The following is a 111565-nucleotide window of genomic DNA, read 5'->3' on the forward strand; positions in this document are numbered from 1 at the left end:
GCGCTTCGTTCATCCAACTCGCTGGTGTCTTCTGCGGCTTGACGCCCCGTCCGACGTTTCAAACTCTAGCCGATCCCCACTCCGAAAAGCGAATCGGCCGCAATCCAATAAAACGAACACGCCGAATAAGAACCAAGCCGCGACAAGACGCGACCCGGCCCGAACCGGGAAGTGGTGTTTCGAAAGGATTGGCTACCGCGGGACCGTCCGCGCAAACGCGTGTCCGGTGCTCCCTGCCAGGCAGCTCGAAGAACACTAGACCTCGGGGAAGGCCGAGTCAAGCGCCGGTTCCGCCTCGGTGGCGCTCTCTTCCACCGCTTCTTCCGCCACCTCTCCCTCCGCCTTCTCCTCCGTCTCTTCGTCCGCCTCCTCAGCCGGCAGGTGGAAGGCCAGGACGGCGACGTCGTCGTCGTGCTCGGAGGTCACGCCCATCGCTCGCAGGAGGCGGGCGCAGATCACCTCGGGAGCCCCGACCGCGCCGGTGAGGGTGCGGGCGAGGAGGTCGAGGCCCTGGTCGATGTCCTCGTCGCGGCGTTCGACCAGGCCGTCCGTATAGAGGACGCCGGTGGTCCCGGGCAGCAGGCGCAGGGTGTGCGAGACGTGGAGGCCGTCGCCGGTGCCGAGCGGCGGGCCGTTCTGCTCCTCGCTGCGCAGGACCGTCCCGTCGGGGCAGCGCAGCAGCATGGGGAGGTGTCCGGCGGAGGCGTAGGAGAGGGTGCGGCGCAGCGGGTCCCAGACGGCGTACGTGCAGGTGGCGATCTGGTTGGCGTCGATCTCCATGGCGAGGCCGTCAAGCAGGCGCATCACCTCGTGCGGGGGCAGGTCGAGCCGGGCGTAGGCGCGGACGGCGGTGCGCAGCTGGCCCATGACGGCGGCGGCGCGCAGACCGCGCCCCATCACGTCGCCGATGACCAGGGCGGTCCGGCCGCCGTCGATGGCGATGACGTCGTACCAGTCGCCGCCGACGGCGGCCTCGGCGCCGCCGGGCTGGTAGGTGGCGGCGACCCTCAGGTCGGCGGGCTGGTCGAGCTTCTGCGGGAGGAGGCTGCGCTGGAGGGTGACGGCGGCCTCGCGCTGGCGGCGTTCGGCTTCGCGGAGCCGGGCGGCGGCGAGGACCTGGTCGGTGACCTCGGCGGCGAAGATCAGGACGCCGGCGGGCGGCCCCTCGGTGGGGGTGTCCCCGGTGTCGCCGGGGCCGAGCGGGACGCAGGAGACGTTGTAGTAGCGGTTGCCGGTGAGGCCGAGGATGCAGCGGGCCTTGACGCTGCGCGGGCGGCCGCCACGGATGACCTGGTCCATCAGGGCCAGGACGCCCATGGTGCCGAGTTCGGGGAGGGCTTCTCCGGCGGGCAGGCCGGTGGTGCGGTCGCCGAAGAGTTCGCGGTAGGCGCGGTTCGCGTAGCCGAGCTGGTGGAGCGGGCCGTAGGTGACGGCCACCGGGGCGGGGATCCGGTTGAGGACCTCGCGCAGGTTCTGGGGTTTGTGCAGGTCGAGGAGTTCGGCGGCGGTGGCCAGGTTGGTGGGGTCGCGGGGGCCGGGGACGACGACGCCGTCGGCGGAGGGCGCGCCCTCGTCGGTGCCGGCCCCGGTTGGCGGGGCGGCACGCCAAGGGACTCCGGTGAGCCGGGCGCTCCAGCGCATGAGGTTCAAACGACGGCCGCTTCCTCGATTTCCAGGCATATCATCACTTTTTGTGTGCGCATCAGCACACGGGGTAATGACTAGGTTGGGCTGATCCTGTCAGGCAAGGGCCCGATTCCGGAAGTCGCCCGCCCGGCGTGGCCGCCCGTTCCGCCCCGGCACGGGGCACCTGGGCGCTCACCGCGGGGCGTCCGGACCGCCGTCGGGCCGCGGCCCGGCCCCGGCCTCGAACTCCGGACGCGGATGCTCCGCCGCCCCCAGCGAGACCACCTCGCGGGAGAACAGCCCGCCCAGCACCCAGTCCATCAGCACCCGCACCCGGCGCTCCGCGCTCGGCAGGCGCCGCAGATGCCGGGCCCGGTGCAGCCACCAGGCCCGCCGCCCGGTGATCCGGCGGCCGCTCCGGGTGTGGGCGACGGCCCGGCGCAGGCCCAGCGAGGTCGAGCAGGCGGCGTGGCCCGGCTGGTACTCGGCGAGGCCCGGGGCGTGCGGTCCGGCCTCCAGGGCGACCGCGATGTTCCGGGCGAGCAGCTCGGCCTGGGCGAAGGCGTGCTGGGCGTTGGGCGCGCAGGGCGCCCCGTCCGCGTCGGGGTCCGGTACGGCGGCGCAGTCCCCGGCCGCCCAGACGCCGGGCAGCGCGCGCCCGTCCGGGCCGACGGCTTGCAGGGTGGCGAGGCAGCGGACCCGGCCGAGGGTGTCCAGCGGCAGGTCGGTGTCGCGCAGCAGCGGGGCCGGCCGCACCCCGGCCGTCCAGACCAGGGTGCGGGCACCGAAGCGGCTTCCGTCGGACAGGGCCACGACCCGGCCCGCGGCGGACGCCAGGGTGGTGCGCAACCGGATGTCGACGCCGCGTTCGCGGAGCTGGCCGAGGGTGTGCTCGGCCAGCTCCGGCGACTCCTCGGCCAGGATCCGGTCGGTGGCCTCGACCAGGACCCAGCGCAGGTCCTCGGGGCGGACGTTGTGGTAGCCGCGTACCGCGGTCCGGGCCATGTCCTCCAGTTCGGCGAGCGCGCCGACACCCGCGTACCCGGCGCCGACGAAGACGAAGGTGAGCGCGGCCTGGCGCAGGGCCGGGTCACGGGTGGCGGAGGCGAGGTCGAGCTGTTCCAGGACGTGGTTGCGCAGGCCCACGGCCTCGCCGACGGTGGAGAAGCCGCGGCCGTGTTCGGCCAGACCGGGCACCGGCGCCGTCCGTGAGACCGAGCCTGGCGCCACCACCAGGACGTCATAGGGGAGTTCGATCGGCGCGGCGGCCTCTCCGGGACCCGCGGCGTCGGCGAAGGCGCGGCGGGCGGCGTGTTCGATCCGGGTGATCCTGGCGGTCAGCACCCGGCAGTCCGGCAGCGCCCGGCGGAGCGGGACGACCACGTGCCGGGGGTCGATCGAGCCAGCCGCGACCTCGGCCAGCAGCGGGTGGTAGGTGAAGTAGGCCTGGGGCTCGACGACGGTGATCTCGACCTCGCCGCGTCGCAGCCGTTCCCGCAGGCCGCGCTGGAGGTGCAGCGCGGTGGCCATCCCGGCACAGCCTCCGCCGGCGATCAGGATTCTGATGGTGCACCTCCTGCCGATTGGCGCTTCCTCCCGGCCCCGCGGCCGGGGGTGTCCCCCCTCGCGCCCCCCTATGAAGGACCGGCAGGGGCGGTCTTGTCCACAGTCCGTACCGCGCCGGATGCGACGGAAGTCGACGGGTGGGGCCAGTTGTGCTGCCCGGGCGACTTTCTGACGGACTTTCGGCCGCGAACGGGCGTGAACTATGGTCGGATTGTGTGCCGGAGCGGTTACCGCCATGACAATCGGCGGCGACGCACCGTGGAGCGGCCACTACGGCCAGTTCCAGCGTTGGCTCGAGAACCCGACTGCGGGACAGTCATCCGGGGAAGGGTAGTTCCCGGACAAGGCCCCGGACGGAGCCGACGCGCCGAGCCGGACGCGAGCCGGCCCGGAGGCACGAACCGTGGTCACGAAACGGGACGGGCGGCAACGAGCGATGGGTCATCAGGTCATTTCTGACGGGCTGAGCTGCACCGGGGGGTGCAGGGGCGGGCGACGACAGGGTCCGGGTTCGGGCGCCTGCGGGGGAGAGTTGGGATGATGGAGCAGGAGCAGGTGTTGGGGCGAACGGGAGCACCGCACGCCGGCCAGGGCATGGTGCCGGAACAGCGCGGCCCGGTGGACCTGCCGCCGGAGGTCGGGGCCGCCTATCCGGGCGTCCCCTACCGGGTGGAGCCACCACCGGCCACCGTGCACGTCCCCGGATCCCGACTACGGGTGGACGCCCGGCGGAATCTGGAGAGCGTGCTGCGGGCCGCCCGTGAGGTGTTCGGCGAGTTCGGCTACGGCGCTCCGATGGAGGAGGTCGCGCGCCGGGCCGGGGTCGGCGTCGGGACGGTCTACCGGCGCTTCCCGAGCAAGGAGGTGCTGGTCCAGCGGATCGCCGCCGAGGAGGTGGCCTGGCTGACCGCGCAGGCGCGGGAGTCGCTGTACGGCGGCGGCGGAGCCTGGGAGTCGCTGGCCGGTTACCTGGCCCGGGCGGTCAGCACCGGCGCCGGGCGGCTGCTGCCGCCGGAGGCGTTCCGGTACGCGGAGGAGCTGGGCCGGGTGCCCGAGCAGCGGGTGCCCGAGCCGGCCGCCGTCCGGTTCGACCTGCGCGGCGAGGACGCGCAGAACGGTGCGGCCGTCGAGCCGTCGGCGGCCGACGCCGATCCCCGGCTGCTGCTGCAACTGCTGGCCGCCCTGGTCGCCCGGGCCGGCGCGGCCGGCGAACTGCGGCCGGGCGTCACGGTGTCGGACGTCGTGCTGGTGCTGACCGCCTCGGTACCGGTGCACGCGGCCCGCACCGCGCCGACCACGGCCGGTTTCTCGGCCGGGGTCCAGCAGGCGGAGGGGCAGCCGAGCTCCGGCCCCTCGGACCGGCTGCTGGAGATCCTGCTGGACGGCCTGCGGGCACGCTGACGCGCCACCACGAGCGCGGCCGCCACGGTTGGCGGGGACGGGAGTTGGACGGGAGACCGGCGCGCGGACCAGTCACGCGCGCCGGGTGCGGGCGGTGCGCAACCACCCGCCCTGCGCTGGCCGAACACATCCGCGACGGCTCCTCGGAAGAGTGGGTCCCGGCCGGTCCGGCTACCGCCCCTCTCTGCGCTATGCCATCCTTTGCCCGTGGTTGGAGCCAATGTCCCGATGCGCGCCCTTCGCGCGCCCTCGGCGCTGCGCAGCGCGGAACCGTGCGCCCACGCACTCCCGCGCGCCCTGCCACACTGCGGGGGCTGTCGTGGAATCTGGGGTCCGTTGTGAGCGCCGAGGAACAGAACGACTACGGGTACGGCCTCGACTTCGGCCCGTCCGGAGGCTTGACCGGGGGACTGGCCGACGGCTCGTCCGGCAGTACGTCCAGCACGTCCGAAGGCCCCGCCACGGCCTCCGGCGACCCGGCCCAAGTACCCGGCGCCGCAGCGGGTCCAGCCGCCGGCCCGACCGCCGGACACGTGCCCGACCAGGCGGGCATGCCCAGCCGCGAGTCCCTCTCCGCCTCCGCCGCCGCACTGCCCCCCGGGCGGGTGCCCGGCCAGGCCCCGGCCGGCCGCGGCGGCGTCGCCCCCGAGGCGTTCGTCGGCGCCGGCCGCCCCGCCCGCCCCACCGTGCCCGCCCCCGCCGACCCGGTCGACGGCGAGCGCCCGGCCTCCGACGCCGAGTTGACCGCCCGGGTCCGGGCCGGCGACGACACCGCGTACGAGGAGATCTACCGCCGGCACGCCGACTCGGTGCGCCGCTACGCCCGCACCTGCTGCCGGGACAGCTTCACCGCGGAAGACCTCGCCGGCGAGGTCTTCGCCCGCACCCTGCAAGCCCTGAGGGCGGGCAAGGGGCCGGAGTTCGCCGTCCGCGCCTACCTGCTGACCGCCGTCCGCAACGTCGCCGCCGCCTGGACCCGCAGCGAGCGGCGCGAGCAACTCGTCGACGACTTCAGCGTGTTCGCCCAGACCTCGGCCGCCGTCGTCGACCTCGACCTGGCCGACCCCGGCGCCGACGCCTGGGCGATGGCCATGGCCGACCAGCGCATGGTCATGCAGGCCTACGCCGAACTGCCCGAGGACGACCGGATGGTGCTCTGGCACACCGAGGTCGAACGGGAGTCACCGAAGACCGTCGCCGTGATGCTCGGCAAGACCGCCAACGCCACCGCCGTCCAGGCCCACCGGGCCCGCGACCGGCTCGCCGCCGCCTACCTCCAGGCGCACCTCTCCGGCAGCCAGGACCGCACCTGCGAGGCGTACGCCAACCGGCTCGGCGCGTACGCGCGCGGATCGCTGCGCAAGCGGGCCTCGGCGGAGGTCGGACGGCACCTCCAGGAGTGCGACCGCTGCACGGCCGCCTGCCTCGAACTCACCGAGATCAACACCGGCCTGCGCGCGCTGCTGCCCGGCGGCGTGCTCGTCTGGATCGGGGTCGGCGGGTTCAGCGCCGCCGCGGCGGCCGTCGGCGGGGTCGCTGCGGTCGGCGGTGCGGCCGCGGGCACCGCGGCGGCCACCTCCGGAACCGCGGGAGCGGGTGCGGGTGCAGCGGGTGCAGCGGGTGCAGGCGCCGGTGCGGCCTCCGGCGGGGCCGGGGCCGGGGCCGGTGCGGCCTCCGGCGGAGGCGGGGCCGGGGCCGGCGCCGCGGCCGGCGAGGGCCTGGGCACCGCCGCGAAGGCCGGGATCGCCGCCGCCGTCGCGGTGGCCGCAGCCGCCGTCGCCGCGTACGCGCTCACCGGCTCGCCCGAACCCAAGCCCCCCACGGCCGCGCCCCCCGCCGCCGGCGCCCCCGCCACCCCCCGGCCGCAGGCCCCCGCACCCGCGCCGCCCGCGCCCGCCGACCCGGCGCCCAGCAGCGCCGCGGCCGCCCCGGCACCGTCCGAGCCCAGCCCGAGCCCGAGCGCGACGCCGGTCACCCGGTCGACGCCCGCCCCGACAGCGGCCCCGGCAGCCGCCCAGACCACGACGAAGGCCGCGTCGCCGGTCACGCCGAGCTCGACGACGCCCAAGCGGACCCCCACGCCGCCGCCGGCCCCGGTCGTCCCCGTCGTGCCGACGCCCAGTGTGCCGCCGCTGCCCACGCCCGAGCCGCCGGTCGTCCCCGTCGTCCCCACGCCCACCGTGCCGCCGCTGCCCACGCCGACGGTCACCCCGCCCTCGCCGCCCGCGCCCACCGACTTCTGGGCCGACTCACTGCCCGTGGTCAAGCCCGGCAACAACCGGGTGCCGCCGCCCGGCCCCAGCATCCGGCAGAAGGGCAGCGACTCGTTCTGGCAGCGCGACGGCGCCTGGATCGGCGGCGAACGCCACGGGCACGCCATCACCGTGCACGCCCCGGCGACCACCCTGATCGACCTCAACCGCAGCTGCACGTCCTTCGACGCGGTCGCCGGAGTCGACGACGCCACGCTCTCGCCGGGCGGCGTGGTCTTCTCCGTCCAGGGCGGCGACGGCGGCACCCTGTGGCGCTCCTCCCCGCTCGCCGCGGGGGACGACGCGGTACCGGTGCACGTGCCGCTGGCCGGGCAGAAGTCGATCCGGCTGGTGGTCACCCCGGTGCACGGGATCTGGTCGGCGCTCAACGTGGCGGACTGGGCCGAGGCCCGCTTCAGGTGTTCCTGAAGCGGGCCTCGGCGGGGGCTGCGCGGGGTGGGGCTTGTGCGGGGTAGGGCTGTGCGGGGTCAGATCGCGCAGGAGCCGTCCGCGCAGGCCTCCCCCGCCGGGGCGACCTGCACCGGCGCCGGGCGGGTCTCGCCGATCTCGGCGGCGACCTGCTCCAGCACCTTGCGGAAGGTCTCGGCGTCCTGGCCGCCCTGCACCGCCCACTTGCCCTCGAACACGAAGGTCGGCACGGCGGTGATGCCCAGCTCCCGGGCCTCGGCCAGCTGCGCGCTCACCTCGGTGGCGCCCTCGTCGCCCGCCAGGTAGGCGGTCACCCGCGCCCGGTCCAGGCCTGCCGCCACGGCGACGTCGATCAGCGCGGCGCGGTCGCCGACGTCGACACCGTCGGTGAAGTGCGCCTTCAGCAGCTCCTCCTTCAGCCGCCCCTGGACGGCCGCGCCGTACTCGGTCTCGGCGAGGTGCAGCAGGCGGTGGCCCAGGAAGGTGTTGGCGTGCAGCGCGGCGTCGAAGTCGTACGTGATGCCCTCGGCGCGGCCCAGCTCGGCCACCCGCGCGTCCATCGCCACCGACTGCGGGCCGTAGCGCTCGGCGAGCCACGCGCGGTGCGGGCTCGCCGTCGCCGGCGCGTCCGGGACCAGCTGGTACGGCCGGTAGACCACCTCGACGCCCTCCTTGCCGGCGAAGCCCTCCAGGGCCTGCTCGAAGCGGCGCTTACCGATGTAGCACCACGGGCAGGCGATGTCGGACCAGATCTCGACCTTCATGAGGGGACTCCAGGGGTGGGGCGGGGACGGGTGTCGGGATAGGTGAACGATGAACCATCTCGGTACATTCCCGGCACCCCGGGCAGCCTCGCTGGTCAGCGCCGCCCCGACCCGGGCCGGTCAGCGCCCCGACCCCGCCCCGGATCAGCCCTCCGCGGGCGCCGGAACCACCAGCACCGGGCACGCCGCGTGGTGCACCGCCGCCGAACTCACCGAACCCAGCAGCAACCGCGCGAACCCCCCGTTCCCCCGCGTGCCGAGCACCAGCGTGTGCTGCCGGGTCGAGGCCTCCAGCAGCACCTCGATCACGTTCCCCAGCACCACGTGCAGCGACATCTCGCCCGTGTACGGCCGGGACCGCTGCCCCTGCACGACCGCCACCGCCCGGCGCAGCCCGTCCGCCATGCTCTCCACCAGCGTCTCGACGCTCTCCCGCACCAGCTCCGCCATCCCCGGCGGGTAGCCGGCCGGCGCCGGGTTCACCACGGCCAGCACGTACAGCGGCAGCCCGAACAGCTCCGCCTCGGTCATCGCCCGGTCCAGCGCCCACAGCGACCCGTCCGACCCGTCGCACGCCGCCAGCACCCCCGGCGGGCGCCCGGTCGGCGGCCGCCCCGACACCGACAGCACGACGGGAACGGACTGCTCCGGGCTCACGCTGGCCACCACGGCTCTCCTCACCGACGGACTCGTTGCCCGCCATCATCACCTGCCCCGGCTCCCGGACCCCGCCGCCCGGCCGGGCGCGGCGCCCGGCGAGGGGTCAGGAGGGACGGACGGGGCTGAGGGCCGGGGGTTGGGCCAGCGGAAGGCCGGTCCAGCAGGCTCCGTGGCGGCGGGCGCGGATGCGGCGGAGCCAGAGTTCGGTGGAGACCAGGTCGGCGAGGCCCGCCAGGGCGGCCGGGGAGAGGGGGGTGGCGGGGTCGGCGAGGCCGGCGCGGACGGCGGGGAGGTCGATGAGGCCGGCTTCGGCGAGGAGGGGGGCGTCGAACAGTTCGGCGAGGCCGTCGGCGGCGAGGCGCAGGCCGGCCCGGGCGGGGGCGGTGCGGTCGGGGCGGGGGCCGCGGCCCCAGTCGGGGGGCAGGTCGGTGCGGCCGGCGCCGGTGAGGACGGCGTGCAGGAGGGCGTGCCGGGCTCCGGGTTGGAGGCGGACGTCGTCGGGGAGCAGGCGGGCGGCGCGGACCACCTGGTTGTCGAGGAACGGCGCGTGCAGCCGCTGGCCGGGCTGTTCGGCGGCGTGGACGAGGGTGCGGTAGGAGCGCGCGTGCCGGTAGAGGGCGTGCCGGGCACGGTGTGCGCCCGGGCGTTCGTCGGGCGCCGGTCTGCGCGCCGCCAGCCGCAGCCGGAGGGCGACGGAGGAGAGCGCCTCGTCGGAGAGCCAGCGGGCGGCCGGGCCGGGGACGCACCAGGCGAGGTCGCCGGCCGAACGGTCGCCCGCCGTGCGGCCGCCGCCCGGGAGGTGGCGGGCCGTCAGCTTGGCGGCGGCGTCGTCCAGCGCGTCGGCGTAGCGGACCCGGGAGAGCCGGTGGGCGGCCCGGACCACGGTGAGCGGGGTGCGCAGCGCGCCGGCCAGGACGCCGACGACGGCCCGGTCGGCACCGGCCAGCGCGGCGACCGGGGGCAGCAGTTCGCGCGGGCGGCCGGCCCGGATGAGGTCGGCGAGCCGGGCCGGGTGGCCGTCGAGGACCTGTCGGGCGCCGTAGCCGGTGAGGTGGTCGGTACCGCCGGCGTCGAAGCGGGCCTCGGCCCGGGCGGCGGCGACGAGTTCGGGCCCGGGCTCGTCGGTGAGCCGGCCGGGCGGTGCGTCGGCGTGAAGTCCGGCGTACGGGAGCGTGTCGGGGCCGGGGTGGAGCACGGTGTGCCGCAGCCGGGGGGTGTCGGGGGCGAGCGCGAGGGTGGTCGGGGGTTCGGTCTCGCCGAGCGTGACGGCGGCCAACTGTTCCGGGGCGGAGGGTTCCTGGGCGGCGACGCGGGCCCAGGAGCCCTTGACCGCACCGTTCCTGGCCCCGGCGCGGACGGCCGGCAGGCGCTCCGGGCCCGTGCTCGCGGGCACCGGCGGCTGCGGTACGGCGGCGGCGAGCAGGGCGACGGTGGCGGAGGCGGTGCCGTAGGAGAGGTCGACGCCGAGCCGGGCGCGGCCGGCCGGGCCCGGTGCGGTGGCGGGCGCGGTGGTGCGGACCCGGGAGCGGACGGACTCCAGCAGCGCGCGGGTGAGTTCGCGGACGGCGGGCGCCTCGTCGCGCGGCTGCTCCCGCACGGCGGGGTCGTCGTAGGCGGAGAGGTAGGGGTGGCCGCCGCGGATGGCGAGCACGTGGCCGGGCGGCACCCGCTGGACGCCCAGGTACGGGGTGCCGGCGCCGAGGGCCTCGGGCGATTCGGGGCAGGCGAGCCGGGCGGCGAGGTGGCCGGTGTCCAGCGGGGCGCCGACCAGGTCGGCGAGCGGGAGGGCGGCGGTGGCGTACGCGGTGCCGCCGGCCCAGGGGGTGTGGAAGACCGGCTGGGCGCCGGCCAGGTCGGTGAGCAGCAGGGTGGAGCGGGTGCCGGTGCGCAGGACGGCGGTGTAGCTGCCGGGCCAGGCGGTGAGGTGGCGGACGGCGCCGCCGCGGGCGGCGGCGAGGCCGGCGGCGAGTTCCGCGTCGGTGGCGCCGCAGTGGCCGAGGACGGCGAGGCGCAGGGTGGCGGGGGTGTCCTCGACGGGGTCGGGGGCGGTGGGGCCGGTGGTGACCATGGCGGGGGCGCCGGGGCGAAGGGTGGCGAGGCGGATCTCCTCAGGGCGCCAGTCCCCGACGGCCCAGAGCGGGTTGGGTCCGCTCCACAGGGGGCGCGCGGCGATCGGCGCGACCGTACCGAGTGCCTCGTGCGCCGGTGCGCCCGCCCGGGGCGTGCCCGTGCTCCAGCCCGTCAGCCACCGCATCGCGCCTCCACCGGACGAGGACCCGCACCCGTACGGCGCGTCCGCCGCCGGGCGGCTCCTCGCCGGTCCGCGGCGTGCCGTGGCGGCCGCCCCGGGTACCGGCGCGCCGTCAGGAGACATCGTGCCACCGGTTGGCTCTCCCGTGGCCCGTGTTGCCGGTTCCGGTTCCGCCGGTGGCCCCGGCGCGGGGCGGTTCCGGCCCCGGCGGCGATCCCGTTGCGGGCAAAGGGTGTTGACGTGTGCGCGTGGTCCGCGGGGCGGGCCGGGCCTTCCCCTCCCCGGCCCGGACCGCCCCCCGCGCCGCCTTTGACATGGGCATCGCGAGATGGCCGAAAGGCGTCGCCCAGCCCGGGAGGGCATCCGCATGCCCTCCCGGACTCAACCGCCGCCCGCGGGGATTGAGGCGGCGGCATCCCCCGGCCCGCCGGGTCCTCGACGGCGGGCCGACCCACGACCACCAGCGAATCGCCGACCAGCCGGTCGAGCCAGGGGGCACGGCCGGGCGCACGTGAACACAGGACCGGAGCACGGCGCTCCGGCGCGCGGCACCCCCGGCCCGATCCGAGTGGTCCGGACCAACCCCGGCGAGGAGCCGCCGCCGCACCGCCGGGTGCACGATCCCGCCATCCGGAATGCGGCCTCTTAACCGTCGGAACGCGTCCGACTACTCTAGGTACAGCAGCTACGGCCCGGTGCCGCCCGGGCCCCGAGCACAAGGCCGCAGGAGGTGCCCCCGCCACCATGACCGTCAGCCCACGAGGACCGAACGAACGGCTCGGCACGCTCCTGACCCTCGCCCAGATCAGCAACGCCGGACTGGCCCGCCGGGTCAACGACCTGGGCGCCCAGCGCGGGCTGACCCTGCGGTACGACAAGACCTCGGTGGCCCGCTGGGTCAGCAAGGGCATGGTCCCGCAGGGGCCCGTCCCGCACCTGATCGCCACCGCGATCGGCGGCAAGCTCGGCCGCCCGGTGCCGCTGGAGGAGATCGGCCTCGGCGACACCGACCCGGCCCCCGAACTCGGCCTGGCCTTCCCGCGCGACGTCGCCGAGGCGGTCCGCTCCGCCACCGACCTGTGGCGGGTCGACCTCGACCTGCGCCGCGGCCCCGGCGGCGGCCGCTGGAGCGACAGCCTGGCCGGCACCTTCTCCGTCGCCGCCTACGCGACGCCGGTGTCCCGCTGGCTGATCACCCCGGCGGACGGTTCGGTCGCCCGGGAGGCGCCGCGCGCGCCCAGCGAGGCGTCCTCCTACCGGGTCGGCCACTCGGACGCCGCCAAGCTCCGCGAGGCCGCCCAGGAGGCCCGCCGCTGGGACTCCAAGTACGGCGGCGGGGACTGGCGTTCGTCGATGGTGCCGGAGTGCCTCCGGGTGGAGGCGGCCCCGCTGCTGCTGGCCTCGTACAGCGACACCGTCGGCCGGGCGCTGTTCGGCGCGACCGCCGAACTGACCAGGCTGGCCGGCTGGATGGCCTTCGACACCGGGCAGCACGAGGCCGCCCAGCGCTACTACATCCAGGCCCTGCGGCTCGCCCGGGCCGCCGCCGACGTGCCGCTCGGCGGCTACGTGCTCGCCTCCATGAGCCTCCAGGCCGGCTACCGGGGCTTCGCCGAGGAGGCGGTGGACCTCGCCCAGGCCGCCCTGGAGCGCAACCGGGGCCTGGCCACCGCCCGGACGATGAGCTTCTTCCACCTGGTGGAGGCCCGGGCCCAGGCCAAGGCCCGCAACGCGGCGGCGTGCGCGACGGCGCTCGGCGCGGCGGAGAGCGCACTCGAACGGGCCCGCGCCGGGGATCCCGATCCGGCGTGGATCGACTTCTACGCCTACGACCGGCTCGCCGCCGACGCCGCCGAGTGCTTCCGCGACCTCGGGGTGCCCTCCAAGGTCCGCCAGTTCACCCGCGAGGCACTGGCCAAGCCCACCGAGGGCTTCGTCCGCTCGCACGGCCTGCGACTGGTGGTCTCGGCGATGGCCGAGGCCGAGGCCGGCAACCTGGACGCCGCGGTCGCCGCCGGCGAGCGCGCCGTCGAGGTGGCCGGCCGGATCTCCTCCCAGCGCAGCCGCGAGTACGTGGTGGAGATGCTGCGCCGCCTGGAGCCCTTCCAGGGCGAGCGCCGCGTCCGGGAGCTGACCGAACGGGCCCGCGCGGTCCTGGTCGCCCCGGCGTGACCGGCGTGACCGGGGGCATGCCCGGCGGCCGTTGAGGTGCCCCGGCGAGAGCGGCCCGGGCACCCCGGCACGACACCGCCGCCCGGCCCCGGGCGCCCTCGACCGGTCCCGCCCGGCGTGGCAGCATCGGCGGCGGGGGAGCCGGGCGGACTGCGAGGAGCGGGCGGTGGCGTACGACTTCGACGTGCTGGTGGTGGGCGGCGGGATCGTCGGCCTCGCCACCGCATACGCGCTGACCCGGGCCCGGCCGGGGCTGCGGCTCGCGGTGCTGGAGAAGGAGCCCGGCTTCGCCGCCCACCAGACCGGGCGCAACAGCGGGGTGATCCACAGCGGCGTCTACTACCGACCGGGCTCGTACAAGGCCCGGTACGCGGTGTCGGGCGCCGCCGAGCTGGTGGCGTTCTGCCGCGAGCAGGGCCTCCCGTACGAGGTCACCGGCAAGCTGATCGTGGCCACCGGCGCGGAGGAGCTGCCCCGGCTGGCGACGCTGGCCGAGCGCGGGCGGGCGAACGGCATCCCCGTCACCGAGGTGGACCAGGCCGGGATCGCCCGGTACGAGCCGCAGGTCACCGGGGTGGCGGGGCTGCACGTCGGCACGACCGGCGTCTGCGACTTCCCGGCCGTCGCCACCGCCTACGCCCGGCTGGCCCGGGAGGCGGGTGCGGAACTCCGGCTCGGCTGCGAGCTGCGGGCGGTGGCCCGGCGGGCGGACGGCGTGACGGTGCAGACCTCCACCGGGGAGCTGTGCTGCCGGGTGCTGGTGAACTGCGCCGGGCTGCACAGCGACCGGATCGCCCGGCTGGCCGGGGACGAGCCCGGGGTGCGGATCGTGCCGTTCCGCGGCGAGTACTACGAACTGGCCCGGGGACGAAGGGACTTGGTGCGCGGCCTGGTCTACCCGGTGCCCGACCCGGCCTTCCCGTTCCTCGGCGTGCACCTCACCCGGGGCGTCCACGGGGACGTGCACGTCGGCCCGAACGCGGTGCCCGCGCTGGCCCGCGAGGGCTACGACTGGCGCACCGTGCGCCCGCGCGACCTGGCCGGGATGCTGGCCTTCCCCGGCGCCTGGCGGATCGCCCGGCGGCACTGGCGGTACGAGGTCGGCGAGTTGCACCGCTCGCTGTCCAAGCGCGCGTTCACCGCCGCCGTGCGGCGGCTGCTGCCCGCCGTCGCCCCCGAGGACCTGGTGCCGGCCGGCGCCGGGGTCCGGGCCCAGGCCGTGGCCCGGGACGGCTCGCTGCTGGACGACTTCGCCTTCGCCGGTTTCGACCCGGCCGACCCGCGCTCCCCGCGCCGCGCGGTGCACGTGCTGAACGCCCCCTCCCCCGCCGCCACGGCCTCGCTGCCGATCGGCCGCGAGGTGGCCCGCCGGGCGCTGGCGGCACTGGAGGCCGGCGGATGAGCCCCGTCACAGCGCCTTCGGGAGGGGCCCGCAGGCCCCGTAGACTCGGGGAACTGTGACTGCCACCGCCCCGATCCCCCAGCCCTCGCCGTCCGCCCGGTTGTCCGCCGCACCGGCCGGCTACCCCGCGCCGATGTACCCGCACAAGGCCACCGACGCCCAGCACCGCGAGCGGCGCATCCGCAGCTTCCAGCCGCGCCGGGGCCGGATGACCAACGCCCAGGCGGGCGCCCTGGACCGGGGCTGGGAGGCCTACGGCATACCGATCGACGGCAGCCCGCTCGACCTGCGGGAGCTGTTCGGCGAGCTGCCGGTCACCCTGGAGATCGGCTTCGGCATGGGCGAGACCACGGCCGCCATGGCCGCCGCCGACCCGACCGTGGGCATCCTCGCCGCCGACGTCCACACCCCCGGCCACGGCAACCTGCTCGGCCTGCTGGAGCGCGACGGCTCGCGGAACGTGCGGCCGGCCGCCGGCGACGCCGTGATCCTGCTGCGCGACATGCTGCCGGACGCCTCGCTGGCCGGCCTGCGGGTCTACTTCGCCGACCCGTGGCCCAAGCCCAAGCACCACAAGCGCCGACTGGTCCAGCCGTCCTTCCTGGAGCTCGTGCTGCCCCGGCTCGCCCCCGGCGCCCTGGTGCACTGCGCGACCGACTGGGAGCCGTACGCGGAGCAGATGCTGGCCGTGCTGTCCGCCTCGCCGGAGCTGGAGAACCTGCACCCCGAGGGTGACGGCAGCGGCTGGCTGGAGCCCGCGGACCACCCGGACGGCAGCATCCCCGGCTACGCGCCGAGGCCGGACTGGCGCCCGGTCACCAAGTTCGAACGGGCCGGGCTGGCCAAGGGGCACGTCGTCCACGACCTGCTGTTCCGCCGCCGCTGAGCCTCCGTCGGCCGTTCGAACAGGCCACCGCGCGATGACCGGGGGGCCGTCGCCCGGACGGACGGTTCGTCCCGAGTCCTCCCGACGGGCGGGTGCGGTGGCCTACCCTGTGCCGCATGGGCAGCCCGGCCGGCGGCGGGTCCCGGGCCACCGTCCAGGCCGCCGCTGACGCACCGGAGACGGTCCCGCGCACCGGCGGCACCCGGACCATCCCGGGGCCCCGGAGGCGCCGGGCCCACCGCCTCGTGCCCTGGGCCGGCGCCGCGTCACCGCCACCACCTCCACCGGCCGGAGCCGCCGCGCCGCCCCGGCGCGGCCGCTCGGTGGCGGTCTCCTCCGTCACCGCCACCGCCGTACTGACCCTGGCCGGCTGCGGGGTGCTGATCCTGCACCTGGTCCAGCGGCAGACCGGCACCGTCGGGCTGCTGGTCGGCGTCGGCCTGGCGATGGTGCCGCTGCCGTTCGTGCTCGGCGCCCTGGCCTGGCTCAACCTGACCGCCCGGGTGCCGCTGCGGCACACCGTGTTCTGCCTCGCCTGGGGCGCCTGTGCGGCCACCACCGTCGCCATCGTGGCCAACAACTGGACCGCCAGCTACCTGACCTCGCACCAGGGCCCGCTCGGCGAACTGCTGGGCGCCGGCATCGCCACCCCCCTGATCGAGGAGACCGCCAAGGCCACCGCCCTGCTGGTGCTGCTGCTGCCGCTCGGCCAGCGGCTGCGCTGCCACGGCCGCCGCACCGGCCGCCCCTGCGCGCCGCTGCTGCACCGGCTGCCGACCCCCCGGCTCCCCCGGACGTACGCCCGCCGCCCGGCCGGTCCGCACGCCCGGGGCCGGCTGCGGCTGCGCCCGTACCTGCGCCCGCTGCCGTACCTGCGCCCGGCCCCGCCCTCCGGCGGCGGCCCGCACCGCCGCTCCCGGCCCCGCACCCTGGCGGCCGGGGTGGTGCTCGGCGGGATGACCGCCTGCGGCTTCGCCTTCACCGAGAACGCCCTCTACCTGGGCCGGGCGTTCACCAGCGACCAGCGGCAGCGTCTGGACAGCATCGGCCTCGGCGATCCGCCCAGCCTGCGCGACTTCGACGGCACCGTGCAGACCTTCGTGCTGCGCGCCCTGCTCTCCCCCTTCGCGCACCCGCTGTTCACCGCGCTCACCGGGATCGGCCTGGCCGTCGCGCTGACCACCGGGCGGCGCTGGCTGGCCCGGCTGGCCGCGCCGACCGGGCTGCTGCTGGCGATGGCGCTGCACGGCACCTGGAACGCCGCCGCCGACCTCGGCACGGACGGCTTCCTGGTGGTGTACGGGGCGCTGATGGTGCCCTGCTTCGCCGCGCTGGTCTGCTTCGCGGCCTGGGCCAGGTCCCGCGCCGCCCGGCACGCGGCCCGGCGCGACAGGCGCTCCGCCGGGGTGGCCTGAAGAACCGATTTCCCATCTCGGCGACTTCCCCGTATTGTTGTGTTCACCGACGCGGGGTGGAGCAGCTCGGTAGCTCGCTGGGCTCATAACCCAGAGGTCGCAGGTTCAAATCCTGTCCCCGCTACTCAGTAGCAACGAAAGGCCCGGAGGATTCGTCCTCCGGGCCTTTCGCGTTCCCCGGCACGGGCGGGCCACCCGCCCGGCCGCCGATAAATCCGTTGCCCTCCGGCCGGTGGGCTGCCTATCGTGGCGGCACACTGAAGGGAGGTGATCCTGAATTGAGTTCCATCAGGATGCGTGAGGTGGCTGCTCGCTAGAGCCGCCCCTGCCTGCGCAGGGTGAGGCCCGAGGCCTCCGGCAGGCGAAATCCATAGCAGTCACCCGGCCCGCAGGCCCACCGGTACATCCCCGGTGCCTCGGCGCCAGGCCAGTGCACGGGCCGGCGCGCGAGGAGCAGCCTGCGGGCTGTCTGCGTTCCCCGCTGCCCTCCGTCGCCACCCGGTTCCCGTCCGGGAGGCCCCGCGTCCTGTCCGGGGCGCCCCCGGATCGTTCGCGTGGTGGGGCCGCGACGCTAGAGTCGGCGCGGGTTCCGGAGCGGAGCGGCGCAGGCACAGGGGGTAGGCGATGGCGAAGGCCCGGCGGCGGAGCGGCACGACGGCCCTGCGGACGGCCCGGTGGGCCGCGCCCGGGGCACTGGCCGGGACGGGCCTGATCGGACTGCTGCTCTTCTCGCTCGGCCAGGCGCAGGCCTGGCAGGCGTTCGGCGGCGGCCTGGTGGCGGCCGGGGCCTCGACGGTGCTCGGCGGCGCGCTCGGCTTCCTGTTCGGAGTGCCCCGGGTGCGCAGCGGCAGCGGCGAGCCGCAGGGCTCGTACGCCCCGAACACCAACCTGGAGCAGGTGTCCGACTGGCTGACCAAGGTACTGCTGGGCGTCGGGCTGACCCAGCTCGGCTCGCTCGGCGAGCGGCTGCACCAGCTCGGCACCGCACTGGCCCCCGCGCTGGGCGGGGAGGACGCCGCGGTGCCGTTCGCGGCGGCACTGGTGCTGTACTTCGTGGTCTTCGGCTTCCTGGCCGGCTGGCTGGTGACCAGGCTCGCGCTGCCGCAGGTGCTGACCGACGCGGACCAGGCCCTGGACCTCTTCCTCGCCGGGCAGGACCGCGACCGGCGGGGCGACAAGGTGGGCGCCGACGACCTGCGGGTCCGGGCGATGCAGCAGCTCGGACTGCTGGGGGGCAGCGCGGAGCAGTCGGCCGCGCTGGCCGCGCAGTTGCCGCCCGCCTCCTCGCCCTCGTCCGGGCCGGCGGGCGTGGTGGCCGAGGTCCGCTCGACCGCGCGGCGCTCGGCACTGACCGCGGACCAGGTGCGGGCGCTGTACGCGGACGGCTCCGAGGGCCGCCGGATCCAGGCGCTCGCACTGATGCAGGGCGACCCTTCGCTGGCCGACCTGCCGAGCCTGCTGGACGCGATCGAGCGCCCGCGCTCCGGCTTCGAGCAGTACCACGCGCTGCTGGCCGCCCGGGGCCTGCTCTCCCGGCTGCCCGGCGCCGAGGCGCAGCGGCTGCGGGACGCGGTGGCCGGGCAGTTGGTGCTGCCGGAGGGGATCCCGTACGGGTCGGACCGCAGCTGGCTGGCGGAGAAGATCCTGTCCCGGCTGGAGGCGACGGCCTTCGTCCCGACGCAGCCGGCCCCACCCGCTCAGCCCACTCAGCCCACTCGGCCCGCTCAGCCAGTTCAACCAGTCCAGCCGGTCCAGTCGGCTCCGTCGGCGGGCGACCTCAGCTAGCTGCTGAACTCCTTGACGGTGAAGCGCAGTTCGGGCTGCTCCCAGGGCGTCTTGACCTGCGGCGGGCGGGTGCCCGTGCGCTCGGCGCCCACCTGGAGGTAGAAGCCCTCGGCGGGCGGGTGGGACACCACCTTGATCGAGGCGATCCCGGCGGCCCGGGCGCGCTCCAGCATGTCCGCGATCAGCTTCCGCCCGATGCCGAGCCCCTGGGCCTCGTCGGCGACGAACATGAGGTCCAGTTCGGCCGGTTCGCGGATCATGCCGTAGAAGCCGAGCAGCAGGTCGGTGGTCGGGTCCGAGGCCAGGAACACCTCGTGCCGGGCGACGTACTCGGGGGTGACCCGGTAGCCGTCGATCATCGCCGCGTAGTCGCCGCGGTAGGCGGTGGAGGCCTGGATCAGTTCGGTGAGCCGGTCGGCGTCGGCCGCCCCGGCTCGCCTGATGGTCGTCTCGCTCATGCGGGCGAGTATAGGGGTGCTGACCAGGAGAGCCCATTACTTTTCGGCGGCGGACCGGCGGCGGTGGTCGGCGGCCCGCAGGACCAGGACGCGACGGGTGCGGCCGTCCGCGGCGCGGGGGAAGCGGCGGATCTCGCTGGCGACGCGGCGCTCACCGAGCGCGTACCGCAGCGGGTCGAGGTGGCCGCAGCGGAGGCCGTGGCCGTCGTGCAGCGGCTGGACGCGGACCTCGCCGTCCGGGGAGGTCACCCGGACCAGTTCCACCAGGGCGGCCAACTGCCGCTCGGGGCCGAACAGTTCGGGGTAGGCGAAGAGCAGGTAGCCGCTCAGGGTGAGCGCGAAGGCGCCGTCCGCGAACGGCAGTCGCGGCAGCGCGGCGGCCACGTACTGCTGCGGGTGCGCGGCCGAGTCGGCGGCGAACAGCCGGCGGGCCCGGTCCCAGCTGCGCAGGTAGCGGTCCGGCCGGCAGGAGCGCGGTGACGGGTACAGGTGCGGGCGAGCGGCCATCGCGGTGGCCATCGACGCCCGGGCCGCCAGCGCGTGGGCCGCGACCTCGGGAGCGGGGAGCGCGTACGCCGGGTCGGCGGCGATCACCCGGCAGCCGAGCCGGCGCGCCTCGGCGGCCAGGCCGGCCGCACCCCCCGGGCAGTCCAGCACCGGGCCCGGCAGCGCGGCGAGCTGGGCCCGGGTGAGGTCGAACAGGTCGCAGTACTCGTCCAGCGGGCGGGAGGTGACCAGGATGTCCCGGCCCAGGGCGCGCGGGTCGGCGGGGGTGTGTGCGGCGGCCACCCGGCCATCCGAACACGGGCCGGCCCCGCCCGCATCCGGAGCACATCCGGGTGCGGGCGGGGCCAGGGAGGCGGGCGGGGCCAGGGAGGCGGGCGGGGCCAGGGAGGCGGGCGGGGCCAGGGAGGCGGGCGGGGCCAGGGAGGCGGGCGGGGCCGGGGAGACGGGCGGGGCCGGGGAGACGGGCGGGGCCGGGGAGGCCCGCGGGGTTCAGCGGCCGAGCAGGCCCTGGGCGGCGGCCCGGTTCACGTTGGTCAGGCCGCGGACCAGCTGCGCGGTGAGGATGATGAGCAGCACCCCGACCAGCGAGAAGCCCGCGATCTGCCAGGCCCCCTCGACGTAGTAGACGTGCTGGACGTTGTCGCTGTCGTAGAAGTCGAAGATCCGGTACCCGCGCCAGGAGGTGAAGGCCGGGAAGACCCACTGGTAGAGCGGGTACAGCGCCATCGCCCAGCCGAGCAGCAGGAACACCAGCGACAGGGCGAAGCTGAGGACCGCCCACGGGAACATCACCACCTGGTAGAACGCGGCCTTCCACCCGGCCGGGTCCGCCAGCCGCGCGGTGATCGCCCCCCAGGTGCCCGGTCGGGTCTGGCGCACCGGCGCCGGGGCGGGCACGTCCAGGGCCAGCATGCCGCGCACCCGGGCCCGCTCCATCCGGCCCATGCCGCGGGCGACGGTGGTCAGGAGGGCGAGGATGGGCAGGCCGAGGACGGTGATCAAGGTGCCGATCCCCATGCAGAACAGCACGATCGAGACGGAGAAGCCGATGACCGACAGCGGCAGGCCGGTGAGCGTGTAGCCGATCTCGCGGTAGTAGTGCTTGGAGAACGGCGCCCGCCAGACGGCCGGCGGCTCCTCGGTCCGGTGGGCCCGAGCGGGACGCGGGTCGTCGCCGTAACCACCGAGGACGTCCCACTCGCGGTCCTGCGTGCTTCGGCTGATGCTCATGTCCCGGCCCCGGTCCCTCGTTCTCGACTGCTGATGACATTCAGTCTGGTCGAACGGCGGACCGGAGAGGATCCGGAGGCCTGGCGGATCGGGGGTGGGGTTAACCCCCCGGGCCTGACCCGGCAGGCCCGCCCCCCGGTCCGCGCCGAAAGGTCAGCCGGTCGCGCCGGTCCACTCGTCGGCGAGCAGCGAGTACAGGTACGAGTCGGACCAGGCGCCGCCCTTGTACAGGTCGTGTCGGACCCGCCCCTCCAGCTGGAACCCGAGCCGGAGCAGCACCTTGACGGAGGCCGCGTTGTCCACGTCGACCCGGGCCGCCAGCCGGTGCACGCCGAGGGCCTCGAAGGAGAGCTCGCAGAGCAGGCCGGCGATCTCGCCCGCGTAGCCGCGGCCCCGGACGTCGCGGCCCAGCACGTAGCCGAGGTGGGCGGAGCGGTGCCTGCCGAGGGTGAGGGAGGCGTGGGCGATCGGCGTGGCGTCCGCCGGGTCCTCGGCGTCGTCGCGCCGGGTGACGGCCAGCCGGTAGGTGTCCCGCTCCGGCGCCATCGCCTCCTCCAGGTAGAGCTCGATCTGGTCAGCGCAGGTCTCGCGGTCGCGCGGCTCGAAGGGGAGGTAGCGGGTGACCTCCGGGTCGCCGAACAGCTCGTACAGCGCGTCCACGTCGCCGGCGGTGTGGTGATACTCGCGGATGGCCAGCCGGGGGCCGGTGAGTCGTACGGGGACCATGGCAGCCGACCCTACTCCCGGCCAGCGGTTACCGTTCGAGCTATGAACGACGAAGACCTGCGGCTCGCCCCGCGCACCAGGGCCTCCGACCTGCTCGCCTGGGCGGCGGACGAGGACCGCACGCCGGTGGCCGAAGCGCCGCTGCGCGCGGTGCTGGCCCTGCTGGAGCTGGGCGAGGGCAGGATGCACGACGGCTGGCCCGAACTGACCTCGAACGCGGTGGAGCACCTGCTGTACGAGCGGCTCTACCTGTACGTCCAACCCGAACCGGAGGCGGACCCGCTGGCGTACGGCGCCGCCGTCCGGCTGCTGACCGACCACCAGCGGGCCGCCAAGCGGCTCAACGCCAAGCGCCAGGAGCGGCTGCACGCCGAGGCCGAGTGGCAGGGCGAGGTCGCGGCCGGGCTGCTGCGCCGCGCCGACCTGGTGACCTGGCCCCGGCTGTACGCGCTGCTGCTGCACGCGTACGGGGCGGACGTCGCGGATCCGGAGGCGGTGCGGGAGTGGCTGACCGGCTTCCGGGAGCTGGCGCAGGAGGAGCGGCTGGCCAGGTTCGCCGCACTGGCGCAGACCGGCTGGCTGGACGAGGTGGACGAGCAGGGCTGGAGCCCGACCCGGGTGATCTCGGTCGGCATGGCCACCGACGGCGCGCGCCGGCTGCTGGAGCAGGGCCTGATGCGGCGCAGCTACCGCAACCTGGCCGAGCTGACCGCGCTGGGCCGGCCGATGCCGGACGAACTGGCCGGGGACTTCGGGGCGTTCGAGGAGGCGGCGGTGGAGGCCGCGCTCGACCTGTTCGGGGAGTGGACGGTGCCCGGGCTGCCGCGACTGCTGGTGGAGGAGTTCCCGGACCTCGCGCCGGAGCCGGGGCAGGAGGAGATCGACGCGTACCTGGCCGGGCTGGCGCAGGAGGAGTTCGACGCGCGGCTGGAGGGGCTGGCGGGGCCTGCGCAGGAGGAGTTCGACGCGCACCCGGCGGACCCAGCGGACCCGGCCGACCCGGCGGAGCCTGCGCAGCAGTGACGCGGCGAAGCCCCGGCCGCGATGCCTTCTGGTTCCGGCGGCCGGGGCTTCGCGGGTGCGTCAGGGGTTGAGGCCGCGCTGCTGGAACCAGGTCTCCGGGTCGACGGGGGCGCCGCCACCGGGGCGAACCTCCACGTGCAGGTGCGCGCCGGTGACGTTGCCGGTGGCGCCGACCTTGCCGATCTGCTGGCCGGAGGCGACCTTGCCGGAGCCCTTGATGATCGAGGAGAGGTGGCAGTACCAGATCTCGGTGCCGTCGGGCAGGGTCTCGACGATCCGGTAGCCGTACGAGCCGGACCAGCCGGCCGAGGTGATGGTGCCCTGGCCGACCGCGTAGACGGGGGTGCCGGTGTCCGCGGCGAAGTCCAGGCCGGTGTGCAGGTGGGCCCAGTAGCGGGCGCTCTGGCCGTAGTGGGCGGTGAGGTGGTAGTCGCGCACCGGCAGGGTGAGGGCGGCGGCCTTGGCCCGCTCGGCCTCCTCGGCGGCCCGCTTGGCCTCGGCCTCCTTGGCGGCGGCCTTGGCCTCGGCCTCCTTCGCGGCCTGGACGCGGGCGTCCTCCTCGGCGGCGGTGCGCTGGCTGTCGGCCTGCAGCTGGATGCGGGCGGCGAGCGCGAGGCCGGGGTCGGCGGAGAGGGCGACCGGGGTCTCGTCCGGGGTCTCGATGGCCGGGGCGGCGGCCGGGGTGGCGGAGGCGAAGCCGGTGGCGCCCAGGGTGGCGGCGACGGCGGTGACGCCGAGCAGCGGGGAGGTTCCGCGGACCTGACGCGGCATCCGGTGCCGGTTGGTCTCGGCCTCCGGGCCCGCGTACTCGGGGCTGTCCGGGCCGGGGTGGTCGAGGAGCCGGGTGCCTGCTGCTGCGAGGCCGGCCGGGTGTGCCGGGGTGTGCGTCGACGCCACGGAGGCGCGCTCCTTTCCTTCCTTCGCGCCTACCGGGTTAGCTGACGGGTTCGGAGCAGGAAGGTCTCCTACGGCCGGGCCGGAGCCCCGCCGATTCACCCCAAGGAACGTGGTTCCCCGGCTCCCTGACCTGCCCGGAGGCCGGTCGGCGGGATTAGGCGACGGCGCACGGTGCCGTCTGGGTACGGCGTTGAGGACCGCGCTGCGTTATCAAACGTTAATCCTAGGAGGCCCTGATTCCAAGCCGTTCGCCCGGGACGACCGGAGGCGGGCGGGGCGCTCTGAGGCGCGAAGGGCGTTTTGTCCCTCTTGGGCCCCTTGGGCACGCTTGAACACCATTGACGCCGCCTCACGTGATCGGACGTCAACGGACGACCCGCCACCCGGACGCCCCTCACCGACCTCCCGCGCCACGGGACGGCGAGGACGCAGGGACTTGACGGCTAAGGCTATTAGCCTTAGCTTTATGGCTATCGGCGGCAGCACCGAAGCCCGCTCCGAAGCCCCGCACCGGCAGCCCTCCGGAGGCCCACCATGAACGCCACCAGCACCCCCACCACCCAGTACCTCGACGTCACCGGCGGCCGCCTCGCCTACGACGACACCCGGCAGGGCGACGGCGCCCCCGTCGTGCTGCTCCCCGGAATGCTCGACACCCGCGCCGCCTACCGGCACCTCCGCCCGCTGCTGGCCGCCGCCGGCCGCCGGGTCATCACCATGGACCTGCGCGGCTTCGGCGAATCCTCGATCGTCTGGGACGACTACTCCCCCGCCGCCATCGCCACCGACGTCCTCGCCCTGCTCGACCACCTCGGCATCGACCGCGCCGTCCTGGTCGGCAACTCCTACACCGGCGCGACGGTCGTCAAGGCCGCCGGCGACGCCCCCGAGCGGGTCGCCGGCATCGCCCTGGTCGACGCCTTCGTCGAGAACCCCCCGCCCGGCGCCCTCATGCGCGGCGCCCTGCGCGTCATGGGCTTCCTGACCGTCCACTCGCCCGCCTTCTGGGGCCTCTACCACCGCAAGCTGGCCTACCCGGGCGCCAAGCCCGCCGACTTCGACGCCTACGTGGCCGGACTCGTCGCCGCCATGCGCACCCCCGGCCGCAAGACCGCCACCCGCGGATACGTCGGCGGGGACTCCGCGCCCATCGGCTGGACCGCGGCCGTCCGCTGCCCCTCGCTCGTCATCATGGGCAGCGAGGACCCCGACTTCCCGAAGCCGGAAGCCGTCGCCGACCGGCAGGCCGCCGCGCTCAACGCACGGAAGGTCATGATCGACGGATCCGGGCACTACCCGATGGCAGACAACCCGCAGGCCACCGCCGACGCCCTGCTGCCCTTCCTCGCCGAACTCGCCTGAGCCCCACCCGCCCGCCTCAGCCCCCTTCCCCCTTCCCCCTTCCACCGACGGAGAGCCCGCACCATGCCCCGAGTAGGACTCACCCCCGAGCAGGTCGTCGACCACGCGCTCGCCCTCATCGACGAGCAGGGCGCCGAGGCCCTCACCCTGGCCGCCGTCGCCGCCCGGGCCGGGGTCGCCACCCCGTCGCTGTACAAGCACGTCAGCGGCGGCCTCGCCGAACTGCGGCGGCTCATCGCCGTCCGGGTCACCGAGGAACTCGCCGACCGGCTCGCCGAGGCCGCCGTCGGCCGCAGCGGGGACGACGCCGTCGCCACCGTCCTGCGCGCCTACCACGCGTACGCCACCGAGTACCCGCACCGCTACAACGCGCTCCCCCAGGCCCCGCAGCCGGACGACGACCTCACCCGCGCGGCCGGACGGCTCGTCGGGGTGATCATCGCCGTCCTGCGGGAGTACGGCCTCGACGGCGCGGAGGCGATCCACGCCGCCCGCACCGTCCGCTCCGTCGCCCACGGCTTCGCCTCCCTCTCCATCGGCGGCGGCTTCCAGCTCGCCGAAGACCTGGCCACCACCCAGAGCCGCCTCATCACCCTCCTCACCACCGGCCTGCGCACCTGGCCCACCCCCTGAGACGCCGCCCGGCGCACCGGCCGCGGCACGACCCGCCCGGCCCCCCACGACGAACGAACGGCCGGCGCACCGGGTGAGGCGTGCGCGAGAAGTCGGACCGGCCGACTTCCCGTGCGGCGGGCAGGCAGCGGGCCTGGGGGCGGTGGGGGCGGACGGGTTAGTGTGGCCGGGCTGACTGGTGGTCATGACAGGGGACCGCCGACCCCTTGGCGGAGGTCCACGTGCCCGCACCGATAGCGAGGGCGCGGCGGTGGTACCTGCGGCTGCTGGACGGGAACGCCCGGGCCGCGCGGTACGCGCTGGGGGTGCTGCTCGGGGTGACCGCGGTGCTGAGCCTGCTGCCGATCGTGCTGCCGTACAGCTGGCCGCCGTCGGCGCTGGTGCTGCCGCTGGTGGTCGGCGGGCTGCTGTTGCGGCGCGGGCAGCTGCTGGTGCTGGTGTGCGCGGCGCTGGCCGGCGGGGTGCTGGGGGCGGTGGTGCGGGATCCGCTCGGGGTGCGGATCGGGGTGACGCTGGTACTGGCCGCGACCGCGGTGACGGTGCTGGCCGCGAACCGGTTCCGGCACCGGCTGGGTCTGCGCGGAACGCAGGGCGATTCGATGCTGCTGGAGCTGGCCGAGCACACCCGGACGCTGGCCCGGCTCCCGGAGCGGCTGCTCGACTGGCACTTCGACAGTGCGCTGGCGCCGGCCGGCGACACCTCGTTCTCGGGTGACTTCCTGCTGTGCGCGCACCGCCCCGAGGAGGATCTGCTGGAGCTGCTGCTGGTGGACGTGTCGGGCAAGGGCAGCCGGGCGGCGGCCCGCTCGACGCACCTGTCGGGCGCGTTCGCGATGCTGCTGGGGCGGGTGCCGCCGGAGGCGTTCCTGCCGGCGGCCAACGACCACCTGGTGCGGATGGGCTGGGAGGACGACTTCGCGACGGCGGTGCACCTCGCGCTGCGCCCGGCGACGGGCGACTACCTGCTGTTCAACGCCGGCCATCCGGCGCCCGCGCAGTTCCGCCGGGCGGACGGCGGCGGCTGGGCGCGGTCGGGGCACGGCGGCCCGGCGCTGGGGCTGGTGTCGGGCGCGCTGTATCCGGCGGTGTCGGGGCGGCTGCGGCGGGGCGATTCGCTGCTGCTGTTCAGTGACGGCCTGGTGGAGGTGCCGGGTCGGGATCTGGACGAGGGGGTGGGTCGGCTGCTGGCGGCGGCCGAGCCGGTGGTGCGGCCGTGGCGGACGCAGCAGCAGCTCACCCGGGGTGCGGCGGAGCGGCTGGTCCGAACGGTGGCGCGGGACGCGGCGGACGACCGGACGCTGGTCCTGGTACGCCGTCTGGGCCACCATTCACCCGCTTCAGCACCCGCTTGAGAAATAAGGTATGAAGAATTAAGTGCCCGTTCGGGCACCCAGAGGGCACCCACCCCCCGAGAGCGGAAAGGCCGGGTATCCGATGGACCTGAGCTCTCCGTGGGTTCCCCCCTCCGAGGACGAGAGCCGGACACAGCGCAGCAGTCCCACCGCCCGCAGCCCCATGCGCTGCGTGCGCTTACTGCTCGGCTGCACCAGCGCCGCCGAACTGCTCGGCACCGTCCTCGCCGAGGGGCCGGGGTGGATCACCGGCGAGGGTTCCGCGCTCTACCTGCTGGATTCCGCCGGGATGCTCCGGCTGACCGCCTCGCACGGGCTGCCGGACTGGGCCCACGAGCGCTACAGCATCGTCGATCCGGCCGGTGACCTCCCCGCCGCGATGGCCCTGCGGTTACGCCGCCCGTACCTGCTCAGCCCCGAGCACACCAGCGTGGACTACCCGAACAAGAACGCCGGCATGGGCACCGGCATGGTCGCCGTGATCGCCCTGCCGATGGTCGTCGACGAGCGGCCGGTCGGCGTCCTGGCCCTCGCGCTGGCCCACCGGGGCACCGTCCCCCGCCGCGACCTGGACGTCCTGGAGACCATCGGCGAGGCCTGCGCCCACCGGCTGTCCCACCTGCTCGACCACGCCGACGCCCGGATACCCCAGGATCCGGCCGGGGAGCCGCCGGACGGGGCCGGGAGCCTCCCCGCCGGGCTGGCCCACCCGATGCTGTCGCTCGCCGTCCGGGCGGCCGGGCACGGCGCCTTCGAGCGCGATCTGGTCACCGGCGAGAGCTACTGGGACGCCGCGGCGTTCCGGGTCACCGGGCAGCCCGCCACCGCCGACGGCTCCGCCCCGGAGCTGGACCGGATCGTCCACCCGGAGGACCTGCCGGACGTGCAGGCCGCGCTCGCCGAGTCGCTCACCACCGGCGGGTGGTACCGGATCGGGTACCGGGTGCTGCGCGGGGGCGGCAGGGTGGCGCGGATCGAGGAGACCGGCGAGGTGATGCTGGACGTCCACGGCCGGCCGGTCCGGGTCGCCGGGCTGCTCTCCGACCGGGACCAGGGCCGGCCCCAGGGCCAGGGCCAGGGCCAGGACCGGGACCGGGAACACCCCCGGGAGCAGGCCGAGGACCAGGCCACCCCGGGCGGGGCCCGGACGGCACTGCTGCTCGCGCTCACCCGGTCGCTGTCGCGGGCGGTGACCGTCCGGGACGTCACCACCGCCGTCACCGACGTCGCCCGCCCGGCGTTCGGCGCCGCCAGCATCGTCCTGGACCTGGTGGACGAGGGCCGGCTGCTGCCCGTCTCGCACACCGTGTACGGCGGGCCGAGGCGCACCGAGCTGACCCGGCTGGCGGACCTCTCCGAGAACGTGATGCAGCACGCGCTGACCCGTTCCGCCCCGCTGTTCAGCGAGCCCGACGCGGGCCGGGGCCGGCACGGCCCGCTCACCCCGGCCTCCTGGGCGGTGCTGCCGCTGGTCGCCTCCGGGCGGCAGGTGGGCTCCTGCCTGATCACCTTCTCCGCCGAGCGGGCGTTCGGCCGGGAGGACCGCACCCTGTACTCGGCCTTCGCCGGGATCCTGGCGCAGTCCCTGGAGCGGGCCCGGCTGTACGACACCCACCACCACCGCGCCACCGAGCTGCAGCGCGCGATGCTGCCGCGCACCCTGCCCCGGCTGCCCGGGATCGTCAGCGCCGCCCGCTACCTGCCGAGCACCGAGGGCATGCAGATCGGCGGCGACTGGTACGACCTGCTGAGGCTGCCGGACGGCCGGATCGGGTTGGTGATCGGCGACGTCCAGGGCCACAACGCGGAGGCGACGGCGGTGATGGGCCAGCTGCGCAGCGGCCTGCGGGCGTACGCGACGGACGGGCACGATCCGGCCGCCACGCTGGCCCGGACCAGCCGGCTGCTGACCGAGCTGGACACCGACCTCTTCGCGACCTGCCTCTTCCTGGCCCTGGACCCGGCCGACGGCGCGCTGACCGCGGCCCGGGCCGGGCATCCCGCGCCGGTGCGGATCGCGGACGGCAGGGCCGTCGAGCTCGACCTGCCGGGCGGGCCGCCGCTGGGCGTGGACCCGGGGCAGCCGTACCCGCTGACGGCCGGTCGGCTGGCGGTCGGCGAGACGCTGCTGGTGTACACCGACGGGCTGGTCGAGGACCGCGAGGAGGACTACGACGAGTCGGTGCAGCGGATGCTCGGCGGGCTGGAGCTGTGGGCCCGGCAGACCGGCCCGGCCCGGGCCGGCGCGGCGCCCGCGCTGGAGCGGCTGGCCGATCTGCTCACGCTGAACGTGACCGAGCGGCGGTCCCGGCCGGACGACGTGGCGCTGTTGCTCCTGCACCGGACGTCGCCCCTTCCGTAACACCGTGCGCACGTTCCCCACACATCCCAGGACGTGACTCGGCCATCGCCCGCCCGGCCCGGACGACGCACCGCAGGCGCCTCACCGGGGACGAACGTCCTCGGGCCGTCCGGATCGCGGTCGAACGGCGCCGGTTTGACGCCGTATTGACTGGATATTGACGAGATCCGGTCACTTGGCGAGATCCGTTCACACCTTCGTAGGATCATCACCCTAGAATTCGCGGCGTGACGATGACTCAGTGGTGCGCAACGGCAACCGGCGTACTCGCCGCCCTCGCCCTCGTGGCCACCGCCCGGTACCGCGCCGTGTCCGTCACCCAGCGCCGCCGCGCCGACCGGCTGCGGCGCGACCTCGCCCGGCTCCAGGAGCAGCTCGGCGCCGAACTCTCCCGCCGCGGCGCCGACCTGGCCGCCGTCCAGCAGGAGCAGGAACTCACCGCCTCCACCCAGCGGGCCTTCCTCAGCGTCGCCCGCCGCATCCTCGTCATGGCCCACGACCAGCAGGCCCTGCTCGACGAGATGGAACGCACCCACGACGACCCGGCGCTGCTGGAGGGCCTGCTCAAGGCCGACCACGCCGCCGCCCAACAGGCCAGGCTGGCCCAGACCCTGGCCGTGCTGTGCGGCGCGCGGGCCGGCCGCCACTGGCCCGAGCCGGTCTCGCTGGAGGACGTCGTGCGCGGCGCCCAGTCCCGCATCCTGCCGTTCCAGCGGGTGGTGGTCCGCAGCCGGATCGAGACCGCGGTGGTCGGCGCCGCCGCCGAGGCGCTGATCCACGCCGTCGCCGAGCTGCTGGACAACGCCACCCGCTACTCCCCGCCCAGCACCCAGGTGTTCGTCACCCTGATGCCGGTGCACAACGGAGCCGTCATCGAGATCGACGACGGTGGCGTCGGCATGCCGGAACAGGCCGTCGCCAAGGCCGCCGCCGCCCTCGCCGGCGGCACCAGCCTGGAGGTCTCCCGGCTCGGCGAGGTGCCGCAACTGGGCCTCGCCGCGGTCGGCCGGCTCGCCGAGCAGTACGGCTTCCGGGTCACCCTCAGCTCGGCGCCCTCGCCGTACGGCGGCGTCCGCGTCGTGGTGATGCTGCCGAACGCCCTGCTCACCGAACCGCTGCCGCCCACCGTCCCCGGCCTCGGACCGGACGACCGGGCGTTCAGCACCGACCTCCGGCCGACCGGACACCCCGCCGGACACCCCCTGGTGGAGACCCCGCCGGCCGGCCGACCCCCCGCGGCCGCCGACACCCCGCCGCCGCTGCCCCGCCGGAGCCACCGACGCGACCGCGCCGCCCGCCCCGCCCAGCACGCCTCTCCCGCGCCGCCGCCCGCCCCGCCGTACCGCTCGGCCCGGGACGCGCAGGCGTTCATGGCGATGTTCCAGGCCGGCACCGCCAGCGGCCGATCGGCCGCCCGGGCCCAGGCCCAGCACGACCCTTCCCTGCCCGCTTCCCCCCGACTTCCCCAGCGCTCCGGAGAGTTCCATGACCACCACCCCTGATCTCGGCTGGATGCTCGCCGACATCGTCAACGTCCCGCAGGTCCAGCACGCCGTCGTCGTCTCCAACGACGGCCTGGAGATCGGCCGCAGCGCGAACATCGCGCGCGAGGACGCCGAACGGCTCGCCGCCGCCTGCTCCGGACTCCAGTCGCTGGCCCGCGGCGTCGCGACCGGGTTCGGCGGGCCGGGCAGCGCCACCCGCCAGATCATCATCGAGTACGGCGGCGGCTACCTGTTCATCGTCGCCGCCGGGGCCGGCGCGCACCTGGCCGTGGTGACCAGCGACGCCGTGGACGCCGGCCTGGTCGCCTACCAGATGCAGGTCCTGGTCGAACGGATCGGCAGCCACCTCACCAGCCCGCCGCGGGTCGACCACGCGGCGGGGGGACACCGGTGAGCGGGCCGGTCCGGCCCTACGTCATCACCGGTGGCCGCAGCCGGTCCACCCGGGCCGAGCTGGCCATCGAGAGCCTGGTCAGCGCGTTACCCGAGCCGCCGGAGCTCCCCGACCACGCCCTGCTCAACCGCGAGCACCGGCGCATCCTCGCGCTCTGCCACAGCCTGCTGTCGATCGCCGAGGTGGCGGCCCACCTGGGGCTGCCGCTCGGCGTCGTCAAGGTGCTGGTCGGCGACCTCTGGGACCTCGGCGCCGTCCAGGTCCTCCCGCCCGTCCCGCAGGCCGAACGCCTGCCCGCAACCCTTCTGGAAGAGGTGCTCGTTGGCCTCCGCCAACTCCGCTGAAGCCCCCGGGGCCACCGCCGACCTGCCCGCCGAGCCGCGGTACCTGCCGTCCTCGGTCCAGGGCGCGGTGAAGATCCTGGTCACCGGCCCGTTCGGGGTCGGCAAGACCACGCTGGTCGGCTCCCTCAGCGAGATCACTCCGCTGCGCACCGAGGAGACGATGACCGCCGCCAGCAGCGGCATCGACGACCTCACCGGGCGCGGCGACAAGACCACCACCACGGTCGCGCTCGACTTCGGCCGGATCACGCTCAACCCGCGGCTCGCGCTGTACCTGTTCGGCACACCCGGGCAGCAGCGGTTCTGGCCGCTCTGGGACGACCTGTCGCGCGGCGCGCTCGGCGCCATCGCCATGGTCGACCTGCGCCGCCCGGACGAGAGCTTCGACGTGCTCGGCCGCCTGGAGGAGCAGCGCATCCCGTTCGCCGTGGCGGTCAACACCTTCTCGGACACGCCGAGTTACCCCGAGGAGGAGCTGCGCTCCGCCCTCGACCTGCTGCCGGAGGTACCGATCCTGCACTGCGACGCCCGCGACCGGCGGCAGTCCTACGACCTGCTGATCGACTTCGTCGACCACCTGCACCGCAGCTCGATCCTGGAGCTCCAGGGATGACCGCGCCCGAACCCGGCACCGCCTCCCCCGGCTGCCCGTTCCCGCACGGCGGCAGCCTGCCCACCGGCGTCCCGCTGACCCCGCTGTACGGCCCCGCCGTCGCCGAGGACCCGCACGGCCTGTACGCCCGGCTGCGCCGGCGCTACGGCCCGGTCGCACCGATCGAGCTGGAGCCCGGGGTCGAGGCCTGGCTCGTTCTCGGCTACGCCGAACTGCTCGAACTCACCCGCAACGAGGCGCTGTTCTCCAAGGACTCGCGCCGCTGGCGGGTGCCCGCCGAGGGCCGGCTGGCCCCCGACTCCCGGCTGCTGCCGATGACCTCCTGGCGGCCCACCCTGCTCAACCTGGACGGCGCCGAGCACCAGCGGCTGCGCTCCGCCGTCTCGGACACCCTCTCCCAGATCGACCACCGCCAGCTGCGCGAGACCACCGAGGCCTGCGCCAACGACCTCATCGACAGCTGGGGCCCGGACGGCACCGCCGACCTGATCGCCCAGTACGCCCGCGCGCTGCCGCTGCTGGTCTTCACCCAGCTGGTCGGCCTGCCCCGCGAGGCCGGGCCCCACCTGGTCGAGCTGATCAGCCACTTCGTGGACAGCGGCCCCAAGTCGGTGCGCGCCAACGCCGAGTTCCAGGCGATCCTGGTCGACCTGGTCCGGCGCCGCCGGACCGCCCCCAGCGCCGACCTCACCTCCTGGCTGCTCGCCCACCCGGCCGCGCTCACCGACGAGGAGGCCGTGCACCACCTGGTGGTGATGCTGGTCGCGGGCAACGAGACCAGCATCAACTGGACCGGCAACACGCTGCGGCTGCTGCTCACCGACCGCCGGTTCCGGGCCACCCTCACCGGCGGGCGGCTCACCGTCTCCGACGCGCTGGAGGAGGTGCTCTGGCGCGACCCGCCGACGCAGAACTTCCCCGGCCGCTGGGCCACCGGCGACACCGTCCTCGGCGGCCAGTACATCAGCGCCGGCGACATGCTCGTCCTCGGCCTGGCCGCGGCCAACGCCGACCCGGCCGCCCAGGGCGTCGCCTCCGCCGCCCAGGGCTCGCTCGGCGGCAACCGGGCCCACCTCGCCTGGGGCGCCGGACGGCACGTCTGCCCGGCCCAGCACCCGGCCCGGATCATCGTCGAGACCGCCGTCGAGACCCTGCTGCACCGCCTGCCCGATCTCCAGCTCGCCGTCCCCGCCGGCGACCTGGGATGGCGCCCGTCCCCGTGGTCACGGGCCCTGCTCGGCCTGCCGGTGCTGTACAGCGCCTTCACCCCGCCCCGCCCGCAAGCCCCCGAGAGGCCCGCATGGACACCGCCGTCGACACCCGACCCGAGCCCGTCAGACTCGACCCCTTCGGACGCGACCAGCACCAGGAGAACGCACGCCTCCGGGCGGCCGGCCCCGCGGTCCTGGTGGAGCTCCCTGGCGGGGTGGTGGTCTGGGCGATAACCCACCACGACACCCTCCAGGCGCTGCTCGCCGACCACCGGGTGGGCAAGAACGCCCAGCTGTGGACGACCTTCCGGGAGGGCCGGCTGCCCCAGGGCTGGCCGCTGCTCAACTTCGTCACCGTGCCCGGCATGGTCACCGCCGACGGCGACGACCACCGGCGGCTGCGCGGCCTGGTCAGCCAGGCCTTCACCCCGCGCCGAATAGCCGACCTGGCGCCCGCGATCGAGGCCCGCACCGTCTCGCTGCTCGACCGGGTCGCCGAGCTGGACGGCGCGTTCGACCTGCGCGAGCACTTCGCCTACCCGCTGCCGATGCAGGTGATCGGAGAACTGCTCGGCCTGGCGCTGGACGAGCAGGACAGGCTGCACGAGCTCTCCGACACCCTGGTCTCCAGCTCGGCCACCCCGGCGGCGGCCGCCGCCGCGCAGCAGGCCCTGTACGCGCTGCTGGGCTCCGTGGTGGCGGCCAAGCGGGCCGCGCCCGGCGACGACCTCACCACCGACCTGATCGCCGCCCGCGAGGCCGGCGACCGGCTCAGCGAGGCCGAACTGGTCGGCACCCTGCTGCTGATGCTGGTCGCCGGGCACGAGACCACGCTCAACCTGATCACCAACGCCGTCCGGGCCCTGCTCGCCCACCCCGACCAGCTGCGGCTGGTGCTCTCCGGCGAGCAGCCGTGGTCGGCGGTCGTCGAGGAGACGCTGCGCTACGACTCGCCGGTCGGCCAGTTCCCGCTGCGCTACGCGACCGAGGACATCGAGGTCGGTGACGTGGTGATCCGGCGCGGCGAGGCGCTGCTGGCCTCCTACGCGGCGGCCGGCCGCGACGCCGGGCACCATCCGGACGCCGACCGCTTCGACGTCACCCGGCGGCCCAACCGGCACCTGTCGCTCGGTCACGGCCCGCACTTCTGCCTCGGCTCCGGGCTGGCCCGGCTGGAGGCCGAGACCGCACTGCGGCACCTGTTCGAGCGGTTCCCCGGGCTGGCCCTCGCCGAGGGCGACGCGCCGGAGCCGATCGGCTCCTTCATCAGCAACAGCGTGCGAACCCTGCGAGTGACGGTCTGAGCCGTCCGGTTACCTGAAGGCGGCCCGGGTCGTTCGGCAGTGCATGAAGAAACTCGCCACCCTGGCCGCCCTCACCATGGCGGGCCTCGCGCTCGCCGCCCCGGCGGCGTCCGCCACCACCCAGACCGCGAGTTCCCCGGACGCCACCGGGGGCCTCACCGACGGTCTCAACCTCTCCCCGGCCGACCTCGCCATCCACGCCGCCGGCAAGCTGCCGGTGGTCGGCCACGCCGCCCAGGAGGTGGAGGCCGTCGGCACCAACCAGATGACCCACCCGGGGCTCAGCGGTCAGATCGGCTGACCCGGATCGGCCGACCACGCCCGCCGGGCACCGCCCCGGTTGCCGCCACCCCCCGTCGGCGGCAGCCGGGGCTTCGCCGTACCCGGGCCCGCCCGGGTACGGCGACCAGCCGCGCCGCCCGGCCCGGCGCCGTCCAGCCCGCGCCGCCGGGCCCGCTCAGCGCCGGACGGACCGCGAGGAGCCCGCTCAGAAGAGGCCGTTCAGCTCCTGGTAGGTCAGCCCGCCCTCCAGCGCGGTGTAGGTGCCGCTCGCGTACACCTCCGCGGCGGCCCGGCGCACCGCCGCGTACGCCACCTCGGCCAGCCCGGGGCCCAGGCTCACCCGGGCCACGCCCAGCTTCGCCAGCTCCGGGACGGACGGCGCGCCCGGACCCGCCAGCACGTTCAGCGGCACCGGGACGGCCGCGGCCAGCGCGGCGATCGTCTCCTCGTCCGCGACACCGGGCACGAACACGCCGTCCGCACCCGCCTCGACGTAGGCCCGCAGCCGGCGCACCGCGTCGTCCAGCCGGCCCTCCGGCGCGCCGATCCCGTGCAGGAACACGTCGGTGCGGGCGTTGACGTAGGCGGGCACGCCCGCCGCGTCCGCCGCCGCCCGCGCCGCCGCGATCCGCTCGGCGGCCTCGGCCGCCGGCCGGCCCTCGTCCTCCAGGTTGACGCCGACCGCGCCGGTGGCCAGCAGCGCGGCGACGGACTCGCCGACGCCGGCGGCGGTCCGCGCGAAGCCGCCCTCCAGGTCGGCGGTGACCGGCAGGTCCACCGCGCGGACCACCTGCGCCGTCCGGACGAGGACCTCTTCGAGGTCGGCGCCGCCGCCGTCCCGGCTGCCGAGCGACCAGGAGACGCTCGCACTGGCCGTCGCCACCGCCCGCGCTCCGGCGGCGGCGACCAGGCGGGCGCTCGCCGCGTCCCACACGTTGGCGAGCACCAGCGGCTCGCCCGGCCGGTGCAGCTCCCGGAGCAACCGGGCCTTCTCCCGCTGGACGACCTTCGTGTCCGCCATGTCCGCCATGCCTGCCATGCCCCCGGGCCTCACTTGGCGGCCGGGCTGAGCCGGGAGGCCACCCCGATCCGGTTCCAGGCGTTGATGGTGACGATCAGCGCGATCAGCTGGGCCAGCTCGGTCTCGTCGAACTGGGCGGCGGCCTCGGCGTAGACCGCGTCCGGGACGTGTCCCTGGGTCAGCAGGGTGACCGACTCGGTGAGGGCCAGCGCGGCCCGCTCCCGGGCGGTGAACCAGGGGGTCTCGCGCCAGGCCGGGAGGGAGAGCAGCCGGTGGTCCTGCTCGCCGCCCTTCAGGGCGTCGGTGCTGTGCATGTCGATGCAGAAGGCGCAGCCGTTGATCATCGAGGCGTGCACCTTGACCAGCTCGGCGAGCGTGTGGTCGATGCCCTTCCGGGAGGCGCGGTCCACCGCGATCATGGCCTGGTAGAAGTCGGGGGCCAGGGTGTGCAGCGCGAGGCGCTGGGCGGGGGCCGGGACGGGCGCTTCGGTCGGCTGGTGCTCGTTCGTCGTCATGACCGCCAGCCTAGGGACCTGGTGGACCCGTTTCCTGGTGCATTTGAACCACAGAATCCTGGGCCACTTCGCGTGCGCCCGGCCGTGCGGCGAGTGTGGCACGGCGGCGGCCGAAAAGGGAGGGCCCGGGCGGCGCCTCCGGGCGCGGACGCGCACTCCCGGCGCGCGAACGGGAGTGCGAGGATCGACCGCGGGGGCGCCACCACGACGAGTGCCCCCGCCGGGCGAGGTCAGGGGGCCGCGATCGTGTGTACGGCGTTCGTCAGCATCGAACCGGGGGCGGCCGTGCCGGTGCTGCTCCTCTCCGTCCGGGACGAGTACCTCGGGCGCGACTGGCTGCCGCCGGACCACCACTGGCCGGACCGGCCGGCCCTGGTCGGCGGACTCGACCTCGCCGCCGGCGGCACCTGGCTGGCCGTCGACCCCGGGCGGCGGACCGCCGCCTGCCTGCTGAACGGCTTCGGGCCGCTCGCCCCCGCCGACACCCGGCTCTCCCGTGGCGAACTGCCGCTCACCGCCGTCCGGGAGGGCGGGATCGGCCACCTCGACCTCACCCCGTACGACCCGTTCCACCTCGTCCTGGTCCGGCCCGACGGCGCCCGGGTCGCCAGCTGGGGCGGTGGCCGGCTGGAGGAGCGCGAACTGCCGGTCGGCCTCAGCGTGGTGCTCAACGACGGGCTGGAGGGCATGGCCGCCAACCGGACCGCCTCCGAGCGGATCCGCGCGCTGATGGCCGCCCGCGCCGACCGCTTCCGGGCCCGCCTCGCCGCCGCGCCCCGGCCGGAGCCGACCGGTGACGGTCCCGCCGAGCGGGCCTGGGGCGACTGGCTGCCGATCGTCGCGGGCGACGGCCTGCCGCTGGACGACGACGCGGCGCTGATCCAGCGGCGGGACTTCGGCGACGGGCGGATCTGGGGGTCCTCCTCGATCTCGCTGCTCGCGCTCGGGCCGGACGGGCCGCGCTACGACTTCGCCTCCGCGCCGGTGCCCGCCGGCGGCGGGGCGTGGCGGCGGGTGCCGCTCGGCGGAGGCGGGTCGGCGGCGCGGTCCGGCGGCTGATCGGCTGCCGACCGGCGGCCGACCGGCGGCCGACCGACAGCGGTGGCGCCCAGACGTCCGCTCGATGAACTTCTGGCGGCGGGGCTGCCGGGCGTCTACATGCCCGTAGTAGCTTCGCGGGGCTCCCCCGGATCCAGACCCCCGAGCGAAGGTGCGCGATGTCCACCCTGACCTACCCGGAAGCGATAGGCGTCGGCCTGCTGCAGGGTGTGACGGAACTGTTCCCGGTCTCCAGCCTGGGCCACAGCATCCTGCTCCCCGCCCTGATCGGCGGGAAGATCCAGCGGGACCTCGACATGACCGCCGAGGGCTCCTCCTACCTCGCCGTCCTGGTCGGCCTGCACCTGGCCACCGCGTTCGCGCTGGTGGTGTTCTTCCGCAAGGACTGGGTCCGGGTGATCGGCGGCTTCCTCAGCTCGATCCGCCGCCGCCGGGTCGAGAGCCGGGACGAGAAGCTCGCCTGGCTGCTGATCATCTCCACCATCCCGGTCGGGGTGGCGGGACTCGCCCTGGAGAAGGCGCTGCGCAACGCGCTCGGCAAGCCCGTCCCGGCCGCCGTCTTCCTGGCCCTCAACGGGCTGGTGCTGCTCGGCGCCGAACGGCTCAAGCGCGGCGGCACCGGCCGCCGTCGGGCCGGGCACGCCGCCCCGCCGGCCGAGGAACCGGGCCTCGACCCGGCGATCGCCTCCGACCACCGGCTGGCCCGGCTCAGCTTCGTCCAGGGCGCCTGGATCGGCGCCGCCCAGATCCTCGCGCTCTTCCCGGGCATCAGCCGCTCCGGTGTCACCATGAGCGCCGGCATCCTGCGCGGCCTGCACCACGAGGACGCCGCCCGCTTCTCCTTCCTGCTCGCGACCCCGGTCATCCTGGCCGCCTCCGTGCTGAAGGTGCCGGAGCTGTTCAAGCCGGAGAACTCCGCCGTCCTCGGCCCGGTCGTCGCCGGCAGCATCGCCGCCTTCGTCGCCGGCTACGTCTCGGTGCGCTTCCTCACCAAGTACTTCGAGACCCGCAGCCTGACGCCGTTCGCGCTCTACTGCTTCCTCGCCGGCGTCGGCAGCGCGGTCTACCTGTCGGTCTGATCCGCCCTCACCCCGGGTCGAGGGTGCCGGGCCGCGCGATAATCGGGCCCGTGAGCAGCTCCTGGACCTCCTTCGGCGGCGACCTGCACCTGGACCTCACCGAGCGGCGCGCCGCCGGGGCCGGGCTGCGAGCCGCCCTGGAGGACGCGCTGCGCGAGGCCGTCCAGGACGGGCGGCTCGGGCCCGGCACCCGGCTGCCGTCCTCGCGGGCCCTCGGCGAGGACCTCGGGGTCGCCCGGAACACCGTGGTCGAGGCGTACGGGCAGCTCACCGCGGAGGGCTGGCTCACCTCCCGGCAGGGCTCCGGCACCACCGTCGCCCGGCGGGCCGCGCCCGGCCGGAGCCGGCGGGCGGCCCGGCCGGCGTCGGGTCGGCGGGCCGTCCGGCACGACCTGATGGCCGGGCGGCCCGACCTCTCGCTCTTCCCCCGCACCGCCTGGCTCGCCGCCGCCCGCCGGGCCCTCGCCACCGCGCCGCACGAGGCCTTCGGCTACGGCGGCCCGTTCGGCCGGATCGAGCTGCGGCGGGCGCTCACCGACTACCTGGCGCGGGTCCGCGGCGTCCGCACCGACCCCGACCACCTGCTGATCTGCACCGGTGTCTCCCAGGGCCTGGGCCTGCTCTGCGCCGCCCTGCGGGAGCGCGGGGACCGCGCCCTCGCGGTCGAGGAGTACGGGCTGCCGCCGCAGCACGCCGTCGCCCGGGCGGCGGGGCTGACCACCGTCCCGGTGCCGCTGGACGGGGCGGGCGCCCGGGTCGAGCGGCTCGACGGCCGGTGCGGGGCCGTCCTGCTCACCCCCGCGCACCAGTTCCCCACCGGTGCGCCGCTGGCCGCCGACCGGCGGGCCGCCGCCGTGCGCTGGGCGCGCGAGCGGGACGGGTACGTCGTCGAGGACGACTACGACGGGGAGTTCCGCTACGACCGGCAGCCGGTCGGCGCGATGCAGGCGCTCGACCCGGAGCGGGTGGTGTACGCCGGGACGGCCGCCAAGAGCCTCGCGCCGGGCCTGCGGCTGGCCTGGCTGGCCCTGCCGGACGCGCTGGTCGAGCCGGTGGCCCGGTTGAAGACGCTGGCCGACACGATGTCCCCGGTGCTCGACCAGTTGACCCTCGCCGAGCTGATCACCTCCGGGACGTACGACCGGCACGTCCGCCGCTGCCGGCTGCACTACCGGCGCCGGCGGGACCGGCTGGTCGCCGCGCTCGCCGAGCACGCCCCGCGCGTGCGGGTCACCGGGATCGCCGCCGGGCTGCACGCCGTTCTCCAGCTGCCGCCCGGTTCGGCGTCCGAGGTGGAGCTGCTGGCCCGGGCCGAGGCCGCCGGTCTGGCCCTCGAAGGGCTGTCCTGGCACCTCGCCGACCGGTCGGCCGCCGACCCGGACGCCGCCTCCGCTCTGGTGATCGGCTACGCGTCCCCGCCCGAGCACGCCTTCCCGGCGGCGCTGGACGCCCTCTGCGAGCTGCTGCGCGAGCGGTGAGGGCCGCGACCGCCCCGGTGGACTACTTGTTGCGGTTGCCCAGTTCGAACAGCAGCATGATGAAGCCGGCGAAGGCGTGGATGCCGGCGGTGTAGATCACCAGGCGGACCGCGACCCGGCGGTTGGCCGAGATGCCGGCGTCGACGGTCACCGGGGCGGGGGTCGGAGCGGCCGGGGCGGTGGCCGCGGCGGCCTGGTCGGGGATGGTGGGATCGGCCATGAGGGATCTCCTCCAAGGGTTCTGACGTCGGGTCAGTGGGTTGCTGCGGGGCCGCCGAGACAGAGTTCGCCGCCGGGGCTCTGCAGCAGGGTGTGGACGAAGAGCAGTTCGACGCCGTCCGGTGCGTCGGCGGCGATGCAGTGCGGGGTGAGCGAGTCGAAGTGGGCGGAGTCGCCGACGTCGAGGCGGTGGACCCGGTCTCCGAGGGTCAGCTTGAGCCGGCCCTGCAGGACGTACAGCCACTCCTCGCCGGGGTGGACCCGGACCACCGTGTCCTGCACGCCCGGGGGCACGTGGACGCGCAGCGCCTGCATGGCCCGGCCGGGGGCGCCGGCCCTGCGATAGCCCCAGCCGCCGGCGCGGCCGGGTTCGATGACGCCCCCGCGCACGACCGGGTCGGGTTCGGCCATGGTCTCGCCGAGCAGGCCGGAGACGGAGGTGCCGTAGGCGCGGGCGAGGCCGAGCAGGACGGGGAGGGAGGGCTGGCGGCGGCCGGTCTCCAGCCGGGACAGATAGGCTGGGGAGAGCCCGACCCGGGCGGAGGCCACTTCGAGGGTCAGGCGGCTGCTGAGCCGGTGTTCCCGGAGGCGGGCGGCGAGGCCGGCCACTTCCTGGTCGTCGAGCCGGTCTCCCGGGGCGGCGTCCCCGGTCGGGCTGGTGGTCATGTGACCAGTGGACACCCGCCGTGCCCCTCGGGCAAGAATTTTGCCTCAGAGGCAAGAAGCCCCGGAGTCCCCCTTCTCGGCTACGGCCGCGGGATGTTGCGCAGGTTGCTGCGGGCCAGGTCGATCATGCGCCCGACCCCGCCGGAGAGCACCGTCCGCCCGGCCGCCAGCGCGAAGCCCTTCAGCTGGGCGGCCGTGATGTACGGCGGGATGGACAGCGCGTTGGGGTCGGTGACCACGTCCACCAGGGCGGGGCCGGGCCGTTCCAGCGCCTCCGCCAGCACCTCCCGCACCCTCGCCGGCTCGGTGACCCGCTTGGCCGGGATGCCCATCGCCCGCGCGATCCCCGCGTAGTCGACGTCCCCGTTGTCGATCTCGTACTCCGGGTAGCCCGAGACCAGCATCTCCAGCTTGATCATGCCGAGTGCCCCGTTGTTGAAGACGACGGTCTTCACCGGCAGCCGGTGCTTGGCCACCGTCAGCAGTTCGCCGAGCAGCATGCCGATCCCGCCGTCGCCGGCCATCGCGATCACCTGCCGCCCGGGGCAGGCCAGTTGGGCGCCGATGGCGTGCGGCAGGGCGTTGGCCATCGAGCCGTGCAGGAAGGAGCCGATCACCCGGCGGCGGCCGTTCGGCTGGAGGTAGCGGGCGGCCCAGACGTTGTTCATGCCGGTGTCCACGGTGAACACCGCGTCGTCGGCGGCCACCTCGTCGAGCACCGAGGCGACGTACTCGGGGTGGATCGGCAGGTGCTTCTCGATGTCCCGGGTGTAGGCACCGACCACGTCCTCCAGCGAGCGGCAGTGCTTGCGCAGCATCTCGTCGAGGAAGGCGCGGTCGCGCTTGGCGTCCAGCAGCGGCAGGACGGCCCGCAGGGTGGCGGCGACATCGCCGTGAACGGCCAGTTCGAGCGCGGTGCGGCGGCCCAGCCGGGTGGCGTCGTGGTCGACCTGGACGGTGCGCGCCTGCGGCAGGAAGGAGTCGTACGGGAAGTCGGTGCCGAGCAGCAGTACCAGGTCGGCGGAGTGCAGCGCCTCGTGGCAGGCGCCGTAGCCGAGCAGGCCGCTCATGCCGACGTCGTACGGGTTGTCGTACTGGATCCACTCCTTGCCGCGCAGCGAGTGCCCGACCGGCGCGTTCAGGGCCCGGGCCGCCTCCATCACCTCGCCGTGCGCCCCGCGCACCCCCGCGCCGCAGAACAGGGCGACCTTGCGGGCCCCGTTGAGCAGCCGGGCCAGCTCCTGCACCTGGGACCACGGCGGCGCGGCGACGGCCTGCTCGGTGAGGAAGTGGCTGGTCCCGGTGGGCCCGGCGGCGGGGAGCGCGGCGACGTCCCCGGGGAAGGCCAGCACCGAGACGCCGTGCGAGCCGAGCGCGTGCTGGATGGCGATCCGCATCAGCCGGGGCAGCTGGGCGGGGGTGGAGAGCATCTCGCACCAGGTGCTGCAGTCGGTGAACACCCGCTCGGGGTGGGTCTCCTGGAAGAAGCCGGTGCCGATCTGCCCGGACGGGATGTGCGAGGCGAGCGCCAGCACCGGCAGGCCGCTGCGCTGGGCGTCGTACAGGCCCTGGACGAGGTGGGTGTTGCCGGGCCCGCAGGAGCCGGCGCAGACCGCGAGCCGGCCGCTGAGCTCGGCCTCGGCGGCCGCCGCGAAGGCGCCCGCCTCCTCGTTGCGCACGTGCACCCAGCCGATGCCGTCGGTGCGCCGGATCGCGTCCACGACCGGGTTGAGGCTGTCCCCGACCACGCCGTAGACCCGCTCGACCCCGGCCTGCCGGAGCACCTCCACCATCTGTTCGGCCACGCTCGCCACGGGTGCTCTCCAATCACCGGCCGCCGGCTGCCACAGGACACCTGCACCCTCCGGCGGCCGGGCCCGCCCCGCACCCGGAGCGGGCCCGAACAGGTGAACGACGGGTCGGCGCGGCTACTCCGCCGCCAGGTGGTCCTGCTGCCCGAGCTTGCCGCTGACCAGGCCCGCCTGCGCCTGCCGCCGGGCGGGCTCGCGGCCGGGCGGCTGGCCGCACCGCTCCTGGGCCGGCGGCGCGGTGGTCGGCAGGGTGACCGGCTCCCCGGCCTTCACCTGCACCGGCTCGCCGTCGTGCCACAGGTGCAGCACCTCGCCGCGGCGCAGCGTGTACGTCGTCCCCTCGTGGGTGATCTGGACGCCCAGCAGCTGCCCGCGGACCATCAGCGAGAACCCGAGCCTCATCAGCCCGCCCGGCAGCCGGGGCCGGAAGGACAGCGAACCGCTGTGGTCGCGCAGCCCCCCGAAGCCCGCCACCAGGGCGATGCAGGCGCCCGCGAGCGAGGCCATGTGCAGGCCGTCGCGGGTGTTGCCGCCGAGGTCGTGCAGGTCCATCAGCGCCGCCTCGGCCGTGTAGTCGTACGCGAGGTCGAGCTGGCCGACCTCGGCGGCGATCACCGCCTGGGTGCACGCGGAGAGCGAGGAGTCGCGGACGGTGAGCCGCTCGTAGTAGGCGAAGTTGCGGGCCTTCTGCTCGTCGGTGAACGCGTCGCCGCGGACCTGCATGGCGAGCACCAGGTCGGCCTGCTTGACCACCTGCTTGCGGTACAGGTCGAAGTACGGGTAGTGCAGCAGCAGCGGGTACTTCTCGGGCGGGGTGTGCTCGAAGTCCCAGACCTGGTGGTGGGTGAAGCCGTCGGCCTGCGGGTGCACGCCGAGGTCCTCGTCGTACGGGATGTACATCGCGGACGCGGCGTCCCGCCAGGCGGCGGTCTCCTCGGTGTCGACGCCGAGTTCGGCGGCCTCGTGCGGGTGGCGGGCGGCGGCCTCGGCGGCGGCGCGCAGGTTCGTCTGCGCCATCAGGTTGGTGAACACGTTGTTGTCGGCGACGGCGCTGTACTCGTCCGGGCCGGTGACGCCCTCGATGCGGAACTTCCCCGAGACGTCGTGGTGGCCGAGCGAGCGCCACATCCGGGCGGTCTCCACGAGCAGTTCGAGCCCGTACGCGCGCTCGAACTCGGCGTCCCCGGTGGCCCGGACGTAGCGGGCGACGGCGGCGGCGATGTCGGCGCCGATGTGGAAGGCGGCGGTACCGGCCGGCCAGTACCCGGAGCACTCCTCACCGCGGATGGTCCGCCAGGGGAACACCGCTCCGGCCAGGCCGAGTTGGGCCGCCCGTTCGCGGGCCAGCGGCAGCGTGGTGTGCCGCCAGCGCAGAGCCTGGTTGACGGCCCCGGGCAGGCAGTAGGTGAGCACCGGCAGGACGAAGGTCTCGGTGTCCCAGAAGCTGTGCCCGTCGTAGCCGGGGCCGGTCAACCCCTTGGCGGGGATGGCCCGCTCCTCGCTGCGGGCGCCGGCCTGGAGGACGTGGAAGACGGCGAACCGGACGGCCTGCTGGAGTTCGACGTCGCCTTCGATCTCGACGTCGCTGGTCTCCCAGAACTCCTTGAGGTAGGCGGCCTGTTCGGCGACCAGACCGTCCCAGCCGGTGTACCGGGCGGCGGTCAGCGCGGCCTCCACCTGGTCCCGGACGGCGGGCAGCGAGCGCGTCCCCGACCAGCCGTAGGCCATCAACTTGACCAGCCGCAGCCGCTGTCCGGGCCGGAGCACGGTGGTGACGCTGATCCGGCAGTGGTCGGCCTCGGCCTCGGCGACGGTTTCGAGCTCCTCCGGGCCCTCGATCACGTGGTCCATCCCGGCGGCGACCCGGATCGCGCTGTAGCGGGTGCGGTGCACCAGGACGGCCTTGGTGTCGCTCGCGTGGTGCACCTCGGGCTGCAGCGGCGCCTCCAGGACGGCGGAGGCCCGCGGATCGCCCGCGGCGCCGCCGGGCAGCTGCTCGTTGGCGACCAGCTCGGACTGGAGCACGATCCGCACCGGCCCGTCCACCGCCTCGACGCTGTACTCGACCGCGGCGATCGCGCGCTGGGTGAGCGAGACCAGCCGGGAGGAGCGCACCCGGATGGTCCGGCCGGCCGGGGAGGTCCACTCGGCCTCGCGGTGCAGCATCCCCTCCCGGAAGTCCAACCAGCGCTTGTGGCGGATGAGTTCGCCGTAGCGCAGGTCGAAGGGCTCATCGTCGACCAGCAGCCGGATGATCTTGCCGTTGGTCACGTTGATGACGCTCTGGCTGGACTCCGGGTAGCCGTAGCCGCCCTCGCCGTACGGCAGCGGGCGGAGCTCGAAGACACCGTTCAGATAGGTGCCGGGGAGGCCGTGCGGCTCGCCCTCGTCCAGGTTGGCGCGCAGGCCGATGTGGCCGTTGGAGAGCGCGAACAGCGACTCGGCGCGGGCCATCGCGGTCAGGTCCAGGCCCTGCTCGGCCATCAGCCAGGGGTCGACGGAGAAGTTGTCCAGGCCACTCATGCGACTGCCTCGCTCCGCTCACTCATGCCTGCTCCTCCAGCAGTTCGGCGAGGTCGTCGACGACCACGGTCGCGCCGTCCCGGCGCAGTTCGGCGGCCTGCCCGGTGCGGTTGACCCCGACCACGGCCCCGAAGCCGCCCGCCCGGCCGGAGGCCACCCCGGCGAGCGCGTCCTCGAAGACGGCGGCGTGCGCGGGCTCGACGCCGAGCGTGCGGGCGGCGTACAGGTAGGTGTCGGGGGCGGGTTTGCCGGGCAGACCCTCGCGCTGGGCGACGACGCCGTCCACGATCACGTCGAACAGCCCCTCGATGCCCGCCGCCCGCAGCACGTCCCGGCAGTTGGCGCTGGAGGACACCACGGCGCTGGGCAGCCCGAGCGCGCGCAGCCGGTGCACGTACGCGACCGAGCCGTCGTACGGCTGGACGCCCTGCTCGCGGATCAACCGCAGGACGGTGTCGTTCTTGGCCCGGCTGATCCCGTGCACGGTAGGGGTGTTGGGCGGATCGGCGTCGGTGCCCTCGGGCAGGTCGACGCCCCGGCTGCGCAGGAACGCCCGGGTGCCGTCCAGTCTCGGGCGGCCGTCCACGTAGGTGTCGTAGTCGGTGACGGCGTCGAAGGGGACGAACTGCCCGCCGGTGCGGGCGGCTTCGGCGCGCAGGAAGGAGTCGAAGGTGTCCTTCCAGGCCGCGGCGTGCACTTTGGCGGTCTGGGTGAGGACCCCGTCGAGGTCGAAGAGGAAAGCGCGGATGTCGTCCGGTAGCCCCAGCATGGGTGCAGTCTTACCCGGGAACGCGGGGAAGCCGCCCATTTCCCGGCGGCGCGTCGCGGGAAGGGCGGCTTCCGGTTGCCCGGATGCTCGTGGGCGGCCAGGTGGGCTCGTGGGTGCCCGGCGCCGTTTCGGCGGGGGTGCCCGGCGCTGTTACGGCGAGTCGGGCATCTGCGCCTCGGCGGCCTCCGCCACCGCGAACACCGCGCCCTGCGGGTCCTGGACGACCGCCATCCGGCCGGACTGCATGTCGAACGGCGGCTGGATCACCGAGCCGCCCGCCTTGACCAGGGCGTCCACGGTGGAGTCGGTGTCGTCCACCGAGAAGTAGGCCATCCAGTGCGAGGGCGTGCCCGCCCCCAGGTACTTGGGGATCGGCTGCATGCCGCCCACCGTACGGTCGCCGGCGTTGAGCGAGAAGTACCCCTCCATGCCCTGGATGGTCGCCGGGCGCAGCCCGAGTGCCGGGAGGTAGAAGCGGCCGGCCGCGTCGGTGTCGGCGGTGTTGAGCTCGTTCCAGACCAGTGCGCCGGGCTCGTTGACCACGCCCGCGCCGATGAAGTCCATCGCCTGCCAGACGCCGAACACCGCGCCGGTCGGGTCGGCGGCGACCAGCATCCGGCCGATCACGCCGACGTCCATCGCCGGGTAGAGGATCGTGCCGCCGTGCTCGGCGATGGCGGCCCCGCTCACGTCGGCGTCGTCCGAGGCCAGGTAGGTGGTCCAGGCGACGGGCGGCAGCGGCTGGCCCTCGGGCGCGGACCGCGCCATGATCCCGGCGACCGGTCGGTCGTTGAGCATGCACACGGCGTAGCCGCCGAACTCGGCCGGGCCGACCTCGCCCTGCCAGCCGAACAGGTCGCGGTAGAAGTCGAGCGCGGCCTGCTGGTCGCTCGCCATCAGGTCGATCCAGCACGGGGTGCCGGGCTTGTACGGAGCGGTGACTACGGGCATTGCTGGGCCTCCCGAAGGCAGTGGTCGCCGGCGTGGTCGTCGGGGCGGGCGGGTCCCGGCCGCCCGGTGCCGGGCTGCCGGTGCCGGCCGTCAGCGCGGACGGCGGGTACACCGCCCACCATCGGCCCGGCGCCGCGATCCCGCCACCGGACGGCGCCCTGGCGGGCGATCGGACGGGCCCGGGCCCGTTCGGCCGCCGGCGGGCCGTTCACGCGGTGTCGTGCCGCTCACGCCGCCGTGGAGGCCGTTCACGCGGTGTCGTGCCGCTGGGCCGTGACGAAGTACGGCTGCACCTTGCCGCTCTGCGCGTAGTCCTTGAGCCGGACCAGCAGTTCGGCCCAGGTGCCGGCGACCAGCGGGACGCCGTCCTCGCTGCCCGGCTGCCAGCCGCCGTGCCGGAACAGCAACCGGGTGCGGCCGGGCTCGTCGGGCTGGTCGGCGAGGTCCCAGCTGATCCAGGTGCCGGCCCAGTGCGGCGGGAAGGCCCCGGCGTTGGCCCACACCACCCGATCCAGGTCGGCCCGCTCGCGGCGGAGCCGGAACGGCTCGGGGACGCCGGGGAAGTCGAACAGCAGGACGTCGCCCTCCCGGTCCACCCCGGTGGTCCACCAGCTGGTCAGCCCGCCGTGCGTGTTGAGCGCGGCGAGGACGACGGCCCGGGGTGCGGCGATGTCGAACTGGAGGGCGATCTCGGGCATGGGGTCCGCCTTTCGGTGCGCGCCCCCCTTGTCCAGCCTGCCGGGGTCCGGTGCGCCGGGGTCCCGTCCATCAGGTCGCCCGTCCATCAGGTCGCCCGCGGGCCGGGTGCCTCCCCGGTTTCTCCGGCCACCATGGCACGACCCCCGGGCCCGCGCGCCCTGGACGGCGCCGGCCCGGGGGTCGCCCCCTACCGCTCGGGTGCGGTCAGCCGCCGCTGCCGTAGGTGGTGTTCGCGCAGATGTCGTCGTCCGCCGAGCGGGCGTCGTTGGTGACGGTGGTGGGCAGCGGCGCCGGGGACGCCGGGGTGCCGTTCGCGGCCGCGCCGCCCGTCCCGGTGGCCTGGCCGGTGGTCCCGCCGCCGTTGGCCGCGGAGAAGTCCTTACCGACGATCAGGGTCACGCCCGCCGAGTTGCCGGCCTCGACGCTGGCGCCCGGGAACAGCGCGGCGACCTTGTCGGCGTTCGCCTTCTGCCCGGAGCCGTACTCGATCATGGTGGTCTTGTACTTGGTGCTCGCCGCCTGGCCCGCCGTGGTGGCGGCGAACTTGGCGGCCTTCAGCTGCGCGGTCGCCTTGCCGGCCAGGCCGTTCTCGGTCGTCCCGTTGTAGACCGCCACCTTGATCGACGAGTTGCCGGCGTCCGCGACCGGCGCGGCGGGCGCGCTGGTCGCGGCCGACTGCGACGCGGCCGGTGCGCTCGGGCTGGCGGCGGCGTCCGGCTGCTGGCCGGTGGCGTTCTGCCCGTCGATGGTCTGGTCGGCCTTGAGGGTCTCCCAGAGCTTGTTGGCGTCCGGCTGGACCAGGTCGAGGTCCTTGTCCTGGGTGCGGTAACGCCAGGGCGCCGTCACGAACTTGAGGTCGTGCATGTCGATGTTCTTGAGCGACAGCCCGAAGGAGAGCAGCTTGTCCGCGGAGGCCAGCCCCGGGTCGACCACCAGCGACTTGGTCGCGGCGTCGGCCAGCGGCAGCAGGTTGGTGGGGCTCAGCCCGTCCTTCTTGACCTTGCTCGCGAGCGAGCTGAGGAAGGCCTGCTGGCGCTTCATCCGGCCGATGTCGGAGCCGTCGCCGATGCCGTGCCGCAGACGCACGTAGTCCAGCGCCTGCTGGCCCTGCACGGTCTGCTTGCCCTGTGGCAGGACGAGGTCGCCCTTCTTGTGCAGGTTGGGGTTGACGTCGCCCTCGTAGATGGGCTTCGGCAGGCAGACGTCGACGCCGTTCACGGCCTTGGTCATCGCGGAGAAGCCGTTGAAGTCGACCACGATGGTGTGGTCGACCCGGATCCCGGTGAGCTTCTCGACGGTGTTCTGGGCGCAGGCCGGGTTGCCGCCGTCGCTGCCGCCGACCGAGAAGGCCGCGTTGAACAGGTCGCTGGACGACCCCTTGGTCCACTTGCCGTTGGGCAGCTTGCAGGGCGGGATCGGGACCTTCGCGTTGCGCGGGATCGAGATGCCCACGGCGTGCTTGTGGTCGGCGTAGACGTGCAGCAGGATCGTGGTGTCCGAACGGGCGCCGCCGTCCTCGCCGCCGCCGAGGTCCGAGTTGTTGCCGCCGCGGCTGTCCGAACCGATCAGCAGCACGTTGACCGGCTTGTTGCCGTCCGCGTCGGCCTGCGCCTCCGGCGGGCGGTCGGTCGCTATCGCGTCGCCGTCGAAGGACTTGATGTTGGCGTTCAGCTTGAAGTAGATCGCCCCGCCGGCGCCCGCGATCAGCACCAGCACGCCGGCCGCCGACCAGGCGACGATCTTCTTCACGTTCTTCTTGGGCTTGCGGCTGTTGCGCGCCGCCGCCCGGCCGCCCGCCGCCTCCGGCCGGCCGCCGTCCTTGCCCGCGTCCCGACCGCCGTCCTTGCCCGCGTCCTTGCCGCCGTCCTTGCCGCCGCGGCCGCCGCCCTTGCCCTGCGCGGCGCGCCGGGCCTCCGCCCGGCCCCCGGTACGCGGCGTAGGCACGGACCCATCGCTCCCCGTCGTGAGCGCGCCGGGTGCGTTCTCGCCCCGAGCCGGGCCCTCGCCCCACTGACCTGACATGCGCGTACCTTTCACCGACGGAAGCGACGCCCCGGACGATCTGGCGCACCGCACACAGGGAGACGGTCGGAGCCGTTCCCAGGTTGCACATACGAACATCGATACAAACCGATGAACGTGGCTTCCGATCATATTTAGGCCCGACGCGATCACCGACCTCCGGTCCACCACCAACCCCGGCCACCACGACGCAAGCTCGCCACAGAACGCCCGAAACCAGCCGATTACGACGTGACCTACGCCACCTCTCCCCGCCCCTGCGGCACCATCAGGCACCACGCGCCGCACGTCCGCAGCCACCCGGGACGGTCCGGGGGATACCCTCACCCCGCCCCAGGGGGATGCCCCCGTTTCTCAAGGCCCGTTCGCTAGACCAGACTCAGCACCATGACCACCGACACCGCGGGGACGCCGACCGCGAAAACCCGGCCGCAGCCGCCCGCCGGACCACCGGACACCGCCCCGCCCGGAACCGGCGGGAGCGACTTCGCCCAACTGAGCCGCCGGATCACCGCCGAGGGCCTGCTCGACCGACGCCCGGTCTACTACACCGTCCGCGCGGGCCTCGTCCTCGCCGCGTTCCTCGGCGGCTGGTGGGCCATGTTCGCCCTCGGCGACACCTGGCTCCAACTCGGACTGGCCGCCGCCATGTCCATCGTCTTCGCCCAACTGGGATTAATGGCACATGACCTGGCCCACCGTCAGGTGTTCACCGGACGCCGCGCCGGCGAGATCGGCGGCCGCATCGTCGCCAACCTCCTGATGGGCATGAGCTACGGCTGGTGGATGAACAAGCACACCCGCCACCACGCCAACCCCAACCACGAGGAACGGGACCCGGACGTCTCCCCCGACCTCGTCGTCTGGTCCCAGGACCAGGCCAGGAAGGCCAGCGGAATCGCCCGCTTCATCGGCCGCCGCCAGGCGTTCCTCTTCTTCCCGCTGCTCCTGCTCGAAGGCCTCAACCTCAGCTACAACAGCTTCCGCGCGCTGCGCAGCCCGATCATGAAGCGCCCGTACCTGGAGGGCTTCCTGCTGGTCGCCCACTTCGCCGCCTACCTCGGGCTGGTCTTCGCCGCCCTCCCGGTCGGCAAGGCCTTCGCCTTCCTCGCCGTCCACCAGGCCCTGCTCGGCGTCTACTTGGGCTGCGTCTTCGCCCCCAACCACAAGGGCATGCTGATGGTGACGCCCGGCATGCGGCTCGACTTCCTCCGCCGCCAGGTCCTCACCTCCCGCAACGTCCGCGGCGGCTACTTCATCGACGCCCTGATGGGCGGCCTCAACTACCAGGTCGAGCACCACCTCTTCCCCAGCATGCCCACCCCGGCCCTGCGCCGCGCCGCCGTCCTCACCCGCGACTTCTGCGCCGAGAAGGAGATCACCTACTACGAGACCGGCCTCTTCCGCTCGTACCGCGAGATCCTCACCCACCTCCACCAGACCGGCGCCCCGATCCGCGCCGCGGCCTGATCCGCCCCGCAACCCGCACCGCACCGCGGCACCCCGGCTACTCGACCAGCCGGGGTGCCGCAGTGCTTTCACCGCCGGCGGACATGCAAAAGGCCAGGTCAGAGGGCGTCTGACCTGGCCTCATTTCGGTGGGCCACCAGGGGCTCGAACCCTGAACCTACGGATTAAAAGTCCGCAGCTCTGCCAATTGAGCTAGTGGCCCGCGGCCCTCGTCCCGGTTGGGGAGGGCCACCGTGATCCTACCCGGTGGGGCGCAGGGCTCCGCCAGTGGATTGCGCGGGCGCGCCGGGGGCGGGGGGCGGAGCGTAGTGGGCGGCACGGACGCGGCGGAGCCAGGATTCGGCGGGGCGCGGGTCGGGGGCGGCGGGGAGGACACCGGGGCGGGCGAGGCGGTCGGCGGCGTCGGCGAGCAGGGATTCGGCGACGGCGGGGCGGTCGGCGATGCGTTCGCCGAGGTCGCGGACGTGCCCGGGGTCGGCGAGGCGGACCGGGTTGTGGCCGGTCTCGTGCAGCCGGACGGCCTGTTCGACCAGCCGGACCAGGTGCCGGGCGTGCTTGGCGGCCCGGCGGCGGGTGGCCGGGTCGGTGGTGTCGCGGGTCAGCAGTTTGCGGAACTGCTGCTCTGCGTAACCGAGATAGGCCTTCCGGACGCCCGATTCGCTGAGGAAACTCGAGCGGATCTCGACCAGTTCGGCACCGAGCGGGGTGCGGACCTCGTACAGGTCGTCCGGCAGCCAGACGAGCTCGGAGGCGGTCGGGTTGCAGGACAGCGCCAGGCGGCACCACTTGGCGGCCTCGTGCAGGGTGACGTCGGGCCCGGTGGTGACGTGCGACTCGGCCGGGCGGTGCAGGCCGTGCAGCTCCTCGGTGGGGGCCGCGTACAGGCCGAGCCGGTCGACGTCGGAGCCGGCGTGGGCGAAGCCGTACGCGGTGGAGCCGACCACTCCGGCGAGCAGGACGGTACCGGGGACGGCGGGTGCGGGTGCGGGTGCGTCGGGCATCGTCGGTCTCCTCTCTCGCCCCTCTCGACTCTCCCGCCCGGGCGGCCGGCAGGGCTGCGGGGCGGCGCCGCTACCGCATCCTCGCCGGTCCGGGCCGCGCCGGGCGAACGATTTCCGCGCCGGGGCCCGCCCCGGCCCGCCGCCGGGTACCGTACCGACCATGTCGACCACCACTCCCGACGACGGCGTCCTGATCGTCACCGGCGCCGGCCGCGGCATCGGCGCCGCCACCGCCCTGCTCGCCGCCCGGCGCGGCTACCGGGTCTGCGTCAACTACCGCACGGACGAGGCCTCGGCCACCGCCGTGGTGGACACCGTCCGGGCCGAGGGCGGCACCGCGCTCGCCGTCCGGGCCGACGTCACCCGCACCGCCGAGGTGGAGCGGCTGTTCACCACCGTGGACGCCGAACTCGGGCTGCTCACGGGCCTGGTGAACAACGCCGGCACGCTGGAGAAGCAGTGCCGGCTGGAGGACATCGACGAGGACCGGCTGAACCGGATCTGGGCCGCCAACATCACCGGCCCGTTCCTGTGCGCGGCCCAGGCCGTCCGCCGGATGTCCACCCGGCACGGCGGCCGCGGCGGTGCCATCGTCAACGTGTCCTCGGCCGCCTCGCGGCTCGGCTCGCCCAACGAGTACGTCGACTACGCGGCCGCCAAGGGCGCCGTCGACTCGATGACCCGCGGCCTCGCCCTGGAGGTCGCCGCCGAGGGGATCCGGGTCAACGCCGTCCGCCCCGGCCTGATCCACACCGGCATCCACGCCCTCGGCGGCGAGCCCGGCCGGGTCGACCGGGTCGCCCCCGGACTGCCGATGCGGCGCGGCGGACGGGCGGAGGAGGTCGCCGAGGCGATCCTCTTCCTGCTCTCCCCGGCCGCCTCGTACACCACCAACGCCTTCCTGGACGTCTCCGGCGGACGCTGAGAGGTTCCCTCCGGTTTCCTTCCGCCGACCGGCCCCCGCCCGTACCGTGGGGCCATGACCGACGCCTTCATCGACATCCCCGGTGTGCGCAACTTCCGTGACGCGGGCGGGATCGGCGCCCTGCGGCGGGGCGTGCTCTACCGCTCCGGCTCCTTCCACACCCTCACCGACGAGGGCGCCCGGCGCCTCAAGGCCCTCGGCCTGCGCACCGTCCTCGACCTGCGCAGCCCGGTCGAGCTGGAGGTCTGGCCCGACCTGCGGCACGGCCTCGACCACGAGGCCCTCAACCTGCCGACCCTGCCCGCCAACCGCGAGGACGTCGACCAGCCCTGGCCCGAGGACCAGGCGGCGCTCTACCCCTTCATGGCCCGGACCGCCGGCCCGTCCCTCGCCGCCGTCGTCCGCCGCCTCGCCGCCCCCGGCGCGCTGCCCGCCCTCGTGCACTGCGCCGTCGGCAAGGACCGCACCGGCCTGACCATCGCCGTCCTGCAGTCCCTGCTCGGCGCCTCGGAGGCCGACGTCACCGCCGACTTCCTGCTCTCCAACGTCGGCCTCGGCCTCGACCAGGGCCCCACCCCCTACGTCGACGAGACCGGCACCGAACGCGTCTCCCGCCCCGTCACCGCCGAACTCCTCGCCTCCGCCCTGGGCTGGATCCACACCCGGCACTCCTCCGTCCCCGCCTACCTCCGCGCCCACGGCGTCACCGACGAGGAACTGACCTCCCTGCGCGCCAACCTGTCGGCCTGACCGGCCCGGGGACGCACCTACTCCTGGCGTTGTCGAGGACGGCGGAGAGGACGGCGGAGAGGACGGCGGAGAGGACGACGGAGAGGACGACGGCCTGCTGGAGGCCCGGACGGGCGCGGGGCGGGCGGGCTATGGTCGGAAGCCGGAACAGGAAGTCAGGACAACCTCTACGAGTGGAGTCGACGATGGCGAAGGTCCCCAACGTGCTCTCGGCCGCCGCGCCCGCCGCGCTGACCGCGGCGAGCGGCCTGGTGGGCGGTTACGGCGTCGCCCGCTGGAGCGGCCGGCGCGAACTGGGCGGCGCCGTGCTGGCGGTGGCCGGTGCCGGGGCGGCCGCGCAGTGGCACCGCAGCTCGGGCACGGCCACCGCGGCAGCGCTGACCGGTCTGTACGTGGCGGCGTTCGGCGGCTCGCATCCGCTGGCGAAGAAGATCGGCGCCTGGCCGTCGGTCCTCGCCGTCACCGGCGTGGTCGCGGCGGCCTCGACGGCCGCGACGGCGCTGGCCGCCCGCAAGCGGTAGCAGCACCCGGCGCGAGCCGCGCACCGGCCCGCTCACCGGCCTCGGCGGCGACACCCGGCGGCGACACCCGGCGGCGGCCTCAGCGCACCGCCGCGCCGGGCTGCGCCGCCCCGCCGAACCGCGCCTCGAACGCGGCCCGGTTCGCCGAGACCGGTGAGCGGTCCCAGACCGCGAACACCACCCGTTCGAAGGCCGCCCCGTACCGGAGGAGCGCGCCCTCGAAGGCCTCGGCGACCTGGGCCGGGTCGTTGCGGAACACCCCGCAGCCCCAAGCCCCGAGCACCAGCGTGCGGACCTCGTGCCGGGCCGCCGCCGCGAGCACCCGGACGGCCCGCTCGGCGAGCACGCCCCGGACGTCCACATCGGCCGAGCGCCGTTCCAGCTGGCCCGCGTTGGGCGCGGGCGAGGTCAGGAAGGTGGCCGGGTACGGCCGTGCCAGCAGGTCGCCGCCCCGGCCGCGGATCACCGGGACGTCGGGCGAGACGATCACCCGGTGGCTGTACCGGAGGTCGGTGGAGGCGCGGTGCGCCTCGTAGTAGTCCGGCGCCTCCAGCAGGCAGGTGTAGAGCAGCGCGCTGCGGCACAGGTCCTCCTCCTGGGCGCGGGCGCCGCGCAGGTAGCCGCCGCCGGGGTTGCGCGCGGAGGCGAAGTTGAGCACCCCGACCGGGCCCGCCCCGCCCTCGACCAGGCGCCGGGCGGCCTCGATGCTGCCTTCGGCCGTCACCTCCACCGCCCCGACGGGCCCACCGGACCGACCCGGCCCGGGCCCCGGGCCCCCGCCCCGCAGCAGCGCGTCCAGCGCCGGCGGCGCGTACGACACCGTGCCGGCCCTGGCGGCCGCCAACTGCTCCCCCACCGTGACGAGTTCGCCACCGGCCGCCCGGTAGCTCCCCCGCTCGGCGATCTCCTCGTTCACCCGGGCCACGTCGTGCAGTCTGCTGCTCATGTCCGGGACGCTACGGGACTTCCACCGGGCCTCGCCACAGGTTATTCTCAGCAGCAGAACAACACCTCGGGGCGCGAGTGGGGGTGCCGGGGGAGGCACCCGGGGGCATCGGGGGAACGCGACGGGCCCGCTCCAGTGCATGGAGCGGGCCCGTCGTGTGTGTTCAGGTGTTCAGCTACCGGTGGTCAACCACCGGCCGTACGGCGTCAGTTCTTCCAGCGCGGCTTGCGGTCGTCGCGGTTGAAGCCACCGGAACGGTCGCGGTCGAAGCCGCCCGAGCGGGCGCCACCACGGTCGTCACGGTCACGGCCGAAGCCACCACCGGAGGCCTGCGGACGGCCGCCGGAGCGGTGGTCGTCACGACGCGCGAACGGACGGTTGTTGCTGCCGCCGCGCTCGTCACGGTCCCGGCCGAAGGACGGGCGGTCACCGAAGGTGCGGGCCGGACGGTCGCCGAAGGAGCGGCCACCGCGGTCGTCGCGGTCACGGTTGAAGCCACCGGAACGGTCGCGGTCGAAGCCACCACCGGTGCGGGCCGGACGGTCGCCGAAGGAGCGGCCGCCACGGTCGTCACGGTCACGGTTGAAGCCACCCGAGCGGCCGCCGCGGTCGTCACGGTCACCGAAGGAACGGCCACCACGGTCGTCACGGTCACGGTTGAAACCACCGGAACGGCCGCCACGGTCGTCGCGGTCACCGAAGGAACGGCCACCACGGTCGTCACGGTCACGGTTGAAACCACCGGAACGGCCGCCACGGTCGTCACGGTCACGGTTGAAGCCACCCGAGCGGCCGCCACGGTCGTCACGGTCGCCGAAGGAACGGCCACCACGGTCGTCACGGTCACGGTTGAAACCACCGGAACGGCCGCCACGGTCGTCACGGTCACGGCCGAAGGCCGGACGCTCGGTGCGCGCCTCGCGGTACGACGGCGTGCGCTCCTCGGCCTGCGGCGCGGCGGCCGGAGCCGGCGCCTCGGCGGCCGGGGTCTCCGCGGCGGCCTCGTCGCCCGCCTCGGCGGCCGGGGCCTCGTCCTCGATGCCCAGCTCGGCCCGCTCGCGGGCGGCCCGCGCGGCCAGGCGGTCGGCCTCCTCGCGCAGCTCGGTGGTGCGGCGCTGCGCGCGCTCCAGCTGGCGGGTCATGTCGGCGAGCTCGCGCTCGGCGGCACCGGCGATGCCGGCCGCGCTCTCGGCCTGGACCTCGATCAGCGAACGGGCGCCGGTGATCTTGGCGACCTCGGCGTCGAAGGCGTGGTCGAGGATGTGGCGCGAGGCGTCGACGCCCGCGTCCTCCATCAGGCGGAAGACGCCGCGGCGCTGGTGCGGCAGCACCAGGGTGACGACGGCGCCGGAGCGGCCGGCCCGGGCGGTGCGGCCGGAGCGGTGCAGGTAGTCCTTGTGGTCGCCGGCCGGGTCCACGTTGAGGACCAGGTCGATGCCGTCGACGTGGATGCCGCGGGCGGCGACGTCGGTGGCGACGACGACGTTGACGTAGCCGTCCTTGAAGTCGCCGAGGACGCGGGTACGGGCGCCCTGGGTCATCCCGCCGTGCAGCGCGTCGGCCTTCACGCCGGCCTCGATGAGCTGCTCGGCGACGCGGTCGGCGCCCATCTGGGTGCGGACGAAGATGATCGTGCGGCCCTTGCGGGCGGCGATCGCGTTGGTGATCGGCGCCTTGTCCTTGGGCTTCACCACGAGGATGTGGTGGGTCATGGTGGTGACCGCGCCGGCCGACGGGTCGACCTCGTGGGTGACCGGGTTCTTCAGGTAGCGCTTGACCAGGGTGTCGATCTCGTTCTCCAGGGTGGCGGAGAACAGCAGGCGCTGGCCGCCGGCCGGCACCTGGTCGAGGATCTCGGTGACCTCGGGCAGGAAGCCCATGTCGGCCATCTGGTCGGCCTCGTCGAGCACGACGGTCCGGACGTCGGCCAGCTTGGCGCTGCCGCGGTTCAGCAGGTCGCGCAGACGGCCGGGGGTGGCGACCAGGACGTCGACGCCGCGCTCCAGCGCGTAGATCTGGTTCGACATCGAGGTGCCGCCGCAGACGACCTTGAGCTTGAGGCCGAGCACCGAGCCGAACGGCTCCAGGGCGTCGGCCACCTGCATGGCCAGCTCGCGGGTCGGGACGAGGATCAGGCCGCGCGGGTGCTTGGGCTTGGTGCGCTCGCCGTCGGCGAGGCGGGTCAGCAGCGGCAGGCCGAAGCTGAGGGTCTTGCCGGAGCCGGTACGGCCACGGCCCAGCACGTCCTTGCCGGCCAGGGCGTCCGGGATGGTCGCGGCCTGGATCGGGAACGGGGTGGTGACACCGCGCTTGGCGAGGGCGCGCACGACGTCGTCGTGCAGGCCCAGGTCGCCGAAGGTGATGGTGGGCTCGGCGGCCTCGACGGCCTCCTCGGCCTCGACGGCGTCGGCGTTCAGCTCGACGTCGGCGTCGGTGGGCTCGACGGCCTCGACGGCGTCGGTGTCGGCGGTGTCGGTGACATCGGCGGCGGCCTCGCTCGCGGGCATGGCGAAGCGGGCGTCGTCAACGAGAGACATGTAAAACCTTCCGGAAGTGGCACGCGCCAAAGTCCGGGGGTTCTGTTTCACAACCGCCTCTATGCGGTCAGCCACGGATCGCCGGAACGCGCCAAGGGCGCCAGATGGGAATAGGGCGCCAGTCAAATGAATCAAACGAACGATCTACCACCATAGACGAACCTCGGGATCAGAGGCAAATGCCCTGGCCAGCCCGCTAATGCCCACCCGCATGCGGGCTCGGGGCCGAGGAACCGGAGTTGCCGGCCGAGGGCTCCGTGGTCGGTGGGACGGTCGCGGCGGGTGAGCTGTGCTCGGGCTCGGGGGACGTCGAGGGGTGGCTGGTCGGCGTGGCGGACGGCGTGCCCGCCGTGCCGCCGGAGCGGCCCTCACCGGTGCCGCCCGCCCCGCTCGTGCCCCCGGTGCCGGCCGTGCCGCCGGTACCGGCCGACGCGCCGCCGCCCGGCCTGGGCGCGGGGCTGGCGCTCACGCCGCCCGCCGAACCGTTCACGCCGGGGGCGCCCGGCGCGGCGTCCACGGCGGGCGCCCCCGGCACCGGGACCACACCGGCGGCCGCGCCGTTCGCGCCGGATGTCACCTCGCCCGCCGTCGTAGCCGTCACCCCGGCCGGCGCGTTCTCGCCCTGCAAGCCCCCCTGACGCTCCGGGCGCCCGGACGCAATCCCCGGATGCGCGCCGCTCGGCGAGGCCGACGGCCCGCTCGTCACTCCCGGCTTGCCCGCCGGACCGGCCTGCCCGACCGGCGCCACCCCGTGCTTCACCTCCGCCTCCGGACCGACCGACATGCACCCCGTCAGCCCCAGCCCGGCCACCGCCAGCACCGAAGCCGTACACACCACCGACCGAACCGCCCGCACCGAAACCACCGAGCTCCCTTCTCCACCGCCCCACCCGGGCCGCCCACTGCCCGCGCGGCCGCTTTTCGGTGCCCAACGCGCGCCCGCCCCCACGGGACACGGGCGGCGCGCCAGGAAGCGCCCGGGCCGCCTCCGCCACAGCCCGCCGAACCGGCGGACGAGCAGCCGCTCAGCCCCAGAACGCCGAGGCCAGCCCCGCCCCCGCGTACACCGCGGCCAGCCCCACCACCACGCTGCCCGCCACGTTCGCCAGCGCGTACCGCCCCGCCCCGGTCTCGACCAGCCGCAGCGTCTCGTACGAGAAGGTCGAGTACGTGGTCAGCGCCCCGCACAGCCCCGTTCCCAGCAGCACCTGGACCTGCGGGGACGCGGCCCCCGCCGCCACCGCCCCGGTCACCAGGCCGAGCACCAGGCAGCCGACCGCGTTCACCGCGAACGTCCCCCAGGGGAACACCGAGTCGTGCCGGGCCTGCACGGCCCGGTCGGTCAGGTACCGCAGCGGCGCGCCGACCACCGCGCCCGCCACCACCAGCAGCCAGTTCACCCCGAAGCCCCTTCCCGCCCCACGTACCTGACCACTTCGCAGCGGTCCAGCAGCACCAGCCCCTCCGCCACCAGCCCGTCCAACTGCGGCAGGAACGCCCGCACCCGCTCCTCCTCGTCCACGACCACCACCGCCACCGGCAGGTCCTCGCTCAGCGACAGCAGCCGCGCGGTGTGCACCAGCGACGACGCCCCGAACCCCTCGATCCCCCGGAACACGCTCGCCCCGGCCAACCCCGCCGCCCGCGCCCGGTGCACGATCTCGCTGTACAGCGGCCGGTGGTGCCAGCGGTCGTTCTCCCCCACCAGCACGGTCAGCCGCAGCGCCGGCCCGCTCAACCTGCTCACCGCACGCCCCCGCCCGCACGGGCGATCAGACGGCGCGTCAGCTTGGCCGCCACCCACACCGCGCCGAGCGCGCCCAGCAGCGTCAGCCCCAGGTACGCCAGCCCGAGTCCGAGCCGCCCCTCCTCCACCAGCCGCCGGATGTCCACCGCGTACGTCGAGAAGGTGGTGAAGCCGCCCAGCACCCCGGTGCCGAAGAACGGCCGCAGCAGCGGGTGCGCCGGACGCCCCTCGGTGATCACCACCAGGAACACCCCGATCACCGCGCACCCGACCACGTTGATCAGCAGCGTCGTCCACGGGAACGCCGCCGGCCCGGTCGCCCAGGCCAGCCCGGCGCCGTACCGGGCCACCGACCCGATCGCCCCGCCCACCGCGATCACCGCCACGGCCGGCCCCTGCCCGCGCCACACCGGCGGCCGTCTCCGGGCGGCCGTCCCTTCGTCCACCGGCCGGGTCCGCGCCGGGCCGTCCACCGTGCCGTCCGAGGTCGCCATAACCCCATCAAACACCGGCTCCCGCCGTCTGGCACAGCGTCACTCCAGACCCGACAATGAACCGGTGGAGATGACCCGGGAAGAGTTCGAGACGCTGGTCAGCGACGCCCTCGACCAGATTCCCCCGCAGCTCGCGGCCATGATGGACAACGTCGCCGTCTTCGTCGAGGACGAGCCCGACCCCGCCGACCCGGAACTCCTCGGCCTCTACGAGGGCACTCCGCTCACCGAACGCGGCGAGTGGTACGCGGGCGTCCTGCCCGACCGGATCCTCATCTACCGCGGCCCCACCCTCCGGCACTGCGAGACCCACGACCAGGTCGTCGCCGAAGTCCGCACCACGGTCATCCACGAGGTCGCCCACCACTTCGGCTTCGACGACCACGAACTCGACGAACTCGGCTGGTCCTGACCCCCCGCCCCGGGCGGCCCTCGGACGGCCCCCACCCACCCGGCCGAAACCCGTTTTGGCGATCCGCCCTGCATCCCATATGCTTCTCGACGTCCCCGAACGCTGGAAACAGCGGGACAGGCCGCAAGCCCTCATCGTCTAGTGGCCCAGGACGCCGCCCTTTCAAGGCGGTAGCACGGGTTCGAATCCCGTTGGGGGCACGCAGTACCGTAGTAAAAAGCAGTGCCGCAAGACCTCAGTGGGAAACCACTGCAAGGTCCCGTGGAGCAGTTGGTTAGCTCGCCACCCTGTCAAGGTGGAGGTCGCGGGTTCAAGTCCCGTCGGGATCGCTCGTCTCGCAAGAGACGGTGTAGTACGGCCAGGTAGCTCAGTTGGTACGAGCGTCCGCCTGAAAAGCGGAAGGTCGCCGGTTCGACCCCGGCCCTGGCCACATAGCCTGACCAGGCACGATGCCCCCGAAGCAGTCCGCTTCGGGGGCATTTTCGTGTTGCCTGATGCCAACGGCGCAGCGGACGGTCACTCCCCCCACGGGCCTCCGGCGAGTACGTGACGTACTTGACGTACTTCCGCTAGAGGGCGACCCTGGTTCTCGGACGAGGAGGCTTCCCATGACAGCAGTCCACTACGAGAGCTACACCGAAGCCCGAGCCCATTTGAAGGACCTGCTGGACGCGGCGGGGCGGGGCCGTGTCGCGACCGTTCGCCGGGACACCAGGTATGCGGCGGTAGTCGACGCGGGGCGGCTGCGCCAGGCTCTCACTCTGTTGTACCCGTCCAAGGCCGAGGTGGTCGCCGAGGGCGGTGGCTGGTCGGTGTTCCTCCCCGGCCTCCCGGTCGCCGCGGACGGCGGCACGTTCGATGAGGCCATCGACGAGATGATCGACGCGCTCCGCGAGTATGCGGAGGACTGGCAGGACCGACTCCTGAGCGCTCCGAACCACCGCGACAACTGGGGCCTGGTTCAGTTGATCGGTCTCAGCGACGATGCGCAGCTCCGTGATTGGCTGCTCGGAGTGGCGAAGTGACCTGGCCTCAGCCGACACGCGAACGACACGAGCAGTTCTGCAAGGTCGAAGGCTGGGATCCCGTACGGGACGCGCGCGGCCGCACCGGCACCCACCACATCACATATGAGTTCGGGCTCCCCGACGGGCGGATCCTGCGTACTCGCGTGTCGCATCCGGTCGACCGCACCGCGTACGGCGCGAGCATGTGGGCGCACATCCTCCGCGATCAGCTGGACGTGACAGAGGATGTCTTCTGGCCGTGTGTCCTGGACGGCACGCTTCCCGATCGAGGCGCGCCTGAGCCACCACGCGAGGCGCTTCCCGCGGATCTGGTCCACATGCTGATCAACCGCGTCGGACTCGCCGAGGACCAGGTCGCCGAGCTGAACAAGGCGCAGGCGATCGCGCGACTCCAGCAGTTCTGGACCGAGGGCCACTGACACCAACTGCTGGATCGCAGCCTCACGGGTCAGAACACCCAGGGCCCCGGTGTCTCTCGGCGAGCCCTACCCGCACGTGGGACGGACAGGCATCAGCCTCGCAGTGCCCGGTCGTCGAGTCGGCTCAGCAGGCCGGGCAGGTGCCGGTACTGCTCACGGAGCGCGGCCACTCGCTGCCGGAACTGAAGGCCGCGTCCGACGTGGTCACAGGCGTCACGGAGTTCGGCCAGGAGGGCCACGGCGATGTCGTAGCGGGCCACCTGCTTACACGCGACGTGGTCCTCGACCTCGCGCCAGATCGCTTCCTCGTCGGTAGCCAGGGCAGTCAGCTTCGTCACCCGCGCCTCGACTCGAACCCGCTCGGCGCACTGTCGGCGCACTGTCGGCGTACTGGTACTCGCTCACCGCGGCGACCCTAGCGGGAATGCCGGTCCTCGATGATGGAATCCGTCAAGCCCAGAGGAGACGCTGTCACCGCCGGCGCGAGGACATCGCGTTCGGCGAGACGCTGCGCGTTCCGGAGCCCTTCGGCTTCGAGCTGGTCACCGGCGACCTGCTGCCCCACTGATCTCGGGCGGCGCCCCCTCGGGTCGGCTCGCCCGGTGGCCGGGCGGGCCGACCCGAGGGGGCGTGGGCCGGCCGCGCGGACGGCGCCGAGGCCGGCGCAGCGCCGGGCGGGTTCAGTAGGAGCGGAACCAGCTGGCGTCGGTGCCCAGCACGGCGCCGTCCGCCGCGTAGTACGTGAACGTGCGGGCCTGGGCGCCCGGCTTCTTGGCGATCGCGTACCAGCGCGTCGGGGAGTCCCCGAGGGCGACCGGCACCGACTCGCTGACGCCGCCGGTGTCCCAGGTGACCACGACCTTCGCGACCTGGGGCCGGACCCCGGCGATCACCACCGGTGAGGCGCCCAGCTCCCCGCCCTTGAACCCGAGCATCGTCCCCCCTCCGGAGGTGGCCCGGTCGATGGCCGCCCCGTCCGGCGTCCCCGGGACGGGGGTGTCGTGCACCGCGTCGTCGACCTGGCGCTGCCCGTCCACGGTGGCGTAGAGGTTCACCAGGTCCACGTCCGGGCGCCAGCTCCGGTCGATGTCCGCCCGGGTGGTCTCCGGCAGTTGCGGGATGGCCGCGTGCCGGTCCTCCCAGATCAGCCGGGCCTGGCGGAGGGCGTCCTCCTTGGTGGCGGCCGCCGGCCAGAACGCGGCCCACGCCTGCCACTGCCTGCCGTTCGTGGTGCCCTGACCGACCACGACCCGGACCGGGGTGAACGGATCCCGCGCGGGAGCGGTCGGTGTCGCGGCGGTGCCCGCGGTGCCTGCGGTGCCCGCGGCGGCCTCGGCGGTGGTGACGGTCCGGGCGTCCGCCACCACCGCCCCCGCGTCCGCCGCGTCGCCCGGCCCCCGCCCGAGCCCGCCGAGTGCCGTCCCCCCGACGACGGCCGCCGCGACCATCACCGCCACCGCCCCGCTGGTCAGCAGCCGCCGGCGCCGCAGCCGGCGCCGCCCCCCGGCGACCAGCCGGTCGTACGGGACGGCCCCGATCTCGACGCTTCCGGCCAGCTCGCCCAGGACCCGCGCCGCCGAGGCCTCGGACCCCGCCCCGGCCCTGTCCTCGCCGTCCACGTTCCCCATGGCCCCCACGTTGCCCTCGTTGCTCATCTTCCGCCTCCGATGCTCGCCAGCCCGTTGAGTGAGGAGGCCTCCCGCAGCTTGGCCAGGCCCCTGGCCGCCTGGCTCTTCACCGTCCCGACCGAGCAGCCCATCGCCGCGGCGGTCTGGGTCTCGGTGAGGTCCTCCCAGTACCGCAGCACGACGGCCTGCCGCTGCCGGGGCGGCAGCGTGCCGAGGGCCGTGAGCAGCGCCGCCCGTTCGTCCAACCGCGCGTAGCCGTCGGGGCCCTCGGGTGCGGCCCGGTCGGGGACGGCGGTGACCAGTTCCTCGGCCGCTCGGCGGCGGAACCGCCGGGCATGCTCGTTGATCAGGATCCGGCGCACGTAGGCGTGCGGGTCGTCGGCCGCCCGGACCCGGCCCCAGGCGACGTACGCCCGCTCCAGGGCCTGCTGGACCAGGTCCTCCGCGGTGTGCCGGTCCCCCGCGAGCAGGTACGCCGTCCTGAGCAGCCGCGTCCACGCGCTGCCGGTGAACGCGCGGAACTCCTCGTCCCTCGCGGTCTTCTGGGCTCCCATGAGCACCTCCTCAACCCCCAGAGCCCGAAACCGCCGCGAACCGTTGCCTGGCCCGGCCCGGAGCCGCCCGGCCCGGCGTCACCGGCGCCCGGGCCCGCCGTTCGCGCTCGGCCGCCGGGGGCTGTGACACTGGAGAGGCTCGAAAACCGAGGTGCGCGCCGCCGTGCCTCCTTGCGAACCTAGAGGGATGCCCGCAGTGAGTTCTCCCGCAGTCCAGTCCGCCCCCGCACCCGCCGAGGGTTCCGGTATCGGTGAGCTGGCCGCCCGCCTGCCCGAGCTGACCCTGCGCGACCAGGTGCGGATCGGGCGCCGACTGGAGGGGGCCCGTCGGGTCCGCAAGCCCGAGGCCCGGCAGAAGGTCGCCGCCCAGATCGCCGCCGACATCGACCGCGCCGAGCTGCTGGTCGAGCAGCGCAGAGGTGCCGTCCCGCCGATCAGCTATCCCGCCGAGCTGCCGGTCAGCCAGAAGAAGGACGAGATCCTGGCGGCCATCCGGGACCACCAGGTGGTGATCGTCGCGGGTGAGACCGGCTCCGGCAAGACCACCCAGATCCCGAAGATCTGTCTGGAACTGGGCCGCGGCGTGCGCGGTCTGGTCGGCCACACCCAGCCGCGCCGGATCGCCGCCCGTACGGTCGCCGAGCGGGTCGCGGAGGAGCTGCGCAGCCCGCTGGGCGAGGCGGTCGGCTGGAAGGTCCGGTTCACCGACCAGGTCGGCCAGGACACCCTGGTCAAGCTGATGACGGACGGCATCCTGCTCGCGGAGATCCAGACCGACCGCGAACTGCTCCAGTACGACACCCTGATCATCGACGAGGCGCACGAACGCAGCCTCAACATCGACTTCATCCTCGGCTACGTCAAGCAACTGCTCCCGCGCCGTCCGGACCTCAAGGTCGTGATCACCTCCGCGACCATCGACCCGCAGCGCTTCGCCCGGCACTTCAACGACGCCCCGATCATCGAGGTCTCCGGCCGCACCTACCCGGTGGAGGTCCGGTACCGCCCGGTCGTCGACGACCTGGACGAGGACGACGACGCGACGGACGCCGACCGCGACCGGGACCAGATCCAGGCGATCTGCGAAGCGGCCCAGGAACTCCAGGCCGAGGGCCCGGGCGACATCCTGGTCTTCCTCTCCGGCGAGCGCGAGATCCGCGACACCGCCGACGCCCTGGACAAGCTGAAACTCAAGTCCACCGAGATCCTGCCGCTGTACGCCCGGCTGAGCTCGGCCGAGCAGCACCGGGTGTTCCAGCGCTCCGGCAGCCGCCGGATCGTCCTCGCCACCAACGTCGCCGAGACCAGCCTCACCGTCCCCGGCATCAAGTACGTGATCGACCCGGGCACCGCCCGGATCTCCCGCTACAGCCACCGCACCAAGGTGCAGCGGCTGCCGATCGAGGCGATCAGCCAGGCCAGCGCCAACCAGCGCAAGGGCCGCTGCGGCCGCACCTCCGACGGCATCTGCATCCGGCTGTACTCGGAGGAGGACTTCCTCTCCCGCCCCGAGTTCACCGACGCCGAGATCCTGCGCACCAACCTGGCCTCGGTGATCCTGCAGATGACGGCGGCGGGCCTCGGCGACATCGCCGCCTTCCCGTTCCTGGACCCGCCGGACTCCCGCAACATCAAGGACGGCGTGCACCTGCTGCACGAGCTGGGCGCGCTGGACCCGGACGAGAAGGACCCGCGCAAGCGCCTCACCGCGCTCGGCCGCCAGCTGGCCCAGCTCCCGGTGGACCCGCGGATGGCCCGGATGGTGCTGGAGGCCGACAAGAACGGCTGCGTGCGCGACGTGATGGTGATCGCCGCGGCGCTCTCCATCCAGGACCCGCGCGAGCGCCCCGCCGAGAAGCGCCAGGCCGCCGACGAGCGGCACCGCCGGTTCAACTCGGAGACCTCCGACTTCCTGTCCTACCTGGCGATGTGGCGCTACGTCCGGGAGCAGCAGCGCGAGCTGTCCTCCTCGGCCTTCCGCCGGATGTGCAAGGCGGAGTTCCTCAACTACCTGCGGATACGGGAGTGGCAGGACATCTACACCCAGCTGCGCACGGTCGCCAAGCAGTTGGGCGTCACCATCGAGGAGCCGCACGAGGACGCCGAGCCGGACGCCGACCGGATCCACCAGTCGCTGCTGGCCGGCCTGCTCTCCCACATCGGCCTGTTCGACGTGGAGAAGCGCGAGTACGGCGGCGCGCGCGGCGCCCGGTTCGCGGTGTTCCCGGGCTCGGGCCTGTTCAAGAAGCCGCCGCGCTGGGTGATGTCGGCCGAGCTGGTGGAGACGTCCCGGCTGTGGGCGCGGATCAACGCCAAGATCGAGCCGGAGTGGGTGGAGCCGCTGGCCGGCCACCTGATCAAGCGGACGTACAGCGAGCCGCACTGGGAGAAGAAGGCCGGAGCCGTCCTGGCGTACGAGCGGGTGACGCTCTACGGGATGCCGGTCGTCACCCAGCGCAAGGTCAACTACGGCCGGATCGACCCGGAGCTGTGCCGCGAGCTGTTCATCCGCAACGCGCTGGTCGAGGGCGACTGGGAGACCCACCACCGGTTCTTCGCCGAGAACCGCAAGCTGCTCGGCGAGGTCGAGGAGCTGGAGAACCGGGCCCGGCGCCGGGACATCATGGTCGACGACCAGACCCTGTTCGAGTTCTACGACGCCCGGCTGCCGGAGGACGTGGTCTCCACCCGGCACTTCGACTCCTGGTGGAAGAAGGCCCGGCACGAGCAGCCGGACCTGCTCAACTTCGAGAAGTCGATGCTGATCAACGACTCCGCGGACGGCGTCACGGAGGCCGACTACCCGGACCACTGGCAGCAGGGCAAGCTGCGCTTCCAGCTGACCTACCAGTTCGAACCGGGCAGCGACGCGGACGGCGTGACCGTCCACATCCCGCTGCCGGTGCTCAACCAGGTCACCGCGGAGGGCTTCGACTGGCAGATCCCGGGCCTGCGGACGGAGCTGGTCACCGCGTACATCAAGTCGCTGCCGAAGGCGATCCGACGCAACTTCGTGCCGGCGCCGGACTTCGCGAAGGCGGCGCTGCGCGCGGTGAAGGACCGCCAGTCCGCAGACACGTCCGGCTACGCCGAGGGGCTGCTGCCGTCCCTGGAGCACGCCCTCAAGCGCCTGACGGCCGTCACCGTGCCGCCGGAGGCCTGGGACGACGAACGGGTGCCGGACCACCTCAAGGTGACCTTCCGGGTGGTGGACGGCCGCCGCAAGCTCGCCGAGTCCAAGGACCTGGAGGAGCTGCGGCTGCGGCTCAAGCCGAAGCTCAAGGAGACGCTGTCCTCGGCGGCCTCCGGCCAGGGCATCGAGCAGGGCGGGCTGACCGCCTGGCCGGGCGGCCTGCCCGTGCTCCAGCGCACCTTCGAGCAGCGCTCGCGCGGCCACTCGCTGCGCGCCTACCCGGCCCTGGTGGACGAGGGGGCGTCGGTCGGCGTGAAGCTGTTCGACACCCCGCAGGCGCAGACGCAGTCGATGTGGGAGGGCACCCGCCGGCTGCTGATGCTGACCACCACCTCCCCGGCCAAGTCGATCCAGGGCCGGCTGGGCAACCAGGCGAAGCTGGCGCTCTCGCACAACCCGCACGGCTCGGTGAACGCCCTCTTCGAGGACGTGGTGGCCTGTGCGACGGACCGGCTGATGACCCTGGCCGGCGGACCGGCCTGGGACGAGGCGGCCTTCGGCACGCTGCACGACAAGGTGCGGGCCGACCTGTACGACCTGTCCGCGGACACCACGCTGAAGACGGCCACCGCGCTGATCGCCTTCCACAAGGCCTCGACCCGGCTGAAGTCGGTGAGCAGCCCGGTGCTGCTGAACGCGGTGAACGACGTCCGGCTGCACCTGGCCTCCCTGGTGCACCCGGGCTTCGTCACGGACACCGGCTGGCAGCGGCTGCCGGACCTCAAGCGCTACCTGCTGGCGGTGGACCGCCGGCTGGAGGCGCTGCCCAACCACCCGCAGCGGGACGCCCAGCAGTTGCTGAAGGTCCAGCAGGTGCAGCGGGAGTACGGGGAGCTGCTGGCGGCGGTGCCGGCCGGCCGGCAGCCGTCCGCGGAGGTGCTGGCGATCCGCTGGATGATCGAGGAGTTGCGGGTCAGCTTCTTCGCCCAGTCGCTGGGCACGCCGAGCCCGGTGTCGGAGAAGCGGATCACCAAGGCGATGGAGGCCGCCAGGGCCACGCTCTGAGCTGGGCGGCGGCCTCCCCGGGGGCCCTCAGGTGCCAGTTCGACCTGGGGGCCCACCATGGGCTACAGTCTGTCTTGTTCGCAGCGCGGCAAGCGAGTGAACGAGATCAGAAAACTCTGGTCCCGTGGAGCAGTTGGTTAGCTCGCCACCCTGTCAAGGTGGAGGTCGCGGGTTCAAGTCCCGTCGGGATCGCCGCAGCGCGAGAGGCCCGGAACCGTCAGGTTCCGGGCCTCTCGCTTTTGGGCGTCCGGCGTCTACCCCGGACCAGGTCCAGACCACAAGTGACAGACGGTGTGACGGTCGTCACTTATCTTTTCCCGAGAACACCCCCGCACCACCCCCACCAAGACCTCACTAATTTAATATGTAAAATTGTACAGCCATTAACTGTAAATCCCCCCCGCATCATGCGCATCAAATCGTTATCCGGAGTTCAGCATTCCGTACGTTGTGCCGAGTACCCGGGCACCGCTGGCGGGCATGGCAAAGGGGCCGCTTACCGGACCCGGCGGAGTCCGGTAAGCGGCCCCTTTTAAAGAGCCTTCGGCCTATCAGGCCTCAGTGCGCTGAGCGGGAATCCCGGCCAGCAGAGCGCGCACCTCCGCCTCGCGGTAACGGCGGTGACCGCCGAGTGTGCGAATGGACGTCAGCTTGCCCGCCTTGGCCCAACGAGTGACCGTCTTCGGGTCCACGCGGAACATGGTGGCGACCTCTGCCGGCGTCAGCAGGGGCTCAGCATCAGGGGTACGAGCGGTCATGAGCGGCCTCCTCGGGAGAACCGAACCAGGGCGGTTCTATCCTTCAAATTCTGCACCTTGGCCCGCGATGCCCGAAATGGCATAGACGGGCCGAGTCGGTTATAGGACGAACGGCTTGTCCTGGTGTCTACAACTACACCATCCGTCCAGCCCTATCGACCAAACCGCCAAAATTGACCCCTCACGGGTTCAAGAGCGACGGATGGCGATGGACCACCCCATAACGGGCAGTCACGCGGCCGTGACGCCTGGTTACGAGGGGACCAGACCCCCTGTTTCCCCGCAAAGCACGCATCGACTCCAGAACCACCCAAAAGTGGGCATGCCCGCGTGAAGTTGGGCTGGTTGTCCCATTTTTGCACATAGGGGTAAGTTCGCGTCAACGGTGAGTAGTGTCACGTTCGACAGCTATTGACCCGAACCAGGACCTTGGTCATCCAGCTCAGGCCATAGGACTCTTACAGTCATACACGGGTGGTCGGACGTCAGTTCGCGTACCGCAGCGCCAGCACCCTCCGCCAGCGCGCCGTCAGTTCCCCGTACGCGCGCAGCGCCTCCGCGGTGTCCCCCGCCCTCAGCGCGCGCAGCCCGTCCTCCAGCTCCCCCGCCGAACGGTCCGCCAACAGCCGCTCCGGCCCCAGCACATGCACCAGCCCCCCGTAGTCCAGCTCCACCAGCGAGCGTGGATGGAATTCCTCCAGCCACCGCCCGATCTGCTCCGCCCCCCGGACCAGTTCCCCGTCCGGCACCTCTTCACGCAGCGCCCGGAAGGCCCGGGCCACCCGGCGGCGCGCCTGCGCCATCGGCACCAGGTAGAACAGCGCCGCCGCCCGCCCCGGCTTACCCCGCTCCTGCGCCGGCACGAAACAGCGGTCCTCGTCCCCGAACGGCAGGAACCAGCGCACCGGCACCTCCCACCGGCTGGTCAGGATCCACGGCCGGGCGTCCGGATGGCCGGCCCGCCAGCGCTCCCGGTCCGCCTCGGCCGCCGCCCGGGCCACCGGCGGCACCGCGGTGTCCAGCAGCGCCACCGGCGCGGCCGCCCGCAGCTCCTCCAGCGCCTGCCAGCTGCGCAGCCTGGTCGCCCACGGGCAGACGTACAGCACGCCGTCCACCACCCGCAGGTAGGCCCGCCCGCTCTCCCGCTCGGGCAGCGCCCGGGGCGTCCGGGCGGCCAGCTCCGCCAGCGCCTCCCGCTGCTCCTCCAGGACGGCCGCGGCCACCGGCTGCGCCGCCTCGACGGCGTCCGGACCGCGCTCCGCCGCGTAGGCCCGCCAGCGCACCCGCTCGGACTCCGGGTAGGCGGCCAGTGGCTCGTAGACCCGCAGGTGGGCGGCGTAGGGCGGCAGTACCGAGGTGCGCACGACGGTCACGTCCTGCATGGTCGCACGCGCCGACCGGCCCCGGGAGGGCGCGCCCCCTGGCCGTTCGCGCCCGCACCGCGCACCCCCCGGCGTCTCATCCCTCGGACCGCCGGGACAAGCTCGGACAAGAGGGCGGATCGGCGGCGCCCCCGCGACTACGCTTCGCCCTAGGCGCCCGCACCACAGCAGGCGGGCCTTCGATACTGGAGTCACCACAGTGACCGACGTACAGACATCCGCCACGCACCCCGCACCCGGAGTGCTCAGCAGGATCTTCCGCACCGAGCAGGACGGCGCCCCCGGCGACGGCCACGAGCAGGTCGTCCTCTGCCACGACCGCAGCTCCGGGCTCAAGGCGATCATCGCCATCCACTCCACCGCGCTGGGCCCGGCCCTCGGCGGCACCCGCTTCTTCCCGTACGCCTCCGAGGAGGCGGCCCTGGAGGACGCGCTCAACCTGTCCCGCGGCATGTCCTACAAGAACGCGCTGGCCGGGCTCGACCTCGGCGGCGGCAAGGCCGTCATCATCGGCGACCCCAACAAGGACAAGAACGAGGCGATGCTCCGCGCCTACGGCCGCTTCGTGGAGTCCCTGCGCGGCCGCTACATCACCGCCTGCGACGTGGGCACCTACGTGCAGGACATGGACGTCATCGCGCGCGAGACGCAGTTCGTGACGGGCCGCTCGCCCGAGCACGGCGGCGCCGGCGACTCGTCCATCCTGACCGCCTTCGGCGTCTTCCAGGGCATGCGCGCCACCGCCCAGGCCCGCTGGGGCCAGCCGACCCTGCGCGGCAAGCGGGTCGGCGTCGCGGGCGTCGGCAAGGTCGGCCACTACCTGGTCGGCCACCTCGTCGCGGACGGCGCCACCGTCGTCATCACCGACGTCTCCGAGACCGCCCTGAACCGCGTCCGCGCGGCCCACCCGGAGGTGGAGGTCGTCGCCGACACCGCCGCCCTGCTGCAGGCCCGGCTGGACGTCTACGCCCCCTGCGCCCTGGGCGGCGCGCTGACCGACGACACGGTGGCCGCGCTCGGCGAGTCCGGCACCACGATCGTCTGCGGCGCGGCCAACAACCAGCTGGCCCACCCGGGCGTCGAGAAGGACCTCGCGGACCGCGGCATCCTCTACGCGCCGGACTACCTGGTGAACTCCGGCGGCGTGATCCAGGTCGCCGACGAGATCGAGGGCTTCAACTTCGACCGGGCCAAGAACAAGGCCACCAGGATCTTCGACACCACCCTGGAGATCTTCACCCGGGCCGCCTCCGACGGCGTCCCGCCGGCGGTCGCCGCCGACCGCCTGGCCGAGAAGCGGATGCGCGAGATCAGCGCGCTGCGCACGGTCCTGCTGCCGGGTGCCCGCCGGGCCTGATCCGGCGCCCCCGGAACCCCGGACGCGCGGGGGGCGGCCGCACCCCTGTGACCCGCCCCCGGGCGGGAAGGGCCCAGCCGTCCCCCGCGCATCACGATGTGGAACCGGATTCTCACTTCTGCGCCCGATCGGGTGATCCAAGGTCCCCCTTGGGGGGATAATCGGTCCTGGAACGACGGACCTGAGACACCTCCGGACAGCGCGCAAACCGCCGCAAAACCTCCCCTGACCTGGGAAGACCTGGTCTCGGGTGCGGTCGGTGCGCGCCACGTCACACCGACGACGTACCGTCCAGCGGCGGAAACAGGTACCGTTAATGCTCCAAGGGACGGTCCTCCCATTCGGGCAGGCCGGTCCTGATCATGAACACGTGTCAGACTCGGGGCCGTGAGCCCCATCGTTGAGGGGGTCGACCCATGGGGCGCGGCCGGGCCAAGGCCAAGCAGACGAAGGTCGCCCGCGAGCTGAAGTACAACAGCGGCGGGTTTGACGCTAACCGTCTGTCCAACGAGCTGGGCGCATCGCCGTCCACCGCTCCGATCGACCCGGAGCCGATCGAGGAGGAGGAGGACGACGACCCGTATGCCGAGTACGCCGCCCGCTATGCCGACCTCGACGACGAGGACGACACCGAGCCGGGCACCGGGCCGTCGCAGGCCTCTCGCCGCTCGTAGCCAGTAGTTTCGCCGACCGGCCCAGCGCCCAGCGCGCCAGGCCGGTCTTCGGCGTTCCCGCGTACCGGATGGCGTACCGGGTGGTCGCCGCCCCCGGGTGGCAGGACGCGGGAGGGCCCCTCCGGTGCGCCGGAGGGGCCCTCTCGTCGTCCCGCCGGGCTCAGCCCGCGGTGAAGCCCTCGTAGGCGTTGTAGAGCGCCGCGCCGGCCTCGTGCTCGCCGGTGCGCTCGACGATGTCGCCGAGCAGCCAGGCCTCGACGCCGCGGTCCTCCAGGATCGCCAGCACGGCGTCCACCGAGGACGGCGGGACGACCGCGACCATGCCGACACCCATGTTGAGCGTCTTCTCGATCTCCAGGGTGGCCACCTTGCCGACCCGGGCGACGGTCTGGAAGACCGGCAGCGGGGTCCAGGTGCCGCGGTCCAGGCGGGCGTGCAGGCCCTCCGGGACGACCCGGGCCAGGTTGGCCGCCAGGCCGCCGCCGGTGACGTGCGAGAAGGCGTGGATCTCGGTGGCGCGGGTGAGCGCCAGGCAGTCCAGCGAGTAGATCCGGGTCGGCTCCAGCAGCTCCTCGCCGAGCGTGCGGCCGAACTCCTCGACCTTGCGGTCCAGCTTCCAGCCGGCCTCGTTCAGCAGCACGTGGCGCACCAGCGAGTAGCCGTTGGAGTGCAGGCCCGAGGCCGCCATCGCGATCACCACGTCGCCGGCCCGCACGCGGTCGGCGCCGAGCAGCGCGTCCGCCTCGACCACGCCGGTGCCGGCGCCCGCGACGTCGTACTCGTCCGGGCCGAGCAGGCCCGGGTGCTCGGCGGTCTCGCCGCCGACCAGGGCGCAGCCGGCCAGCGCGCAGCCCTCGGCGATGCCCTTGACGATCGCGGCGACCCGCTCCGGCACGACCTTGCCGACGCAGATGTAGTCGGTCATGAACAGCGGCTCGGCGCCGCACACGACCAGGTCGTCGACGACCATGCCGACCAGGTCGTGGCCGATGGTGTCGTGCTTGTCCATGGCGGCCGCGATGGCCACCTTGGTCCCCACGCCGTCGGTGGCCGAAGCCAGCAGCGGCCGCTCGTAGCGCTTGAAGGCGGACGCGTCGAAGAGGCCGGCGAAGCCGCCGAGACCGCCGACCACCTCGGGGCGGTTCGCCTTCTTCACCCACTGCTTCATGAGCTCGACGGCGCGGTCGCCCGCCTCGATGTCGACGCCGGCTGCGGCGTAGGTGGCGCCGTTCTGGTTGCTGGTCACTACGGTGCGGCCCTCTCGGGTCTGGTGGGGGATGGAACAGCGGTGGGGCCCCGTTTCGCGGGACCCCACCGTGGATTCGTTACGGGCGGCGCAGCGCGTCGGCCGCGCCGGCCCCGCCGAGCAGCGACTGGACGCCGTCCAGGTCGCTGCCGCTGGTCGGCTTGCCGCGCACGGCCGGCGGCTGCTGGCTGCCCTTGATCTCGGCCTCCAGCAGGAGCTTGCCGAGCAGTGCCGGGTCCGGCAGCTCCATCGGGTACTCGCCGTCGAAGCAGGCCCGGCAGAGCCTGTCCTTGGGCTGCTTGGTGGCCTCGATCATGCCGTCGATCGAGATGTAGGAGAGCGAGTCCGCGCCGAGCGTGCGGCCGATCTCCTCGACGGTCATCCCGTTGGCGATCAGCTCCGCGCGGGTGGCGAAGTCGATGCCGAAGAAGCACGGCCACTTCACCGGCGGCGAGGAGATCCGGATGTGCACCTCGGCGGCGCCGGCCTCGCGCAGCATCCGCACCAGCGCGCGCTGGGTGTTGCCGCGGACGATCGAGTCGTCGACGACCACCAGGCGCTTGCCCGCGATGACCTCGCGCAGCGGGTTGAGCTTGAGCCGGATGCCGAGCTGACGGATGGTCTGGCTGGGCTGGATGAAGGTGCGGCCCACGTAGGCGTTCTTCACCAGGCCGGAGCCGTACGGGATGCCGCTGGCCTCGGCGTAGCCGATCGCGGCGGGGGTGCCCGATTCCGGCGTCGCTATCACCAGGTCGGCCTCGACGGGCGCCTCCTTCGCCAGGCGGCGGCCCATCTCCACGCGGGAGAGGTGCACGTTGCGCCCGGCGATGCTGGTGTCGGGGCGGGCCAGGTAGACGTACTCGAACACGCAGCCCTTGGGCTTCGCCTCGGCGAAGCGGGAGCTGCGCATGCCGTTCTCGTCGACGGCGATCAGCTCGCCGGGCTCGACCTCGCGGATGAAGGAGGCGCCGCAGATGTCCAGCGCCGCCGTCTCGGAGGCGACCACCCAGCCGCGCTCCAGCCGACCGAGCACCAGCGGGCGGATGCCCTGCGGGTCGCGGGCGGCGTAGAGGGTGTGCTCGTCCATGAAGACGAGCGAGAACGCGCCCTTGACCTTGGGCAGCACGACCTTGGCCGTCTCCTCGATGGAGAGGTCCGGGTGGCCGGCGAGCAGCGCGGTCACCAGGTCGGTGTCGTTGGTCGCGGCGCTCCGCCCGGAGCGGGAGACGTGCTCCTCACCGGGCAGTTCGGCGACCATCGCCGCCAGTTCGGCGGTGTTCACCAGGTTTCCGTTGTGCCCGAGGGCCAGCGAACCGTGCACGGTCGCGCGGAAGGTCGGCTGGGCGTTCTCCCAGACCGAGGACCCGGTGGTCGAGTAGCGGGCGTGTCCGACGGCGATATGCCCGTGCAACGACCCCAGGGAGGCCTCGTCGAAGACCTGGGACACGAGCCCCATGTCCTTGAAGACGAGAATCTGGGAGCCGTTGCTCACTGCGATGCCCGCGGATTCCTGACCGCGGTGCTGCAGGGCGTAAAGGCCGAAGAACGTGAGCTTGGCGACCTCCTCGCCGGGAGCCCAGACACCGAAGACGCCGCAAGCGTCCTGGGGGCCTTTCTCACCGGGAAGAAGATCGTGGTTGAGTCTTCCGTCACCACGTGGCACGTCTTCGAGTCTAGGGCAGCGGGCACGGGCTTCCGGAACCCGGGCGGCCGGGATTGTCCGGCGATCGGTCGGTAACGCGCGTAGACAAAACCCCTTACCAGGTGGGGATTTCGGGTGGGGGGAATTCCGGCCGGAGGCGGTTGGCCTTGTGGTTCACGCCTGTTGGGGCGTTCCGTGTGCGGAGGGCCGGGAGTCGGGCCGGCGGCGAAAGTGAGCCTGCTCACCCGGGGTTCACCCCGGCGTCACGCGGCGGGCAGCAACAGGCCCCAGGCGCCCGGGTGGACCGTCCAGGTGCGGGCGCGGACCGGACCGACGGGGTGGCCGTCCGCCTCGTAGCCGAAGCCGCGCCCGACCACCGAGACGCTCTCCGCCCGGGCGCGCACCAGGGCGCCGGGCGCGCGGATCACCACCTCCAGCACGCCGGCGGCGTCCGCCTCGACGCCCGGCAGGGTCAGCTGGACCAGCCGCACCGGCCGGTGCACGTCGGCGAGCAGCCGGCCGTCGGCCTCGACCCGGACCCGGGGGTTGTGCTCGGCGGAGGACCGGCCGTCCGCCGTGAGTGCGTTCGCCTGCTCGGCCGCAGCCAGTTTCGCCCATAGCGAACGCCAACCACCCGTACGGCCTGCCGGACGCCGCGTCCCGGCACCGGTGATCCGCACCCCTCCCAGGGCCACCCCGCCGCCGTCGTCCACCAGCAGGTCGAGCTTGCGCGCCGCACCCGACAGCACTGCCCGCGCGGCCCGGACCGGCTCGCCCGGCACCCCGAGCGCGCGGGCCGCGGCCAGCTCCTCCGACCGGCCGACCGGAACCATGCCCACCGGATCCGCGCCCAGCTCACGCTGGCGGTACAGGGCTTGGAGCACCCGCTGCAACGCCAGGTCGGAACCGATCACGACCGGGCGCCGCCGACCCCGGTGCGAAAGCACCCGGTCGAGTTCGGACGGGCTCTCCGGATAGACCACCTTGACGTCCGCGCCTCCGCAGAGCACGTCCTTCGCGATCCGCACCGACTCGCCGTCGGTCTGCCGGGCCGCCGGGTCGAGGAGCAGCAGGAGCGGCTCGGGGCCGCCGGTTGCGGGCGTGGACAGGGACGACACGACCGGTCCTTCCTCAGGTAATCTCTCGGTGCAAGAGCCCCTTGCGCTACTGCGCCAGGGGCTTCGTCTATCTCGGGGCAGACTGCGGCCTACGCAGGATGCCCCAACCGGAAGGGGTGTACGCCTGTGCCGGCACTCGTGCTCGTTGGCGCTCAGTGGGGGGACGAGGGCAAGGGGAAGGCCACCGACCTCCTCGGCGGCTCCGTCGACTACGTCGTCCGCTACCAGGGCGGCAACAACGCCGGTCACACGGTGGTCATCGGCGACCAGAAGTACGCCCTGCACCTGCTCCCCTCCGGCATCCTCAGCCCTAACGTGACGCCGGTCATCGGCAACGGCGTCGTCATCGACCCGGGCGTGCTGCTCTCCGAGCTGAGCGGCCTCAACGACCGTGGCATCGACACCTCCAAGCTGCTGGTCTCGGGCAACGCCCACCTGATCACGCCGTACCACCGCACCCTGGACAAGGTCACCGAGCGCTTCCTCGGCAAGCGCCGGATCGGCACCACCGGCCGCGGCATCGGCCCGACCTACGCGGACAAGATCAACCGCGTCGGCATCCGGGTCCAGGACCTGTTCGACGAGTCGATCCTGCGCCAGAAGATCGAGGCGGCGCTGCACGACAAGAACCAGATCCTGGTCAAGCTGTACAACCGCCGCGCCATCCCGGCCGAGCTGGTCGTCGAGGAGTACCTCGGCTACGCGGACAAGATCAAGCCCTTCCTCGCCGACACCACCCTCGTCCTGGACCAGGCGCTCAAGGCGAACAAGGTCGTCCTGCTGGAGGGCGGCCAGGGCACCCTGCTCGACGTCGACCACGGCACGTACCCCTTCGTGACCTCGTCGAACCCGACCTCGGGCGGCGCCTGCACCGGCGCCGGCATCGGCCCGACCAAGATCGACCGGGTCATCGGCATCCTCAAGGCCTACACCACCCGCGTCGGCTCGGGCCCGTTCCCGACCGAGCTGCTGGACGAGGACGGCGAGGCGCTGCGCCGCATCGGCGGCGAGCGCGGTGTCACCACCGGCCGTGACCGTCGCTGCGGCTGGTTCGACGCGGTCATCGCGCGTTACGCGACCCGGGTCAACGGCCTCACCGACTTCTTCCTCACCAAGCTCGACGTGCTCACCGGCTGGGAGCAGATCCCGGTCTGCGTCGCGTACGAGATCGACGGCAAGCGGGTCGAGGAACTCCCGTACAACCAGTCCGACTTCCACCACGCCAAGCCGATCTACGAGACGCTGCCGGGCTGGACCGAGGACATCAGCAAGGCCAAGACCTTCGCCGAGCTGCCGAAGAACGCGCAGGCGTACGTGAAGGCGCTGGAGGAGATGTCCGGCGCGCCGATCTCCGCCATCGGCGTCGGCCCGGGCCGCGACGAGACGATCCAGATCAACTCGTTCATCTGAGCCTGATCCGGTCGAGGGCCCTGCGGGACGTCCCGCAGGGCCCTTCGTTTCGCCCGCTCCGCCGATTTCGCACTAGTGCAGAAGTTCATTGCATCTAGTGCAGCATGGCGCTACCTTTCCGGCATGACCGCACAGCCGCCCACGCCCGTGACCCTCACCGGCCGCCACGTCCGCCTGGAGCCCCTCGGCCGCCACCACCTGCCCGACCTGTGGGCCGCCGTCGGCCCCGACCCGGAGGTCTGGCGCTGGATCCCCTCGCTCCCGCCCGCGACCGAGGAGGAACTGGGCGCGATCCTCGACGCCCGGCTCGCCGAGGTGGCGGCCGGGTCGGCGGTGAAGTTCGCCGTGATCGACCTCCCCAGCGGCCGGGCCGTCGGCGTCACCGGCTACTACGACGTCAGGCTCGCCGACGAGGTCGTCGAGATCGGCGGCACCTGGTACGCCCGCTCGGTCTGGCGCTCGCCCGTCAACACCGAGGCCAAGCTGCTGCTGCTCTCCCACGCCTTCGACGACCTGGGCATGGGCCGGGTCTACTGGAAGACGGACGCGCTCAACGAGCGCTCCCGCAACGCGATCCTGCGTCTCGGCGCCCAGTACGAGGGCGTCCACCGCCGCGAGAAGCGGCGCGCCACCGGCGTGTGGCGCGACACCGCCTACTTCTCGATGCTCGCCGACGAGTGGCCCGCCGCCCGGATCCGCCTCGTCGAGCGCCTTTCGCGCGGTGCCCAACCCTCCGTGCGCCCCCGTTCCTGAACGGCCGCCCGGGAGTTGTCCAGGGTGCCAGGCAGGAACCGCGATGGGAGTAGGAAACCGATGACCCAGCAGTGGCAGAAGTCCACCAGCAGCACCCGGGACGGCGGCGACTCCGTGGAGGTGTCCGTCAACGAGCGGGGGCTGATCGAGGTCCGCGAATCCGAGAGCCCCGACGCGATCATCGTCACCACCCCGCAGAAGTTCGCGCTCTGGATCGAGGGCGTGAAGCGCGGCGAATTCGACCACTTCGGCGACGGCTGACCGCATCCTCCGGTGGCCCCCCTCCCGACGGGGGGCCACCGCTGCCGCGCGCTATTTCTTCTCGACGGCGGCGGAGGAATGGCGGACGACGAACTCGCGTTTTACGGAACGCGGTTCGCGGGGTTGGGCGTTGACCAGCCAGACCAGCCAGCCGACGAATAGCACGGCGAGCAGCAGGGCCGACAAACCGGCGACGAGCAGGCCGTTCACCGGATAGCGGGAACGCGGTGGGCGGGGGTGAGAAGCAGCGGAAGCGGCATGACAGTCTCCGGTCGGTGATGTCGAGCGTGCCGACCATGCATCTGGTGTGTATTTACGGCTGATTGGCGGCTGTTTAGGCCACAACAAGTCAGTGACTGACGCGAGAACGACCATAGGGTCGAGGTGCAAGACTTGCTACCGAGCGGGAGAACGTTCACTCCATCGTGGGGTATCCCCCATTTCAGTAGCTAGGGCTGGGTAAGCACGGCACACTTCACCGGAAGCATCGACCCGAGCCGCGATCCGGAGAAGAGAGTCATGCCACCCCGCTTGTCGCCGACCGTGCGTCAGCAGCGCCTTGGCATCGAGCTGCGCAAGATGCGCGAACGCGTGGGCGTGACGCCCAAGAGCCTGGCCGCCACCCTGGGCACCGACCTGCCCAAGATCTCGCAGATGGAGAACGGGAAGTCCGGCATCAGCGCCGAACGGCTCCGGCTCTGGGCCCGCACCTGCCACTGCGCCGACGGCCCCTACCTCGACGCGCTGCTCGCGATGACACAGGACCGGCGCAAGTACTGGTGGGACGGCTACCGCGGCCGGCTGCCCGGCGGGCTCATCGACATCGCGGAGATGGAGCACCACGCCGAGTCGCTGGCCATCCTGCACACCACCTTCATCCCCGGACTGCTGCAGACCTCGGCGTACGCCTCCGCGGTGTTCGCCCGGGTCCGGCCACCCATGCCCCAGCCGGACGCCGACGCCCGCACGGCATTCCGGATCCAGCGCCAGCGGCTGTTCACCGAACGCCCGAAGCCGTACGCCGCGTACATCCACGAATCCGCGCTGCGCATGCAGTTCGGCGGGGCGGCGGTGCTGCGTGACCAACTGCTCGGCGTGCTGGAGGATTCCGAGCGGCCCGGGGTGGAGATCCGGACCATCCCGTTCAGCGTCGACACCTTTCCCGGGTCCGGGGAGAGCCTCTACCTCGCCCGCGGGCCCGTTCCCGAGCTCGACACCGTGCAGATCGACCTCTCGAACGGGCCGAAGTTCGTGCACCTCGACACCGAGCTGCAGACGTACCGACAGATCAAGGAGGAGACCGCCGCGGTCGCCCTCGGGCCGGCCGAGTCCCGGGACTTCATCCGGGCCTTACTGAAAGACTTCTCATGACTGAGTGGCGGAAGTCCTCGTCCAGCGGCGAGAGCAACGAGTGCGTCGAGATCAGAGCCGCCGACGGTCTGGTGGAGATCCGCGAGTCGGACCGCCCCGAGATCGTCGTCCGGACCACGCCGCGCAAGTGGGCCGCGTTCGTCCGCGGGGTGAAGGCCGGGGAGTTCGACCGGTACAGCGACTCCGTCGGGCCCTGAGCCGCACCGCCCCGAACCGCACCCACCCCCGAGCGGCAGCGCCCCTGAACCGCGCCCGCCCCCCTGAGGCCGCCCTCTGAGCCACACCTGAGCCGCACCGTCCCCCCGGCCCGGCGGCGGTAGGCTTGGCAGCCCACAGTGGACCCCTGCGCCTGGCACAGCACTCCGGGTGGGGTGCGCGTGCGGGAGAAATCGGAGCATCCGAGGATGGCTCGGCACCTGATCACCAGCGCCCTTCCGTACATCAACGGGATCAAGCACCTGGGCAACATGGTCGGGTCGATGCTCCCGGCGGACGTCTACTCCCGCTACCTGCGCCAGCGCGGCCACGAGGTGCTCTACATCTGCGCGACCGACGAGCACGGCACGCCCGCCGAACTGGCCGCGCAGGAGGCCGGACTGCCCGTCGCCGAGTTCTGCGCCCAGGCGCACGACGCGCAGAAGGCGGTGTACGACGGCTTCGGGCTGTCCTTCGACCACTTCGGCCGCAGCTCCTCCCCGCAGAACCGCGAGATCACCCAGGAGATCGCCCGCGAACTCCAGCGCAACGGCTTCATCGAGGAGCGCGCGATCCGGCAGGTGTACTCCAACGCCGACGGCCGCTTCCTGCCGGACCGCTACATCGTCGGCACCTGCCCGCACTGCGGCTACGACAAGGCGCGCGGCGACCAGTGCGAGAACTGCACCCGGGTGCTGGACCCGACCGACCTGCTGGAACCGCGTTCGGCGATCAGCGGCAGCGCCGACCTGGAGGTCCGGGAGACCAGGCACCTGTTCCTGCTCCAGTCGGAGCTGACCGACGAGGTCGAGCAGTGGATCGCCGCCCACGGCGACGACTGGCCCGTGCTGGCCTCCTCGATCGCCCGCAAGTGGCTCACCGAGGGCCTCCAGGACCGCGCGATCACCCGCGACCTGGAGTGGGGCGTTCCGGTGCCGGCCGACGTCTGGCCGGAGCTGGCGGCCGAGGGCAAGGTGTTCTACGTCTGGTTCGACGCCCCGATCGAGTACATCGGCGCCACCAAGGAGTGGGCGGACGCGGCCCCGGCCGGGCAGGCCCGGGACTGGAAGTCCTGGTGGTACGAGGCCGACCACAGCGTCCGGTACACCGAGTTCATGGCCAAGGACAACGTCCCGTTCCACACCGTGATGTTCCCGGCCACGATCCTCGGCTCGCGCCAACCGTGGAAGAAGGTCGACTACGTCAAGGCCTTCAACTGGCTGACGTACTACGGCGGGAAGTTCTCCACCAGCCAGAAGCGCGGCATCTTCACCGACGTCGCCCTGGAACTGCTGCCGGCCGACTACTGGCGCTACTTCCTGATGGCGCACGCCCCCGAGTCGGACGACTCCAGCTTCACCTGGGACCTCTTCGCCTCCGTCGTCAACAAGGACCTCGCCGACACCCTCGGCAACTTCGTCAACCGGGTGCTCACCTTCAGCCGCAAGCGCTTCGGCGACGCCGTCCCGGCCGGCCACGCGCCCGGCGAGGCCGAACAGCGCCTCGGCGAGCAGATCGCCGCCCTGCTGGCCGAGTACGAGGCCCAGCTGGACGCGCTCAACTTCCGCAAGGCCGCGCAGGGCCTGCGCGCGCTGTGGAGCGCGGGCAACGCGTACCTGGACGAGAAGGCGCCCTGGCTCCAGGTGAAGACCGACCCGGACGCGGCGGCGCTGACCCTGCGCACCGCGATGAACCTGGTCCAGCTGTACGCGGTGGTCTCCGAGCCGTTCATCCCGACCGCGGCGGCGGCGATGCGCGGCGCCTTCGCCCTGCCCGGGGACGCCCCGGCGGCCGGCCTGTCCTGGGTCGGCCCGGAGCAGGCGCGGGCACTGGACCTGGTGCCGGCCGGGACGGCGTTCACCGTGCCGCCGGTGCTGTTCGCCAAGATCACCGACGAGGACCTGGCCGCCTGGACCACCCGCTTCGGCGGCCAGGAGGGCTGAGCCGCGGCGGACGGCCCGGCGCCCGGGCCGTCCGCCACCCTCCCGACACCGCCGGGAATCTGACGCTCAGTCACCGACGGCCGCGTCCGGGCCACCGGCGCCCCACCGGCCCCGGCGCGCCGAGGCACTGCGGTACCGCGCCGGTACGCTTCCAGCCATGGATGTTGACCTGGTCACCGCCCTGCGGGCGATCGCCAACCCCACGCGCCTGCAACTGCTGGCATGGTTGCGCGAACCCGAACGCCACTTCCCCCTGGAGGAAGCGGTCGCCGACCCGCGCGAGGTCGGCGTCTGCGTCAGCCACATCCAGGCCAAGGCCGGCCTCGCCCAGTCCACCGTCTCGGCCTACCTCGCCGAACTCCAGCGCGCCGGCCTCGTCCGCGCCACCCGCATCGGCAAGTGGACCCACTACCGCCGCGACGAGGCCCGCATCGCCGCCCTCATCACCGCTCTCGGCCACACCCTGTAGGCCCCTGCCTGTAGGCCCCTGCCTGTAGGCCCCTGCCGCGGCCGGGGCGGGGACTCCCCGGCCGCGGCAGGCTCGGCCCCACGGCCGTCAGGCGGCCTTGCGGGCGGTGTGGACGGTCATGGCCGAGAGGAAGAAGGCGTCCGGGCGGTTCAGGATGCCCGTGGGGGCGTCCTCCGCGAGGAGGGCGTCGAGGGTGGCGCGGTCCTCGGGGGCGAGGTTGTCGGCGAGTTGGTCGTGCAGACGGGCGAGTTGGGCGTGGAGGTGCTCGCGGGCGGGGCGGGCGAGCGGGGCCGGGTGGTCGATCAGGAAGGTGCGGGTGCCGCTGGGGGTGAGGCCGGCGCGGATGAGCATGGCCGGCCAGTCCTCCACCTCCTCGGTGGCGCCGGGCAGTTCGGCGCGCATGGTGCTGAAGCCGTCCTCGTGCACGGCGTCGAGCCGGGCCTGGAAGCCGGGCCGGCCGAGGCCGAAGTCGCGCGGCAGGTAGCGCATCGGGAGGCCGCGTTCGGCGACGGCCAGCAGGCCGCCGGGCCGGAGCATCGCGGCGAGGGAGGTCAGGGCGGCCTGCTGGTCGCCGAGGTGGTGGATCGCGTTGCCGGACCAGATCAGGTCGGCCTCGCCGAGCTTGCCGAACTCGGTGGGCAGGTCGGCCTGCTGGGTGCTCAGACGGCCACCGGAGCGGGCCCGGGCGCGCTCCAGCAGGGCGGCCGACTGGTCGACGGCGACCGTCTCGGCCTCGGGGAAGGCCTCCGCCAGCAGTCCGGCGATCACCCCGGGTCCGCTGCCGACGTCGAGGACCCGCCGCACCCCGTCGGTCTCGCCGCGCAGGGACCGCAGCCACTGCGCGGCCCCGGTGATGGCGGGGGCGCGCAGTTCGGCCTCCCGCTCCAGGTGGGCGGCGAGGGCGTCCCAGTCGAAGTCGGCGGCGGGGACGTCGCCGTGGTGGTGCCCGTGCTGGTGGCCCTGGCCGTGCTGGTGCTGGTGTTCGGACATCGCGGGTTCTCCGATCGTGGGTGACGGAAGGGGTGCTGCGGTCGGAAGGGTGCTGAAGGCGGACAGGTGACGCCGGGCGGAGGTGCCGGGGGCTCTCTCCCCCCGCTCAGGCGGGAACGGCGGCGCCGGACGCGCGGTGTTCGGCGACCGCCCGTCCGATCTCCTCCGCGACGAGGTCGTGGTCGAGGTCGAACGCCGCCGCCGCGCCCGTCCCGGCGGCGACGACCACCTGGGCCCGCGGGTCGGCGACGTTGCCGACCGCCCAGACGCCGGGGACGCTGGTGCGCCCGGCCCGGTCGGTGGTGACCCAGCCGTTCTCGTCCCGGGCGCACTCCAGGCCGAACAGCAGCGCGTCCCGGGGCACCGGCTGCGGGAAGACGAACACGGCCTCGCGCGGCACCACCCGGCCGTCGGCGAGTTCCACACCGCGCAGCCGGTCGGCGTCCGTCACCAGCCGGGTGATCCGGCCTTCGACGACCCGGACGCCGCGGGCGGCGAGCCGCTCCCGCTCGGCCCCGGTCGGCGCGAGGGTGTGCGTGATCAGGACGACGTCCGCGGACCACTGCCGGAGCAGCAGCGCCTGGCCGACCGCGCCCGGGCCGGTGCCGAGCACGCCGAGCGGGCGGTCGCGGACCTCGTAGCCGTGGCAGTACGGGCAGTGCAGCACGTCGCGGCCCCAGCGTTCGAGCAGGCCCGGGAGCTCCGGGAGCCCGTCGCGCAGGCCGGTGGCGACGACCACCCGGCGCGCGTGCAGCACGGGGCCGCCCGCCAGGTGGACGGCGAAGCCCGCCCCCGCGCCTTCGGCGTCCGCGACGCCCTCGACGTGGTCGACCCGGGCGTCGATCAGGTCGGCCCCGTAGCCGGCGACCTCCGCCCGACCGACCTCCAGCAGCGCCGCCGGGGGCATGCCGTCCCGGCTCAGGTACCCGTGCATGTGGGCGGCGGGGGCGTTGCGCGGCTGGCCCGCGTCCACCACCGCCACCCGGCGCCGGGCCCGGCCCAGCACCAGCGCGGCGCTCAGCCCGGCCGCGCCCGCGCCGACCACCACCGCGTCGTAGTCGTCCCGGGGGGCCGCCGGCCCTGCCGTCCTCGTCGTGTCGCCCATGGCGCTCACCTCCACCGCCAGGCTGCGGCCGGACCGGCCATATCGGCAAGCTTTGTTGCCGTTTCCGCAAACACCGAACCCCGCCCGGCCACCGCCCGTCCGCTCCGCGCCACGGGCCCGGACTCCCCGAGTGGACGGGGATACGGACCGACCCTTGCCATGGAGTGCACTCCAACTCCTAGCCTCTGACGCACCACCGACCCACCACGGACCGCCCGGCCGGATAGCCGAGCCGGTCTCCCCCGCCAGTGCGACACGGTGCATTACGGCGCGATACACTTGCCACATGAAGACCATCACGCAGCGCGAACTCGCAGCGCGGTCCAAGGCCGTGCTCGACGATGTCGAAGCCGGCGAGATCTACCACATCACTCGCAACGGCACCGAGATCGCCGAAGTCCGGCCGATCAGCAGTCGCCGCCGATTCGTCCCCGTCGAGGAACTTCAGCGAAAGTGGCGGAACGCGCCGACGGTCGACGCCACGCAGATGCGCGCGGAAGCCGACGCCTTCTACGGCGACGAGGACCGGATCGGCGGCGACGACCCGTGGGAGCGGAAGTGACTGAGCGACGCCGACGCGGACTGCTCGACACCTGCGTCGTGATCGATCTGCCGCAGATCGATCCACAGCTCCTGCCGGCCGATGCCGCGCTGTCGTCCATCGTGCTGGCCGAACTCGCCCAGGGCGTCGCCATGGCCAAGGACCCGGTGCAGATGATGGCCAGGGCCCAGCGACTCGCGGACGTGGAGGCGGAGTTCGCCGCCCTCCCCTTCGACCGCGAGGCGGCTCGGCGGTTCGCCACCCTGGTCGCCCTCACGATCCGGGCCGAGCGGGACCCCCGCCCCCGCCGCATGGACCTGATGATCGCGGCGACCGCGGCCGCCCACGGCCTGCCGCTCTACACGCGGAACCCGGGCGACTTCGCCGGCCTGGAGCAGGGCGTCGAAGTCATCCCCGTGTGACGAACGGCCCCGCTCCAGTGGTGCCGTCGCCGCTTCCGGACGGGGCGCCGCCACCGGCCGCCCGCGGGAAGCCGACTACTCCCTCGGGGCGGCGAAGCAGTGGACCACGACCGTGTGGTCGGCGGCCCACTGCTGTTCGCCGCTGCCGAGCCAGGTCCAGCCGAGGCGGCGGTAGCAGGCGTTCGCCGGAGCCGCGGTGGCGAGGACGTCGAGGACGGGGTGGAGGCCCAGCGCCCGCGCGTGCGCCACGGCGGTCGCCACCAGCTGTGCGCCGATCCGGTGGCCGCGCGCCGTGGGGGCGACGTAGAGCCGGCCGATCACGGCGGTGAGTTCCGGGCGGCCGCCGGTGCGGCGGCTCCACAGGCCGGGGGCGACGTCGCCGGGGGCACTGCGGGAGAGGCCCACGTGGCCGACCGGGCGGCCGTCCAGTTCGGCGACCCAGGCGGCGAGCAGGCCCCCGGGGGTGAGCCAGGCGGCGGGGCGGTCGGGCCAGTCGGCGGGGTAGCCGTCGGTGGTGTGGACGTCGCCGAGCACCCGGACGCAGTCGGCGAGGTCGGTGACGCGGCGCCGTCGCACGGACACCCCTGCCCCGGCCCGCCGCGAGCCGGACGCGACGACGTTGGCGCGTTCTTCAAGGTCAGCCATGCCGGTACGTTACCGGCCGGGCCCCACCGCCGCAGCAGGTCGGCGACCCCGGTCGGATCCTCGCCGCCACCGCCGGCCTTCGACCGACGCTCCATCAGCCGAACGCGGCCGGGCGCACCCAGGCACTCGGACGGGCCGTCAGGCGATCGCGGCCGACACCACCGCCGCCACCGCGATGTTGCAGCTGGCCGAGACCCGGACCGCCGGGTGCGGCTCCGGCTCGACCAGGATCGCGCCGAGCCCGCCGGGCGTCAGCAGGTCCACCGCCCGGAAGGCGACGGCCATCAGCGGGGCGGGCGGCGGACCGGGGAAGCAGACCCCTGACGTCAGTGGGGGATCAGTGTTCCTCGTGCACCAGGTGGTCGACACAGGCGGCGATCGCGAGCAGCAGGCCGGTGTCGGCGCCGTCGGCGATCTCCACGCCGTAGGTGTCCCGGATCCGGAACCACTTGCGGGAGATCCGGGCGAGGTCGTCGCCGTGGTGGTTCTCGATCCGGTAGTCCTTGTCGATCAGGTTGCCGTGGATCTTCAGCTCGCCGCCGGAGGCCAGCTCCACCAGGTACTTGTCGCGGAACGGGGTGAACAGCTTCTCCCGGACGGTCGCGACCACCTCGCCGTCGGCGTCCTCGATCTTCATCGCGTCGCGGACGGTGAACGCCTTCTCCTTCACCACCGCGACCACCCGCCCGTGCGCGTCCTTCAGCTCGAAGGTGTGCCGCAGCCGCAGCACCTTGCCGTCCACCAGGTACGCCTTGTGGCCCCGGTCGTCCTCGATCCAGTAGTCGTCTCCGACTGCGAACAGCTTCTCCCTGACCAGATACCGCACAGCGGCCTCCTCCGTGTCGACGTGACCCCCATTCGACCCGATCCCCCCGCCCGCCGGGAAGCACCGCCACACACGGGCGTTCAATGGCGGCATGCGTCCCGACCCCGCCGCCCCGCTGCACAGCGAGCGCCTCGACCTCCTCCCGATCGGCCCCGAGCACGCCGAGGAGCTGGCCGCCGTCCTCGCCGACCCCGCCCTGCACGCCTTCACCGGCGGCTCCCCGGCCACCGCCGACGACCTGCGCGTCCGCTACGCCCGGCTCGCCGCCGGCTCCCCCGACCCCGCCGAGACCTGGGGCAACTGGGTGCTGCGGCTGCGCGCCGACGGCCGCCTCACCGGCTACGTCCAGACCACCGTCCGCCCCGGGGCCGCCGAGCTCGCCTGGGTGGTCAGCACCCCCTGGCAGGGCCGCGGCCTGGCCACCGAGGCCGCCCGCGCCCTGCTCTCCCACCTCGCCGCCACCGGCGTCAGCACCGTCACCGCCCACATCCACCCCGACCACCACGCCTCCGCCGCCGTCGCCCGGGCCCTCGGCCTCACCCCCACCGGCGAGCAGCAGGACGGCGAGACCCGCTGGCAGGCGGAGCTCCCCCGGCCCTGACCCGGCCCCGGCCCCGACGCCCTCAGTCCTCCTCGCCCGGCGCCGGATGCGGGTTGACGGCCTGCCCGTCGATCGGCTGCCCCCAGTCGTCGTCACCCTCGGCCCCCACGCAGTACCCGGAGCCCTCCACCCACCCCCCGGCGTCCTGGCACTGCTCCGCGGTGACGTCACGCGCAACGGGCCCGGCGGCCGCCGAGGCGGCACCGGCACCGGTGGCGAGCAGGACAGCGGTCGCGACCGTCAGGGCCGACCGGAGCAGGGGTGAGGTGATCATGCGGACAACGACAGCACGAACCCCGACCCCCACCCCGCCGACACGCCCACCACCCCCGGCCACACCCCACCACGACCGCCGCCCCGGAATGCCGGCCCGGAATGCCGCCCGGCCACGATGCGGTTGGATACAGGCATGGCATCTCGTGCACGTGTACGCGCCCCCGAGCTGGTCGGGGCAGGCGGTTGGCTGAACACCGGTGGCAAGGAGCTGACGCTCGCCGACTTCCGGGGCAAGATCACCGTCCTGGACTTCTGGACCTTCTCGTAGGGATCTTGCCGCTCCAGGGCCAGCATGCACCGGTCAACCCCTCGGCCGCCCTCGAAGTTGATAAGTTCAATTAGCCACTCATGGCATGTATCAACTCCGAGGAGAGCGACCTTGGCCGGACGAGGCAGGCCCAGCCGCAACACTGTCTACAACCGACTCACCGGCGCACTGACCGAGCTGAACGAGCGCTTCGGCGGACTTCCCAGCCCCAGAGAAGCCCACGAGATCTGGGACGACATCTGGCATCAGGAGGCCCACCACTCCACCGCGCTTGAGGGCAATACGCTGGTTCTGCGTGAGGTGCAAGCACTTCTGGATCAAGGGCGAGCCGTCGGAGCGAAGCCGCTCAGCGAGTACAACGAGGTCCAGGGATACGCCGACGCAGCCCGCTGGGTCTACGGCCAGGCGCTGGAACCCGATGCCTGGCATGACGGGCGCCTCGTCACCCTCGGAGAGATCCGCCACATCCACCACACGGCGATGACCCCGGTCTGGAACGTGGCGCCCCACCCCGAGGCTGGCGACCGCGAGGGCCCCGGCAACTTCCGCGAACACGACATCGCCCCCTTCGCCGAGGGAATGACACCGCCGCGCTGGCCGCTGGTGCCGGCACAAGTCGAGCAGTGGGTTAACGAGGCCTGCGCCGTTGGCCAGCTGATCGAGAAGGGCGCGGATCTCGGCCGCCCGCTCCCCGAAGTACTGGCCCGCATCCACAACCAGTTCGAACGGATCCATCCGTTCCTCGACGGCAACGGCCGAACCGGCCGACTCGTCATGAACCTTGTCCTCGTCCGCCTCGGATATCCGCCGATCATCATCTTCAAGCGGCAGCGGGACGCGTACTTGACTGCGCTGCGCAGAGCGGACGCAGGGGACTACGGCAGCCTCGGTGAACTGATCGCCCGGGCCATGGAGGACAACCTCAACCGCTTCATCGTCCCCAACGTGGCCGGCCCCGCGAGGATGGTCCCGCTCGCCGCGCTGGTCGACGACGAGCTGTCCCTCGCGGCTCTCCGGCAGGCAGCCCAGCGCGGTCGTCTGAACGCCGTACAGGGCACCGACGGAGTCTGGCGCTCGTCGCGCAAGTCCGTCGCAGCCTACAAGGCCGCCAAACATCAGCGCAGGCCTCGTTCCACGGTGTGACGCCCTGTGCCGGAATGCGAACGGGCAGCGTGGGGTTTGATTGGGGCATGGCTTCTCGTGCACGTGTCCGCGCCCCCGAGCTGGTCGGCGCCGGTGGATGGCTCAACACAGGCGGCAAGGAACTCAAGCTTGCCGACCTGCGAGGTAAGTGTGTCGTACTAGACTTCTGGACGTTCTGCTGCATCAACTGTCTGCACGTCCTGGACGAGCTGCGGGAGTTGGAGGAGAAGCACCGGGACACCGTGGTGATCGTCGGGGTGCACTCGCCGAAGTTCGTGCACGAGGCGGACCATCAGGCCGTGGTGGACGCGGTCGCCCGGTACGAGGTGCACCATCCGGTGCTGGACGATCCGGCGCTGGCGACGTGGAAGCAGTACGCCGTGCGGGCCTGGCCGACGCTGGTGGTGATCGACCCGGAGGGGTACGTGGTCGCCCAGCACGCGGGCGAGGGCCACGCGCACGCGATCGCGCGGCTGGTGGAGGAGTTGGAGGCCGAGCACGCGGCGAAGGGCACGCTGCGCCGCGGCGACGGCCCGTACGTGGCGCCGGAGCCGACCGCGGGGGACCTCAAGTTCCCGGGCAAGGCGGTCCGGCTGCCCGACGGGCACTTCCTGGTCGCCGACTCCGGCCACCACTCGCTGGTGGAGCTGGCCGAGGACGGCGAGACGGTGGTCCGCCGGATCGGCGACGGGCAGCGCGGCCTGGTGGACGGCACCAGCCCCCGGTTCAGCGAGCCGCAGGGGCTGGCGCTGCTGCCGGAGGGCTCGGACTTCGACGTGATCGTGGCCGACACCGTCAACCACGCGCTGCGCGGGGTGCGGCTGGCGGACGGCTCCGTGACCACGCTGGCGGGCACCGGCCGCCAGTGGTGGCAGGGTTCGGCGACCGAGGGCCCGGCCCGCGAGGTGGACCTCTCCTCGCCGTGGGACGTCGCCTGGTTCGACGGCCGGGTGTGGATCGCGATGGCCGGCGTGCACCAGCTGTGGGCGTACGACCCGGCCGCCGGCACGGTCGGCGTCGCGGCCGGCACCACCAACGAGGGCCTGGTGGACGGGCCCGTCGGCGAGGCCTGGTTCGCCCAGCCGTCCGGTCTGGCGGTCTCGGCGGACGGCGAGCGGCTGTGGGTGGCCGACTCGGAGACCTCCTCGATCCGATGGGTTTCACGTGAAACCGGGACGGTCCACACCGCCGTCGGCACCGGCCTCTTCGACTTCGGCCACCGGGACGGCGCGGCCGCGCAGGCACTGCTCCAGCACCCGCTGGGCGTCACCGTGCTGCCGGACGGCTCGGTGGCGGTCAGCGACACCTACAACCACGCGCTGCGCCGCTTCGACCCGGCGAGCGGCGAGGTCACCACGCTGGCCACCGATCTGCGCGAGCCGTCCGGCGCCGTCCTGGTGGACGGGGACATCGTGGTGGTCGAGTCGGCCCGGCACCGGCTGACCAGGCTGCGGCTGCCGGAGGAGGCGGTGCGGGTCGAGTCGGTCGCGCACCGCACCCGGCGGGCGGCCACCGAGGTCGCGCCGGGCGCGTTCCGGCTGGACGTGGTGTTCTCGGCGCCGAGCGGCCAGAAGCTGGACGAGCGGTACGGCCCGTCCACCCGGCTGCTGGTCAGCGCGACCCCGCCCGAGCTGCTGGTCTCCGGCGCGGGGGCGGACAGCGACCTGTCGCGCGAGCTGGTCCTCTCCGAGGAGGTCACCGAGGGCGTGCTGCACGTCTCGGCGATGGCCGCGTCCTGCGACGACGATCCGGAGATCGAGTTCCCGGCCTGCCACGTGCACCAGCAGGACTGGGGCGTGCCGGTGAAGCTGGTCGCCGACGGCGCGCGCCGGCTGCCGCTGGTGCTCGCCGGCCTGGAGTAGCCCGTCCGGCGCGGAAGGGGACCGGCGGAGCGTACTCCGCCGGTCCCCTTCGCCGTTGAGGGGGGATCAGCCCTCCAGGAACGCCTTGATCGCGCTGGCCAGCAGGTACGGGTCCTCGGCGCCGCACAGTTCGCGCGCCGAGTGCATGGACAGCGCCGCGATGCCGCAGTCCACCGTCTTGATGCCGAGGCGCGCCGCGGTGATCGGGCCGATGGTGGTGCCGCAGGGCATCGCGTTGTTGGACACGAAGGACTGCCACGGCACGCCGGCCTTCTCGCAGGCGGCCGCGAACACCGCCCGGCCGACGCCGTCGGTCGCGTAGCGGTTGTTGACGTTGACCTTGAGGATCGGCCCGCCGTTCGGCAGCGGGTGGTGGCCCGGCTCGTGCCGCTCGGCGTAGTTCGGGTGGACGGCGTGGCCCATGTCCGAGGAGAGGCAGATCGTCCCGGCCAGCGCCCGGGCGCGGTCCTCCGGGGTGCCGCCGCGGGCGTGGACGGTGCGGTCCAGGACGTTGCCGAGCAGCGGGCTCTGCGCGCCGGTGTCCGACTCGCTGCCGGTCTCCTCGTGGTCGAAGGCGGCCAGCACCGGGATGTACGGGAGGTCGGCGGCGTCCTCGGCGGAGGCGACGGCGGCCAGCGCGGCGGTGGCCGCGTGGACGGACAGCAGGTTGTCCAGGCGCGGGCCGGCCAGCAGTTCGCGGTCGCGGCCCAGGTAGGCGGCCGGCTGGACGTCGTGCGTCATCAGGTCCCAGCCGGCCACGTCCGCGGCGTCCACGCCGGCGCGCTCGGCGACGTACGAGATCAGCGAGCCCTCGTCGACCGGGCCGAGGCCCCAGATCGGGGTGAGGTGGCGCTGCTTGTCGAGCTTCATGCCGTCGTTGACCTGGCGGTCCAGGTGGATCGCGAGCTGCGGCACCCGCAGCAGCGGCTCGTCCAGCTGGACGAGCCGCGAGCTGCCGTCCTTCAGCGCGAGGCGGCCGGAGAGCCCGAGGTCACGGTCCAGCCAGGTGTTCAGCGGGACGCCGCCGTAGATCTCCACGGCGACCTGGCGCCAGCCGGCCGAGCCGGTGTCCGGCAGCGGCTTGACCCGCAGGTTCGGCGAGTCGGTGTGGGTACCGACCACCCGGAACGGGGTCTCGGGGCGGGCGCTCTCCGGCAGGTACCAGGCGATCAGGGCGCCGCCCCGGATCAGGTAACGGCCGCCGGCGGCGCCGTCCCAGACGTCGGTCTCGGCGACCTGCCGGAAGCCTGCCTTCTCCAGCCGCTCGGCGGCGCTCGCGACCGCGTGGTACGGGGACGGCGAGGTGCCGAGGAACGCGATCAGATCGTCGCTGTGCGTCCGGTCGAAGAATGCCTGGCGGGCGGCGGCGGTCGACATACTGCTCCTGAGTCGAGGGAGGGCCGAAGCCGGATGGGGAGTCGGCTTCGCACCTTGAGCATATGCCCGTACACGGACAGGGAATTCGGAACCTCCCAACGGATGCAGAACGAGGACACAACCGTGAAGTGACGCCGTGCCGAACTCCGTACACCCAGAGATCCGCGCCGGTCGCGGACGGTCATCGCCAGGCCCGGCCCGGCTCCCGTGCCCCCCGAACAACCGGTGCGAAACGGGCGAACTCGGCGACGGGTGCGGGGCGGACGGGCGGACGGGCGGACGGGCGGCAACGCCGAAGGGCCCGGCGGTGGCCGGGCCCTTCGACGTGAGGGTGCTGTCAGGCGGTCGGAGAGGTGTCACGCCCCTCGCGGAGCCCCTGGGGGCACCGCGGCGGGTGACGGGTGGGGCGAGGGCCTCAGAAGGCCTCCTCCGCCAGGTCCATGATCTCGTTGTCGATGCCCTCGGCGATCAGCCGCTGCGGGGCGACGGTCGGCAGGACGTTCTTGGCGAAGAAGCGGGCCGCCGCGACCTTGCCCTGGTAGAACGGGACGTCCTTCTCCGAGGCCCCGGCCTCCAGCTTGGCCAGCGCCACCGCGGCCTGACGCAGCAGCAGCCAGCCGACGACGACGTCGCCGGAGACGAGCAGCAGGCGGGTGGTGTTGAGGCCCACCTTGTACATGTTCTTGACGTCCTGCTCGACCGAGGTGAGGTCGGCCAGCAGCTTGCCCACGATGGCGTCCAGGTCGCCGACGGCCTTGGCGAGCAGCTCGCGCTCGGCGGCCAGGGCGTCGCCGCCCTCGGCCGCGCCGAGGAACTTCTGGATCTGCTCGGACAGCGCGGTGAGCGCCTGGCCGCCGTCCTTGACGATCTTGCGGAAGAAGAAGTCCTGGCCCTGGATCGCGGTGGTGCCCTCGTAGAGGGTGTCGATCTTGGCATCCCGGATGTACTGCTCGATCGGGTACTCCTGCAGGTAGCCGGAGCCACCGAAGGTCTGCAGGGACTGGGCGAGCTGCTCGTAGGACTTCTCGGAGCCGTAGCCCTTGACGATCGGCAGCAGCAGGTCGTTGAGGCGCTCGGCGGCCTCGTCGCGCTCGCCGCGCAGGCCGGCGGCCACCATGTCGTCCTGGACGGACGCGGTGAACAGGACCAGCGCGCGCATGCCCTCGGCGTAGGCCTTCTGGGTGAGCAGCGAGCGGCGCACGTCCGGGTGGTGGGTGATGGTGACGCGCGGGGCGGTCTTGTCCAGGAACTGCGAGATGTCGGCGCCCTGCACGCGCTCCTTGGCGTACTCCAGGGCGTTCAGGTAGCCGGTGGAGAGGGTGGCGATGGCCTTCGTGCCGACCATCATCCGGGCGAACTCGATGATCTTGAACATCTGGCGGATGCCGTCGACCTTCTCGCCGAGCAGCCAGCCCTTGGCCGGGTGCTTGGCGCCGAAGGTCATCTCGCAGGTGTTCGAGGCCTTGAGGCCCATCTTGTGCTCGACGTTGGTGGCGTAGGCGCCGTTGCGCTCGCCCAGCTCGCCGGTCTCCCAGTCGAAGTCGAACTTGGGGACGATGTACAGGCCCAGGCCCTTGGTGCCGGGCTTGCCGCCCTCGGGGCGGGCCAGCACCAGGTGGATGATGTTCTCGGACATGTCGTGCTCGCCCGAGGTGATGAAGCGCTTCACGCCCTCGATGTGCCAGGAGCCGTCCTCCTGCTTGATCGCCTTGGTGCGGCCCGCGCCCACGTCCGAGCCCGCGTCGGGCTCGGTGAGGACCATGGTGGCGCCCCAGAGGCGGTCGGTCATCCGCTGGGCGACCTTCTTCTGCTCCTCGGTGCCCTCGTCGTGGACGACGCCGGCGAAGGCGGGGCCGGAGGAGTACATCCAGATGGCCGGGTTGGAGCCCAGGACCTGCTCGGCGTAGGCCCAGATCAGGGAGGACGGGGTGACCTGGCCGCCGATCGCCTCCGGGATGCCCAGACGCCACCACTCGGCGTCCATGTAGGTCTGGTAGCTCTTCTTGAAGGTGGCCGGGACCGGCGCGGTGTTGGTCTCGGGGTCGAAGACCGGCGGGTTGCGGTCGCTGTCGGTGAAGGACGCGGCGAGGTCGTTCTCGGCGAGGCGCGAGATCTCGCTCAGGATGTTCTTCGCGGTCTCGACGTCCATGTCCGCGAACGGTCCGGAGCCGTAGACCTGCTCGCGACCGAACACCTCGAAGAGGTTGAACTCCACGTCCCGCAGGTTGGACTTGTAGTGACCCATGGCCGTTTTCTCCGGTTCGTCGCTTCCGGGAGACCGCCGCGTTCGGGCGCCCCGTACCCACCAGTACGCATCATGATGCTACCCAGCGGTAACTTGGGCAAGCCCCTGGCGGTGAATCCGCTATGAACGTGGTCACGTCCCACAAGTCGGGACGACCAGTCCTTGTCAGGATCGACGCCCGCACGGGCGGGTGCGCTCCCGATAGCCTGTCCGTGTGTACGGATATGACCAGAACGCATACCCGGGCGACCCCTACCAGCAGCAGGCGGGTCCGCAGCCGGGCATGAACGGCATGCCCGGCCCCGACGCCTACGGCGCGCAGTCGCAGGCGTCCCAGCAGTCCCTCTACCCCGAGCCCTCCCCGCCGTCGCTGGCGGACGCCGTCCGGGCGTTCACCACGGGCTCGATGGCGGTCGAGGACTTCCAGGCCATCTTCATCACCTCGAAGGTGCACTGCCCGCGCGGCGAGCGGCCCGGCTTCCTGGCGCTGCACAACACGCCGACGCCGGTGATCCCGATGTTCAGCTCGCTGAAGGAGCTGCGCCGCTACGCCGGCAAGGACTCCAAGCACTTCACCGTCACCGGCGCCGAGGTCCTGGACCTGCTGCCGACCGGCTACGGCTTCGCGCTGGACATGGAGGGCGAGCACCGGATGGTGTTCGACGCCAAGGCGGTCGAGCAGATGGTCGACTTCACCATGCGCCGCATGTACGGCTGACCCATCCCGGAGGAGGAGCCCCGCGCTCCTTCGTCACCATATGGTTCAACTTTCAACTTGCTTGTTGTTGAGAATTGAACTAACCTCGTGGACGTAGGCCAGAGGAACCCCCGAAGGAGGCCGACATGCCCGCCGTGACCGTCGACAACCCGCTGACCCTGCCGCGCGTCGCCACCCCCGACCCCGCCGCCACCAGCGCCCGGCCGGTCCTCACCGTCGCGACCGCGCCCGAGGGCTTCGAAGGCGAGGGCTTCCCGGTCCGCCGCGCCTTCGCCAAGATCAACACCAAGTACCTCGACCCGTTCATCATGATGGACCAGATGGGCGAGGTGGAGTACGCCGCAGGCGAGCCCAAGGGCACGCCCTGGCACCCGCACCGCGGCTTCGAGACGGTCACCTACCTGATCGACGGCGAGTTCATCCACAAGGACTCGCACGGCGGCGGCGGCCACCTCGGCGGCGGCGACACCCAGTGGATGACGGCCGGCTCGGGCATCCTGCACATCGAGACCCCGCCGGAGTCGCTGGTGACCACCGGCGGCCTGTTCCACGGCATCCAGCTGTGGGTCAACCTCCCGGCCTCCGACAAGATGGCCGCCCCGCGCTACCAGGACATCCACGGCGGCCACGTCAAGCTGCTCTCCACCCCGGACGGCGGCGCGATCCTGCGGCTGATCGCGGGCGAGTTGGACGGCCACCGGGGCCCGGGCGTCACCCACACCCCGATAACCCTGCTGCACGCCAGCATCACCCCGGGCGCGCAGGTCACCCTGCCGTGGCGGCCGGACTTCAACGCGCTCGCCTACGTCCTCAACGGCGACGGCACCGTCGGCGTCGAGGGCCGCCCGGTCCACACCGGGCAGGCGGCCGTGTTCGGCGAGGGCGACACCATCACCATCACCGCCGACACCAAGCAGGACTCCCGCCACCCCAACCTGGACGTGATCCTGCTCGGCGGGCAGCCGATCCGCGAACCGGTCGCCTGGTACGGGCCGTTCGTGATGAACAGCCACCGCGAACTGGAGCAGGCCATGCAGGACTTCCAGTCCGGCCGGTTCGGCCACCCGATCGACTGACGGCACTGCCCCGGCGGTTACCGCACCACCCCGGTGACCGCACCCCCCGGCGCCTCGGCCGTCTACGCGCTACAGCAGCGCGTAGACCGCCGAGGCGTCGTCGTGCGCCTTGCCGCGCGGCCAGCGCTCGCAGGCGGCGTCCGCCCGCTCGACCTCGCGGACCTGCGCGATCAGTTCGCCCGGACCGGACTCGGCGAGCAGCCGCAGCACGTCCGCCCAACTCCCCAGCCCGAAGCGCTCGGTGAAGCGCGAGGCGCCGTCGGTGAGCGCGGCCAGCGCGTGCAGCCGCTCCAGCCGGACGAAGCCGGTCTCCGCGTGCCCGGCCGCCTTCGGGCTGGCCGCGGCGATCCACGGACCGTTGCCCCGGTTGCGGGCGGACCGGACGGCCAGCGCGTACTCCAGGTGCAGCGCGGCCCGCTCGGCCGAGCCGGGGACGGTCGCCCAGACCTGCCGACGCAGTTCCTCCCCGCCGGGGAAGCGCTGGTTGTCCCCGATCACCTTCGGCGGACCGTCCTTGTACTCCAGCACCAGCAGCGAGTCGCCGAGCACCAGGTACTCCAGCGACTCGCCGTGCCGGCGGGCCGCCACCACCATCGCCGCGGGGGTGTTGGGGTGGCCCAGGTCGCAGCGGCCGCCGTGCAGCGCGGCCGTCTCCACGATGGCGTCGGCCAGGCACTCGGCGATCGAGCGGTCCACCCGGTCGGTGAGCCGGGCGAGCAGGTGCACGCCCAACCGGCGGACGTACCAGGCGGTTCCGTGCCGGCACCCGGACTCCAGGCCGGCCGGCGAACTCGCGCCGTCCAGCAGTACCAGCGCCTCCGGCGAGGCCGCCGCGAAGTCCTCGCTCTCGCGGTCCGGCCGCCGTGCTTCCCCTGCGAGCTGTAGCTGCATCCCGACAGTGTGGCCGCCACCCCCGCCCGGCGCCCAGACCCCTGCGCCGGTGTGGCGCGGGCCGGTCCCCGCCGCCCGGTGGCAGCCTGGGCAATCCGGTCATACCGTCGAATAGCAACCGGACAATTCGGCCAATCAGGGCCTGTCAGGTTTGGGATCACCTTCGGGTGTCCGGGCGGCCCGGGACTGACGAGGAGCAGGAGATGTTCTGGGAGTTCATCGTGCTGGTGGCCGCCTCGACCGGCTTTCCGACGGCCGCGCTGCTCTTCCTGATCGGCGGGCCGCGCTTCCCCGACGAACAGCGCGGCGGCCGGCACGCCTAGGCCCTGCCCGGACCGCCCTAGGCCTTCCAGGCCGGGTCCCGCCCGAGCAGGGCCAGCGCGCGGTCGAACCGGCCGCCCTCCGCACCCGGTTCGAGGCGCGGCGCGAACGCCTTGCCCGGCACCCGGTTCTCCGGCGCGGCCGGGACGGCCTCGGCGACCGCCAGCAGGGTCGCCGCCAGCGCCTCGTCGCCGTCCACGACGGCGGTGAACGGGGCCTGGACGCCGAGCGCGGCCGCGACGTCCCAGCCGTGCACCAGGGTGTCGAGCAGGTGGAAGCCGACCGCGTGCGCCAGCGGGAAGGGGCCGCCGTGCCGGATCTCCGGCAGCCAGACCTCGCGCCCGGCCGCCACGGCCTCGCGGAACGCCTCGGTGAGCTCGGCGCCCGTGCGGCGGAAGGCGCCCGCCGGGTCGTCGCCGACCGGGGCGTCGGCCCAGAGCGCGAGGTCGGGCCCGGCGCCGCGGGCGGCCGCGGCGAAGCCCTGGTGCTGGCCGACGATGTGCTCCATCAGCCGGCGCAGCGTCCAGCCCGCGCACGGGCTCGGCAGCTCCAGCTGGTCCGACCGCAGGCCGTCCACCACTTCGGCGGCCAACTCCAGCGATCGGGCGTGCAGTTCGACGAGTTCTCCGGCACGGCTCATGCGGCACTGACCTCCTGACCGGCCGACAGGAAGCCGATCGCGTTGTCGATGACGGTGGGCTCGGCGACGATCCGGCGGTGGCCGAGCCCCCGGGTGACCAGTAGTTCCAGCCGGTCACCGTACGCGGCTTTCAGGCGCCGCGCGTGCGATATTCCGACCACGTCGTCGTCCTCGTCGTGCGCCACCAGGATCGGCGGCGACACCTCCTCGGGCCGGTGCGCGGCGTCGAAGCGCCGCCACGGGTCCTCGGTGCCGGCGAACAGCTCGTGCTCGATCCGGTGCCGCAGGTCCCGCTCGATCACCGGGCCGAGGCCGAGCCCGGCGCAGAACGCGCCCGGCAGGCAGGCGAATTCGCTGACCCCGGCGAGGGCGACCAGCCGCCCGGCCCGGACTCCCTCGCGCAGCGCCAGGAACGCCCCGGCCACGCCCAGCGAGTGCGCCACGATCGCCTCGAACCCGCCGTAGCCGTCCTGGAGTTGCCCGGCGATGGCGCGGTACTCCAGCACCGTGGTGGCCCGGCCGCCGGAGTCGCCGTGGCCCGGCGCGTCGAAGGCGACCGGGCTCAGCCCGAGCGCGCGCAGCCGGGGCACGTAGGGGGCGAAGCGCGAGGCGCGGGATCGCCAGCCGTGCATCAGCAGCACCGGCCGGGTGCCGTCGCCCCAGCGGTAGACGACGACCTCCTTGCCGTTCACGGTGATCCGCTCGACGGCGGCCTGCCGGTGGGTCTCCCGCTCGGCTGGGCGGACGGCGCTGCGCCGCAGCGGACGCTGGAACAGCTCGTACGCGGCGCGGCCGGCCAGCCGGGGCGCCAGGTGCGAGGTGGTGTTGAGGGCGGTGCGAACCAGTGCGAGGGCCGGGTCCATGCGGTCTCCCTGTCGGTGCGGACGGGCGTGCCGGGGTGCGGGGGCCGTGCTGGGTCCGGATATTAGCACGACCGTTCGTGCAGTTTTATGAACAGGAAGTCCGCCGCCCACCCCCGGGCTACCCTGGCGGCACGCACCGCGACGGCGACGGCGACGACGAGAACTGAGGTGGCCGATGGCCGGATCGACCACGGACGGACGGGTCCTGCGCGGCGAGGAGACCCGCCGGGCGGTGCTGCACCGCGCCGTCGCGATCGCCTCCGTCGAAGGCCTCGGCGCGCTCTCCATCGGCCGCCTCGCCACCGACCTCGGACTCAGCAAGAGCGGCGTGTTCGCCGGCTTCGGCTCCAAGGAGGAGCTCCAACTCGCCACCGTCCGCGCCGCCCGCCGCATCTTCGCCGACGCCGTCGTCGCCCCGGTCGCCGACACCCCGCCCGGCCTCGCCCGGGCCCGCGCCCTCTGCGAGGGCTGGCTCGACTACTCCCGGGCCCGGGTCTTCCCCGGCGGCTGCTTCTTCTACGAGGTCACCGCCGAGTTCGACGCCCGCCCCGGCGCCGTCCGGGACGCCCTCGCCGACTGCGCCCGCGAATGGCGCCAGGTGATCACCGACGCCCTCGCCGAGGCCCGCGCCACCGGCGGCCTACGGCCCGGCACCGACCTCGACGACCTCGCCTTCGCCCTGATCGCCCTCCTGGAGACGGCCAACTCCCAGGCCGTGCTGCACGACGAGGACGTTCCCTACCAGCGGGCCGCCCGCCTCCTGCTGCGCCTGCTGCGCGCCGAGGCCAACGACCCGGCCGACCCGGCGCTCGCCTAGGCTTCCGGGCTTCCGCCCAACGCCCCTTCCAGGAAAGCCGCCTGGGCCAGCAGCCGCTCGTCGCCGCCCGCCGTGCCCACCACCTGGAGGCCCAGCGGCAGCCCCTCCGCCGTCCGCCCGGCCGGCAGGCTCAGCGCGGGCAGGCCCAGGTAGCTCCACGGCAGCGACATCACCGGGTCCCCGGTGGTGTGCAGGCCCTCCGGCGCCCCGCCGGTCGCCGACGGCGCCAGCCACAGGTCCACTCCGGCCTCGGCGGTCGCCCGGGCGACCCGCTCGCGCAACCGCTCCCGGGCCTGGAGCGCGGCCGCCCGGTCCTCCGCCGCGACGCCCTGACCGACCCGGATGCTCGCCGCCGTCTCCGGCCGGTACAGGCCGCCGAACCGGGCGAACCAGTCGGCGTGGCTGCGGGCCAGCTCGAAGCGGTTGATCGTCTGCAGTTGCCGGGTGATCCCGGCGAAGTCCGGGAACAGCGGCACCCGGCGTACCGTCAGGCCGGCCCGCGCCAGGCGCTCCAGGCTCTCCTCGAAGACGCGCAGCGCCGCCGGATCGGCCCGCTCCAGGTACGCGCCGTCCGGGACCCCGAGCACCGGCCGTACGGCGGCCGCCGGCCCGCCCCGCCATTCGTCGCAGAGCAGTGCGGCCGCCAGGGCCGCCCCGGCCAGATCGGCCGTGAACACCCCCAGGGTGTCGAAGCTCGGCGCGTTCGGGATCACCCCGGCCGTCGGGATCCGCCCGTACGTGGGCCGGAAGCCCACCACCCCGCAGTACGCGGCCGGCCGGATCACCGACCCCACCGTCTGGGTGCCGACCGCCAGCGGCACCAGCCCCGCCGCGACCGCCGCCGCCGACCCGCTGCTGGAGCCGCCCGGGGTGTGCCCGGGATGGTGCGGGTTGCGGGTCGGTCCCGGCGCGCTCGCCGCGAACTCGGCGGTCACCGTCTTTCCGGCGACCAGCGCCCCGGCCGCCCGCAGCCGGTCCACCACCACGGCCTGCGGCCCCGCCAGGACCCCCGGCGGCAGCGCCGAACCGCCGTGCGTGGGCAGCCCGTCCACGTGCACGATGTCCTTGACCCCCACCGTCACCCCGTACAGCGGCGGCCGCCCGGCCGGCTCGGGGTGCCGCGCGGCCAGCGCCCGCGCCTGCGCGCGCAGCCGGTCGTGCCGCCCCGGCTCCGGGACGAACGCGTGGATCAGCGGATCCACCCGTTCGACCAGCGCGCAGAACCGGTCGACGTGCTCGGACAGGCCCGGTACGCCGGACCGCAGCCCGGCGGCCTCACGGGTCAACGACCGTGGCCGGGCGAGGGGTTGCTCCATGCCGATCACGGTAGACCACCCGTTGGCGCACTACTGGTGTTCGGCCGACAGGTACGGCGTCTCGCGCAGGTAGTACGCCCCGCAGGTGTGGCAGCACAGCTCCGGTGTCTTGCCCCAGTCCACCGGCTCCCGCACCTGCGCGCCCGGGTCGAGCTCCCGGCCGCACATCGCCACGCTCTCCGCCCCCCGGACCATGTGCCACAACCGCACCCCGCCGGTCGCACCCCCGGCCCCGTACTCGGCTCGCATCTGGTGCTTCATGCGGCCATCGTCCGGCCCCCCGGCCACCCCGGCAACCGGTGGCCGAACAGGCGCCCGGGCAGCACCGATCACTTAGCGCCAAATCTGATCGAAACCAGCCACTCGCAACCGGTAGGGTTCGCGGGCGCGACCCGCGCCGACGGCCCCGCCGGAGGCCTCAAGTCGCCCGAAATCGACCCCATTTACCCCAATCTGGAGCTTCTCAACGTGCGCTCTTCTCGCCTTCTGGCCGCGTCCGCGCTGATGGCGCTCTCCTTCGGCACCACGGTCGGCGCCGTCAGCGCGAGTGCGGTCGGAGTTCCCTCCTCTCCGCCCCCCACCTCCACCCCGGCCACCCCGAGCGCCCCCGCGCCGAGCACCCCGGCCCCGAGCACCACCCCGAGCGCCCCCGCCACGGCGACTCCGAGCACCACCCCCAGCCGCACCGCGACGGCCACCCCCACCAACCGGCCGTCCACCCTGCCGACGCCGACCCCGACCACCAGCGACCGGTGCCACGGCGGCGTCTACCAGAGCCCGCTGCTCAAGGTCACCGGCTCCGGCCTGTACGGCACCACCCTGGTCAAGGGCGGACCGGCCGCCGAGCTGAGCGTGACCTGGCAGAACAACAGCGGCGTCGATCTGCCCGCCGTCCACAACTCGCTCTACGTCACCGACGAGTTCGACGGGGACTACCCCGTCCAGTGGAGCACCGAGTTCTTCGACGTTCAGCTGAACACCGGCTCCGGCTGGAAGCCCGCAAAGCTCGACGACCGCTCCCTCCGGTCGCCGGACCTCAAGCTGGCCAAGGGCGAGAAGATCACCTACCAGGTCCGGATCGCCGCCACCGCCAAGGCCCCGGTCGGGAAGTACGGCGCCAACTACGACGCCGGCTCCGACGCGTTCGACAACGACAAGGTGCCCACCCCGGCCAACAACAAGCCGAACGCCTGCACCCAGTTCTACAACCCCTTCGAGGGCGAGTTCCGGGTCGCCGAGGCCGGTGCCGCCACGCCGACTGCCGGCACCCCCGTGGCCGCCGGCCACGGTTCGGCCTCCGCCTCGCCGTCGGCGGGCCCGCACCTGGCCGAGACCGGTGCCGACTCCAGCACCCTGCCGATCGCCCTCGGCGGCGCCGCCGTCCTGGCGGCCGGCGCCGGCACCGTGTTCCTCCTGCGCCGCCGCAAGGCCGGCGCGCACAGCTGACCCTGCACCGACTGAACGCCGGGGGCGCGGACCGTGGTCCGCGCCCCCGGCGTTCGTCGTATCAGCGCGTCGTCATCAGTTCGCCGTGTCAGGACGCCCGCAGCAGGGCCCCGTCCTGCCACTTGAGGATCTTGTCGAAGCTCACGATGGCGCCCCGGAGCGGGTGGTTGCGGAGCTGGACGTGGTCGGTGAGGGCGTGGATGAGGAAGAGGCCCCGGCCGGATTCGGCGGTGAGGTCCGGGAGGGTGTCGAGGTCCACGGGGCGCAGCGTGGGCGCTGCGGGGCGGGCGGGGAGGACGTGGGTGTCGTAGGGGTGGCCGTCGCGCCGGGGCTGGTGGCCGGTGAGGACGCGGGCCGGGACGGTGGCGCGGCCGCGGCGGGGGCGGCGGTGCGCGGCCGGGCGGGGCGGCGGCGGGGGGACAGGGCGGCGACGCGGCAGCGGGGCGGGGGTGCCGACGGGGCCGGGCAGGCCGGGGCCGGAGTCGGTGACCTCGATCCGCAGGCGGTCGCCGCTGATCGAGGCGGTGACCTGGAAGCCGTCGTCGGGCCGCCCGCAGGCGCCGTGCTCGACGGCGTTGGCGCAGGCCTCACTGAGGGCGACGCCGAGGTCGTGGGCGATCTGCGGATCGACGCCCGCCGTCGCCATGGCACCGAGCAGGATGCGCCGGGCCAGCGGGACGCTGGCCGGGTCGCGCTTGAGGTGCAGAGTCCACCAGATGTCCACGGGAGGTCCCTCCTGGCTGCGGCTCCACATACAACTAGGTATCTCCGGGCGATTCGGCGGTGAACCGTGCCCGGGGCCCGCTGCCGCCCGTTCGGCGGATGGACTGAGGCCGTGGATTGTGCCGAGTGGCGCACTCTCCGGTCTGCACGCCGCTGCCGAACGGGGCATTCGTAGGGATTTCCCACCCTGCCCACGCGGGCGAGGTAGGCGGTGAGATGATGTCCCGGCCATGACTGCCCTCCCCGCCGCCCCGCTCCCGGGCGCCCTCGCACCGGATGCGCCGGTGGGGGCCGCCGCCTGGGACCTGCGGCTTGCCCGGGCCGTCCCGTTCGCCCTGGTGTGCACGCTGATAGCGGCCGCCGGGCACGCCCTGGCGGGTGGCGGGAACGTGCCGCCGACCGCGTTGGCGACGGGCTTCGCCGCGGTGCTGGTGCTCGCGGTGGCCTGCGGTGGGCGGGAGCGTTCGCTGACGGCCATCGCCGGTGCGCTGGGCGCGGGGCAGCTCGGGCTGCACTGCCTGTTCCACAGCTTCAACGGCCACGCCGCGATCGGCGGCATGGCCGGCATGCACCACGGCGGCTCCGGTCCGCTGACCCTGCCGACCGTGGCGGGCCGGCTGATCTGCAACGAGGCGCGCCCCGGCACGCTGGCCGGCCTGCCCGGGAGCCCGACCGCCGAGCAGCTGGTCTCCTCGGCGGGCCTGGACCCGAACGCGTACGCCGTCGCGCCGTGGTGGCAGGGCGGCGTGTTCGGGATGACGCCGTCGATGCTGGCCGGGCACCTGGCCGCCGCGCTGGTCGCGGGCTGGTGGCTGCGGCGCGGTGAGGCGGCGCTGTGGCGGCTGGTGCGGGTGACCGCGTCGGCGGCCCGGGAGCACTGGGCGGCGCCGCTGCGGTCGGCGCTGCTGCTGGTGGCGGCGCTGCTGCGCGGCCTGTTCGGCGCCGCCGGTCCGGCCCACCCCTTCGGTGTCCGGGGCGGGGAGAGTCCGCTTCCGGCGGGTGCCGCGCTGCGGCACAGCGTGGTGCGGCGCGGTCCGCCGCGCGGGGCCTTCGCGTACTGATCCGGCTCCTGGCGCCCTGTTCGTGTCGGGCCCCGGTCGTGCGCAGCGTCCCGGGCCGGTCCCGTGTGTCCCCGACATCCCGTGTGTCCCCGACACGCCGACGGCCCCCGGTTCCGCCCCCACACGTCCCCAGCACGTCCCCACGCGCGGCCCCGCCGAGGCACGGTCTTCCCGTCGCCCGGACGCGGGCCGGTCCGCCGAGCTCCGATCGGAGACACCTCATCATGCGTTCCCTTCCCACCCGCCGTCTCGCCGCCGTCGCCCTCACCGCCGCCGCCTCCGTGGTGGCGCTGGCCGGTCCCGCGTTCGCGCACGTCACCGTGAACCCGGGTGCGGCCGCCCAGGGCGGCTACACGGCCGTCGACTTCCGGGTGCCGAACGAGAGCGACGCCGCCGGCACGGTGAAGCTGGAGGTCAACCTCCCGCTGGACCACCCGCTGGCCTCCGTCCGCACCCTGCCGCTGCCGGGCTGGACCGCGACCGTCGAGAAGGCGAAGCTCGACAAGCCGATCAAGGTGCACGGCAGCGACGTCAACGAGGCCGTCTCCAAGATCACCTGGACCGCCGACTCCGGCACCAAGATCGCCCCCGGTCAGTTCCAGGAGTTCCGGGTCTCGATCGGCCCGCTGCCCTCCGACGCCGACAGCATGGTCTTCAAGACCCTGCAGACCTACGACAACGGCGACATCGTCCGCTGGATCGACGAGTCCAAGGACGGCCAGCCCGAGCCGGCCCACCCGGCCCCCGTCCTGAAGCTCACCAAGGCCGCCGCCGGTGAGGACGCCCACGGCGGCGTCACCGCCGCCCCCTCCGCGGGCGCCCACGGCGACAGCGCCGACCACGCCGCGGCCCCGGCCGGCGCCAAGTCCAGCGACTCCACCGCCCGGGTGCTCGGCGTGGTCGGCATCGTGGTCGGCGTGATCGGCACCGCCGTCGGCGTGCTCGGCCTGCGCCGCCGGAGCAGCGGCTCCGCCTCCTGACCCGCCCCGCCGGCGGGGCCGTACCCACGCCCCGGGTACGGTCCCGCCGGCGGTCCCACCCCGCACGATCGGATCTCCCATGCTCCGCACCACCCGCACCACCCGCCTGGCCGGCGCGGCCGCCGTCGCGCTCGCCGCCGCCCTGACGCTGACCGCCTGCGGCTCCTCCGGGGGCGGCTCGACCCCCGCCAAGGTCACCCGGCAGAAGTCCGACTCGCCGTACCAGGGCACGGTGCTCACCAAGAACTTCGAGAAGCCCGACCTCCAGCTGACCGACACCTCCGGTCAGCCGTACGACCTGCGGCAGCAGACCAACGGCAAGACCACGCTGCTGTTCTTCGGCTACACCAGCTGCCCGGACGTCTGCCCGACCACCATGGGCGACATCGGCGTCGCGATGAAGGCGCTCCCGGCCGAGGAGCGGCAGAAGGTCAACGTCGTCTTCGTCTCCACCGACCCGCAGCGCGACACCCCCCAGGTGCTGCGCACCTGGCTGGACTCGATGGGCAGCGACTTCATAGGCCTGACCGGCGACCTGGCCAAGGTGAAGACGGCCGCCAGGTCGCTCGGCATCATGATCGAGGACCCGGTGGTCAACGCGGACGGCACCGTCACCTCGACCCACGGCGCGCAGGTGCTGGCCTTCCTCCCCTCGGACGACAAGGCGCACGTGCTCTACCTGAGCGGCACCGAGGTGAAGACCTACGAGCACGACCTGCCGCTGCTCGCCAAGGGGGTCGCGGCATGAAGGCCTCGACCGGCCACGCCCCGGCCGGCCGCGCGACCCTCGGCTTCCGGCGGACGGCGCTCACGGGCGCGGTACTGGCGACGGCCCTGGGCGGCGGCGCCATCCTGGTCGCCTGCGGGGCAGGCGGTCAGGGCGGTACCGGCGGCGGGGCGGCGAAGCTGAGCGTCGCCGACTCCTACATCCCGCTGCCCCCGGCCGGCGGGATGGCCGCCGGCTACCTGACCGTCCGCAACGACGGCGGGCAGGACCAGCTGGTCAAGGTGAGCAGCCCGGGCGCCGAGTCCGTCACCATGCACCGCTCGACCCCGTCGAGCATGGAGCAGGTCCCGAGCCTGGACGTGCCCGCGCACGGCGCGTTGGAGTTCGCCCGCGGCGGCACCCACCTGATGATCATGGGGTGGCAGAAGGCCCCCGCCCTCGGCGACGAGCTGGAGCTCGACCTGACCTTCGCCAAGTCCGGCACCCTGTCGGTCAAGGTGCCGGTCAAGGAGCTCACCTACCGTCCCGGCCAGAGTTAAGGGGACCGCCAGCATGGAGAAGGCCGCCCACCGCCGCATCGCCGGACTGCTCGGGACGCTCGGCGCGCTGCTCGCGCTGATGCTCGCCGGCGCCGGACCGGCCGCCGCGCACGCCACCCTGGAGTCCACCGACCCGCACCAGAACTCGGTGGTCGCCACCGCCCCGCAGGCGGTCACGCTGACCTTCAGCGAGTCCGTGTCGCTGTCCAGCGACTCGGTGCGGGTGCTCGACCCGGCCGGCAAGGCGGTGGACACCGGCAACCCCGGGCACGCCGACGGCAAGGCGGACACCGCCCGGGTCGGGCTGAACAGCGGGCTCGCCAACGGCACGTACACCGTCGCCTGGCGGGCCGTCTCGGAGGACTCGCACCCGATCGGCGGCGCGTTCACCTTCTCCATCGGCGCGCCCTCGGACACCTCGGTGTCCGCCACCGCGCTCCAGGGCGCCAAGGCCGACGGCCTGGTCTCCGCCCTCTACGGCACCGGGCGCACCGTCGCGTACGCGGCGTTCGCGCTGCTCGCCGGCGTCGCCGCGTTCGTGCTGATCTGCTGGCCGGAGGGCGCCACCCGGCGCCGGATGCAGCGGCTGCTGATGACCGGCTGGACGGCGCTGCTGGCCTCCACCGTCGCGGTGCTGATGCTGCGCGGCCCGTACGAGCGCGGTTCGGGGATCGGCAAGGCCCTCGACCTGTCGCTGGTGCGCGCCACCCTGGACGAGCGGATCGGCACCGCGCTGGCCGCCCGGCTGCTGCTGCTCGCGGCGAGCGGGGTGTTCCTGTCGCTGCTGGTCGGCCAGTTGGGGCAGCCGGCCCGGTCGGCGGCGCAGCCCGGCGACGCCGGGACCACGGGGAGCCCCGGTAGCACGGGGAGCGGCGGAAGCGGCGGAAGCGCGGGCGACGAGGAGGCCGAGGAGGCCGAGCTGCGGGAGCTGGAGCAGCGCGCCGCCGAGCGGCCGCAGCGCGAGGCCCGGCTGGGCCTCGGCGTCGCCGGGCTGGTCCTCTCGATCGCCCTGGCGGCGACCTGGGTCGGCGCCGACCACGCCTCGGTCGGCATCCAGGTCTGGCTGTCGCTGCCGCTCGGCATGCTGCACCTGATCGCGATGGCGCTCTGGCTGGGCGGCCTGGCCGCGTTGCTGGTCGCGCTGCGCGAGGGCGTCGGCGCGCAGGTCGTCGACCGCTTCTCGAAGGTCGCCTTCGGCTCGGTCGCGGTACTGGCCGCCACCGGCGTCTACCAGTCCTGGCGCGGCCTCGGCAGCTGGGGCGCGCTGACCGGCACCGAGTACGGACGGCTGCTGCTGGTGAAGACCGGCTGCGTGGCCGTGATGCTCGGCGCCGCCTGGTTCTCCCGCACCTGGCTGGCCCGGCTGCGCGCGGCCCCGGCCGAGGCGGCGGAGGTCGAGCGGGCCGCGGTGCCGGAGCCGGTCGGCGTCGCCGCCGCGCACTCCGAGGACCCGCTCCGGCAGGCCCAGCTGGCCCGCCAGCAGGCGGCCCGGGAGAGCGCCGGGCGCGAGCGCGGACTGACCCCGACCCGGGCCGGGCTGCGCCGCTCGGTGCTGGTCGAGGCGCTGGTCGCGGTGGCGGTGCTGGTGGTCACCACGATGCTCACCAACTCCCCGCCCGGGCGGGTGGCGAGCGAGGTCAAGGCCGGTGCCGTCGCACCTGCCGCCGGACCTGCCGCCGGGTCGGCCGCCGGGGGCGTGCCCGCTCCGCAGACCGAGCCGGGCCGCACCGTGGAGCTCAAGCTCCCGTACGACACCAAGGGCCGCACCCCGAACGCCAAGGGGACGGCGACCGTCACCCTCAACCCGGCCCGGACCGGCCCGAACGAGGTGCACCTCGCGCTGACCGGCGCGGACGGGCAGCCGGTGGACGTCCCCGAGGTGCAGCTCGCCTTCACCCTGCCGGACCGCGACCTCGGCCCGCTGCCGGTGGCGCTCACCCCGGAGGGCACCGGCCGCTGGAGCGGCACCGCGCAGCTGCCGCTGGCCGGCACCTGGGTGGTGTCGGTACAGATCCGCTCCTCCGACATCGACCAGACCACCCCGACCCAGCAGTTCAAGATCGGCTGACCGCGATGGAGCACACCTCGACGGACCGCACCACGACGGACCGCACCACGACGGACCGGGCCACGACGGACCGCACCACGGCGGACCGGGCCATGGCGGACCGGGCCACGGTGCCGAGGCCCGCAGCACAGGGTGAGCAGGCGCCCGGCCGCGCCGGCTTCACCCGGCGGGCCCTGCTCGGCACCGCCGGCGCCGGGCTGCTGGCCGGCGCCGGAGCCGGCGTCGCCGGGGCGGTCGCCCTGGACCGCCACCCCGGCGCAACGCCCGCCGCCGGACCGGGCGGCGCGCTCGGCGCGGCCCGGGTGCCGTTCCACGGCGAGCACCAGGCCGGCATCCTCGAACCCCAGCAGGCCCGGGTCCAGCTGGCCGCCTTCGACCTGGCCGAGGGCGTCGGCCGGGACGGGCTGCGCGCCCTGCTCCAGCGCTGGACGAAGACCGCCGAGCGGCTGACCGCCGGGGAGCCCGCCGAGGACGCCGACAACCAGGTGTCGCTGGACGCCGGCCCCTGCTCGCTCACCCTCACCGTCGGCTTCGGCGCCGCCCTGTTCGACAAGGCCGGGCTGGCCGACCGCCGACCGCAGGCGCTCGAACCGCTGCCGTCCTTCCCCGCCGACGCGCTCGACCCCGCACGCGGCGACGGCGACCTGTTCGTCCAGATCGGCGCCGACGACGCCCTGGTGGCCGTGCAGGCGCTGCGGGTGCTGCAACGCCAGGCGGCCGGAACGGCGGCGCTGCGCTGGCAGTCGGCCGGCTTCGCCCGTACGCCCGGTGCCACCGCGCGCCCGATGACCGGCCGCAACCTGATGGGCCAGATCGACGGCACCAACAACCCCCAGCCGGGTGAGGACGGCTTCGCCGCCAAGGTGTTCTGCACCGCCGGGCCGGACCAGCCGGCCTGGCTCGCCGGCGGCTCGTACCTGGTGTTCCGGCGGATCCGGATGCTTCTGGACAACTGGGAGGCACTGCCGACCGACCGGCAGGAGCGGGTGATCGGGCGGCGCAAGTCGGACGGCGCGCCGCTCGGCGCGCCCGCCGGGGCCGGCGAGCGCACCCCCGTCGACCTGGCCGCGCAGGGCCCGGACGGCGCGCTGGCGATCCCCGCCGACGCGCACGTCCGGGTGGCCGCCCCGGCCGCCAACGGCGGGGCGGCGATGCTGCGGCGCGGGTTCTCGTACCACGACGGCCTGCTGCCCGACGGCTCGCCGGACGCCGGGCTGCTCTTCCTCGCCTTCCAGGCCGACCCGCGCAAGGGCTTCACCCCGGTGCAGCGCAAGCTGGCCCGGGGGGACGGCCTCTCCCGCTTCCTGCGGCACGAGGCCAGCGGCCTGTACGCGGTGCCGCCGGGCGTCCCGGCCGGGGGGTACCTCGGCCAGCAGCTCTTCGAGTAGCACGCCCCGACGGGCTCCGGTCCCGGCCGCTGAAACGCTTTCCCGGCCGGCGGGCGGAGTCGTTATGGTGACTTCTTCGGCAACACCCCTGCCCCGGTTCCACCCTGTTCCCCACGGAGGCGTCATGTCGGCCACCCGCTACACCTACCTCGGCCCGGCCGGCACCTTCACCGAGGCCGCGCTGCGCACCCTGCCCGAGGCCGCGACGCGGGAGCTGGTGCCGCTGGCCTCGGTGCCGCTGGTGCTGGACGCGGTGCGCGGCGGGGACGCCTCCGGGGCGTTCGTCCCGATCGAGAACTCGGTCGAGGGCGCCGTCACCGCGACCAACGACGAACTCGCCGCCGGCGCACCGCTGATGATCTACCGTGAGGTCCTGCTGCCGATCTCCTTCGCGCTGCTGGTGCGGCCGGGCACCGACCTGGCGGGGGTCAAGACGGTGACCAGCCACCCGGTGGCCCAGGCGCAGGTGCGCCGCTGGCTGGCGGCCAACCTGCCGGACGCGCAGTGGGAGTCGGCCGCCTCCAACGCGGACGGCGCCCGGCTGGTCGCCGAGGGCCGCTACGACGGGGCGTTCGCGGGCGAGTTCGCGGCGCCGATCTACGGGCTGGACCCGCTGGTCAAGGACATCGCGGACGCGCAGACCGCGACCACCCGGTTCGTCCTGGTCGGCCGCCCGGGCCGGGTCTCCTCGCCGACCGGCGCGGACAAGACCTCGATGGTGGTCTGGCTGCCGGACGACCACCCGGGCGCGCTGCTGGAGCTGCTCCAGGAGTTCGCGGTGCGCGGGGTCAACCTGATGCGGATCGAGTCGCGGCCGACCGGCGAGGGCATCGGCAACTACTGCTTCCTGATCGACT

At 73.8% G+C, this 111565-nt stretch carries 105 protein-coding genes, 6 tRNA genes, 2 pseudogenes and 1 riboswitch (1 of these 114 cut by a window edge); of the genes and pseudogenes, 63 read left to right on the forward strand and 50 right to left on the reverse strand.

The features are described from left to right. Window positions 1–372: 372 nt before the first annotated feature. Together ABT015_RS19180 and ABT015_RS19185 are read right to left on the reverse strand one after the other, a co-directional pair. A pseudogene (locus ABT015_RS19180) lies at window positions 373–1650 on the reverse strand (PP2C family protein-serine/threonine phosphatase); the annotation flags it as partial. A 168-nt stretch (window positions 1651–1818) separates the two neighbouring features. Further along, window positions 1819–3186 carry an NAD(P)/FAD-dependent oxidoreductase gene (locus ABT015_RS19185; RefSeq protein ID WP_502897355.1) on the reverse strand — a complete coding sequence of 456 codons (1368 nt, stop codon included), beginning with the start codon at window positions 3184–3186 and terminating at the stop codon, window positions 1819–1821. A 543-nt stretch (window positions 3187–3729) separates the two neighbouring features. Here ABT015_RS19185 and ABT015_RS19190 point away from each other — a divergent pair. Then, entirely contained in the window at window positions 3730–4593 is an 864-nt protein-coding gene (locus ABT015_RS19190; RefSeq protein ID WP_350880493.1) for a TetR/AcrR family transcriptional regulator, read from the forward strand. A gap of 338 nt (window positions 4594–4931) precedes the next feature. After that, on the forward strand, window positions 4932–7274 hold the full coding sequence (locus ABT015_RS19195) for a sigma-70 family RNA polymerase sigma factor (RefSeq protein ID WP_350880495.1): 2343 nt from the start codon (window positions 4932–4934) through the stop codon (window positions 7272–7274). 59 nt (window positions 7275–7333) lie between these two features. Here ABT015_RS19195 and ABT015_RS19200 read toward each other — a convergent pair whose 3' ends face one another. The 3 genes from ABT015_RS19200 to ABT015_RS19210 form a co-directional block, all read right to left on the reverse strand. Next, on the reverse strand, window positions 7334–8038 hold the full coding sequence (locus ABT015_RS19200; protein ID WP_350880497.1) for a DsbA family oxidoreductase: 705 nt from the start codon (window positions 8036–8038) through the stop codon (window positions 7334–7336). A gap of 144 nt (window positions 8039–8182) precedes the next feature. Continuing rightward, window positions 8183–8704: a universal stress protein gene (locus ABT015_RS19205; RefSeq protein ID WP_350880499.1), complete on the reverse strand. Its 522-nt coding sequence runs from the start codon at window positions 8702–8704 to the stop codon at window positions 8183–8185. A 97-nt stretch (window positions 8705–8801) separates the two neighbouring features. Continuing rightward, window positions 8802–10952 carry an asparagine synthase-related protein gene (locus ABT015_RS19210; RefSeq protein WP_350880501.1) on the reverse strand — a complete coding sequence of 717 codons (2151 nt, stop codon included), beginning with the start codon at window positions 10950–10952 and terminating at the stop codon, window positions 8802–8804. 741 nt (window positions 10953–11693) lie between these two features. Here ABT015_RS19210 and ABT015_RS19215 point away from each other — a divergent pair. The 6 genes from ABT015_RS19215 to ABT015_RS19240 all read left to right on the forward strand — a co-directional run bounded on the left by ABT015_RS19215 (window position 11694) and on the right by ABT015_RS19240 (window position 18609). Then, window positions 11694–13121, forward strand: coding sequence for an NsdA family TPR-like regulatory protein (locus ABT015_RS19215; RefSeq protein WP_063348294.1), 1428 nt, complete (start codon window positions 11694–11696; stop codon window positions 13119–13121). 166 nt (window positions 13122–13287) lie between these two features. Beyond that, window positions 13288–14523: an L-2-hydroxyglutarate dehydrogenase gene (gene lhgD, locus ABT015_RS19220; protein WP_350880504.1), complete on the forward strand. Its 1236-nt coding sequence runs from the start codon at window positions 13288–13290 to the stop codon at window positions 14521–14523. A gap of 55 nt (window positions 14524–14578) precedes the next feature. Further along, entirely contained in the window at window positions 14579–15409 is an 831-nt protein-coding gene (gene trmB, locus ABT015_RS19225) for a tRNA (guanosine(46)-N7)-methyltransferase TrmB (protein WP_350880506.1), read from the forward strand. Window positions 15410–15525: 116 nt separating this feature from the next. Then, the gene (locus ABT015_RS19230; protein ID WP_350880508.1) at window positions 15526–16824 is read left to right on the forward strand and encodes a PrsW family intramembrane metalloprotease; all 1299 of its coding nucleotides are present in this window, start codon (window positions 15526–15528) and stop codon (window positions 16822–16824) included. 50 nt (window positions 16825–16874) lie between these two features. After that, window positions 16875–16948 (forward strand) — tRNA-Met (locus ABT015_RS19235). A 500-nt stretch (window positions 16949–17448) separates the two neighbouring features. Then, window positions 17449–18609, forward strand: a complete 1161-nt coding sequence (locus ABT015_RS19240; protein ID WP_350880510.1) for a hypothetical protein — start codon at window positions 17449–17451, stop codon at window positions 18607–18609. On the opposite strand, the gene ABT015_RS19245 is transcribed toward ABT015_RS19240, so the two are convergent. The 4 genes from ABT015_RS19245 to ABT015_RS19260 all read right to left on the reverse strand — a co-directional run bounded on the left by ABT015_RS19245 (window position 18606) and on the right by ABT015_RS19260 (window position 21530). Continuing rightward, a complete protein-coding gene (locus ABT015_RS19245) occupies window positions 18606–19067 on the reverse strand; it encodes a GNAT family N-acetyltransferase (protein ID WP_350880512.1) in 462 nt (153 codons plus the stop codon). The genes ABT015_RS19240 and ABT015_RS19245 overlap by 4 nt on opposite strands. 36 nt (window positions 19068–19103) lie before the next feature. Beyond that, window positions 19104–19856, reverse strand: a complete 753-nt coding sequence (locus tag ABT015_RS19250; RefSeq protein WP_350880514.1) for a hypothetical protein — start codon at window positions 19854–19856, stop codon at window positions 19104–19106. 207 nt (window positions 19857–20063) lie between these two features. Then, window positions 20064–20804 carry a sensor domain-containing protein gene (locus tag ABT015_RS19255; protein WP_350880516.1) on the reverse strand — a complete coding sequence of 247 codons (741 nt, stop codon included), beginning with the start codon at window positions 20802–20804 and terminating at the stop codon, window positions 20064–20066. A gap of 153 nt (window positions 20805–20957) precedes the next feature. Continuing rightward, window positions 20958–21530, reverse strand: a complete 573-nt coding sequence (locus tag ABT015_RS19260) for a GNAT family N-acetyltransferase (RefSeq protein WP_350880518.1) — start codon at window positions 21528–21530, stop codon at window positions 20958–20960. A gap of 42 nt (window positions 21531–21572) precedes the next feature. On the opposite strand from ABT015_RS19260, the gene ABT015_RS19265 reads away from it, so the two are divergent. Then, complete coding sequence (locus ABT015_RS19265) at window positions 21573–22553, forward strand: hypothetical protein (protein WP_350880520.1); 981 nt, start codon at window positions 21573–21575, stop codon at window positions 22551–22553. 60 nt (window positions 22554–22613) lie between these two features. Here ABT015_RS19265 and ABT015_RS19270 read toward each other — a convergent pair whose 3' ends face one another. Then, entirely contained in the window at window positions 22614–23450 is an 837-nt protein-coding gene (locus ABT015_RS19270) for a M23 family metallopeptidase (RefSeq protein ID WP_350880522.1), read from the reverse strand. Window positions 23451–23462: 12 nt separating this feature from the next. Continuing rightward, window positions 23463–23621, reverse strand: a riboswitch (cyclic di-AMP (ydaO/yuaA leader). A gap of 363 nt (window positions 23622–23984) precedes the next feature. Here ABT015_RS19270 and ABT015_RS19275 point away from each other — a divergent pair. From ABT015_RS19275 to ABT015_RS19325, 11 genes are all read left to right on the forward strand, one after another. Beyond that, window positions 23985–24812 carry an alpha/beta fold hydrolase gene (locus ABT015_RS19275; protein ID WP_350880524.1) on the forward strand — a complete coding sequence of 276 codons (828 nt, stop codon included), beginning with the start codon at window positions 23985–23987 and terminating at the stop codon, window positions 24810–24812. A gap of 63 nt (window positions 24813–24875) precedes the next feature. After that, window positions 24876–25445: a TetR/AcrR family transcriptional regulator gene (locus ABT015_RS19280; protein ID WP_350880526.1), complete on the forward strand. Its 570-nt coding sequence runs from the start codon at window positions 24876–24878 to the stop codon at window positions 25443–25445. A 221-nt stretch (window positions 25446–25666) separates the two neighbouring features. Continuing rightward, entirely contained in the window at window positions 25667–26797 is a 1131-nt protein-coding gene (locus ABT015_RS19285; protein ID WP_350880528.1) for a PP2C family protein-serine/threonine phosphatase, read from the forward strand. Window positions 26798–26969: 172 nt separating this feature from the next. Beyond that, a complete protein-coding gene (locus tag ABT015_RS19290) occupies window positions 26970–29159 on the forward strand; it encodes a SpoIIE family protein phosphatase (protein WP_350880530.1) in 2190 nt (729 codons plus the stop codon). Window positions 29160–29392: 233 nt separating this feature from the next. After that, window positions 29393–30661: a sensor histidine kinase gene (locus tag ABT015_RS19295; protein ID WP_350880717.1), complete on the forward strand. Its 1269-nt coding sequence runs from the start codon at window positions 29393–29395 to the stop codon at window positions 30659–30661. After that, window positions 30645–31058 (forward strand): roadblock/LC7 domain-containing protein, encoded by a 414-nt coding sequence (locus tag ABT015_RS19300; RefSeq protein ID WP_063348307.1) that lies wholly within the window; start codon window positions 30645–30647, stop codon window positions 31056–31058. The genes ABT015_RS19295 and ABT015_RS19300 overlap by 17 nt, the downstream gene beginning before the upstream one ends. After that, entirely contained in the window at window positions 31055–31402 is a 348-nt protein-coding gene (locus tag ABT015_RS19305) for a DUF742 domain-containing protein (protein ID WP_350880532.1), read from the forward strand. Before ABT015_RS19300 ends, ABT015_RS19305 begins: the two co-directional genes overlap by 4 nt. Beyond that, window positions 31380–32015, forward strand: a complete 636-nt coding sequence (locus ABT015_RS19310; RefSeq protein ID WP_402453656.1) for a GTP-binding protein — start codon at window positions 31380–31382, stop codon at window positions 32013–32015. Before ABT015_RS19305 ends, ABT015_RS19310 begins: the two co-directional genes overlap by 23 nt. After that, a complete protein-coding gene (locus tag ABT015_RS19315; RefSeq protein WP_350880534.1) occupies window positions 32012–33460 on the forward strand; it encodes a cytochrome P450 in 1449 nt (482 codons plus the stop codon). The genes ABT015_RS19310 and ABT015_RS19315 overlap by 4 nt, the downstream gene beginning before the upstream one ends. Next, a complete protein-coding gene (locus ABT015_RS19320; RefSeq protein WP_350880536.1) occupies window positions 33424–34530 on the forward strand; it encodes a cytochrome P450 family protein in 1107 nt (368 codons plus the stop codon). The genes ABT015_RS19315 and ABT015_RS19320 overlap by 37 nt, the downstream gene beginning before the upstream one ends. A gap of 43 nt (window positions 34531–34573) precedes the next feature. Beyond that, window positions 34574–34831 carry a hypothetical protein gene (locus ABT015_RS19325; RefSeq protein ID WP_350880538.1) on the forward strand — a complete coding sequence of 86 codons (258 nt, stop codon included), beginning with the start codon at window positions 34574–34576 and terminating at the stop codon, window positions 34829–34831. A gap of 186 nt (window positions 34832–35017) precedes the next feature. Here ABT015_RS19325 and ABT015_RS19330 read toward each other — a convergent pair whose 3' ends face one another. After that, entirely contained in the window at window positions 35018–35833 is an 816-nt protein-coding gene (locus ABT015_RS19330; protein ID WP_350880540.1) for an isocitrate lyase/PEP mutase family protein, read from the reverse strand. 29 nt (window positions 35834–35862) lie between these two features. Next, entirely contained in the window at window positions 35863–36348 is a 486-nt protein-coding gene (locus tag ABT015_RS19335) for a carboxymuconolactone decarboxylase family protein (protein WP_350880542.1), read from the reverse strand. A gap of 246 nt (window positions 36349–36594) precedes the next feature. Between ABT015_RS19335 and ABT015_RS19340 the strand changes: the two genes are divergently transcribed. The 3 genes from ABT015_RS19340 to pdxR all read left to right on the forward strand — a co-directional run bounded on the left by ABT015_RS19340 (window position 36595) and on the right by pdxR (window position 39964). Beyond that, a complete protein-coding gene (locus ABT015_RS19340; protein WP_350880544.1) occupies window positions 36595–37407 on the forward strand; it encodes an NRDE family protein in 813 nt (270 codons plus the stop codon). A gap of 158 nt (window positions 37408–37565) precedes the next feature. Further along, window positions 37566–38486: an undecaprenyl-diphosphate phosphatase gene (locus ABT015_RS19345; RefSeq protein WP_350880546.1), complete on the forward strand. Its 921-nt coding sequence runs from the start codon at window positions 37566–37568 to the stop codon at window positions 38484–38486. Between the two features lie 50 nt (window positions 38487–38536). Beyond that, a complete protein-coding gene (pdxR, locus tag ABT015_RS19350; protein ID WP_350880548.1) occupies window positions 38537–39964 on the forward strand; it encodes a MocR-like pyridoxine biosynthesis transcription factor PdxR in 1428 nt (475 codons plus the stop codon). 22 nt (window positions 39965–39986) lie between these two features. Here the strand turns inward: pdxR and ABT015_RS19355 are convergent, their stop codons facing one another. The 8 genes from ABT015_RS19355 to ABT015_RS19390 form a co-directional block, all read right to left on the reverse strand. Beyond that, window positions 39987–40184, reverse strand: coding sequence for a DUF6126 family protein (locus tag ABT015_RS19355; protein WP_350880550.1), 198 nt, complete (start codon window positions 40182–40184; stop codon window positions 39987–39989). Window positions 40185–40216: 32 nt separating this feature from the next. Next, window positions 40217–40849 (reverse strand): helix-turn-helix domain-containing protein, encoded by a 633-nt coding sequence (locus ABT015_RS19360; protein WP_350880552.1) that lies wholly within the window; start codon window positions 40847–40849, stop codon window positions 40217–40219. An 80-nt stretch (window positions 40850–40929) separates the two neighbouring features. After that, entirely contained in the window at window positions 40930–42663 is a 1734-nt protein-coding gene (locus ABT015_RS19365; protein WP_350880554.1) for a pyruvate dehydrogenase, read from the reverse strand. Between the two features lie 114 nt (window positions 42664–42777). Then, window positions 42778–45183, reverse strand: coding sequence for a glycoside hydrolase family 65 protein (locus tag ABT015_RS19370; protein WP_350880556.1), 2406 nt, complete (start codon window positions 45181–45183; stop codon window positions 42778–42780). Between the two features lie 22 nt (window positions 45184–45205). Further along, window positions 45206–45952, reverse strand: coding sequence for an HAD family hydrolase (locus ABT015_RS19375; RefSeq protein WP_350880558.1), 747 nt, complete (start codon window positions 45950–45952; stop codon window positions 45206–45208). A 150-nt stretch (window positions 45953–46102) separates the two neighbouring features. Further along, entirely contained in the window at window positions 46103–46903 is an 801-nt protein-coding gene (locus tag ABT015_RS19380; RefSeq protein ID WP_350880560.1) for a VOC family protein, read from the reverse strand. Between the two features lie 248 nt (window positions 46904–47151). After that, window positions 47152–47601: an SRPBCC family protein gene (locus ABT015_RS19385; protein WP_350880562.1), complete on the reverse strand. Its 450-nt coding sequence runs from the start codon at window positions 47599–47601 to the stop codon at window positions 47152–47154. A gap of 205 nt (window positions 47602–47806) precedes the next feature. Next, a complete protein-coding gene (locus ABT015_RS19390) occupies window positions 47807–49546 on the reverse strand; it encodes an LCP family protein (RefSeq protein WP_350880564.1) in 1740 nt (579 codons plus the stop codon). 465 nt (window positions 49547–50011) lie between these two features. Between ABT015_RS19390 and ABT015_RS19395 the strand changes: the two genes are divergently transcribed. Then, the gene (locus ABT015_RS19395; protein WP_350880566.1) at window positions 50012–51094 is read left to right on the forward strand and encodes a fatty acid desaturase family protein; all 1083 of its coding nucleotides are present in this window, start codon (window positions 50012–50014) and stop codon (window positions 51092–51094) included. A gap of 129 nt (window positions 51095–51223) precedes the next feature. Here the strand turns inward: ABT015_RS19395 and ABT015_RS19400 are convergent. Then, window positions 51224–51296, reverse strand: a tRNA-Lys gene (locus ABT015_RS19400). Window positions 51297–51333: 37 nt separating this feature from the next. Then, window positions 51334–52095, reverse strand: a complete 762-nt coding sequence (locus ABT015_RS19405) for a nucleotidyltransferase domain-containing protein (RefSeq protein ID WP_350880568.1) — start codon at window positions 52093–52095, stop codon at window positions 51334–51336. A gap of 160 nt (window positions 52096–52255) precedes the next feature. On the opposite strand from ABT015_RS19405, the gene ABT015_RS19410 reads away from it, so the two are divergent. The 3 genes from ABT015_RS19410 to ABT015_RS19420 all read left to right on the forward strand — a co-directional run bounded on the left by ABT015_RS19410 (window position 52256) and on the right by ABT015_RS19420 (window position 54291). Next, a complete protein-coding gene (locus tag ABT015_RS19410) occupies window positions 52256–53020 on the forward strand; it encodes an SDR family oxidoreductase (RefSeq protein ID WP_350880570.1) in 765 nt (254 codons plus the stop codon). 54 nt (window positions 53021–53074) lie between these two features. After that, window positions 53075–53770: a tyrosine-protein phosphatase gene (locus ABT015_RS19415; protein ID WP_350880572.1), complete on the forward strand. Its 696-nt coding sequence runs from the start codon at window positions 53075–53077 to the stop codon at window positions 53768–53770. A 185-nt stretch (window positions 53771–53955) separates the two neighbouring features. Further along, window positions 53956–54291, forward strand: coding sequence for a hypothetical protein (locus ABT015_RS19420; protein ID WP_350880574.1), 336 nt, complete (start codon window positions 53956–53958; stop codon window positions 54289–54291). A 79-nt stretch (window positions 54292–54370) separates the two neighbouring features. On the opposite strand, the gene ABT015_RS19425 is transcribed toward ABT015_RS19420, so the two are convergent. Next, window positions 54371–55237: a TIGR02452 family protein gene (locus tag ABT015_RS19425; RefSeq protein ID WP_350880576.1), complete on the reverse strand. Its 867-nt coding sequence runs from the start codon at window positions 55235–55237 to the stop codon at window positions 54371–54373. 206 nt (window positions 55238–55443) lie between these two features. Further along, window positions 55444–57774, reverse strand: a complete 2331-nt coding sequence (locus ABT015_RS19430) for a DEAD/DEAH box helicase (protein ID WP_350880578.1) — start codon at window positions 57772–57774, stop codon at window positions 55444–55446. 239 nt (window positions 57775–58013) lie between these two features. Here ABT015_RS19430 and ABT015_RS19435 point away from each other — a divergent pair, with 239 nt between their 5' ends. After that, window positions 58014–58412 carry a hypothetical protein gene (locus tag ABT015_RS19435; RefSeq protein WP_350880580.1) on the forward strand — a complete coding sequence of 133 codons (399 nt, stop codon included), beginning with the start codon at window positions 58014–58016 and terminating at the stop codon, window positions 58410–58412. A gap of 387 nt (window positions 58413–58799) precedes the next feature. Here the strand turns inward: ABT015_RS19435 and crcB (ABT015_RS19440) are convergent, their stop codons facing one another. From crcB (ABT015_RS19440) to crcB (ABT015_RS19450), 3 genes are read right to left on the reverse strand one after another with little or no spacing between them, the layout of a single operon-like run. Then, a complete protein-coding gene (gene crcB, locus ABT015_RS19440; protein WP_350880582.1) occupies window positions 58800–59174 on the reverse strand; it encodes a fluoride efflux transporter CrcB in 375 nt (124 codons plus the stop codon). Further along, on the reverse strand, window positions 59171–59521 hold the full coding sequence (locus ABT015_RS19445; RefSeq protein WP_350880584.1) for a DUF190 domain-containing protein: 351 nt from the start codon (window positions 59519–59521) through the stop codon (window positions 59171–59173). The genes crcB (ABT015_RS19440) and ABT015_RS19445 overlap by 4 nt, the downstream gene beginning before the upstream one ends. Continuing rightward, the gene (crcB, locus tag ABT015_RS19450) at window positions 59518–60015 is read right to left on the reverse strand and encodes a fluoride efflux transporter CrcB (protein WP_350880586.1); all 498 of its coding nucleotides are present in this window, start codon (window positions 60013–60015) and stop codon (window positions 59518–59520) included. Before crcB (ABT015_RS19450) ends, ABT015_RS19445 begins: the two co-directional genes overlap by 4 nt. Window positions 60016–60085: 70 nt before the next feature. On the opposite strand from crcB (ABT015_RS19450), the gene ABT015_RS19455 reads away from it, so the two are divergent. From ABT015_RS19455 to ABT015_RS19480, 6 genes are all read left to right on the forward strand, one after another. Continuing rightward, a complete protein-coding gene (locus ABT015_RS19455; protein ID WP_350880588.1) occupies window positions 60086–60427 on the forward strand; it encodes a metallopeptidase family protein in 342 nt (113 codons plus the stop codon). Between the two features lie 127 nt (window positions 60428–60554). Continuing rightward, window positions 60555–60627 (forward strand) — tRNA-Glu (locus ABT015_RS19460). Window positions 60628–60682: 55 nt separating this feature from the next. Beyond that, window positions 60683–60756 (forward strand) — tRNA-Asp (locus tag ABT015_RS19465). Between the two features lie 27 nt (window positions 60757–60783). Beyond that, window positions 60784–60857: transfer RNA gene (locus ABT015_RS19470), tRNA-Phe, on the forward strand. Window positions 60858–61035: 178 nt separating this feature from the next. Further along, window positions 61036–61452 (forward strand): RelB antitoxin-like protein, encoded by a 417-nt coding sequence (locus tag ABT015_RS19475; RefSeq protein ID WP_350880590.1) that lies wholly within the window; start codon window positions 61036–61038, stop codon window positions 61450–61452. Then, entirely contained in the window at window positions 61449–61874 is a 426-nt protein-coding gene (locus tag ABT015_RS19480) for a cytotoxic translational repressor of toxin-antitoxin stability system (RefSeq protein ID WP_350880592.1), read from the forward strand. The genes ABT015_RS19475 and ABT015_RS19480 overlap by 4 nt, the downstream gene beginning before the upstream one ends. Before the next feature lie 92 nt (window positions 61875–61966). Here the strand turns inward: ABT015_RS19480 and ABT015_RS19485 are convergent, their stop codons facing one another. After that, window positions 61967–62212: a hypothetical protein gene (locus tag ABT015_RS19485; protein WP_350880594.1), complete on the reverse strand. Its 246-nt coding sequence runs from the start codon at window positions 62210–62212 to the stop codon at window positions 61967–61969. 86 nt (window positions 62213–62298) lie between these two features. Between ABT015_RS19485 and ABT015_RS19490 the strand changes: the two genes are divergently transcribed. Further along, a complete protein-coding gene (locus ABT015_RS19490) occupies window positions 62299–62442 on the forward strand; it encodes a hypothetical protein (protein ID WP_350880596.1) in 144 nt (47 codons plus the stop codon). Between the two features lie 112 nt (window positions 62443–62554). Here the strand turns inward: ABT015_RS19490 and ABT015_RS19495 are convergent, their stop codons facing one another. Then, window positions 62555–63529, reverse strand: coding sequence for a hypothetical protein (locus tag ABT015_RS19495; protein ID WP_350880598.1), 975 nt, complete (start codon window positions 63527–63529; stop codon window positions 62555–62557). Next, the gene (locus ABT015_RS19500) at window positions 63526–64056 is read right to left on the reverse strand and encodes a SigE family RNA polymerase sigma factor (RefSeq protein WP_350880600.1); all 531 of its coding nucleotides are present in this window, start codon (window positions 64054–64056) and stop codon (window positions 63526–63528) included. Before ABT015_RS19500 ends, ABT015_RS19495 begins: the two co-directional genes overlap by 4 nt. Before the next feature lie 187 nt (window positions 64057–64243). Here ABT015_RS19500 and hrpA point away from each other — a divergent pair, with 187 nt between their 5' ends. Together hrpA and ABT015_RS19510 are read left to right on the forward strand one after the other, a co-directional pair. Continuing rightward, window positions 64244–68254 (forward strand): ATP-dependent RNA helicase HrpA, encoded by a 4011-nt coding sequence (gene hrpA / locus ABT015_RS19505; RefSeq protein WP_350880603.1) that lies wholly within the window; start codon window positions 64244–64246, stop codon window positions 68252–68254. A gap of 118 nt (window positions 68255–68372) precedes the next feature. Beyond that, window positions 68373–68446 (forward strand) — tRNA-Asp (locus tag ABT015_RS19510). A gap of 359 nt (window positions 68447–68805) precedes the next feature. Here the strand turns inward: ABT015_RS19510 and bldC are convergent. Together bldC and ABT015_RS19520 are read right to left on the reverse strand one after the other, a co-directional pair. Beyond that, the gene (gene bldC / locus ABT015_RS19515) at window positions 68806–69012 is read right to left on the reverse strand and encodes a developmental transcriptional regulator BldC (RefSeq protein ID WP_014137253.1); all 207 of its coding nucleotides are present in this window, start codon (window positions 69010–69012) and stop codon (window positions 68806–68808) included. 485 nt (window positions 69013–69497) lie between these two features. Next, the gene (locus tag ABT015_RS19520; RefSeq protein ID WP_350880605.1) at window positions 69498–70385 is read right to left on the reverse strand and encodes a DUF8083 family protein; all 888 of its coding nucleotides are present in this window, start codon (window positions 70383–70385) and stop codon (window positions 69498–69500) included. A 208-nt stretch (window positions 70386–70593) separates the two neighbouring features. Between ABT015_RS19520 and ABT015_RS19525 the strand changes: the two genes are divergently transcribed. Continuing rightward, the gene (locus ABT015_RS19525) at window positions 70594–71751 is read left to right on the forward strand and encodes a Glu/Leu/Phe/Val dehydrogenase dimerization domain-containing protein (RefSeq protein WP_350880607.1); all 1158 of its coding nucleotides are present in this window, start codon (window positions 70594–70596) and stop codon (window positions 71749–71751) included. Window positions 71752–72167: 416 nt separating this feature from the next. Next, window positions 72168–72425: a DUF3073 domain-containing protein gene (locus tag ABT015_RS19530; protein ID WP_063348338.1), complete on the forward strand. Its 258-nt coding sequence runs from the start codon at window positions 72168–72170 to the stop codon at window positions 72423–72425. Window positions 72426–72585: 160 nt separating this feature from the next. Here the strand turns inward: ABT015_RS19530 and purM are convergent, their stop codons facing one another. The 3 genes from purM to ABT015_RS19545 all read right to left on the reverse strand — a co-directional run bounded on the left by purM (window position 72586) and on the right by ABT015_RS19545 (window position 76431). Next, window positions 72586–73671 carry a phosphoribosylformylglycinamidine cyclo-ligase gene (gene purM / locus ABT015_RS19535; protein WP_350880609.1) on the reverse strand — a complete coding sequence of 362 codons (1086 nt, stop codon included), beginning with the start codon at window positions 73669–73671 and terminating at the stop codon, window positions 72586–72588. Between the two features lie 79 nt (window positions 73672–73750). Then, a complete protein-coding gene (gene purF / locus ABT015_RS19540) occupies window positions 73751–75334 on the reverse strand; it encodes an amidophosphoribosyltransferase (RefSeq protein WP_350880611.1) in 1584 nt (527 codons plus the stop codon). Between the two features lie 242 nt (window positions 75335–75576). Next, window positions 75577–76431: a diacylglycerol kinase family protein gene (locus tag ABT015_RS19545; RefSeq protein ID WP_350880613.1), complete on the reverse strand. Its 855-nt coding sequence runs from the start codon at window positions 76429–76431 to the stop codon at window positions 75577–75579. Window positions 76432–76557: 126 nt separating this feature from the next. Here ABT015_RS19545 and ABT015_RS19550 point away from each other — a divergent pair, with 126 nt between their 5' ends. From ABT015_RS19550 to ABT015_RS19560, 3 genes are all read left to right on the forward strand, one after another. Continuing rightward, entirely contained in the window at window positions 76558–77841 is a 1284-nt protein-coding gene (locus ABT015_RS19550) for an adenylosuccinate synthase (protein WP_063348342.1), read from the forward strand. Window positions 77842–77964: 123 nt separating this feature from the next. Continuing rightward, window positions 77965–78594: a GNAT family N-acetyltransferase gene (locus ABT015_RS19555; protein WP_350880615.1), complete on the forward strand. Its 630-nt coding sequence runs from the start codon at window positions 77965–77967 to the stop codon at window positions 78592–78594. 60 nt (window positions 78595–78654) lie between these two features. Further along, on the forward strand, window positions 78655–78855 hold the full coding sequence (locus ABT015_RS19560; protein WP_350880617.1) for a DUF397 domain-containing protein: 201 nt from the start codon (window positions 78655–78657) through the stop codon (window positions 78853–78855). A 51-nt stretch (window positions 78856–78906) separates the two neighbouring features. On the opposite strand, the gene ABT015_RS19565 is transcribed toward ABT015_RS19560, so the two are convergent. Continuing rightward, window positions 78907–79065, reverse strand: coding sequence for a hypothetical protein (locus ABT015_RS19565; protein WP_350880619.1), 159 nt, complete (start codon window positions 79063–79065; stop codon window positions 78907–78909). Between the two features lie 309 nt (window positions 79066–79374). On the opposite strand from ABT015_RS19565, the gene ABT015_RS19570 reads away from it, so the two are divergent. From ABT015_RS19570 to ABT015_RS19585, 4 genes are all read left to right on the forward strand, one after another. After that, window positions 79375–80226 carry a helix-turn-helix domain-containing protein gene (locus ABT015_RS19570; RefSeq protein WP_350880621.1) on the forward strand — a complete coding sequence of 284 codons (852 nt, stop codon included), beginning with the start codon at window positions 79375–79377 and terminating at the stop codon, window positions 80224–80226. Continuing rightward, window positions 80223–80423 (forward strand): DUF397 domain-containing protein, encoded by a 201-nt coding sequence (locus ABT015_RS19575; protein WP_063348346.1) that lies wholly within the window; start codon window positions 80223–80225, stop codon window positions 80421–80423. The genes ABT015_RS19570 and ABT015_RS19575 overlap by 4 nt, the downstream gene beginning before the upstream one ends. 207 nt (window positions 80424–80630) lie before the next feature. Further along, a complete protein-coding gene (gene metG, locus ABT015_RS19580) occupies window positions 80631–82364 on the forward strand; it encodes a methionine--tRNA ligase (protein WP_350880623.1) in 1734 nt (577 codons plus the stop codon). 157 nt (window positions 82365–82521) lie between these two features. Continuing rightward, a complete protein-coding gene (locus ABT015_RS19585) occupies window positions 82522–82833 on the forward strand; it encodes an ArsR/SmtB family transcription factor (protein ID WP_063348348.1) in 312 nt (103 codons plus the stop codon). Window positions 82834–82920: 87 nt separating this feature from the next. Here the strand turns inward: ABT015_RS19585 and ABT015_RS19590 are convergent, their stop codons facing one another. Then, entirely contained in the window at window positions 82921–83823 is a 903-nt protein-coding gene (locus ABT015_RS19590) for a class I SAM-dependent methyltransferase (RefSeq protein ID WP_350880625.1), read from the reverse strand. A 106-nt stretch (window positions 83824–83929) separates the two neighbouring features. Beyond that, window positions 83930–84928, reverse strand: coding sequence for an NAD(P)/FAD-dependent oxidoreductase (locus tag ABT015_RS19595; RefSeq protein ID WP_350880627.1), 999 nt, complete (start codon window positions 84926–84928; stop codon window positions 83930–83932). Window positions 84929–85214: 286 nt separating this feature from the next. On the opposite strand from ABT015_RS19595, the gene ABT015_RS19600 reads away from it, so the two are divergent. Continuing rightward, window positions 85215–85490 (forward strand): type II toxin-antitoxin system Phd/YefM family antitoxin, encoded by a 276-nt coding sequence (locus tag ABT015_RS19600; protein ID WP_350880629.1) that lies wholly within the window; start codon window positions 85215–85217, stop codon window positions 85488–85490. Next, window positions 85487–85891, forward strand: coding sequence for a type II toxin-antitoxin system VapC family toxin (locus ABT015_RS19605; protein ID WP_350880631.1), 405 nt, complete (start codon window positions 85487–85489; stop codon window positions 85889–85891). Before ABT015_RS19600 ends, ABT015_RS19605 begins: the two co-directional genes overlap by 4 nt. A gap of 75 nt (window positions 85892–85966) precedes the next feature. Here the strand turns inward: ABT015_RS19605 and ABT015_RS19610 are convergent, their stop codons facing one another. The 3 genes and pseudogenes from ABT015_RS19610 to ABT015_RS19620 form a co-directional block, all read right to left on the reverse strand. Continuing rightward, window positions 85967–86536, reverse strand: a complete 570-nt coding sequence (locus tag ABT015_RS19610) for a GNAT family N-acetyltransferase (RefSeq protein WP_350880633.1) — start codon at window positions 86534–86536, stop codon at window positions 85967–85969. Between the two features lie 138 nt (window positions 86537–86674). Further along, window positions 86675–86824: pseudogene (locus tag ABT015_RS19615) on the reverse strand (DUF350 domain-containing protein); the annotation flags it as partial. 49 nt (window positions 86825–86873) lie between these two features. After that, a complete protein-coding gene (locus ABT015_RS19620) occupies window positions 86874–87362 on the reverse strand; it encodes an LURP-one-related/scramblase family protein (protein WP_350880635.1) in 489 nt (162 codons plus the stop codon). Window positions 87363–87453: 91 nt separating this feature from the next. Between ABT015_RS19620 and ABT015_RS19625 the strand changes: the two genes are divergently transcribed. Further along, window positions 87454–87963, forward strand: a complete 510-nt coding sequence (locus ABT015_RS19625) for a GNAT family N-acetyltransferase (protein ID WP_350880636.1) — start codon at window positions 87454–87456, stop codon at window positions 87961–87963. A gap of 22 nt (window positions 87964–87985) precedes the next feature. On the opposite strand, the gene ABT015_RS19630 is transcribed toward ABT015_RS19625, so the two are convergent. Further along, window positions 87986–88237, reverse strand: coding sequence for a hypothetical protein (locus tag ABT015_RS19630; RefSeq protein WP_350880637.1), 252 nt, complete (start codon window positions 88235–88237; stop codon window positions 87986–87988). A gap of 135 nt (window positions 88238–88372) precedes the next feature. Here ABT015_RS19630 and ABT015_RS19635 point away from each other — a divergent pair, with 135 nt between their 5' ends. The 3 genes from ABT015_RS19635 to ABT015_RS19645 all read left to right on the forward strand — a co-directional run bounded on the left by ABT015_RS19635 (window position 88373) and on the right by ABT015_RS19645 (window position 91512). Beyond that, the gene (locus ABT015_RS19635; protein ID WP_350880721.1) at window positions 88373–88507 is read left to right on the forward strand and encodes a thioredoxin domain-containing protein; all 135 of its coding nucleotides are present in this window, start codon (window positions 88373–88375) and stop codon (window positions 88505–88507) included. 111 nt (window positions 88508–88618) lie between these two features. Then, a complete protein-coding gene (locus tag ABT015_RS19640; protein WP_350880639.1) occupies window positions 88619–89650 on the forward strand; it encodes a Fic family protein in 1032 nt (343 codons plus the stop codon). A gap of 47 nt (window positions 89651–89697) precedes the next feature. Next, window positions 89698–91512, forward strand: coding sequence for an NHL domain-containing thioredoxin family protein (locus ABT015_RS19645; RefSeq protein ID WP_350880641.1), 1815 nt, complete (start codon window positions 89698–89700; stop codon window positions 91510–91512). A gap of 66 nt (window positions 91513–91578) precedes the next feature. Here ABT015_RS19645 and ABT015_RS19650 read toward each other — a convergent pair whose 3' ends face one another. Then, window positions 91579–92889 carry a M18 family aminopeptidase gene (locus tag ABT015_RS19650; RefSeq protein WP_350880643.1) on the reverse strand — a complete coding sequence of 437 codons (1311 nt, stop codon included), beginning with the start codon at window positions 92887–92889 and terminating at the stop codon, window positions 91579–91581. A gap of 415 nt (window positions 92890–93304) precedes the next feature. Beyond that, window positions 93305–95134 carry an acyl-CoA dehydrogenase gene (locus tag ABT015_RS19655; protein WP_350880645.1) on the reverse strand — a complete coding sequence of 610 codons (1830 nt, stop codon included), beginning with the start codon at window positions 95132–95134 and terminating at the stop codon, window positions 93305–93307. Between the two features lie 214 nt (window positions 95135–95348). Between ABT015_RS19655 and ABT015_RS19660 the strand changes: the two genes are divergently transcribed. Together ABT015_RS19660 and ABT015_RS19665 are read left to right on the forward strand one after the other, a co-directional pair. Then, complete coding sequence (locus tag ABT015_RS19660; protein WP_063348360.1) at window positions 95349–95852, forward strand: SseB family protein; 504 nt, start codon at window positions 95349–95351, stop codon at window positions 95850–95852. A 125-nt stretch (window positions 95853–95977) separates the two neighbouring features. Continuing rightward, a complete protein-coding gene (locus ABT015_RS19665; RefSeq protein WP_350880647.1) occupies window positions 95978–96928 on the forward strand; it encodes a pirin family protein in 951 nt (316 codons plus the stop codon). Window positions 96929–96997: 69 nt separating this feature from the next. Here the strand turns inward: ABT015_RS19665 and ABT015_RS19670 are convergent, their stop codons facing one another. From ABT015_RS19670 to ABT015_RS19680, 3 genes are all read right to left on the reverse strand, one after another. After that, a complete protein-coding gene (locus ABT015_RS19670; RefSeq protein ID WP_350880649.1) occupies window positions 96998–97819 on the reverse strand; it encodes a protein phosphatase 2C domain-containing protein in 822 nt (273 codons plus the stop codon). A 340-nt stretch (window positions 97820–98159) separates the two neighbouring features. Next, window positions 98160–98780: a TIGR03086 family metal-binding protein gene (locus ABT015_RS19675; protein ID WP_350880651.1), complete on the reverse strand. Its 621-nt coding sequence runs from the start codon at window positions 98778–98780 to the stop codon at window positions 98160–98162. After that, a complete protein-coding gene (locus tag ABT015_RS19680; RefSeq protein WP_350880653.1) occupies window positions 98777–99643 on the reverse strand; it encodes an alpha/beta hydrolase in 867 nt (288 codons plus the stop codon). The genes ABT015_RS19675 and ABT015_RS19680 overlap by 4 nt, the downstream gene beginning before the upstream one ends. Window positions 99644–99818: 175 nt before the next feature. Between ABT015_RS19680 and ABT015_RS19685 the strand changes: the two genes are divergently transcribed. Further along, complete coding sequence (locus ABT015_RS19685) at window positions 99819–100460, forward strand: TetR/AcrR family transcriptional regulator (protein WP_350880655.1); 642 nt, start codon at window positions 99819–99821, stop codon at window positions 100458–100460. Here the strand turns inward: ABT015_RS19685 and ABT015_RS19690 are convergent. Next, window positions 100457–101776 carry an amidase gene (locus tag ABT015_RS19690; RefSeq protein WP_350880657.1) on the reverse strand — a complete coding sequence of 440 codons (1320 nt, stop codon included), beginning with the start codon at window positions 101774–101776 and terminating at the stop codon, window positions 100457–100459. The genes ABT015_RS19685 and ABT015_RS19690 overlap by 4 nt on opposite strands. Window positions 101777–101806: 30 nt before the next feature. Then, the gene (locus ABT015_RS19695) at window positions 101807–102037 is read right to left on the reverse strand and encodes a hypothetical protein (RefSeq protein ID WP_350880659.1); all 231 of its coding nucleotides are present in this window, start codon (window positions 102035–102037) and stop codon (window positions 101807–101809) included. Between the two features lie 207 nt (window positions 102038–102244). Here ABT015_RS19695 and ABT015_RS19700 point away from each other — a divergent pair, with 207 nt between their 5' ends. Further along, window positions 102245–103222 (forward strand): LAETG motif-containing sortase-dependent surface protein, encoded by a 978-nt coding sequence (locus ABT015_RS19700; RefSeq protein WP_350880661.1) that lies wholly within the window; start codon window positions 102245–102247, stop codon window positions 103220–103222. An 88-nt stretch (window positions 103223–103310) separates the two neighbouring features. Here the strand turns inward: ABT015_RS19700 and ABT015_RS19705 are convergent, their stop codons facing one another. Beyond that, window positions 103311–103946 carry an ATP-binding protein gene (locus tag ABT015_RS19705; RefSeq protein ID WP_350880663.1) on the reverse strand — a complete coding sequence of 212 codons (636 nt, stop codon included), beginning with the start codon at window positions 103944–103946 and terminating at the stop codon, window positions 103311–103313. A gap of 229 nt (window positions 103947–104175) precedes the next feature. On the opposite strand from ABT015_RS19705, the gene ABT015_RS19710 reads away from it, so the two are divergent. The 7 genes from ABT015_RS19710 to pheA form a co-directional block, all read left to right on the forward strand. After that, the gene (locus tag ABT015_RS19710; RefSeq protein ID WP_350880665.1) at window positions 104176–105006 is read left to right on the forward strand and encodes a hypothetical protein; all 831 of its coding nucleotides are present in this window, start codon (window positions 104176–104178) and stop codon (window positions 105004–105006) included. A gap of 224 nt (window positions 105007–105230) precedes the next feature. Then, window positions 105231–105986: a YcnI family copper-binding membrane protein gene (locus ABT015_RS19715; RefSeq protein WP_350880667.1), complete on the forward strand. Its 756-nt coding sequence runs from the start codon at window positions 105231–105233 to the stop codon at window positions 105984–105986. Between the two features lie 79 nt (window positions 105987–106065). Beyond that, a complete protein-coding gene (locus ABT015_RS19720; protein WP_350880669.1) occupies window positions 106066–106734 on the forward strand; it encodes an SCO family protein in 669 nt (222 codons plus the stop codon). Then, complete coding sequence (locus ABT015_RS19725; RefSeq protein ID WP_350880671.1) at window positions 106731–107252, forward strand: copper chaperone PCu(A)C; 522 nt, start codon at window positions 106731–106733, stop codon at window positions 107250–107252. The genes ABT015_RS19720 and ABT015_RS19725 overlap by 4 nt, the downstream gene beginning before the upstream one ends. 13 nt (window positions 107253–107265) lie before the next feature. Further along, entirely contained in the window at window positions 107266–109320 is a 2055-nt protein-coding gene (locus ABT015_RS19730; protein ID WP_350880673.1) for a copper resistance CopC/CopD family protein, read from the forward strand. A 5-nt stretch (window positions 109321–109325) separates the two neighbouring features. Then, window positions 109326–110708, forward strand: a complete 1383-nt coding sequence (gene efeB / locus ABT015_RS19735; protein ID WP_350880675.1) for an iron uptake transporter deferrochelatase/peroxidase subunit — start codon at window positions 109326–109328, stop codon at window positions 110706–110708. A 124-nt stretch (window positions 110709–110832) separates the two neighbouring features. Beyond that, window positions 110833–111565, forward strand: partial view of a prephenate dehydratase gene (pheA, locus tag ABT015_RS19740; protein WP_350880677.1) — the 5' portion only. 203 nt of this gene lie beyond the right edge of the window; 733 of the gene's 936 nt are visible here — the first part of the coding sequence; it begins with the start codon at window positions 110833–110835; its stop codon lies off the right edge, out of view.

Source organism: Kitasatospora sp. NPDC094016 (genome assembly GCF_040304045.1).
Lineage (GTDB): Bacteria > Actinomycetota > Actinomycetes > Streptomycetales > Streptomycetaceae > Kitasatospora.

Excerpts from the sequence above, each read along its gene's own strand:
- ABT015_RS19355 (WP_350880550.1), bottom strand. The coding sequence starts at position 40,184 with ATGGCCGATCCCACCATCCCCGACCAGGCCGCCGCGGCCACCGCCCCG.
- ABT015_RS19295 (WP_350880717.1), top strand. The coding sequence starts at position 29,393 with ATGACTCAGTGGTGCGCAACGGCAACCGGCGTACTCGCCGCCCTCGCC.
- ABT015_RS19190 (WP_350880493.1), top strand. The coding sequence starts at position 3,730 with ATGATGGAGCAGGAGCAGGTGTTGGGGCGAACGGGAGCACCGCACGCC.
- ABT015_RS19625 (WP_350880636.1), top strand. The coding sequence starts at position 87,454 with ATGCGTCCCGACCCCGCCGCCCCGCTGCACAGCGAGCGCCTCGACCTC.
- ABT015_RS19475 (WP_350880590.1), top strand. The coding sequence starts at position 61,036 with ATGACAGCAGTCCACTACGAGAGCTACACCGAAGCCCGAGCCCATTTG.
- ABT015_RS19720 (WP_350880669.1), top strand. The coding sequence starts at position 106,066 with ATGCTCCGCACCACCCGCACCACCCGCCTGGCCGGCGCGGCCGCCGTC.
- ABT015_RS19245 (WP_350880512.1), bottom strand. The coding sequence starts at position 19,067 with ATGAGCGAGACGACCATCAGGCGAGCCGGGGCGGCCGACGCCGACCGG.
- ABT015_RS19370 (WP_350880556.1), bottom strand. The coding sequence starts at position 45,183 with ATGAGTGGCCTGGACAACTTCTCCGTCGACCCCTGGCTGATGGCCGAG.
- ABT015_RS19410 (WP_350880570.1), top strand. The coding sequence starts at position 52,256 with ATGTCGACCACCACTCCCGACGACGGCGTCCTGATCGTCACCGGCGCC.
- ABT015_RS19275 (WP_350880524.1), top strand. The coding sequence starts at position 23,985 with ATGAACGCCACCAGCACCCCCACCACCCAGTACCTCGACGTCACCGGC.
- ABT015_RS19325 (WP_350880538.1), top strand. The coding sequence starts at position 34,574 with ATGAAGAAACTCGCCACCCTGGCCGCCCTCACCATGGCGGGCCTCGCG.
- metG (WP_350880623.1), top strand. The coding sequence starts at position 80,631 with ATGGCTCGGCACCTGATCACCAGCGCCCTTCCGTACATCAACGGGATC.
- ABT015_RS19360 (WP_350880552.1), bottom strand. The coding sequence starts at position 40,849 with ATGACCACCAGCCCGACCGGGGACGCCGCCCCGGGAGACCGGCTCGAC.
- efeB (WP_350880675.1), top strand. The coding sequence starts at position 109,326 with ATGGAGCACACCTCGACGGACCGCACCACGACGGACCGCACCACGACG.
- ABT015_RS19630 (WP_350880637.1), bottom strand. The coding sequence starts at position 88,237 with ATGATCACCTCACCCCTGCTCCGGTCGGCCCTGACGGTCGCGACCGCT.
- ABT015_RS19665 (WP_350880647.1), top strand. The coding sequence starts at position 95,978 with ATGCCCGCCGTGACCGTCGACAACCCGCTGACCCTGCCGCGCGTCGCC.
- ABT015_RS19725 (WP_350880671.1), top strand. The coding sequence starts at position 106,731 with ATGAAGGCCTCGACCGGCCACGCCCCGGCCGGCCGCGCGACCCTCGGC.
- ABT015_RS19715 (WP_350880667.1), top strand. The coding sequence starts at position 105,231 with ATGCGTTCCCTTCCCACCCGCCGTCTCGCCGCCGTCGCCCTCACCGCC.
- ABT015_RS19335 (WP_350880542.1), bottom strand. The coding sequence starts at position 36,348 with ATGACGACGAACGAGCACCAGCCGACCGAAGCGCCCGTCCCGGCCCCC.
- bldC (WP_014137253.1), bottom strand. The coding sequence starts at position 69,012 with ATGACCGCTCGTACCCCTGATGCTGAGCCCCTGCTGACGCCGGCAGAG.
- ABT015_RS19265 (WP_350880520.1), top strand. The coding sequence starts at position 21,573 with ATGAACGACGAAGACCTGCGGCTCGCCCCGCGCACCAGGGCCTCCGAC.
- ABT015_RS19330 (WP_350880540.1), bottom strand. The coding sequence starts at position 35,833 with ATGGCGGACACGAAGGTCGTCCAGCGGGAGAAGGCCCGGTTGCTCCGG.
- ABT015_RS19455 (WP_350880588.1), top strand. The coding sequence starts at position 60,086 with ATGACCCGGGAAGAGTTCGAGACGCTGGTCAGCGACGCCCTCGACCAG.
- ABT015_RS19675 (WP_350880651.1), bottom strand. The coding sequence starts at position 98,780 with ATGAGCCGTGCCGGAGAACTCGTCGAACTGCACGCCCGATCGCTGGAG.
- ABT015_RS19645 (WP_350880641.1), top strand. The coding sequence starts at position 89,698 with ATGGCTTCTCGTGCACGTGTCCGCGCCCCCGAGCTGGTCGGCGCCGGT.
- ABT015_RS19210 (WP_350880501.1), bottom strand. The coding sequence starts at position 10,952 with ATGCGGTGGCTGACGGGCTGGAGCACGGGCACGCCCCGGGCGGGCGCA.
- ABT015_RS19255 (WP_350880516.1), bottom strand. The coding sequence starts at position 20,804 with ATGAGCATCAGCCGAAGCACGCAGGACCGCGAGTGGGACGTCCTCGGT.
- ABT015_RS19280 (WP_350880526.1), top strand. The coding sequence starts at position 24,876 with ATGCCCCGAGTAGGACTCACCCCCGAGCAGGTCGTCGACCACGCGCTC.
- ABT015_RS19405 (WP_350880568.1), bottom strand. The coding sequence starts at position 52,095 with ATGCCCGACGCACCCGCACCCGCACCCGCCGTCCCCGGTACCGTCCTG.
- ABT015_RS19695 (WP_350880659.1), bottom strand. The coding sequence starts at position 102,037 with ATGAAGCACCAGATGCGAGCCGAGTACGGGGCCGGGGGTGCGACCGGC.
- ABT015_RS19570 (WP_350880621.1), top strand. The coding sequence starts at position 79,375 with ATGCCACCCCGCTTGTCGCCGACCGTGCGTCAGCAGCGCCTTGGCATC.
- ABT015_RS19655 (WP_350880645.1), bottom strand. The coding sequence starts at position 95,134 with ATGGGTCACTACAAGTCCAACCTGCGGGACGTGGAGTTCAACCTCTTC.
- ABT015_RS19590 (WP_350880625.1), bottom strand. The coding sequence starts at position 83,823 with ATGTCCGAACACCAGCACCAGCACGGCCAGGGCCACCAGCACGGGCAC.
- ABT015_RS19650 (WP_350880643.1), bottom strand. The coding sequence starts at position 92,889 with ATGTCGACCGCCGCCGCCCGCCAGGCATTCTTCGACCGGACGCACAGC.
- ABT015_RS19600 (WP_350880629.1), top strand. The coding sequence starts at position 85,215 with ATGAAGACCATCACGCAGCGCGAACTCGCAGCGCGGTCCAAGGCCGTG.
- ABT015_RS19385 (WP_350880562.1), bottom strand. The coding sequence starts at position 47,601 with ATGCCCGAGATCGCCCTCCAGTTCGACATCGCCGCACCCCGGGCCGTC.
- ABT015_RS19260 (WP_350880518.1), bottom strand. The coding sequence starts at position 21,530 with ATGGTCCCCGTACGACTCACCGGCCCCCGGCTGGCCATCCGCGAGTAT.
- ABT015_RS19680 (WP_350880653.1), bottom strand. The coding sequence starts at position 99,643 with ATGGACCCGGCCCTCGCACTGGTTCGCACCGCCCTCAACACCACCTCG.
- ABT015_RS19230 (WP_350880508.1), top strand. The coding sequence starts at position 15,526 with ATGGGCAGCCCGGCCGGCGGCGGGTCCCGGGCCACCGTCCAGGCCGCC.
- ABT015_RS19375 (WP_350880558.1), bottom strand. The coding sequence starts at position 45,952 with ATGCTGGGGCTACCGGACGACATCCGCGCTTTCCTCTTCGACCTCGAC.
- ABT015_RS19200 (WP_350880497.1), bottom strand. The coding sequence starts at position 8,038 with ATGAAGGTCGAGATCTGGTCCGACATCGCCTGCCCGTGGTGCTACATC.
- ABT015_RS19380 (WP_350880560.1), bottom strand. The coding sequence starts at position 46,903 with ATGCCCGTAGTCACCGCTCCGTACAAGCCCGGCACCCCGTGCTGGATC.
- ABT015_RS19690 (WP_350880657.1), bottom strand. The coding sequence starts at position 101,776 with ATGGAGCAACCCCTCGCCCGGCCACGGTCGTTGACCCGTGAGGCCGCC.
- ABT015_RS19395 (WP_350880566.1), top strand. The coding sequence starts at position 50,012 with ATGACCACCGACACCGCGGGGACGCCGACCGCGAAAACCCGGCCGCAG.
- ABT015_RS19730 (WP_350880673.1), top strand. The coding sequence starts at position 107,266 with ATGGAGAAGGCCGCCCACCGCCGCATCGCCGGACTGCTCGGGACGCTC.
- ABT015_RS19300 (WP_063348307.1), top strand. The coding sequence starts at position 30,645 with ATGACCACCACCCCTGATCTCGGCTGGATGCTCGCCGACATCGTCAAC.
- ABT015_RS19575 (WP_063348346.1), top strand. The coding sequence starts at position 80,223 with ATGACTGAGTGGCGGAAGTCCTCGTCCAGCGGCGAGAGCAACGAGTGC.
- crcB (WP_350880586.1), bottom strand. The coding sequence starts at position 60,015 with ATGGCGACCTCGGACGGCACGGTGGACGGCCCGGCGCGGACCCGGCCG.
- ABT015_RS19685 (WP_350880655.1), top strand. The coding sequence starts at position 99,819 with ATGGCCGGATCGACCACGGACGGACGGGTCCTGCGCGGCGAGGAGACC.
- ABT015_RS19420 (WP_350880574.1), top strand. The coding sequence starts at position 53,956 with ATGGCGAAGGTCCCCAACGTGCTCTCGGCCGCCGCGCCCGCCGCGCTG.
- ABT015_RS19635 (WP_350880721.1), top strand. The coding sequence starts at position 88,373 with ATGGCATCTCGTGCACGTGTACGCGCCCCCGAGCTGGTCGGGGCAGGC.
- ABT015_RS19430 (WP_350880578.1), bottom strand. The coding sequence starts at position 57,774 with ATGTCTCTCGTTGACGACGCCCGCTTCGCCATGCCCGCGAGCGAGGCC.
- ABT015_RS19215 (WP_063348294.1), top strand. The coding sequence starts at position 11,694 with ATGACCGTCAGCCCACGAGGACCGAACGAACGGCTCGGCACGCTCCTG.
- ABT015_RS19595 (WP_350880627.1), bottom strand. The coding sequence starts at position 84,928 with ATGGGCGACACGACGAGGACGGCAGGGCCGGCGGCCCCCCGGGACGAC.
- ABT015_RS19315 (WP_350880534.1), top strand. The coding sequence starts at position 32,012 with ATGACCGCGCCCGAACCCGGCACCGCCTCCCCCGGCTGCCCGTTCCCG.
- ABT015_RS19425 (WP_350880576.1), bottom strand. The coding sequence starts at position 55,237 with ATGAGCAGCAGACTGCACGACGTGGCCCGGGTGAACGAGGAGATCGCC.
- ABT015_RS19495 (WP_350880598.1), bottom strand. The coding sequence starts at position 63,529 with ATGAGCAACGAGGGCAACGTGGGGGCCATGGGGAACGTGGACGGCGAG.
- ABT015_RS19500 (WP_350880600.1), bottom strand. The coding sequence starts at position 64,056 with ATGGGAGCCCAGAAGACCGCGAGGGACGAGGAGTTCCGCGCGTTCACC.
- ABT015_RS19670 (WP_350880649.1), bottom strand. The coding sequence starts at position 97,819 with ATGCAGCTACAGCTCGCAGGGGAAGCACGGCGGCCGGACCGCGAGAGC.
- ABT015_RS19710 (WP_350880665.1), top strand. The coding sequence starts at position 104,176 with ATGACTGCCCTCCCCGCCGCCCCGCTCCCGGGCGCCCTCGCACCGGAT.
- ABT015_RS19555 (WP_350880615.1), top strand. The coding sequence starts at position 77,965 with ATGACCGCACAGCCGCCCACGCCCGTGACCCTCACCGGCCGCCACGTC.
- ABT015_RS19240 (WP_350880510.1), top strand. The coding sequence starts at position 17,449 with ATGGCGAAGGCCCGGCGGCGGAGCGGCACGACGGCCCTGCGGACGGCC.
- ABT015_RS19585 (WP_063348348.1), top strand. The coding sequence starts at position 82,522 with ATGGATGTTGACCTGGTCACCGCCCTGCGGGCGATCGCCAACCCCACG.
- ABT015_RS19490 (WP_350880596.1), top strand. The coding sequence starts at position 62,299 with ATGCCGGTCCTCGATGATGGAATCCGTCAAGCCCAGAGGAGACGCTGT.
- ABT015_RS19610 (WP_350880633.1), bottom strand. The coding sequence starts at position 86,536 with ATGGCTGACCTTGAAGAACGCGCCAACGTCGTCGCGTCCGGCTCGCGG.
- hrpA (WP_350880603.1), top strand. The coding sequence starts at position 64,244 with ATGCCCGCAGTGAGTTCTCCCGCAGTCCAGTCCGCCCCCGCACCCGCC.
- ABT015_RS19345 (WP_350880546.1), top strand. The coding sequence starts at position 37,566 with ATGTCCACCCTGACCTACCCGGAAGCGATAGGCGTCGGCCTGCTGCAG.
- ABT015_RS19415 (WP_350880572.1), top strand. The coding sequence starts at position 53,075 with ATGACCGACGCCTTCATCGACATCCCCGGTGTGCGCAACTTCCGTGAC.
- ABT015_RS19530 (WP_063348338.1), top strand. The coding sequence starts at position 72,168 with ATGGGGCGCGGCCGGGCCAAGGCCAAGCAGACGAAGGTCGCCCGCGAG.
- ABT015_RS19560 (WP_350880617.1), top strand. The coding sequence starts at position 78,655 with ATGACCCAGCAGTGGCAGAAGTCCACCAGCAGCACCCGGGACGGCGGC.